The sequence below is a fragment of the Pseudomonas sp. FYR_5 genome, assembly GCF_043106315.1.
Classification (GTDB): domain Bacteria; phylum Pseudomonadota; class Gammaproteobacteria; order Pseudomonadales; family Pseudomonadaceae; genus Aquipseudomonas; species Aquipseudomonas putida_Y.
Genome location: NZ_JBICMK010000100.1, coordinates 1 through 115343 on the forward strand (window position 1 = coordinate 1; position 115343 = coordinate 115343).

General features: G+C 62.0%; 100 protein-coding genes and 5 tRNA genes (1 of these 105 running past the window's edge). 43 read left to right on the forward strand and 62 right to left on the reverse strand.

Annotation, left to right across the window (positions count from 1 at the left end):
* Positions 1–717 precede the first annotated feature (717 nt).
* Entirely contained in the window at positions 718–1545 is an 828-nt protein-coding gene (cheR, locus tag ACF8RA_RS20820; RefSeq protein WP_004575768.1) for a protein-glutamate O-methyltransferase CheR, read from the reverse strand.
* Positions 1546–1597: 52 nt separating this feature from the next.
* On the reverse strand, positions 1598–2527 hold the full coding sequence (locus ACF8RA_RS20825; protein ID WP_339535012.1) for a chemotaxis protein CheV: 930 nt from the start codon (positions 2525–2527) through the stop codon (positions 1598–1600).
* A gap of 77 nt (positions 2528–2604) precedes the next feature.
* Between ACF8RA_RS20825 and flgA the strand changes: the two genes are divergently transcribed.
* The 4 genes from flgA (at position 2605) to ACF8RA_RS20845 (ending at position 5176) form a co-directional block, all read left to right on the forward strand.
* Entirely contained in the window at positions 2605–3357 is a 753-nt protein-coding gene (gene flgA, locus ACF8RA_RS20830; protein WP_176685244.1) for a flagellar basal body P-ring formation chaperone FlgA, read from the forward strand.
* Positions 3358–3521: 164 nt separating this feature from the next.
* Positions 3522–3836, forward strand: a complete 315-nt coding sequence (flgM, locus tag ACF8RA_RS20835) for a flagellar biosynthesis anti-sigma factor FlgM (protein ID WP_279934548.1) — start codon at positions 3522–3524, stop codon at positions 3834–3836.
* 49 nt (positions 3837–3885) lie between these two features.
* Positions 3886–4353, forward strand: a complete 468-nt coding sequence (locus ACF8RA_RS20840; protein ID WP_176685242.1) for a flagella synthesis protein FlgN — start codon at positions 3886–3888, stop codon at positions 4351–4353.
* 79 nt (positions 4354–4432) lie between these two features.
* Positions 4433–5176: a flagellar brake protein gene (locus ACF8RA_RS20845; protein WP_392519550.1), complete on the forward strand. Its 744-nt coding sequence runs from the start codon at positions 4433–4435 to the stop codon at positions 5174–5176.
* 93 nt (positions 5177–5269) lie between these two features.
* Here the strand turns inward: ACF8RA_RS20845 and ACF8RA_RS20850 are convergent, their stop codons facing one another.
* From ACF8RA_RS20850 to bkdR, 3 genes are all read right to left on the reverse strand, one after another.
* A complete protein-coding gene (locus tag ACF8RA_RS20850) occupies positions 5270–6610 on the reverse strand; it encodes an MFS transporter (protein WP_064614948.1) in 1341 nt (446 codons plus the stop codon).
* Positions 6611–6742: 132 nt separating this feature from the next.
* Entirely contained in the window at positions 6743–7984 is a 1242-nt protein-coding gene (locus tag ACF8RA_RS20855; protein WP_392519579.1) for a glutamine synthetase family protein, read from the reverse strand.
* 230 nt (positions 7985–8214) lie between these two features.
* Positions 8215–8700 carry a Bkd operon transcriptional regulator BkdR gene (gene bkdR / locus ACF8RA_RS20860; RefSeq protein WP_003254485.1) on the reverse strand — a complete coding sequence of 162 codons (486 nt, stop codon included), beginning with the start codon at positions 8698–8700 and terminating at the stop codon, positions 8215–8217.
* A 198-nt stretch (positions 8701–8898) separates the two neighbouring features.
* Here bkdR and ACF8RA_RS20865 point away from each other — a divergent pair, with 198 nt between their 5' ends.
* From ACF8RA_RS20865 to lpdA, 4 genes are read left to right on the forward strand one after another with little or no spacing between them, the layout of a single operon-like run.
* On the forward strand, positions 8899–10131 hold the full coding sequence (locus ACF8RA_RS20865) for a 3-methyl-2-oxobutanoate dehydrogenase (2-methylpropanoyl-transferring) subunit alpha (protein ID WP_176685240.1): 1233 nt from the start codon (positions 8899–8901) through the stop codon (positions 10129–10131).
* A gap of 1 nt (position 10132) precedes the next feature.
* Positions 10133–11191, forward strand: coding sequence for an alpha-ketoacid dehydrogenase subunit beta (locus ACF8RA_RS20870; protein WP_012051588.1), 1059 nt, complete (start codon positions 10133–10135; stop codon positions 11189–11191).
* On the forward strand, positions 11192–12463 hold the full coding sequence (locus ACF8RA_RS20875; protein ID WP_176685239.1) for a dihydrolipoamide acetyltransferase family protein: 1272 nt from the start codon (positions 11192–11194) through the stop codon (positions 12461–12463).
* A gap of 2 nt (positions 12464–12465) precedes the next feature.
* Positions 12466–13845, forward strand: coding sequence for a dihydrolipoyl dehydrogenase (gene lpdA, locus ACF8RA_RS20880; protein ID WP_392519551.1), 1380 nt, complete (start codon positions 12466–12468; stop codon positions 13843–13845).
* Between the two features lie 111 nt (positions 13846–13956).
* On the opposite strand, the gene ACF8RA_RS20885 is transcribed toward lpdA, so the two are convergent.
* The gene (locus ACF8RA_RS20885) at positions 13957–14955 is read right to left on the reverse strand and encodes a diguanylate cyclase (protein ID WP_176685237.1); all 999 of its coding nucleotides are present in this window, start codon (positions 14953–14955) and stop codon (positions 13957–13959) included.
* A gap of 215 nt (positions 14956–15170) precedes the next feature.
* Between ACF8RA_RS20885 and ACF8RA_RS20890 the strand changes: the two genes are divergently transcribed.
* Positions 15171–15698, forward strand: a complete 528-nt coding sequence (locus ACF8RA_RS20890) for a hypothetical protein (RefSeq protein WP_392488113.1) — start codon at positions 15171–15173, stop codon at positions 15696–15698.
* A 312-nt stretch (positions 15699–16010) separates the two neighbouring features.
* Positions 16011–17393, forward strand: coding sequence for an amino acid permease (locus ACF8RA_RS20895; protein WP_176685236.1), 1383 nt, complete (start codon positions 16011–16013; stop codon positions 17391–17393).
* 82 nt (positions 17394–17475) lie between these two features.
* Here ACF8RA_RS20895 and ACF8RA_RS20900 read toward each other — a convergent pair.
* The 3 genes from ACF8RA_RS20900 to ACF8RA_RS20910 all read right to left on the reverse strand — a co-directional run bounded on the left by ACF8RA_RS20900 (position 17476) and on the right by ACF8RA_RS20910 (position 18532).
* Positions 17476–17552: transfer RNA gene (locus tag ACF8RA_RS20900), tRNA-Arg, on the reverse strand.
* Positions 17553–17663: 111 nt separating this feature from the next.
* Entirely contained in the window at positions 17664–18257 is a 594-nt protein-coding gene (gene phnN / locus ACF8RA_RS20905; protein WP_176685235.1) for a phosphonate metabolism protein/1,5-bisphosphokinase (PRPP-forming) PhnN, read from the reverse strand.
* Positions 18258–18262: 5 nt separating this feature from the next.
* Complete coding sequence (locus tag ACF8RA_RS20910; protein WP_176685190.1) at positions 18263–18532, reverse strand: hypothetical protein; 270 nt, start codon at positions 18530–18532, stop codon at positions 18263–18265.
* A gap of 69 nt (positions 18533–18601) precedes the next feature.
* Here ACF8RA_RS20910 and ACF8RA_RS20915 point away from each other — a divergent pair, with 69 nt between their 5' ends.
* Positions 18602–18928 (forward strand): Arc family DNA-binding protein, encoded by a 327-nt coding sequence (locus ACF8RA_RS20915; protein ID WP_003254499.1) that lies wholly within the window; start codon positions 18602–18604, stop codon positions 18926–18928.
* Positions 18929–19035: 107 nt separating this feature from the next.
* Here the strand turns inward: ACF8RA_RS20915 and mgtE are convergent, their stop codons facing one another.
* The 21 genes from mgtE to acs all read right to left on the reverse strand — a co-directional run bounded on the left by mgtE (position 19036) and on the right by acs (position 41098).
* Complete coding sequence (gene mgtE / locus ACF8RA_RS20920; RefSeq protein ID WP_176685234.1) at positions 19036–20478, reverse strand: magnesium transporter; 1443 nt, start codon at positions 20476–20478, stop codon at positions 19036–19038.
* A 396-nt stretch (positions 20479–20874) separates the two neighbouring features.
* Positions 20875–20951: transfer RNA gene (locus ACF8RA_RS20925), tRNA-Arg, on the reverse strand.
* A 72-nt stretch (positions 20952–21023) separates the two neighbouring features.
* Positions 21024–21100 (reverse strand) — tRNA-Arg (locus ACF8RA_RS20930).
* Positions 21101–21170: 70 nt separating this feature from the next.
* A tRNA-Arg gene (locus ACF8RA_RS20935) sits at positions 21171–21247 on the reverse strand.
* 106 nt (positions 21248–21353) lie between these two features.
* Positions 21354–21444 (reverse strand) — tRNA-Ser (locus ACF8RA_RS20940).
* Between the two features lie 72 nt (positions 21445–21516).
* Entirely contained in the window at positions 21517–21705 is a 189-nt protein-coding gene (gene csrA / locus ACF8RA_RS20945) for a carbon storage regulator CsrA (protein ID WP_003254503.1), read from the reverse strand.
* Between the two features lie 166 nt (positions 21706–21871).
* Positions 21872–23107 (reverse strand): aspartate kinase, encoded by a 1236-nt coding sequence (locus ACF8RA_RS20950; protein WP_176685233.1) that lies wholly within the window; start codon positions 23105–23107, stop codon positions 21872–21874.
* A 102-nt stretch (positions 23108–23209) separates the two neighbouring features.
* Positions 23210–25834 (reverse strand): alanine--tRNA ligase, encoded by a 2625-nt coding sequence (alaS, locus tag ACF8RA_RS20955; protein ID WP_392519552.1) that lies wholly within the window; start codon positions 25832–25834, stop codon positions 23210–23212.
* Positions 25835–26218: 384 nt separating this feature from the next.
* The gene (gene astE, locus ACF8RA_RS20960; protein WP_176685246.1) at positions 26219–27226 is read right to left on the reverse strand and encodes a succinylglutamate desuccinylase; all 1008 of its coding nucleotides are present in this window, start codon (positions 27224–27226) and stop codon (positions 26219–26221) included.
* Positions 27227–27236: 10 nt separating this feature from the next.
* A complete protein-coding gene (locus ACF8RA_RS20965; RefSeq protein ID WP_003254508.1) occupies positions 27237–27527 on the reverse strand; it encodes a topoisomerase II in 291 nt (96 codons plus the stop codon).
* Between the two features lie 14 nt (positions 27528–27541).
* Positions 27542–28891 (reverse strand): N-succinylarginine dihydrolase, encoded by a 1350-nt coding sequence (astB, locus tag ACF8RA_RS20970; protein ID WP_209967397.1) that lies wholly within the window; start codon positions 28889–28891, stop codon positions 27542–27544.
* Between the two features lie 23 nt (positions 28892–28914).
* Positions 28915–30378, reverse strand: coding sequence for a succinylglutamate-semialdehyde dehydrogenase (astD, locus tag ACF8RA_RS20975; protein ID WP_392519553.1), 1464 nt, complete (start codon positions 30376–30378; stop codon positions 28915–28917).
* Positions 30379–31407 carry an arginine N-succinyltransferase gene (gene astA, locus ACF8RA_RS20980; RefSeq protein WP_176685229.1) on the reverse strand — a complete coding sequence of 343 codons (1029 nt, stop codon included), beginning with the start codon at positions 31405–31407 and terminating at the stop codon, positions 30379–30381. It lies immediately after the preceding gene.
* A 78-nt stretch (positions 31408–31485) separates the two neighbouring features.
* Positions 31486–32505, reverse strand: a complete 1020-nt coding sequence (aruF, locus tag ACF8RA_RS20985; RefSeq protein WP_010955177.1) for an arginine/ornithine succinyltransferase subunit alpha — start codon at positions 32503–32505, stop codon at positions 31486–31488.
* Positions 32506–32652: 147 nt separating this feature from the next.
* Positions 32653–33873, reverse strand: coding sequence for an aspartate aminotransferase family protein (locus ACF8RA_RS20990; protein WP_176685228.1), 1221 nt, complete (start codon positions 33871–33873; stop codon positions 32653–32655).
* A gap of 602 nt (positions 33874–34475) precedes the next feature.
* Entirely contained in the window at positions 34476–35456 is a 981-nt protein-coding gene (gene argR / locus ACF8RA_RS20995; RefSeq protein ID WP_021783461.1) for a transcriptional regulator ArgR, read from the reverse strand.
* A gap of 98 nt (positions 35457–35554) precedes the next feature.
* Complete coding sequence (locus ACF8RA_RS21000; RefSeq protein WP_028699586.1) at positions 35555–36319, reverse strand: ABC transporter ATP-binding protein; 765 nt, start codon at positions 36317–36319, stop codon at positions 35555–35557.
* A 22-nt stretch (positions 36320–36341) separates the two neighbouring features.
* Complete coding sequence (locus ACF8RA_RS21005) at positions 36342–37040, reverse strand: ABC transporter permease (protein WP_176685226.1); 699 nt, start codon at positions 37038–37040, stop codon at positions 36342–36344.
* Complete coding sequence (locus tag ACF8RA_RS21010; RefSeq protein WP_176685225.1) at positions 37037–37726, reverse strand: ABC transporter permease; 690 nt, start codon at positions 37724–37726, stop codon at positions 37037–37039. The genes ACF8RA_RS21005 and ACF8RA_RS21010 overlap by 4 nt, the downstream gene beginning before the upstream one ends.
* Before the next feature lie 88 nt (positions 37727–37814).
* The gene (locus tag ACF8RA_RS21015; RefSeq protein WP_392519554.1) at positions 37815–38600 is read right to left on the reverse strand and encodes an ABC transporter substrate-binding protein; all 786 of its coding nucleotides are present in this window, start codon (positions 38598–38600) and stop codon (positions 37815–37817) included.
* A gap of 536 nt (positions 38601–39136) precedes the next feature.
* On the reverse strand, positions 39137–41098 hold the full coding sequence (gene acs, locus ACF8RA_RS21020; RefSeq protein WP_176685224.1) for an acetate--CoA ligase: 1962 nt from the start codon (positions 41096–41098) through the stop codon (positions 39137–39139).
* A gap of 397 nt (positions 41099–41495) precedes the next feature.
* Here acs and ACF8RA_RS21025 point away from each other — a divergent pair, with 397 nt between their 5' ends.
* A complete protein-coding gene (locus ACF8RA_RS21025) occupies positions 41496–41750 on the forward strand; it encodes a DUF2790 domain-containing protein (protein ID WP_021783457.1) in 255 nt (84 codons plus the stop codon).
* A 153-nt stretch (positions 41751–41903) separates the two neighbouring features.
* On the opposite strand, the gene ACF8RA_RS21030 is transcribed toward ACF8RA_RS21025, so the two are convergent.
* The gene (locus tag ACF8RA_RS21030) at positions 41904–43463 is read right to left on the reverse strand and encodes a sigma-54-dependent phenylalanine hydroxylase transcriptional regulator PhhR (RefSeq protein ID WP_014590097.1); all 1560 of its coding nucleotides are present in this window, start codon (positions 43461–43463) and stop codon (positions 41904–41906) included.
* Positions 43464–43720: 257 nt separating this feature from the next.
* Between ACF8RA_RS21030 and phhA the strand changes: the two genes are divergently transcribed.
* The 5 genes from phhA (at position 43721) to ACF8RA_RS21055 (ending at position 50870) form a co-directional block, all read left to right on the forward strand.
* Positions 43721–44509, forward strand: coding sequence for a phenylalanine 4-monooxygenase (gene phhA / locus ACF8RA_RS21035; RefSeq protein WP_003254528.1), 789 nt, complete (start codon positions 43721–43723; stop codon positions 44507–44509).
* Between the two features lie 39 nt (positions 44510–44548).
* A complete protein-coding gene (locus ACF8RA_RS21040; protein ID WP_003254532.1) occupies positions 44549–44905 on the forward strand; it encodes a 4a-hydroxytetrahydrobiopterin dehydratase in 357 nt (118 codons plus the stop codon).
* Between the two features lie 186 nt (positions 44906–45091).
* Entirely contained in the window at positions 45092–45220 is a 129-nt protein-coding gene (locus ACF8RA_RS21045) for a hypothetical protein (RefSeq protein WP_003254533.1), read from the forward strand.
* Positions 45221–45377: 157 nt separating this feature from the next.
* Positions 45378–49577, forward strand: coding sequence for a deaminase domain-containing protein (locus ACF8RA_RS21050; protein ID WP_392519555.1), 4200 nt, complete (start codon positions 45378–45380; stop codon positions 49575–49577).
* Between the two features lie 90 nt (positions 49578–49667).
* Positions 49668–50870: an MFS transporter gene (locus ACF8RA_RS21055; RefSeq protein WP_176685222.1), complete on the forward strand. Its 1203-nt coding sequence runs from the start codon at positions 49668–49670 to the stop codon at positions 50868–50870.
* A 140-nt stretch (positions 50871–51010) separates the two neighbouring features.
* Here ACF8RA_RS21055 and ACF8RA_RS21060 read toward each other — a convergent pair whose 3' ends face one another.
* Positions 51011–54031: an FAD-binding and (Fe-S)-binding domain-containing protein gene (locus tag ACF8RA_RS21060; protein ID WP_176685221.1), complete on the reverse strand. Its 3021-nt coding sequence runs from the start codon at positions 54029–54031 to the stop codon at positions 51011–51013.
* A gap of 152 nt (positions 54032–54183) precedes the next feature.
* Between ACF8RA_RS21060 and ACF8RA_RS21065 the strand changes: the two genes are divergently transcribed.
* Positions 54184–55068, forward strand: coding sequence for a LysR substrate-binding domain-containing protein (locus ACF8RA_RS21065; protein ID WP_176685220.1), 885 nt, complete (start codon positions 54184–54186; stop codon positions 55066–55068).
* A 271-nt stretch (positions 55069–55339) separates the two neighbouring features.
* Here the strand turns inward: ACF8RA_RS21065 and ACF8RA_RS21070 are convergent, their stop codons facing one another.
* The 6 genes from ACF8RA_RS21070 to ACF8RA_RS21095 form a co-directional block, all read right to left on the reverse strand.
* A complete protein-coding gene (locus ACF8RA_RS21070; protein WP_176685219.1) occupies positions 55340–56758 on the reverse strand; it encodes an amino acid permease in 1419 nt (472 codons plus the stop codon).
* 639 nt (positions 56759–57397) lie between these two features.
* Positions 57398–58465 carry a 23S rRNA pseudouridine(2605) synthase RluB gene (gene rluB / locus ACF8RA_RS21075; protein ID WP_176685218.1) on the reverse strand — a complete coding sequence of 356 codons (1068 nt, stop codon included), beginning with the start codon at positions 58463–58465 and terminating at the stop codon, positions 57398–57400.
* Between the two features lie 263 nt (positions 58466–58728).
* A complete protein-coding gene (gene scpB, locus ACF8RA_RS21080; RefSeq protein WP_176685217.1) occupies positions 58729–59496 on the reverse strand; it encodes an SMC-Scp complex subunit ScpB in 768 nt (255 codons plus the stop codon).
* A complete protein-coding gene (locus ACF8RA_RS21085) occupies positions 59483–60223 on the reverse strand; it encodes a ScpA family protein (protein ID WP_162149596.1) in 741 nt (246 codons plus the stop codon). The genes scpB and ACF8RA_RS21085 overlap by 14 nt, the downstream gene beginning before the upstream one ends.
* 110 nt (positions 60224–60333) lie before the next feature.
* A complete protein-coding gene (locus ACF8RA_RS21090; protein WP_392488114.1) occupies positions 60334–60963 on the reverse strand; it encodes an L-threonylcarbamoyladenylate synthase in 630 nt (209 codons plus the stop codon).
* A 13-nt stretch (positions 60964–60976) separates the two neighbouring features.
* Positions 60977–61837, reverse strand: a complete 861-nt coding sequence (locus ACF8RA_RS21095; RefSeq protein ID WP_176685216.1) for a PHP domain-containing protein — start codon at positions 61835–61837, stop codon at positions 60977–60979.
* A gap of 67 nt (positions 61838–61904) precedes the next feature.
* Between ACF8RA_RS21095 and ACF8RA_RS21100 the strand changes: the two genes are divergently transcribed.
* From ACF8RA_RS21100 to ACF8RA_RS21120, 5 genes are all read left to right on the forward strand, one after another.
* Positions 61905–62498, forward strand: a complete 594-nt coding sequence (locus ACF8RA_RS21100) for a septation protein A (protein WP_392460958.1) — start codon at positions 61905–61907, stop codon at positions 62496–62498.
* Between the two features lies 1 nt (position 62499).
* Positions 62500–62799, forward strand: a complete 300-nt coding sequence (locus ACF8RA_RS21105) for a YciI family protein (protein WP_392519556.1) — start codon at positions 62500–62502, stop codon at positions 62797–62799.
* A 489-nt stretch (positions 62800–63288) separates the two neighbouring features.
* Positions 63289–63966 carry a response regulator transcription factor gene (locus ACF8RA_RS21110; protein ID WP_020193052.1) on the forward strand — a complete coding sequence of 226 codons (678 nt, stop codon included), beginning with the start codon at positions 63289–63291 and terminating at the stop codon, positions 63964–63966.
* Positions 63967–64115: 149 nt separating this feature from the next.
* Positions 64116–64532, forward strand: a complete 417-nt coding sequence (locus ACF8RA_RS21115) for a Spy/CpxP family protein refolding chaperone (protein WP_103444750.1) — start codon at positions 64116–64118, stop codon at positions 64530–64532.
* 58 nt (positions 64533–64590) lie between these two features.
* Positions 64591–65931: an ATP-binding protein gene (locus tag ACF8RA_RS21120; RefSeq protein ID WP_392462462.1), complete on the forward strand. Its 1341-nt coding sequence runs from the start codon at positions 64591–64593 to the stop codon at positions 65929–65931.
* Between the two features lie 129 nt (positions 65932–66060).
* Here the strand turns inward: ACF8RA_RS21120 and ACF8RA_RS21125 are convergent, their stop codons facing one another.
* On the reverse strand, positions 66061–66618 hold the full coding sequence (locus ACF8RA_RS21125) for an NAD(P)H nitroreductase (RefSeq protein ID WP_176685213.1): 558 nt from the start codon (positions 66616–66618) through the stop codon (positions 66061–66063).
* Between the two features lie 102 nt (positions 66619–66720).
* Here ACF8RA_RS21125 and ACF8RA_RS21130 point away from each other — a divergent pair, with 102 nt between their 5' ends.
* Positions 66721–68175 (forward strand): TrkH family potassium uptake protein, encoded by a 1455-nt coding sequence (locus ACF8RA_RS21130; RefSeq protein ID WP_021783436.1) that lies wholly within the window; start codon positions 66721–66723, stop codon positions 68173–68175.
* On the opposite strand, the gene ACF8RA_RS21135 is transcribed toward ACF8RA_RS21130, so the two are convergent.
* On the reverse strand, positions 68132–69193 hold the full coding sequence (locus ACF8RA_RS21135; protein ID WP_209967422.1) for an AraC family transcriptional regulator: 1062 nt from the start codon (positions 69191–69193) through the stop codon (positions 68132–68134). The genes ACF8RA_RS21130 and ACF8RA_RS21135 overlap by 44 nt on opposite strands.
* 153 nt (positions 69194–69346) lie before the next feature.
* On the opposite strand from ACF8RA_RS21135, the gene ACF8RA_RS21140 reads away from it, so the two are divergent.
* Positions 69347–69658: a DUF962 domain-containing protein gene (locus tag ACF8RA_RS21140; RefSeq protein WP_020191230.1), complete on the forward strand. Its 312-nt coding sequence runs from the start codon at positions 69347–69349 to the stop codon at positions 69656–69658.
* Positions 69659–69671: 13 nt separating this feature from the next.
* Here ACF8RA_RS21140 and ACF8RA_RS21145 read toward each other — a convergent pair whose 3' ends face one another.
* Positions 69672–70469: a UDP-2,3-diacylglucosamine diphosphatase gene (locus ACF8RA_RS21145; RefSeq protein ID WP_176685210.1), complete on the reverse strand. Its 798-nt coding sequence runs from the start codon at positions 70467–70469 to the stop codon at positions 69672–69674.
* Between the two features lie 126 nt (positions 70470–70595).
* Between ACF8RA_RS21145 and ACF8RA_RS21150 the strand changes: the two genes are divergently transcribed.
* Both ACF8RA_RS21150 and ACF8RA_RS21155 read left to right on the forward strand, forming a co-directional pair.
* The gene (locus ACF8RA_RS21150) at positions 70596–71363 is read left to right on the forward strand and encodes an AraC family transcriptional regulator (RefSeq protein WP_392487633.1); all 768 of its coding nucleotides are present in this window, start codon (positions 70596–70598) and stop codon (positions 71361–71363) included.
* Between the two features lie 178 nt (positions 71364–71541).
* Positions 71542–72432, forward strand: coding sequence for a DMT family transporter (locus ACF8RA_RS21155; protein ID WP_176685208.1), 891 nt, complete (start codon positions 71542–71544; stop codon positions 72430–72432).
* On the opposite strand, the gene ACF8RA_RS21160 is transcribed toward ACF8RA_RS21155, so the two are convergent.
* A complete protein-coding gene (locus ACF8RA_RS21160) occupies positions 72433–72714 on the reverse strand; it encodes a SelT/SelW/SelH family protein (RefSeq protein WP_043201632.1) in 282 nt (93 codons plus the stop codon).
* Positions 72715–72781: 67 nt separating this feature from the next.
* On the opposite strand from ACF8RA_RS21160, the gene ACF8RA_RS21165 reads away from it, so the two are divergent.
* A complete protein-coding gene (locus tag ACF8RA_RS21165) occupies positions 72782–74968 on the forward strand; it encodes a patatin-like phospholipase family protein (RefSeq protein WP_176685207.1) in 2187 nt (728 codons plus the stop codon).
* Between the two features lie 32 nt (positions 74969–75000).
* Here ACF8RA_RS21165 and ACF8RA_RS21170 read toward each other — a convergent pair whose 3' ends face one another.
* Together ACF8RA_RS21170 and recQ are read right to left on the reverse strand one after the other, a co-directional pair.
* Positions 75001–75438, reverse strand: a complete 438-nt coding sequence (locus tag ACF8RA_RS21170) for a MarR family transcriptional regulator (RefSeq protein ID WP_010955198.1) — start codon at positions 75436–75438, stop codon at positions 75001–75003.
* A 150-nt stretch (positions 75439–75588) separates the two neighbouring features.
* Positions 75589–77736: a DNA helicase RecQ gene (recQ, locus tag ACF8RA_RS21175; RefSeq protein ID WP_176685206.1), complete on the reverse strand. Its 2148-nt coding sequence runs from the start codon at positions 77734–77736 to the stop codon at positions 75589–75591.
* Between the two features lie 243 nt (positions 77737–77979).
* Here recQ and ACF8RA_RS21180 point away from each other — a divergent pair, with 243 nt between their 5' ends.
* The 3 genes from ACF8RA_RS21180 to ACF8RA_RS21190 all read left to right on the forward strand — a co-directional run bounded on the left by ACF8RA_RS21180 (position 77980) and on the right by ACF8RA_RS21190 (position 80610).
* Positions 77980–78567, forward strand: coding sequence for a YecA family protein (locus ACF8RA_RS21180; protein WP_010955200.1), 588 nt, complete (start codon positions 77980–77982; stop codon positions 78565–78567).
* 7 nt (positions 78568–78574) lie between these two features.
* Entirely contained in the window at positions 78575–78940 is a 366-nt protein-coding gene (locus ACF8RA_RS21185) for a YbaN family protein (RefSeq protein WP_176685205.1), read from the forward strand.
* 311 nt (positions 78941–79251) lie between these two features.
* Positions 79252–80610 carry a TolC family outer membrane protein gene (locus tag ACF8RA_RS21190; RefSeq protein WP_176685204.1) on the forward strand — a complete coding sequence of 453 codons (1359 nt, stop codon included), beginning with the start codon at positions 79252–79254 and terminating at the stop codon, positions 80608–80610.
* A gap of 62 nt (positions 80611–80672) precedes the next feature.
* On the opposite strand, the gene ACF8RA_RS21195 is transcribed toward ACF8RA_RS21190, so the two are convergent.
* From ACF8RA_RS21195 to ACF8RA_RS21205, 3 genes are all read right to left on the reverse strand, one after another.
* On the reverse strand, positions 80673–81272 hold the full coding sequence (locus ACF8RA_RS21195; protein ID WP_176685203.1) for a tRNA-uridine aminocarboxypropyltransferase: 600 nt from the start codon (positions 81270–81272) through the stop codon (positions 80673–80675).
* 64 nt (positions 81273–81336) lie between these two features.
* Positions 81337–82902, reverse strand: coding sequence for a PAS domain-containing methyl-accepting chemotaxis protein (locus ACF8RA_RS21200; RefSeq protein WP_176685202.1), 1566 nt, complete (start codon positions 82900–82902; stop codon positions 81337–81339).
* Positions 82903–83039: 137 nt separating this feature from the next.
* On the reverse strand, positions 83040–83933 hold the full coding sequence (locus ACF8RA_RS21205) for a LysR family transcriptional regulator (protein ID WP_003254585.1): 894 nt from the start codon (positions 83931–83933) through the stop codon (positions 83040–83042).
* A 224-nt stretch (positions 83934–84157) separates the two neighbouring features.
* Between ACF8RA_RS21205 and speB the strand changes: the two genes are divergently transcribed.
* Together speB and ACF8RA_RS21215 are read left to right on the forward strand one after the other, a co-directional pair.
* Complete coding sequence (gene speB / locus ACF8RA_RS21210; RefSeq protein WP_129932884.1) at positions 84158–85108, forward strand: agmatinase; 951 nt, start codon at positions 84158–84160, stop codon at positions 85106–85108.
* A 152-nt stretch (positions 85109–85260) separates the two neighbouring features.
* Entirely contained in the window at positions 85261–86640 is a 1380-nt protein-coding gene (locus ACF8RA_RS21215; RefSeq protein WP_176685201.1) for a sodium:solute symporter, read from the forward strand.
* Positions 86641–86767: 127 nt separating this feature from the next.
* Here ACF8RA_RS21215 and ACF8RA_RS21220 read toward each other — a convergent pair whose 3' ends face one another.
* Entirely contained in the window at positions 86768–86896 is a 129-nt protein-coding gene (locus ACF8RA_RS21220) for a PA1414 family protein (protein ID WP_256122388.1), read from the reverse strand.
* A gap of 124 nt (positions 86897–87020) precedes the next feature.
* A complete protein-coding gene (locus tag ACF8RA_RS21225; protein WP_339443845.1) occupies positions 87021–87914 on the reverse strand; it encodes a LysR substrate-binding domain-containing protein in 894 nt (297 codons plus the stop codon).
* A gap of 105 nt (positions 87915–88019) precedes the next feature.
* On the opposite strand from ACF8RA_RS21225, the gene ACF8RA_RS21230 reads away from it, so the two are divergent.
* Positions 88020–89192 carry an MFS transporter gene (locus tag ACF8RA_RS21230; protein WP_392519557.1) on the forward strand — a complete coding sequence of 391 codons (1173 nt, stop codon included), beginning with the start codon at positions 88020–88022 and terminating at the stop codon, positions 89190–89192.
* Positions 89193–89292: 100 nt separating this feature from the next.
* Here ACF8RA_RS21230 and ACF8RA_RS21235 read toward each other — a convergent pair whose 3' ends face one another.
* From ACF8RA_RS21235 to ACF8RA_RS21255, 5 genes are all read right to left on the reverse strand, one after another.
* Positions 89293–90219 (reverse strand): DMT family transporter, encoded by a 927-nt coding sequence (locus ACF8RA_RS21235; protein ID WP_176685198.1) that lies wholly within the window; start codon positions 90217–90219, stop codon positions 89293–89295.
* A 105-nt stretch (positions 90220–90324) separates the two neighbouring features.
* Complete coding sequence (locus ACF8RA_RS21240; RefSeq protein WP_176685197.1) at positions 90325–90720, reverse strand: transcriptional regulator; 396 nt, start codon at positions 90718–90720, stop codon at positions 90325–90327.
* A 176-nt stretch (positions 90721–90896) separates the two neighbouring features.
* Entirely contained in the window at positions 90897–91274 is a 378-nt protein-coding gene (locus ACF8RA_RS21245; RefSeq protein ID WP_392519558.1) for a hypothetical protein, read from the reverse strand.
* On the reverse strand, positions 91271–92245 hold the full coding sequence (locus ACF8RA_RS21250) for a hypothetical protein (protein WP_392519559.1): 975 nt from the start codon (positions 92243–92245) through the stop codon (positions 91271–91273). Before ACF8RA_RS21250 ends, ACF8RA_RS21245 begins: the two co-directional genes overlap by 4 nt.
* Before the next feature lie 9 nt (positions 92246–92254).
* On the reverse strand, positions 92255–92743 hold the full coding sequence (locus ACF8RA_RS21255) for a type VI secretion system tube protein Hcp (RefSeq protein ID WP_176685194.1): 489 nt from the start codon (positions 92741–92743) through the stop codon (positions 92255–92257).
* 462 nt (positions 92744–93205) lie between these two features.
* On the opposite strand from ACF8RA_RS21255, the gene ACF8RA_RS21260 reads away from it, so the two are divergent.
* Positions 93206–93478, forward strand: a complete 273-nt coding sequence (locus ACF8RA_RS21260; RefSeq protein WP_339534903.1) for a hypothetical protein — start codon at positions 93206–93208, stop codon at positions 93476–93478.
* Between the two features lie 71 nt (positions 93479–93549).
* On the opposite strand, the gene ACF8RA_RS21265 is transcribed toward ACF8RA_RS21260, so the two are convergent.
* Positions 93550–94911 (reverse strand): DEAD/DEAH box helicase, encoded by a 1362-nt coding sequence (locus ACF8RA_RS21265; RefSeq protein WP_012051553.1) that lies wholly within the window; start codon positions 94909–94911, stop codon positions 93550–93552.
* 103 nt (positions 94912–95014) lie between these two features.
* On the opposite strand from ACF8RA_RS21265, the gene ACF8RA_RS21270 reads away from it, so the two are divergent.
* Positions 95015–96313 (forward strand): mechanosensitive ion channel family protein, encoded by a 1299-nt coding sequence (locus ACF8RA_RS21270; protein WP_176685192.1) that lies wholly within the window; start codon positions 95015–95017, stop codon positions 96311–96313.
* Between the two features lie 42 nt (positions 96314–96355).
* Here ACF8RA_RS21270 and ACF8RA_RS21275 read toward each other — a convergent pair whose 3' ends face one another.
* From ACF8RA_RS21275 to ACF8RA_RS21285, 3 genes are all read right to left on the reverse strand, one after another.
* Positions 96356–97231, reverse strand: coding sequence for a carboxylate/amino acid/amine transporter (locus ACF8RA_RS21275; protein ID WP_392519560.1), 876 nt, complete (start codon positions 97229–97231; stop codon positions 96356–96358).
* A gap of 255 nt (positions 97232–97486) precedes the next feature.
* A complete protein-coding gene (locus tag ACF8RA_RS21280; RefSeq protein ID WP_176685573.1) occupies positions 97487–98086 on the reverse strand; it encodes an FMN-dependent NADH-azoreductase in 600 nt (199 codons plus the stop codon).
* Between the two features lie 108 nt (positions 98087–98194).
* On the reverse strand, positions 98195–98509 hold the full coding sequence (locus ACF8RA_RS21285; protein WP_012051530.1) for a hypothetical protein: 315 nt from the start codon (positions 98507–98509) through the stop codon (positions 98195–98197).
* Between the two features lie 48 nt (positions 98510–98557).
* Between ACF8RA_RS21285 and ACF8RA_RS21290 the strand changes: the two genes are divergently transcribed.
* The 4 genes from ACF8RA_RS21290 to ACF8RA_RS21305 all read left to right on the forward strand — a co-directional run bounded on the left by ACF8RA_RS21290 (position 98558) and on the right by ACF8RA_RS21305 (position 102753).
* On the forward strand, positions 98558–99481 hold the full coding sequence (locus tag ACF8RA_RS21290; protein ID WP_003254610.1) for a LysR family transcriptional regulator: 924 nt from the start codon (positions 98558–98560) through the stop codon (positions 99479–99481).
* A gap of 13 nt (positions 99482–99494) precedes the next feature.
* Positions 99495–100307 (forward strand): alpha/beta fold hydrolase, encoded by an 813-nt coding sequence (locus ACF8RA_RS21295; protein ID WP_176685574.1) that lies wholly within the window; start codon positions 99495–99497, stop codon positions 100305–100307.
* The gene (locus ACF8RA_RS21300; protein WP_392513946.1) at positions 100301–100858 is read left to right on the forward strand and encodes a peptidylprolyl isomerase; all 558 of its coding nucleotides are present in this window, start codon (positions 100301–100303) and stop codon (positions 100856–100858) included. The genes ACF8RA_RS21295 and ACF8RA_RS21300 overlap by 7 nt, the downstream gene beginning before the upstream one ends.
* A gap of 62 nt (positions 100859–100920) precedes the next feature.
* Positions 100921–102753 carry an ABC transporter ATP-binding protein gene (locus ACF8RA_RS21305; protein ID WP_392487634.1) on the forward strand — a complete coding sequence of 611 codons (1833 nt, stop codon included), beginning with the start codon at positions 100921–100923 and terminating at the stop codon, positions 102751–102753.
* Positions 102754–102884: 131 nt separating this feature from the next.
* On the opposite strand, the gene ACF8RA_RS21310 is transcribed toward ACF8RA_RS21305, so the two are convergent.
* Positions 102885–104012: a GNAT family N-acetyltransferase gene (locus tag ACF8RA_RS21310; RefSeq protein WP_392513947.1), complete on the reverse strand. Its 1128-nt coding sequence runs from the start codon at positions 104010–104012 to the stop codon at positions 102885–102887.
* A gap of 262 nt (positions 104013–104274) precedes the next feature.
* On the opposite strand from ACF8RA_RS21310, the gene ACF8RA_RS21315 reads away from it, so the two are divergent.
* Complete coding sequence (locus tag ACF8RA_RS21315; RefSeq protein WP_176685577.1) at positions 104275–105519, forward strand: putative porin; 1245 nt, start codon at positions 104275–104277, stop codon at positions 105517–105519.
* 244 nt (positions 105520–105763) lie between these two features.
* Here ACF8RA_RS21315 and ACF8RA_RS21320 read toward each other — a convergent pair whose 3' ends face one another.
* Together ACF8RA_RS21320 and hrpA are read right to left on the reverse strand one after the other, a co-directional pair.
* Positions 105764–106885: a beta-ketoacyl-ACP synthase III gene (locus tag ACF8RA_RS21320; protein ID WP_176685578.1), complete on the reverse strand. Its 1122-nt coding sequence runs from the start codon at positions 106883–106885 to the stop codon at positions 105764–105766.
* A gap of 174 nt (positions 106886–107059) precedes the next feature.
* The gene (hrpA, locus tag ACF8RA_RS21325; protein WP_392519561.1) at positions 107060–110965 is read right to left on the reverse strand and encodes an ATP-dependent RNA helicase HrpA; all 3906 of its coding nucleotides are present in this window, start codon (positions 110963–110965) and stop codon (positions 107060–107062) included.
* A 572-nt stretch (positions 110966–111537) separates the two neighbouring features.
* On the opposite strand from hrpA, the gene ACF8RA_RS21330 reads away from it, so the two are divergent.
* Both ACF8RA_RS21330 and ACF8RA_RS21335 read left to right on the forward strand, forming a co-directional pair.
* Complete coding sequence (locus ACF8RA_RS21330; RefSeq protein WP_339443854.1) at positions 111538–112902, forward strand: glutamine synthetase family protein; 1365 nt, start codon at positions 111538–111540, stop codon at positions 112900–112902.
* A gap of 24 nt (positions 112903–112926) precedes the next feature.
* Positions 112927–114234, forward strand: coding sequence for an FAD-binding oxidoreductase (locus ACF8RA_RS21335; RefSeq protein ID WP_339443834.1), 1308 nt, complete (start codon positions 112927–112929; stop codon positions 114232–114234).
* 286 nt (positions 114235–114520) lie between these two features.
* On the opposite strand, the gene fadD1 is transcribed toward ACF8RA_RS21335, so the two are convergent.
* Positions 114521–115343, reverse strand: the final stretch of a protein-coding gene (gene fadD1 / locus ACF8RA_RS21340) for a long-chain-fatty-acid--CoA ligase FadD1 (RefSeq protein ID WP_392519562.1). Its footprint extends 875 nt past the window's final position; 823 of the gene's 1698 nt are visible here — the last part of the coding sequence; the start codon falls outside the window, past its right edge — the gene reads right to left on this strand; it ends in the stop codon at positions 114521–114523.

Below are 115343 nucleotides of genomic sequence, written 5' to 3' on the forward strand. Positions count from 1 at the left end.
GTGGACGACGGGTGGAGATTGGCCAGCAGGGCCGGCCCTTTCGCGGGTGAACCCGCTCCTACACGGCGGGCTGTGTCCAACCTCCGGTGTGTGCCCACCACCAATCTGTGTAGGAGCGGGTTTACCCGCGAATACGGTAGCGGCAGCAACGGTGAACGGCGGGTGGCGATTAGCCAGCAGGGCCGACCCTTTCGCGGGTGAACCCGCTCCTACACGGCGGGCTGTGTCCAACCTCCGGTGTGTGCCCACCACCAATCTGTGTAGGAACGGGTTTACCCGCGAATACGGTAGCGGCCGCAACGGTGAACGGCGGGTGGAGATTGGCCAGCAGGGCCGGCCCTTTCGCGGGTGAACCCGCTCCTACACGGCGGGCTGCGTCCAACCTCCGGTGTGTGTCCACCACCAATCTGTGTAGGAACGGGTTTACCCGCGAATACGGTAGCGGCAGCAACGGTGAACGGCGGGTGGTAAATGGCCAGCAGGCCCGGCCCTTTCGCGGGTGAACCCGCTCCTACACGGCGGGCTGCGTCCAACCTCCGGTGTGTGCCCACCACCAATCTGTGTAGGAGCGGGTTTACCCGCGAATACGGTAGCGGCCGCAACGGTGAACGGCGAGTGGAAATTGGCCACCAGGGCCGGCCTCTTCGCGGGTAAACCCGCTCCTACGAAGACACGGCAAACAAAAAGGCCGGCATCTCTCGATACCGGCCTTTTTGCTTACTTGGCCTGGTAGATGATCCCCGGGCTGCACTGCACCATCTGGTAATGGTCCGGCAAGCCGTTCAGCGCTTCCGAGGCGCCGAGGAACAGGTAACCACCGGGCTTGAGGGTACTGTGAATGCGCAGCAGGATGTCCTTCTTCACCTGCGCCGAGAAATAGATCAGCACATTGCGGCAGAACACGATATCGAACTTGCCCAGACTGGCATAGCTGTCGAGCAGGTTGAACGAGCGGAACTCGACACGGCTGCGAATCGCTGGCTTGACCGCCCAGCGCCCCGGTCCCTTGGGGTCGAAGTAGCGCTGCAAGCGCTCCTGGGACAAGCCGCGGGCAATCGCCAGGCTGTCATATTCGCCAGTCTTGCAGTTGGTCAGCATGGTGCCGGAGAGGTCGGTGGCGACGATCTGCGCCCCCATCTTCAACTGGCCGAGGTTGCTGCGCTCGAACTCATCGATCGCCATCGAGATGGAATACGGCTCCTGCCCCGACGAACAGGCCGCCGACCACATGCGCAGTCGCTGGCCGGGGTTGTTGCGAATGAACTCGGGGATAACCTTGTTCTTCAGCACTTCGAACGGATAGGTGTCGCGAAACCACAGGGTCTCGTTGGTGGTCATGGCATCGACCACCTGCTCGCGCAAGCCGCCGCGCGGCTGGGCCTGAATGCGCTGCACCAGCTCACCCAGGCTCTTGATGCCCTGTTGTTCCATCAGCTTGTTGAGACGGCTGGAAACCAGGTACTGCTTATTCTCGCCCAGCAGGATGCCACAGGCTTTCTCCAGGAAGACCCGGAACTGTTCGAAATCCAAATTACCCGTAGACACTACTGCCGCCTCTTTTCAATCACTGGTGCCGAGGGGCATGCCCCCGGCTGCTTCAATGCGCTGCCTTGATCCGGTCGACCACCCGTTGGGCCAGGTCGTCCGGCTTGAACTTGGCCAGAAAGTCATCGGCGCCGACCTTCTTGACCATTGCCTGGTTGAACACCCCGGAAAGCGAAGTATGCAGGCAGATGTGCAACTTTTGCATGCGCGGATCGCTGCGAATCTCCGCCGTTAGCGTATAGCCGTCCATTTCCGGCATTTCAATGTCCGAGATCATCATCAGGAACTCTTCTTCCGGCTTTTTGCCCTCATCCACCAGCTGACGCAGGTAGTTCAGCGCCTGACGACCATCATTGAGCGCCACCACCTCGACCCCTACGGTCTGCAGGCAACGGCTGACCTGCTTGCGCGCCACCGACGAGTCGTCGACGGTCAGCACCCGCATCAACACCGCCTTGTCCTGCACCTCGGCATCGATCACACCGGCCGATACCGACTCGGACGACGGCGACACTTCGGCCAGCACCTTCTCCACATCGATGATCTCGACCATGCGGCTGTCCACCCGGGTGACCGCAGTCAGATAGTGGTCACGGCCGGTCCCCTTGGGTGGTGGATGAATCTCTTCCCAGTTCATGTTGACGATGCGCTCCACCGAATGCACCAGGAAGCCTTGGGTCTTGGTGTTGTACTCGGTGATGATCACGAAGCTGTTGCGTGTGTCTTCCTGCAGCGGCCGCAACCCGGTGGCCATCGACAAGTCGAGGATCGGGATGGTCGCCCCGCGAATATTGGCAACGCCACGCACCACAGGGTGCGCCTTGGGCAGCAAGGTCAGCGCAGGGCATTGCAGTACTTCCCTGACCTTGAACACATTGATGCCGTAAAGCTGTTCGCCATTGAGGCGGAACAGCAGCAATTCCAGGCGATTCTGCCCCACCAGCTGCGTGCGCTGGTTGACCGAATCCATAACACCCGCCATGCCAGACTCCTTAACGTTTCAGCCTTTCGTTGCAACTCAGGTAGCGAGTCGGCACGGGCTTTGCTTTTTTGAGTGTCATGCACACGAAAACGACATTTTCCCGACGATTGACACGCCTGCTGACTGGCCCGCTGGCCACGCTGTGCCTGCTGATGCCCGGCGTTCGCACGGTAGCGGACGCGTTCACCTTGCCTGAACAGCTTATCGGTGTCACCCAAGGGTTTCTTGAATTCACCGTTGAAGATTACCTGTCCACCACCCAGACTGCCGGCCGCTATGAAATCCAGGTCAACCCGCTGGACCCACGGTTGCGCATGCCATTGTGCAGCCAGCAGCTGGACGCCTCGCTGGAAAGCCCGGCCAAGCCACTGGGCCGGGTGACGGTAAGGATACGCTGCAACGGCGCAGCACCGTGGACGGTATTTGTACCGGCCACCGTGCGACTTTTCCGCGACGTGGTAGTGGTAACCCGCCCGCTCAAGCGCGACAACACGGTCGGCGAAGGTGACGTGGCCCTGCGCGAGCGAGACGTCGGCACCCTGGGCCAGGGCTTTCTGACCGAGCTGGACCAGGCGGTGGGCATGAAGATGCTGCGCCCCACGGTGATCGACCAGGTGCTCACCCCGCAACACCTGGAACAGGCCGAGGTGGTTCGCAAGGGTGACCATGTGGTGATCATTGCCCGCAGTGGCAGCCTGAGCGTGCGCATGCCGGGCGAAGCCCTGAGCAAAGGCGGCCTGAGCGAGCAAATCCGGGTACGCAACCTCAACTCCAAACGCGTGGTCAAGGCCAGGGTTACCGGGCCTGGCCAGGTCGAGGTCAGTATGTAGGCCAACCACCAGATTGCGCTGGCAGTGAGGAACCGCTTTTCCTAAACTGTGTCAGAACACGGGTTCGCGGGCTTGCCGACAGGCGGCAGTGCATTTGTGCCTAAAGTTTATATCGGGTTGGCCGAAAACAAGGCAAGCGTCCAAATACCCAGAGGTTTCTGATCATGGTCATCGACTTCAGTCGTTTGAATAACTCTCCGTCCGTCACGGGCGGCGTGCGCGGCAATACCGCGTCCGGCAGCGCCGAAAAACCGGCAGCCAGCCAGGAAGCGACAAGCGCCACCAGCGCCAGCGGAGAAGCGGTACACCTCAGCCAGGAGGCCCAGCAGTTGCAGAAGATCAGCGACAAGCTGCGCGACGAGCCGGTGGTCAACAGCGCCCGCGTGGCCGAGTTGAAACAGGCAATCGCCGACGGCAGCTACCAGGTCGATGCCAGCCGGGTCGCCAGCAAACTGCTTGATTTCGAAGCCCAGCGCTGACCGTACGGCGCGCTGACTTCACGGACGCTAGAAAAGCCAAGAGTTAGCCATGCACGACACCACCTTGCTGCAACTGATCGAAGATGACATTGCCCCGATGCAGGAACTGCTCGACCTTCTGCACAAGGAAGCAATTGCCCTGCATGGCCGCGACATGCCGCTGCTGGAGCAAATCCTGGCGCGCAAGCAGTCGTTGATCATCTTGCTCGAGCAGCACGGCCAGCGCCGCAGCCAATTGCTCGGCAGCCTGGGCCTGAGTGCCGACCGCACCGGTGTGCAGGCTGTAGCCGCGCAGTCACCCCATGGTGATGTGATGCTGCAGCGGCTCGACATGCTGTCGCAACTGATGGACGACTGCCAGCAGGTCAACCAGACCAATGGCCGGATCATCCAGGTGCAGCAACAGGTCACCAACAACCAGATCCGCATCCTTCAGGGCGGCGATTCGCCCTCACTCTACGACAGCCGTGGCAGCACCTCGCCTCTGGCCAAGCCGCGTGCGCTCAGCCAAGTGTGATTTTTCTATCAAGGCACAGAACATAGTGGCAAAATGCCGTTACTTGCGTGTGTCGCTTTTGCCTGGAGAACGATAAGCTGTGTTCAATGAATCCGATGCCCCGCAGCCACCCAAGGTGTTGAGCACCCCCTTGGAGATTGCGGCCAACTTGCGGCAGCTGCAGGAAAGCCACGACCCCCTGATCATCACCTTCCACGACCGCAGCCAGCGCTTCCAGAGCTATGTGGTGCGTGTGGACCGCGAAAGCAACACCCTGGCGCTGGACGAGATGATCCCCCGTGACGGCGAGAAATTCATCGAGAACGGCGAGCACTTCCGCGTCGAAGGCTTCCACGATGGTGTACGCATCGCCTGGGAATGCGATCACGAGCTGAAAATCAGCGAAGTCGACGGCCACCGCTGCTACAGCGGCGCCCTGCCGCAAGAGATGACCTACCACCAGCGCCGCAACGCCTTCCGCGCCGCGCTGAAGCTATCGCAACTGGTCGACATCATCCTCGACGGGGCTCACCTCAAGGGCAACGGCGCCATGCGAGGCAAGCTGCTGGATATCTCGGCCACCGGCTGCAAACTGCGCTTCGAAGGCAATGTCGAAGACCGCTTGCAACTGGGCCAGGTGTATGAGCGTTTCAAGGCGAGCAACCCGCTGGGCCTGGTGGATACCATGGTCGAGCTGCGTCATCTGCACTATGAAGAGCGCATCAACACTACCTTTGCCGGCGTGCGCTTCCACAACCTGAGCGGGCAGGCTCAACGCAAGATCGAGAGTTTTGTGTACCAGCTGCAGCGTGAGGCGCGGCGGTTCGACAAGGACGATTATTGATCGTCGGTCGGTAAAACAGAAAACGCCACCTGCTGAGGTGGCGTTTTCATTTGTGTTTCTGCTGGGCTGGCCTCTTCGCGGGTAAACCCGCTCCTACACTGACTTGCTGACCTCTTCAGGTTCAGGCGCCTGTTGCTGCGCGCCCTTCTCTTCATCCTCGGTGTCTTCAGCCGCCACCGGCGCCTGCATCACGTCCTGCACGGTCTGCTCATCCACCCGCGGGTCCAGCGCCGCCGACAACGGCGAACCGGCCGCCGGCATCGCCACGTGGCCCAGCGGTGCATCCTGTACCTGATGCAGGCCGGTAACCGCTTTCGGCCGAATGCGCCAGACCAGCACCAGGGCAAAGAATACGAAGAAGGCATACAGCATCTGCGCACCCAATACCTTCATCAGAACCCCTGCCGCCAGCGGGCCGACACATGCACCCACACCGTAGGTCACCAACAGCATCGCCGTCAGCGATACCCGGCGCTCGCTTTCAACGTGGTCATTGGAGAAGGCAACCGCCAGCGGGTACAGGCAGAACTGCAGCAACGAGATCAGGAAGCCGATACCAAACAGCAATTCCAGCGGCACACTGGGCAGTATTGCCAATGGCGCAGCAGCCAGTGCCAGCCCCACCGCCACGCTACGAATCAGCACGGCCCGGTCATAACGGTCAGACAACCAGCCCAGCGGCCACTGCACCAGCAGGCCGGCAAAAATGCAGCTACCCATGAACAGACCGATCTGTTCGGTACTCATGCCCTGGCTTGACGCATATAAAGGCGCCAGACCGTAGAACGAGCCGACAATCAGGCCCGAGCCCAACACCGTACTGAGCGACTGCGGCACACGCTTGATGAAGAACTTCGGCTCCATCGGTGCCGGGCGCAAGGGCGCCGGGTGAATACGCCGGGTCATCGCCACGGGCACCAGGCACAGGGCAAAGCACATCGCCACCAGCATCAGCAACTCAGGGCCGAGCTGCGGGTGCACCACCAGGATCAACTGGCCAAGCACCAGCCCCAGGTACGAGGCAATCATGTAACCGCTGAACACCGCGCCCCGGTGTTTCACATCGGCCTGCTCATTGAGCCAGCTCTCGATGACCATGTATTGGCACATCATCCCCAGGCCGACGATCATGCGCAGCCCGACCCAGGCCGGCAGCCAGCTGGTCAGGCCATGACCGAGCACCGCAGCGCCGACGATACCGGCACAGGTGGCATAGGCGCGTATGTGCCCTACCCGCCCGATCAGCCGGTGGCCAACCTTGCCGCCAACCGCCAGGCCAAAGTAGTTGGCCGCCATCAAAGCACCCACCCACAGGCTGTCGACATGGTCGGCAGCCAGGCGCAGGGCCAGGTAGGTGCTGAGCAGGCCTGAGCCGATCAACATCATCAGCGCGGCGAAATACAACGACTGAAACGGCTTCCATACATTTCGCATACGTCCCGTGGAGCTCCCTGGTCAGGTGGCAGTTTTGGGTGCTAGCAGCATAAATGCAAAAACCGCCTGGCGCAGGCCCCCCGACAGCTATTTGGCTGTGCGGGGGCGTGCCCGGTGCAGGTTGTGTCGCGCTCAGGCCTGTGCCGCCAGCACCCGGCGCTCCCACGGCGTGATCTCGTCGAAGAAATCGCTCAGCTCAAGGGTCTTGCTGGCGATGTAGCCTTCGATGAACTCGCTGCCGAACAGTTCCCGCGCCTGCGTGCTGCGCTCGAGCCTTTCAAGGGCCGCGTGCAGCGTGCACGGCAGGCTCAGGTGCTCGGGCACCTCGAATTCGCCCTGGATGGCCGGCGATGGCTGCAAGCGCTGCTCGATGCCATGCAGCCCGGCGGCCAGGCTGGCAGCAATGGCCAGGTACGGGTTGGCATCGGCGCCAGGCAGGCGGTTTTCCACCCGTCGCGCGACCGGCGCACTGGCCGGAATGCGCAATCCAGCAGCACGATTGTCCTCGGACCAGCATGCATTGTTCGGCGAGGCATAGGGGTGGCACAGACGCTGGTAGGAATTGACGTTGGGCGCTAACAGGGCGGTGAAGTCGGCCATGCACGCCTGCAACCCGCCGATGAAATGGTGGAAGGTGTCTGTCGGCAGGCCTTGTTTGTCACTGAACACGTTACGCCCGCTGCTGGCCTCGACCAGGCTCTGGTGAATATGCATGGAGCTGCCGGGCGTACGCGCCAGCGGCTTGGCCATGCAGACTACCGTCAGCCCGTGCTTGAGCGCCACTTCCTTGAGCAGGTGCTTGAACAGGAAGGTCTGGTCGGCCAGCAGCAGCGGGTCGCCATGCAGCAGGTTGATCTCGAACTGGCTGACACCCATTTCATGCATGAAGGTGTCACGTGGCAGGCCGAGCGCGGCCATGCAGTGATACACCTCCTTGAAGAACGGGCGCAGGCCGTTGTTGGAACTGACACTGAACGCCGAATGGCCCAGCTCGCGGCGGCCATCGCTGCCTACAGGCGGCAGGAACGGTTGCTGCGGGTCGGTGTTGGGGGCAAAGACGAAGAACTCCAGCTCGGTTGCCACTACCGGCGCCAGGCCCAGTGCCGCATAGCGGGCTATCACGGCCTTCAGCTGGCCCCGGGTGGACAGTGCCGAGGGCCGGCCATCCAGCTCGTTGGCATCGCAGATGGCCAAGGCGCGGCCGTCATCGCTCCAGGGCAGGCGGTGGACCTGCCCGGGTTCGGCCACCAGTGCCAGGTCACCGTCGTCACTGCCGTAGAATTTCGCTGGTGGATAACCGCCCATGATGCATTGCAGCAGCACGCCCCGGGCCATCTGCAGACGACGGCCTTCGAGGAAGCCTTCGGCGGTCATCACCTTGCCGCGCGGGACGCCGTTGAGGTCGGGGGTGACGCATTCGATTTCATCGATGCCCTGGAGCTGAGCGGTGCTCATGACGCTTGTCCTTGTTGTTGTAGGCTGACAACAACATAGGCTGCGGGTGTTTAAAATATCAAGCAGCCCATTGGGTGGCTGTGTCGGCCTCTTCGCGGGTGAACCCGCTCCTACAGGTGGATGCGATCCTTGTGCCGGCGCCGCCCCCCCTACTCCCGCAAGGTCATGCCATTGGCCGGCAACGGCAACGCCGTCTTGTAGCGCACCTGCTTCAGGGCAAAGCTCGAACGAATATTGGCTACCCCTGGCAAGCGCGTCAGGTAATCGAGAAACCGCTCCAGCGCCTGGATGCTGGGCAATAGCACTCGCAACAGGTAATCCGGGTCACCCGTCATCAGGTAACACTCCATCACCTCGGGCCTTTCGGCAATTTCTTCCTCGAAGCGATGCAACGACTGCTCCACCTGTTTTTCCAGGCTGACATGGATGAACACGTTCACATCCAGCCCCAGCACCTCCGGCGACAGCAAGGTCACCTGCTGGCGGATCACCCCCAGCTCTTCCATGGCCCGCACCCGGTTGAAACAAGGTGTGGGCGACAGGTTCACCGAGCGTGCCAGCTCGGCATTGGTGATGCGGGCGTTCTCCTGCAGGCTGTTGAGAATGCCGATATCGGTACGATCGAGTTTGCGCATGAGACAAAATCACCGGTTTTTTGTGTTTATGCGGAATGTTTATCTGCCCTGCTCGGTAAAGGCAATCAACTTGAGAGAAAAATTCTCCTGCCGGGCCACTAAGATGTAAGTGACGCTGACTTACCAGTCACAAGCCGGTACTCAGCGGCGGCCGCTTCAGAGCTCACAAAAACAAATACCCGAGCGAGCGTAAAAAGCATGAACGAGTACGCCCCCCTGCGTTTGCATGTGCCCGAGCCCACCGGCCGGCCAGGCTGCCAGACCGATTTTTCCTACCTGCGCCTCAACGATGCAGGTCAGGCCCGTAAACCCGCTATCGATGTCGATGCTGCCGACACTGCCGACCTGTCCTGCAGCCTGGTCCGCGTGCTCGACGAGCAAGGCGACGCGCAAGGCCCGTGGGCCGAGGACATCGACCCGCAGATCCTTCGCCAAGGCATGCGCGCCATGCTCAAGACGCGGATCTTCGACAGCCGCATGGTGGTTGCCCAGCGCCAGAAGAAGATGTCCTTCTACATGCAAAGCCTGGGCGAAGAAGCCATCGGCAGCGGCCAGGCGCTGGCCCTGAACCGCACCGACATGTGCTTCCCGACCTACCGCCAGCAAAGCATCCTGATGGCCCGCGACGTGTCGCTGGTCGAGATGATCTGCCAACTGCTGTCCAACGAGCGCGACCCCCTCAAAGGCCGCCAGTTGCCGATCATGTACTCGGTGCGCGAAGCCGGCTTCTTCACCATCAGCGGCAACCTGGCGACCCAGTTCGTGCAGGCGGTCGGCTGGGCCATGGCCTCGGCGATCAAGGGCGATACCAAGATCGCCTCGGCGTGGATCGGTGACGGCGCTACTGCCGAGTCGGACTTCCACACCGCCCTCACCTTTGCCCACGTGTACCGTGCCCCGGTCATCCTCAACGTGGTCAACAACCAGTGGGCCATTTCCACCTTCCAGGCCATCGCCGGTGGCGAGTCGACCACCTTTGCCGGCCGTGGCGTGGGTTGCGGTATTGCTTCGCTGCGAGTTGACGGCAACGACTTCGTCGCCGTTTACGCCGCCTCGCGCTGGGCTGCCGAACGCGCCCGCCGTGGCCTGGGCCCAAGCCTGATCGAGTGGGTCACCTACCGTGCCGGCCCGCACTCGACGTCGGACGACCCCTCCAAGTACCGCCCTGCCGATGACTGGAGCCACTTCCCGCTGGGTGACCCGATCGCCCGCCTGAAGCAGCACCTGATCAAGATCGGCCACTGGTCCGAGGAAGAACACCAGGCCACCACGGCCGAACTCGAAGCTGCCGTGATTGCCGCGCAGAAAGAAGCCGAGCAGTACGGCACCCTGGCCAACGGGCATATCCCGAGCGCCGCCTCGATGTTCGAGGATGTGTACAAGGAGATGCCCGAACACCTGCGCCGTCAACGCCAGGAACTGGGGGTTTGAGATGAACGACCACAACAACAGCATAAACCCGGAAACCGCCATGGCCACCACTACCATGACCATGATCCAGGCCCTGCGCTCGGCCATGGATGTCATGCTTGAGCGCGACGACAATGTGGTGGTGTACGGCCAGGACGTCGGCTACTTCGGCGGCGTGTTCCGCTGCACCGAAGGCCTGCAGAACAAGTACGGCAAATCGCGCGTGTTCGATGCGCCCATCTCCGAAAGCGGCATTGTCGGTACCGCCGTGGGCATGGGCGCCTATGGCCTGCGCCCGGTGGTGGAAATCCAGTTCGCCGACTATTTCTACCCGGCCTCCGACCAGATCGTCTCCGAGCTGGCCCGCCTGCGTTACCGTTCGGCCGGCGAATTCATCGCCCCGCTGACCCTGCGCATGCCTTGCGGCGGCGGCATCTATGGCGGCCAGACTCACAGCCAGAGCCCGGAAGCGATGTTCACCCAGGTGTGCGGCCTGCGCACCGTCATGCCGTCCAACCCTTATGACGCCAAAGGCCTGTTGATTGCCTCGATCGAATGCGACGACCCGGTAATCTTCCTGGAGCCCAAACGCCTGTACAACGGCCCGTTCGATGGTCACCACGACCGCCCAGTAACGCCGTGGTCCAAGCACCCGCACAGCGCCGTGCCCGACGGCTATTACACCGTACCGCTGGACAAGGCCGCCATTACCCGCCCTGGCAATGACGTGACCGTGCTGACCTACGGCACCACGGTGTACGTGGCCCAGGTGGCCGCCGAAGAAAGCGGCGTCGATGCCGAAGTGATTGACCTGCGCAGCCTATGGCCGCTGGACCTGGACACCATCGTCGAGTCGGTGAAGAAGACCGGCCGTTGCGTGGTGGTGCACGAGGCCACCCGTACCTGCGGCTTCGGTGCCGAACTGGTGTCGCTGGTGCAGGAGCACTGCTTCCACCATCTGGAGGCGCCGATCGAGCGCGTCACCGGCTGGGACACCCCCTACCCTCACGCACAGGAATGGGCTTACTTCCCCGGCCCTTCGCGGGTAGGTGCGGCACTGAAAAAGGTCATGGAGGTCTGAATGGGCACGCACGTCATCAAGATGCCGGACATTGGCGAAGGCATCGCGCAGGTCGAGTTGGTGGAATGGTTCGTCAAGGTCGGCGACATCATCGCCGAGGATCAGGTGGTGGCCGACGTCATGACCGACAAGGCCACCGTGGAAATCCCTTCGCCGGTCAGCGGCACAGTGCTGGCCCTCGGTGGCCAGCCCGGTGAAGTGATGGCGGTCGGTAGCGAACTGATCCGCATCGAAGTGGAAGGCAGCGGCAACCATGTGGATGTGCCTCAGCCAAAGCCGGTAGAGGCCCCGGCTGCCCCGATTGCAGCACAGCCGCAACCGCAGAACGATGTAAAACCCGCCGCGTACCAGGCGCCCGCCAACCATGAAGCTGCGCCCGTCGTGCCGCGCCAGGCGGGCGACAAGCCGCTGGCTTCGCCGGCCGTGCGCAAACGCGCCCTGGATGCCGGCATCGAACTGCGTTATGTGCATGGCAGCGGCCCGGCCGGGCGTATTCTGCACGAAGACCTCGACGCCTTCATGAGCAAGCCGCAAAGCACTGCCGGGCAAACACCTGATGGCTATGCCAAGCGCACGAACAGCGAGCAGGTGCCAGTGATCGGCCTGCGCCGCAAGATCGCCCAGCGCATGCAGGACGCCAAACGCCGTGTCGCACACTTCAGTTATGTCGAGGAAATCGACGTCACCGCCCTGGAAGCCCTGCGCCAGCAACTCAACAGCAAGCATGGCGACAGCCGTGGCAAGTTGACCTTGCTGCCGTTCCTGGTTCGCGCTCTGGTCGTGGCGCTGCGTGACTTCCCGCAGATCAACGCGACCTACGACGACGAAGCGCAGATCATCACCCGCCATGGCGCGGTGCACGTGGGCATTGCCACCCAAGGTGACAATGGCCTTATGGTACCCGTACTGCGCCACGCCGAAGCGGGCAGCCTGTGGGCCAATGCCGGCGAGATTTCACGCCTGGCCAACGCCGCACGTAACAACAAGGCCAGTCGCGAGGAGCTGTCCGGCTCGACCATCACCCTGACCAGCCTTGGCGCCTTGGGCGGCATTGTCAGCACGCCGGTGGTCAACACCCCGGAAGTGGCAATCGTCGGGGTCAACCGCATGGTCGAACGGCCAGTGGTGATCGACGGCCAGATCGTCGTGCGCAAGATGATGAACCTGTCCAGTTCGTTCGACCACCGCGTGGTCGATGGCATGGACGCCGCACTGTTCATCCAGGCCGTACGCGGCCTGCTCGAACAGCCCGCCTGCCTGTTCGTGGAGTGAGCATGCACCAGACTATCCAAACGACCCTGCTGATCATCGGCGGCGGCCCTGGCGGTTATGTGGCTGCCATCCGCGCCGGGCAACTGGGCATTCCTACCGTACTGGTCGAAGGCCAGGCACTGGGCGGCACCTGCCTGAACATCGGCTGCATCCCGTCCAAGGCCCTGATCCATGTGGCCGAGCAGTTCCACCAGACTTCGCGCTTTGCCGGGGCGTCCGAGCTGGGCATCAGCGTAGCCTCGCCGCGCCTGGACATCGGCCAAAGCGTGGCCTGGAAGGACGGTATCGTCGACCGCCTGACCACTGGTGTTGCCGCCTTACTGAAAAAGCACGGGGTCAAGGTAGTACATGGCTGGGCCAAGGTGCTCGACGGCAAGCAGGTCGAGGTCGATGGCCAGCGCATCCAGTGTGAGCACCTGTTGCTGGCTACCGGCTCCAGCAGTGTCGAACTGCCGATGCTGCCGCTGGGTGGCCCGGTGATTTCCTCGACCGAGGCCCTGGCACCGAAAGCACTGCCGCAACACCTGGTGGTGGTCGGCGGTGGCTATATCGGCCTGGAGCTGGGCATTGCCTATCGCAAGCTGGGTACACAGGTGAGTGTGGTGGAAGCGCGTGAGCGCATCCTGCCGACCTACGACAGCGAATTGACCGCCCCGGTGGCCGAGTCGCTGAAAAAACTGGGCATAGCTCTGCACCTGGGCCACAGCGTCGAGGGCTACGAAAATGGCTGCCTGCTGGCCAGCGACGGCAAGGGCGGGCAACTGCGCCTGGAGGCCGACCAGGTACTGGTGGCCGTGGGCCGCCGGCCACGCACCCAAGGCTTCAATCTGGAATGCCTGGACCTGAAGATGAACGGCGCCGCCATTGCCATCGACCAGCACTGCCAAACCAGCATGCGCAACGTCTGGGCCATTGGCGACGTGGCTGGCGAACCGATGCTGGCGCATCGGGCCATGGCCCAGGGCGAAATGGTCGCCGAGATCATCGCCGGCAAGGCACGCCGCTTCGAGCCGACTGCGATTGCCGCCGTGTGCTTCACCGACCCGGAAGTGGTGGTGGTCGGCAAGACCCCGGAACAAGCCAGCCAGCAGGGCCTGGACTGCATCGTCGCGCAATTCCCGTTTGCCGCCAACGGCAGGGCCATGAGTCTCGAATCGAAAAGCGGTTTTGTGCGGGTGGTGGCGCGGCGTGACAACCACTTGATCCTGGGCTGGCAGGCGGTTGGCGTGGCGGTTTCCGAACTGTCCACAGCGTTTGCCCAATCGCTGGAGATGGGCGCGCGCCTGGAAGATGTGGCCGGCACCATTCATGCCCACCCCACGTTGGGTGAAGCGGTACAGGAAGCCGCGCTGCGCGCCTTGGGCCACGCCTTGCATATCTGACACTGAAGCGGCCGAGGCCGATTTGGCCCGCTGCGCCGAGAGGCGCTGCGGGTCTTTCTTCATTCAGGCCATGTAACGTTCCAGAAAACAGCGCCCTCTCCGAGGGGCGCGCTACTCGGCAATTGCGTTCTTGCCTGCCCCCTTGGCCCTGTATAGCGCCTTGTCGGCACGCGCCAGCAGCGCGTGCTGATCCTCCCCTTCCAGCCATTGCACCACGCCATAGCTCATGGTCAGCCGACAATCACCCACCGGCTCCACCTGCTCCAGCACCTGGCGCAAGCGCGCAGCCACCTCCAGCGCCTCCCCCAACGCGGTCTGCGGCAGCACGATGACGAACTCGTCGCCGCCCCAGCGCGCCAGCAGGTCCAGTTCGCGCAAGCAGGTGCGCAGGTTTTCGGCCACCCGCACCAGCGCCGCATCGCCACGGGCGTGACCGTAGCGGTCATTGATCGGTTTGAAATCATCCATGTCCATGGCAATCAGCGACAACGGCTGGCGGAAGCGCTGGGCGCGCTGGCACTCCAGCTGCAATGCGCTCTCCAGCCGGTAACGGTTGGCGACGCGGGTCAACGCATCGCGTTCGGCCAGTTCACGGTTTTCGTCCAGTTGCCGCTGCAACTGCTGGTTCACCCAGGACAACTCGCGAGTGCGTTCGGCCACCTGAAACTCCAGCGACTGGTTCTTCTGTTCCAGTTGAGCCACCAAGCGCTTGCCAGCGTCGATATTGCGATGCGCACCCAGCATGCGCGCCACGGAACCGTCCTCGTTATGCGCGATGATGTAGCCGCTGTCTTCGATCCAGATGTAGCTGCCATCCTGACAACGGCAACGGTATTCAATGCGGTAGCGCTCGTTGCGCTGATTGATATAGGCCTCGAAATGCGCCATTACCCGTGGGTAGTCTTCAGGATGGATCACGCTTTCCCAGGTAAATACCGAGTTGGCCATGGAATGGCTGGCATACCCCAGCATGCTGTACCAGCCCGGATTGCGATAAACGTAGCCGGTATTGGCATTCCAGTCCCAGATGCCATCGCTGATCAAATCGAACAAGGTGTGCAACTGCTGTTCACTGAAGCCGGCAGGTACCGGCCTGGTTTCTTGACTCATGGACACTCTCCCTGATGCCCAGCAACTGCGCTCCGATCAAGGGGCTGCCGACAGTGGTGGTAATTGCCGCAGGCGGCAAGATCATGCCTGACACGGGCAAGCATATGCCCGCTCGCGTGTAACGGAAATAGCGCAAAAGCCCTGATTTCGACCGGCACAGCGCTGGCATGGCTTTTGCGCTGGGTACCTGCCAACGAGATTTCCAAGGAGGAAACATGATAATCGCCCATAACGGCGTGAGCTGGCAGCCCACGCTCCATCAGCCTCGGCACGCCAGCGATGAGCAGGCAGTGGCCCAGATTGCGCCTGTCCGCACGCCAATATCCACCGCCAACACGGCAAGCCAACAGCAGAACGGAGGCAGTACCGCTCAGCAAAACGCTGAGGATGCTCGTGCAGAAGCCTTTGCCAAATTCAAGGTGATGCTGCAAAACCTGGGTTCAGCGACCACCGAGCCGGTCATCGGAGAACCACTGCCGCCCAAGACTGCCCGGCAGGAATTTCATGACTTCATGTCCAAGTCGCCTGGCGAGATGATCAAGGAAAAGCTGCTGCGTGAAATAGGCCTGACCGAAGAAGAGTACGACGCCCTGCCGCCAGAAATGAAAGCAAAAGTCGACGAATTGATTGCCCAGCGCATGAAAGAAGACATCGAGCGCAAGATGGAGGAGAAAGCGCAAGAGCAGGTCGCCAAGGTGGATGGCGGCCAGGATGAAGAGCAACAAGCGGCAAGCCCGGCATGAGGGAGTGGCAGCGCTCGACTGGTATAGCGCCGCGGTTCGTCCAAGGCTCCCCGACCTGACCGGTTTGAAGGCGTCAGGTGGCGTCGATATTCAGGTGGTGCATGGCTTCGTCAACTGCACCGCTATCGGCGCCATCACCGGCCTCAGGAAAAATCGGCAGGATGTTGTGCAGAGAATTCGTTTGAGGTCCTTGGCCTTATTGTCCAGGGTGGCAGGCTGGTAGCTATTTGCCACGCGTGGACGCAGGCGCATGACGATGCCTGCGTTGGGGGACGATGTCGGATCCCTCCAAAAATAAGAGAGGACAAGGAAATGCAATCCAACAGTTTGAAGCAAAGCCTCAAGCAGCGGCATATCACCATGATCGCGCTGGGTGGGGTGATCGGTGCAGGCCTGTTCATGGGCTCGGGCTCACTGATCGCATCGGCAGGGCCCGCGGCCATACTGTCGTATTTCATTGGTGGCCTGGTGGTCACCCTGGTCATGTTCATGCTGGGCGAAATGGCCTGCCGCAACCCGGATGCAGGGTCGTTCTCGACCTACGCCAACACCTACCTCGGCGACTGGGCAGGGTTTGCGGTCGGCTGGCTGTACTGGTTCAAGTCGATGATGACCATCACCCTGGAAGCGGTACTGCTGGGTGCCATCCTGCATGACTTCCTGCCCTGGCTGCCGATCTGGGCAGGCGCCTTCCTGATGCTGGTGACACTCATGGCCAGCAACGCCTACTCGGTACGCTCGTTTGCCGAAGTAGAGTACTGGCTGGCCGCGATGAAGGTCGCCACCATCCTCATCTTCATGCTGCTGGGCGTCTCGATCCTGCTCGGCCTGCACAGTGAGATTCCCGCCCCCGGCCTGGTCAACCTCACCGCCCATGACGGTTTCATGCCCAACGGCCTGTCACCGGTGATGGCCGGCGTTATCGTGGTGATCTTCTCACTGGGCGGCAGCGAAATTGCCGCTGTGGCCGCGGGTGAATCAGAGAACCCCCGACAGAACGTGATCCGCGCAATCAAGAGCGTGATCCTGCGTGTGATGCTGTTCTATGTGGGTTCCGTGTCGATCCTGATCCTTTGCCTGCCCTGGACCGACAAGGCCAACCTGGCCTCGCCCTATGTTTCGCTGTTCAGCCTGGCCGGGTTCGGTGGTGCTGCAGTGGCCATGAAACTGGTGCTGTTCGTCTCGTTCATGTCGGTCATGAACTCGTTCATGTTCTCCAACTCGCGCATGCTGTTCTCGCTGAGCCAGCGCGGTCACGCGCCCAAACTCTTCTCGCGCACCAGTGCCAAGGGCGTACCGATCAATGCACTGCTGCTGAGCCTGTCGATCTGCACGATGATCCTGACCGTGCACTTTGTCAGTGGCGGCGACCTTTTCATGACCTTGGCCAAGAGTACCGGCAGCCTGGTCATGGTCGTATGGATCTTCATCATCATCGCTCACGTGGCCATGCGCAGGAAAACCCGCCACGAAGCGGTCGCCCCAAACGCCTTCCGTGCCTGGCTGTTCCCCTACACCAATATCATTGCGCTGTTCGCCTTGCTGGCAGTCATCGGCACCCAGGCGTTCGACCCAGCATCGCGTTTCCAGTTCTGGTTCACGGTGCTGACGGTACTGCTGGTGGTGGCGGGGTACTTCCTGATGCGCCAGCGGCTGGCATCAAGCGCGGCGTTAGCCCACGGACGTGATGCATGACAGCGCTGGCCGAGCGCAGGTGCTGTCAACAGCAGCACGGCGGCAACAAAGGCGACGGAGACAATGATGGGAATGACGAGAATGGCGTCCCAGGCAGGAATTGAACCTGCAACCTTCCCCTTAGGAGGGGGATGCTCTATCCAATTGAGCTACTGAGACGCTACGACCGGCAGCGAGCGCTGCACAGCGGGATGGCCAGCATGTTAACCAGCATGCTGGCGTTTGTCATGCCTGAACTGGGCTTTTTCGCGTAATCCTTTTCTGCGGCTGCTATCCTCGCGGTAGCACGCCCTGATTGCGCAGCAGCGAAAGGAATGCAGCGACCGCCGCCTCCAGTGTGGAAGAATTATCCAGCACATGTACCGACGGGTCGGCTGCAGCCTGCAAGCGTGCGCTGCGCGCCAGGCGCTGCTCTACTTCTTCTGTGGTTTCACGGCCCCGGGCCAGCAAGCGCTGGCGCAGCACCTCAGGCTTGACCTGGACCAACACGACCAACAAGTCCGGATAGCGCTCACGGGCCTCTGCCAGATAAGCCCGTGAGCCATTCACCAGCACCGCCCTTCCCGCCGCCAACCACTGATCCACCTGCCGGGGTATGCCATAGTCCAGGCCATTGGCCCGCCAGTGCATGGCAAAAGCACCTTGCGCACGCAGGGTATCAAACTGCTCGGGCGTGACCCCTTGGGCGGCTTCGCCTTTGGCTTCGGCCGAACGGGTGATGACCCGGCGGGCAATTTCTACCCCCGAGACGGCCAGTTGCTCACGCAAAGCGTCGATCAGGGAATCTTTCCCGGAACCCGACGGCCCAACCAGAAATATCAACCGGCCTTTCCCTGATCGGCGGTCGCTTGCGTCATGTTGCATAGCCACTATGCTCTATGGAGGGAACCGGCGCATTCTAGGGTTTTTCCGGGCATTTTTCTGCGTTTTACCAATTGTTGACGGCAAAAGACTGACGGCCAGGCTAGCCAGAGCATGTGAAACTTTTCAAACCAGTGCTCATTTCTGATAATTGGTACTGGCATAAAGCCTTTATCCGGCTCACTATTTGTCACATAATTGACGCCAAGCAAACGGCGACCTTGAGGCAAGATGAGCATCCATTTTTCACTGGCGGTTGAACATTTTGTCGTCGCCACGGTCGTACTTCCATCCCGTGCGGCCAATTTGAGAACCGCTTCCCCTGAACTAAACTCCGGTCAATTTATATGCGCCCAATGAAACAGGCTATTTATTCGAGCCGCACCGCTGACAAGTTCGTCGTCCGCCTGCCAGACGGAATGCGTGAGCGCATTGCCGAGGTAGCGCGCAACCACCACCGCAGCATGAACTCCGAGATTATCGCACGCCTGGAACAGAGCCTTATCCAGGAAGGTGCGCTGGGTGACGAGCTGAGCATGCGCCTGGACAGCCCCGAACTGTCCCTGCATGAGCGCGAGTTGCTGCAGCGTTTCCGCCAACTGTCCCACCGCCAGCAGAACGCTCTGGTCGCCCTCATCGCTCACGATGTGGAAATGGCCGCAGACGCCTCCTGAGGCCTGCACCAAACACAAAAAAGCCAGCGTAAGCTGGCTTTTTTGTGGGCGACTGACTGGCAGCAAACACATGTCCCTGCGGGATTGTTCCCACAGGGAGGATCGGCTTACAACAGGAACACCGTGGCCAGCCCAAGGAAGATGAAGAAACCACCGCTGTCGGTCACAGCAGTGATCATCACGCTCGCCCCCATCGCAGGGTCTCGCCCCAAACGGGCCAATGTCATCGGGATCAGCACGCCCATCAGCGCCGCCAGTAACAGGTTCAAGGTCATCGCTGCGGTCATCACCACCCCCAGCGACCAACTGCCATACAGCCAGAAAGCCACCGCACCGATCACTCCACCCCAAACCAGGCCGTTGATCAGCGACACCGCCAACTCCTTGCGCATCAAGCGACTGGTATTGCCTGGCGACACTTGGTCCAGGGCCATGGCGCGGACGATCATGGTGATAGTCTGGTTACCAGAGTTGCCACCAATACCCGCCACGATCGGCATCAACGCAGCCAACGCCACCAGCTTTTCAATCGAGCCTTCGAACAACCCGATCACTCGCGAAGCAACAAAGGCGGTAATCAGGTTGATGGCCAGCCACGCCCAACGGTTGCGTAACGAACGCCAGACCGAGGCGAAAATATCCTCCTCTTCACGCAGACCCGCCATGTTGAGGACTTCGCTCTCGCTCTCCTCACGGATCAGGTCGACCATTTCGTCGATGGTCAGACGGCCGATCAGGCGTTCGCTCTTGTCCACCACCGGGGCGGATACCAGGTCATAACGCTCGAAAGCCTGCGCTGCATCGTAGGCATCTTCCTCGGGCTGGAAGGAGACAGGGTCGGTCGCCATGACCTCCGCCACCTTCTTTTCCGGGTCGTTGACCAGCAGGCGCTTGATCGGCAATACCCCTTTGAGGATGCCGTCGTAATCGACCACGAACAATTTGTCGGTGTGGTTCGGCAGTTCTTTCAGGCGGCGCAGGTAGCGCAGAACCACTTCCAGGCTGACGTCTTCGCGGATGGTGACCATCTCGAAGTCCATCAACGCACCGACCTGCTCCTCGTCGTAGCTCAGCGCCGAACGTACCCGTTCGCGTTGCTGGGCATCGAGCGTTTCCATCAGCTCATGAACAACGTCACGCGGCAGCTCTGGGGCGAGGTCGGCCAGCTCGTCGGCGTCCATCTCCTTGGCGGCAGCCAGCAGCTCGTGATCGTCCATGTCGGCGATCAGCGATTGGCGAACCGAATCGGAAACTTCCAGCAGGATGTCGCCATCGCGCTCCGAGCGCACCAGCTGCCAGACCGTCAGGCGATCTTCCAGGGGCAAGGCTTCGAGGATGTAGGCGATGTCGGCGGGGTGCAGGTCATCGAGCTTGCGCTGCAGCTCGACGAGGTTCTGGCGGTGGACCAGGTTTTCCACCAGGTCGTTGTGCGCGCCTTCCTGGCGATGGGTCAGGTCTTCGACCATGCGCTGGCGCTGCAGCAGTTCGACCACCTGGGCCAGGCGATCCTGCAGGCTTTCTTGCGCTTTTTTAACTTCTACTTCGGTCATAGGCGAACTCCACTCCCAGCAGCGGAGCACGCCGAGGGAATCAATCGGTCAGATCTTTCTGTATGAATCTTGTTAGCGAGTAACTACTGGGTAAGTCCATGGTGGTTTTCCACAAGCCCCGGCGGGGCTGACGGGCGCAATCATACACTGCTAAAGCTGTCAGATCGCTTAAATTTTTGGCCAGAACAATCGTTTGCGTGATAAAGCTGGGACAACGCTCGAAGCTATCAGTGCGACGGTTGTTATGGATGGGAAAGCACATTCGATTTTTGAGGCCGCGCAGCGGCTCCAAACTACACCGCAATCATTACAGAAGAGCGTAGATCGACATGATCAAGAATTCATTGGCGCACAAACAAAAAGCCCGCTCTATTGAGCGGGCTTTTTGAGGGGGTGTGGCGGACTCAGGAGGATTCGAACCTCCGACCGCTCGGTTCGTAGCCGAGTACTCTATCCAGCTGAGCTATGAGTCCGTGGTGGTAGTTTTAGACCAGGTTACCACTGGTTGACTGAAGTAGCTTTGCAAGCATAACCACTTCAAAAAGTGGCGGACTCAGCAGGATTCGAACCTGCGACCGCTCGGTTCGTAGCCGAGTACTCTATCCAGCTGAGCTATGAGTCCGCATTGGTATTTTTAGACCAGATTACCACTGGTTGTTTGAAGCAGCTTCTAAGCAAAGCCACTTCAAAAGTGGCGGACTCAGGAGGATTCGAACCTCCGACCGCTCGGTTCGTAGCCGAGTACTCTATCCAGCTGAGCTATGAGTCCGTGTCTTGCCGCGCATTATAGGTCGCTGAAACATTTTTGCAAGAACTTTTTCGTTTAAAATCAACTACTTAGCGTTCTTACCGCTTACAGCGCCCTAAGCGAATAATGGCGGTGAAGGGGGGATTCGAACCCCCGATACCCTTATGAGGTATACTCCCTTAGCAGGGGAGCGCCTTCGGCCACTCGGCCACCTCACCGCAACACGAGGCGAATATTAAAGAACCTCTTTCACCTTTGCAACCCTTTTTTTGAAAAAAACTTCAAAAAAATTAAAGGCTTGGCTCTTCATCCTTCTCCTTCTTGATCCGCAGGTAGATTTCCTCGCGGTGAACTGCCACTTCTTTCGGGGCGCTCACGCCAATACGCACCTGGTTGCCTTTGACGCCAAGCACCGTCACGGTGATCTCGCCGTCTCCAATGATCAGGCTCTCGGCGCACCGACGAGTCAGAATCAACATAGCTTTCTCCTTACGCAAAACATTCAGGGGTAACAGTCTTGGATATCGGGCCAGGTCGCGGACGACGACCATGGCCCCGGTTACTCACCGCACAGGGCAGGACAGGGCCTGCGTGGCGAGCAGAAACGCGAAGGGCGCGGCAAGCCGCGCCCTTCCAGGCAGCGCCTTACTCGCCCTGTCGGGCAGGAGCATCCAGCTCGAACGCGGTATGCAGCGCGCGTACGGCCAGCTCCAGGTACTTCTCTTCGAGCACCACCGAAACCTTGATCTCGGAAGTGGAGATCATCTGGATGTTGATGCTCTCCTTGGCCAGGGCTTCGAACATGCGGCTGGCAACACCGGCGTGCGAACGCATGCCAACGCCAACGATCGAGACCTTGGCGATCTTGGTGTCGCCGATCACTTCACGGGCACCGATCTCGCGCGCAGTGTTTTCCAGCACGCTCTGGGCCTTCTCGTACTCGTTGCGGTGCACGGTGAAGGTGAAGTCGGTGGTGTTATCGTGAGCAACGTTCTGCACGATCATGTCGACCTCGATGTTCGAAGCGCTGATCGGGCCGAGGATCTTGAAGGCCACGCCCGGGGTATCCGGCACGCCGCGAATGGTCAGCTTCGCTTCATCACGGTTGAAGGCGATACCGGAAATGATCGGCTGTTCCATGGATTCCTCTTCATCAATGGTAATGAGGGTACCCGGACCCTCCTTGAAGCTGTGCAGCACGCGCAGCGGAACGTTGTACTTGCCGGCGAACTCCACCGAGCGGATCTGCAGCACCTTGGAACCGAGGCTGGCCATTTCCAGCATCTCTTCGAAGGTGATCTTCTCCAGGCGACGAGCCTGTGGCACGACGCGCGGGTCGGTGGTATAGACGCCATCGACATCAGTGTAGATCTGGCACTCATCAGCCTTCAGCGCCGCCGCCAGGGCCACGCCGGTGGTATCAGAGCCACCACGACCCAGGGTAGTGATGCTGCCGTGCTCGTCGACGCCCTGGAAGCCTGCAACCACGACCACGCGACCTTCCTTGAGGTCGGCACGAATCTTCTGGTCGTCGATTTGCAGAATGCGCGCCTTGTTGTGCGAGCTGTCGGTGAGAATACGCACCTGGTTGCCGGTGTAGGACACCGCTGGCACACCACGCTTGATCAAGGCCATGGTCAGCAAGGCAATGGTGACCTGCTCACCGGTCGACACGATCACGTCCAGTTCACGAGGAACCGGCTGATCGGTAATCTGCTTGGCCAGGTCGATCAGACGATTGGTTTCACCGCTCATGGCCGACAGCACAACCACCAGGTCGTCGCCCGCTTCACGGTGCTTCTTGACCTTTTCGGCTACCTGCTCGATCCGCTCGATGGAACCGACAGAGGTGCCGCCAAATTTCTGTACGATCAACGCCATTTCAATGGTGCCTCAGCCCATACAGGGCCCCAAAAAACAATCCAACATGAACGGGTGGACGGGATTGGCCTGTGTGGCCACTAGACCATCCACCCCTTCATCTCAAAGTCCCTGCTCTGCGAATGGCACGGCCAGCGCCAGGGCCTGGTCCAGGGCAGCGACGTCGACGCCACCACCTTGGGCCATGTCCGGACGGCCACCGCCCTTGCCACCCACCGCCGCAGCGGCTTGTTTCATCAGATCGCCAGCCTTGAGTTGGCTGGAGAGGTCCTTGGTCACGCCGGCCACCAGCACAACCTTGCCCTCATGCTCACTGCCCAGCAGGATCACTGCGTGGCCGAGCTTGTTCTTCAGCTGATCGACCAGGGCCAGAAGGGCCTTGCCATCCTGCCCATCCAGGCGGGCGGCGAGGACCTTGGCACCCTTGACCTCAACAGCCGCGTTGGAGAGATCGTCCCCGGCGGCGCTGGCGGCCTTGGCCTGCAGCTGTTCCAGCTGCTTCTCCAGCTGGCGGTTGCGCTCAAGCACAGCCGACAGCTTGTCGATCAGGTTGTCGCGGTTACCTTTCACCAGTTGTGCGGCTTCCTTGACCTGCTCTTCGGCAGCGTTCAGGTAAGCCAGCGCAGCGGCACCGGTTACGGCTTCGATACGGCGCACGCCAGAGGCCACGCCGCCTTCGCTGATGATCTTGAACAGGCTGATGTCACCGGTGCGCTTGGCGTGGATACCGCCGCACAATTCCACCGAAAAATCGCCGCCCATGCTCAGCACACGCACGGTGTCGCCATATTTCTCGCCGAACAGCGCCATTGCACCTTTGGCCTTGGCAGTTTCGATGTCGGTCAGTTCGGTTTCAACGGCAGTGTTCTTGCGCACTTCGCGGTTGACGATGTCTTCCAGCGCCTTGATCTGCTCTGGCTTCACCGCCTCGAAGTGACTGAAGTCGAAACGCAGGCGCTGGCTGTCGACCAGCGAGCCCTTCTGCTGTACATGCTCGCCCAGCACCTGGCGCAGCGCTTCGTGCAGCAGGTGAGTGGCGGAGTGGTTCAACGAGGTAGCGTGTTGCACCTCTGCATCGACCTTGGCCTCGACTGGCGAACCGATCACCAGCGCGCCGCTGGCAACCACGCCGTGGTGCAGGAAGGCACCGCCGGTCTTGGTAGTGTCGCGCACGTCAAAGCGTGCAGCGCCAGCCTGCAGGAAGCCGGTGTCGCCAATCTGGCCGCCGGATTCGGCGTAGAACGGTGTGCGGTCGAGCACGACCACGCCCTGCTCGCCTTCACCCAGTTGGTCGACGGACTGGCCGTCCTTGTACAAGGCGATGATCTTGCCCTGGCCTTCAGTGGCATCGTAGCCGAGGAACTCGGTGGCGCTGTCGACCTTCACAAGGCTGTTGTAATCCATGCCGAAGGCGCTGGCGGAACGGGCACGCTCACGCTGGGCGTCCATTTCACGCTCGAAGCCGGCTTCGTCGATAGTCAGCTCACGCTCACGCGCGATGTCGGCAGTCAGGTCCATCGGGAAGCCATAGGTGTCGTACAGCTTGAACACCACGTCGCCCGGTACCACGTCGCCTTTCAGCTGGGCCAGGTCCTGCTCGAGGATGCGCAGGCCCTGCTCCAGGGTTTTGGCGAACTGCTCTTCTTCGGCCTTGAGCACCCGCTCGATGTGCGCTTGCTGGCTCTTCAGCTCTGGGAAGGCTTCGCCCATTTCAGCGGCCAGTGCGGCAACGATCTGGTAGAAGAAGCTGCCCTTGGCGCCCAGCTTGTTGCCATGACGGCAAGCGCGGCGAATGATGCGGCGCAGCACGTAGCCACGGCCTTCGTTGGACGGCAGCACGCCATCCGCAATCAGGAAACCGCACGAACGGATGTGGTCTGCGACCACTTTCAGCGAGGCCTGGCCGTCATTGCTGCAACCGATGACCTTGGCTGCGGCAGCCAGCAGGTTCTGGAACAGGTCGATCTCGTAGTTCGAATGCACGTGCTGCAGCACGGCGCTGATGCGCTCCAGGCCCATGCCGGTGTCCACCGACGGCGCTGGCAGCGGGTGCAATACGCCGTCGGCGGTGCGGTTGAACTGCATGAAGACGTTGTTCCAGATCTCGATGTAGCGGTCACCGTCTTCTTCTGGCGAACCGGGTGGGCCGCCCCAGATATCCGCGCCGTGATCGTAGAAAATCTCGGTGCACGGGCCGCACGGGCCGGTATCGCCCATGGTCCAGAAGTTGTCGGAGGCGTACGGGGCGCCCTTGTTATCGCCGATGCGCACCATGCGCTCGGCCGGCACGCCGACTTCCTTGGTCCAGATGTCGTAGGCTTCGTCGTCGGTGGCGTAGACGGTGACCCAGAGCTTTTCTTTGGGCAGGTTCAGCCACTGCTCAGAGGTCAGGAAGGTCCAGGCGAAGGTAATGGCGTCGCGCTTGAAATAGTCGCCGAAGCTGAAGTTACCCAGCATTTCGAAGAAGGTGTGGTGACGCGCGGTGTAACCGACGTTTTCCAGGTCGTTGTGCTTGCCACCGGCACGCACGCACTTCTGGCTGCTGACAGCACGCGTGTAGGCGCGCTTCTCCGCACCGAGGAAGCAGTCCTTGAACTGGTTCATGCCTGCGTTGGTGAACAGCAGGGTCGGGTCGTTGTTCGGGATCAGCGAACTGGAGGCGACTCGGGTATGTCCCTGCTCTTCGAAGAAGCGAAGGAAGGCTTCACGGATTTCTGCGCTTTTCATAGGTTCTTCCACGGAAACGGCGGCCCTGTTGGGCAAACGCGTCGACGAAACGACGGCAAAGGGCCGCATTATATCGGTCCTGCAGTCTCGATGCAGTGTGTTTATACGATAGAAGCCATCGTTTGGACGGTTTTTCGGGCTACGCAAACGAAAACGACATGACCGGATGCTAAATCCTGTGTTTCGCCACTGGCAAGCCAATTACCGCTCAAGGGAAGGGAAAATGGAACAGGCGGTGAATTAAAAGGTTTTCATCATGGACAGGATCCGAAATCGTGTCGCCTGCTTCGCGGGTAAACCCGCTCCTACGGGCACGGCGCCACATTGAGACCTTGCACATATCTCGTAGGAGCGGGTTCACCCGCGAAACAGGCGACACCGGTCTCACCCCAGGTGCTGCCCCGAATCCGGCACGATCAGAATGCCGGCGCGCAAGCCATTCTTGACCTTGGGGTTGGGGAAGATGATGCGTGCGCCCTCCTCCTCGACCACCCAGCGCATCTCGGCCAGGTCTTCAGCCAGCAGGTAACCCTTGCTCAGCTCGGAGAAGTTTTCGATGTCCGCCGGCAGGTGCAGATGGAAACTGTCGCTGTGCTTGATGACTTCTCGGGAAACCCTGAACAGTTGCAGGCCATCCAGCGAACTTTCGTCCTCTGGCTCGGTAGCCTCGATGATGCGGACCAACCGCTCTTCGAGCTTGTCGAGGTTGACCTGCTCGTTCTGGCCGAACGGACGGGCCTTGCCCAGCTCCAGGGTGAAGGCTTCAGCCTCAAGCTGTTCGTAGGTGAATGCGCTGAAGGTGATGGACGACTTGCTTTGCAGCAACACCGCTTCCATACCTGCCGCCGCCAGGCGCGCCAGTTCGCGACGGGAGTGCTTGCGCCCCTCTTTATAAGGGTACAAGGCGAACTGCTCGATCTTAGAACCGCGGATGGCAGTATGCAGGTCGTAATGCAGGCGGTTGCGCCCCGGTTTGCTGAAAAACACCCGGGCAAACTGCTCCAGCTCGGCAGCACGCAATGCTTCGAAGCCGCTGGACAGCTCATGGCGGCCATTGAACAAGCGGTTGATGTCCTGTTCGATAAAGCGCTCACCCTTGCGGATCGCTGGCGGGTTGCCGAACAGGAACAGCACTCTAGCCCTGGGTTTGATCTTGCCGTTGGCCACGCCGTGCAGCAGCCGCTCGAGCAATTCGATCGGCGCTGTTTCGTTGCCATGAATGCCGGCGGACAACAGCAAGTCCAGCCCGCAGTCTTCGCTTTCGGCCGGACGCACTTCGAGCGCGCCCTCCCCCAGCCACCGCAAACGCGCGCCCTTGGGTGTCACTTGGGTCTTCTCGGCCGGTTCGTGATCGGTGAGGGTCAGCTCAAGCAATTTGCCAAGGGCGAGCATAGGTGCTTCCTTAGTGGTGGTGACCGCAGTCAGGGCCATGAACGTGATCGTCGTCTTCGCCAAGCTCTGCCGGTTCCATTTCCAGCTGCAGGCTGACCAGGTTGGTGGCCATCGGGCGTAGCAGCAAGTTGGCATACTCAGTGTCGTCTTCCTCGACATCCACGCCGATCAGCAACTGGCCACGGCCATCCTGCTGAATCCACACTTCCTTGCCTTGCCAGACCACAGCAAAGCGGGTGCAGGAAGTTTCCAGCTGGGTGCCGTCTTCATCTTCGAGGATCAGGCGCAAGGCGTCGGTCATTACAGAGTCTCTCTTCAAGGTTGGCGTTGGAACGGATACACCGAGCCCAACTTCAGGATCTGGGTCAATTCGTCCAGTGCCGTACGGCACTCCACCAGCAGTTGCGGGTCAGCCAGGTCAGCTTCGCCAAGGCGATCGCGGTAGTGCCTGTCCACCCACTGCAGCAGCGTGTCATACAGCGAGGCCGTCATGATAACGCCTTGGTTGACCGCCGCCAGTTCCGATTCCTTCAAAGCCACGCGCAAACGCAGGCAGGCTGGGCCGCCGCCGTTTTGCATGCTCTGCTTGAGGTCGAACACCTTGACCTCCTTCACCGGGCCTCCCTGGCTGGTCAACTGGCCGAGATAAGCCCAGACCCGCTCGTTGTTGCGGCACTCTTCCGGCACGACCAACAGCATGGAACCATCGTCGCGGCTCAGCAGCTGGCTGTTGAACAGGTAGGAACGCACCGCATCCTCCACCGCTACCGCGGCCCTGGGCACGCAGATGGCCTGGAAGTTGCCACCCTTGCTGGCCAGTTTAGCTCGCAACTGCCCAAGTACCGCGTCGGTCTCGAGGAACGCGTCCTCGTGGTAGAACAGCACTTCGCCGTTACCCACCGAAATCACATCATTGTGGAACACGCCCTGGTCGATCACCGACGGGTTCTGTTGAGCGTAGACCACACCGTCATCGCTCAGGCCGTGCAGCCGGGCCACAGCCTGCGAGGCCTCCAGGGTTTGCCGGGCCGGGTACTTCTGTGGCGCCGGGTAACGGCTGTCGAAAGCGCTGCGGCCGTAGACAAAGAACTCCACACCAGGCTCGCCATAGGCGCGGCAGAAGCGCGTGTGGTTGGCCGCACCCTCATCACCGAACTGTGCCACGGCAGGTAGCGCGCCGTGGTGGGCAAAGTGCCTGTCGTTGTTGAACATGGCGCCCAGCACGCGGCTGGTGGTCGGGTGCTCGATGCTGCGGTGATATTTGCAGTTGAGGTTGGCCGCGGTGAAGTGCACGCGACCGTCAGCAGTGTCGGCACTCGGGCTGACTGTCGCGGCGTTGGCCACCCACATGCTCGAGGCCGAGCAACTGGCCACCAGCAACGGCATGGCCTCGCGGGCGGCGCGCTGGATAACTTCGGCATCGCTACCACTGAACCCCAGGCGGCGCAGCGCCGCCACGTCCGGGCGCTCTTGTGGCGCCAGAACACCCTGCTTGAAGCCCATGTCGGCCAGCGCTTTCATCTTCGCCAGGCCCTGGCGCGCTGCCTCACGCGGGTTGGACCCCTGCTGGCTGTTGCTCTGCGAAGCCACGTTACCGTAAGACAGGCCGCCATAGTTGTGGGTAGGCCCCACCAGGCCATCAAAATTCACTTCATAGGATTTCATCGGCTAGGCTCCGTGACCTGTTGTTATAGGGTGACGCCCGGCGTCAGGGTCGCCGGCAAGGCAAGGCTGGCGGTCTCCAGCGAAGCCACGGGGTAAGCGCAGTAGTCGGCTGCGTAATAGGCACTGGCGCGATGGTTGCCACTGGCTCCCACACCACCGAACGGCGCGCTGCTGGCAGCCCCCGTCAGCTGTTTGTTCCAGTTGACGATGCCCGCGCGACTGCGCAGCCAGAAGTACTGGTAGCGGGCTCGCGAATCAGACAATAAGCCAGCGGCCAGGCCATACTGGGTATTGTTGGCTTCATCGATGGCAGCATCGAAGTCGGCGTAGCGGATCACCTGCAACAGCGGGCCGAAAAACTCTTCGTCCGGGCGGTCAGCCACGGCGGTGACATCGACAATGCCCGGAGTCAGCAATGCGGCATCGGCCTGTGGCTGGGTCATTTCCAGCAGTTTCACGCCACCTTTGGCGGCCAGTTCGGCCTGGGCCGCAAGCAGCGCCCGAGCCGCCTGCAGCGAAATCACCGAGCCCATGAAAGGCGCCGGCTGCTCATCGAACGCCCCCACCGTGATGGTTTTGCACACCTCGACCAGGCGCGCGATCAGCGCATCGCCCCAGGCGCCTTGCGGTACCAGCAGGCGCCGCGCGCAGGTGCAGCGCTGGCCAGCGGAAATGAACGCCGACTGGATAATGGTATACACCGCCGCGTCGAGGTCCTTGACCTCGTCCACCACGAGCGGGTTGTTACCCCCCATTTCCAGGGCCAGAATCTTGTCTGGGCGGCCTGCGAACTGTTGATGCAGCAGGTTGCCGGTACGGCTGGAGCCGGTGAAGAACAGGCCATCGATACCTGGGTTGGCGGCCAGAGCCACACCGGTTTCGCGTGCGCCCTGCACCAGGCTCAGCACACCCGCCGGCAGGCCGGCAGCAATCCAGCAGTTAACGGTAAGCTCAGCGACCTTGGGGGTCAGCTCGCTGGGTTTGAACACCACGCAGTTGCCTGCCAGCAGCGCCGGCACGATATGGCCATTGGGCAGGTGCCCGGGGAAGTTGTAGGGGCCGAACACTGCCACGACGCCGTGAGGCTTGTGCCGCAGCACAGCCGTGGCATCGGCCAGCGGGCCACTCTTTTCGCCGGTGCGCTCGCGGTAGCTCTGTACCGAAATCGCCACCTTGTTGATCATGCTGGTGACTTCAGTCGCAGATTCCCACAGCGGCTTTCCGGTTTCCTCGCCAATGCACTGGGCCATGGCTTCGGCATGCACTTTCAACTGCGCGGCAAACTTCTCCAGCACATCGATACGTGCCTCCAGGCTCAACTGCGCCCAGGCCGGGAAAGCCTGCCGCGCAGCCTGCACGGCAGCGTCGACCTGGCTGGCGTCAGCGCCCTGCCCTTGCCAGATCACGGCCTGTGTCACCGGATTGAGCGACTGCAGGGTTTCACCCTGGCCGGCCTGCCAACTGCCTGCGATGTAATGCGTGGTCATTTACTGGGCCTCCCGGCTGGCCGACAGCGGCACCGCACGCACATTGTCGCCGACGCCCATGCGCAAGCGCTTGGCGGTCAACGGGTCGACCACCAGAGTACCGGCAGCCAACCGTGCAGGTGCAGCAGTGATACGGCAGTCGTCGCGCTTGCGGTTGTGGATGATGAAAGGGGTCGCGTCATCGCCTGGCGTACCGATCGCCAGCACCAGGGTCTGGCTCTCGCGCACGGCGCGGATCTTGGCAGTGTCACATTCGATGGCCGGGCCGGCGTCGAAGATGTCGACGTAGCCCTGGTAGTTGAAGCCTTCCTGCTTGAGCATGGCCAACGCCGGCTCGGTGTCTTTGTGCACGCGGCCGATCACGTTGCGCGCGGCCTCGGACAGGAAGCAAGTGTACAGCGGGAACTTGGGCATCAGCTCGGCGATGAACGACTTGTTGCCCACGCCGGTGAGGTAGTCGGCCTGGCTGAACTCCATCTTGAAGAAATGACGACCCAGGCTTTCCCAGAACGGTGAACGGCCCTGCTCGTCAGACATGCCGCGCATCTCGGCAATGATTTTCTTGCCAAAAAGCTCCGGGAACTCGGCAATGAACAGCATACGCGCGCGCGACAGCAGGCGGCCATTGAGGCCGGAGCGGTGGTCGCTGCGCAGGAACAGCGAGCACAGCTCGGAGTTGCCAGTCAGGTCGTTGGCCAGGAACAGCGTCGGGATTTCGCGGTAGATCTTCAGCTCCTGCGAGGCGCTGACCGTCAGGCCGACCCGATAGTTGTACCAGGGCTCACGCAGGCCGACGGCGCCGGCGATGGCGCTGATGCCCACCACCAGACCTTCGTCGTTTTCCAGCACGAACAGGTAATCGGTGTCGCCACGCTCAGCCTCGCCACGAAAGCTTTTTTCCGCCCAACCAACGCGATGCCCCAGGCGCTCTTCGTTGGCCGGCAGCGTGGTCAGCCCGGTGGTGCCGGTGCTGCGTGCCAATTCGATCAACGCAGGCAAATCGCTGCTGCGTACAGGACGAACGATCATGCTATCTCCTTGTGCGGCGGCATCGGCCGCCGCGAAACTCTGCTAACGCATCAATCCCGAAACGTCTGTTGCCAGACCTCAAACCGCAACCAGGCGCACGCTGGCGCCCTCGCCCACGCCCAGCGCGTCGGCTGCAGCCACGCTCAGGCTGACCGGTTTGCCAGGCACCCAGTCCAGGTCCAGCAACACCGCGCGGTAGTCCTGCAACAGGCCGTTGCACACCAGGTACGGGCGCCCGCCTTTGACCGGGGCCTCTTCGATCTTCACCGGTACAACCCGGCTCTGGGCGATCGAGCGAATGCCAGAGGTGCGCGCATGCAGGGTCGGGCCGCCGTCGAAAATGTCGATGTAGTGCTCGGTCTCGAAGCCTTCGCGCATGAGTATGTCGAAGGTGATCTGTGCCCGCGGATGTACCTGGCCCATGGCTTCCTGCGCCAGGTCTGGCAGCAACGGCACGTAGATCGGGTAATGCGGCATCAGCTCGGCGAGAAAGGTACGGCTCTTCAGGCCGCACAGGCGCTCGGCGTCGGCATAGTTGAGGTCGAAGAAGTTGCGGCCGATGGCGTCCCAGAACGGTGATTCACCCTGCTCGTCGCTGAAGCCGACAATCTCGGTCACCACTGAATCGGCGAAACGCTCCGGGTGCGCGGCCATGAACAGCAGTCGGCCGCGCGAGTTGAGCTCGGCCCAGCCACTGTTCACCAGCTCCGGCGCCACATAGAAGCTGGTCAGCAGGCTGTTGCCGGTCAGATCGTGACACAGCGACAGCACATGGATCTTGTTGTGTATCTTCAGCTCGCGTGAGGCGTGCACGAATGTTTCGTTACGAAAACTGTAGAACGGCTCGGAGTACCCGGCCGAAGCGACGATGGCCGAGCAGCCGGCCAGCTTGCCCGTTTCGCTGTCTTCGAGCACGAAAAAGTAACTCTCTTCACCGTTGAAGCTGACCTCGGCGGCGAAGGATGTCTCAGAGGCGGCAATCTTGTCGCCCAGACGAGCAGTGTCGTCCGGCAGCGAGGTGACACCAATGGGGCTGTCTGCAGCCATGCGCTGCACGTCGTTCAGATCAGCCATTTGCGCGGGGCGCATCACCAGCATGGTGTCACTCCTTTGGAATACGGGCCGTTCACGGCGGCACGGAAAAACGGCAGGCGCCCAGGCACCTGCACTGGAATCGGGTATCGCCGGCCCGGTTCAGCCTCGTGCCGAGGCTGGGCCGGGGCCGGCGAAAGGACCGCTGGCGGATCAGCCTTTGGTCAGTGTGGCCACAGCGCGTTCGAAGCGATCCAGGCCTGCGTCGATGTCGGCGTCTTCAACCACCAGACTTGGCGCGAAGCGGACCACGTCCGGGCCGGCCTGCAGCACCATCACGCCTTCTTTCTCGGCAGCGTTGAGCACGTCCTTGGCCTTGCCTTGCCAGGCCTCGGCCAAGACGCAGCCCAGCAGCAAGCCAACGCCACGCACCTGGCTGAACAGGCCGTACTGCTGTCCGATCTGCTCCAGGCGGGTTTTGAAGCGCTCGTGCTTTGCCTTGATACCGGCCAGGGTTTCCGGGGTGTTGACCACATCCAGCACAGCGCAGGCAACGGCGCAGCCCAGCGGGTTGCCGCCATAAGTGGTGCCGTGGGTACCAACGGCCAGGTGCTTGGCCAGCTCGGTGGTGGTCAGCATGGCGCCAATCGGGAAGCCGCCGCCCAGGCTCTTGGCACTGGTCAGAATGTCCGGGGTCACGCCGTAGTGCTGGTAGGCATACAGCGAGCCGGTACGGCCCACGCCCGTCTGCACTTCGTCGAAGATCAGCAGAGCGTTGTGCTCGTCACACAACTTGCGCGCGCCTTCCAGGTAGGCCTTGTCGGCCGGCACCACGCCGCTCTCGCCCTGGATCGGCTCGATCACCACGGCGCAGGTCTTGTCGGAAATCTGTGCCTTCAACGCTTCCAGGTCGTTGTACGGCACATGGCTGATACCGGTGATCTTCGGGCCAAAGCCATCGGAGTACTTCGGCTGGCCACCCACGCTGACGGTAAACAGGGTGCGACCGTGGAAGCTGTTCACGGTGGCGATGATTTCGTGCTTTTGCGGACCGAAGCGGTCATGCGCCACACGACGGGCCAGCTTGAAAGCGGCCTCGTTGGCCTCGGCGCCGGAGTTGCAGAAGAACGCGCGATCGGCAAAAGTGGCGTCCACCAGCTTGTGGGCCAGGCGCAGGGCCGGCTCGTTGGTGAACACGTTGGATACGTGCCAGAGGGTGTTGGCCTGTTCAGTCAGGGCCTTGACCAGTGCCGGATGGCAGTGGCCCAGGGCATTGACCGCGATGCCGCCGGCAAAATCGATCAGCTCGCGACCCGACTGGTCCCAGACACGGGAACCCTCGCCTCGCACAGGAATGAAGGCCGCCGGAGAATAGTTGGGGACCATCACCTGGTCGAAATCGGCACGTTGCACCGGGGCTTGCTCAACGGACATCTGAGTCTCCTGAAGAGGAACGCTGGCCTGGAAGTGGCGAGCGATGGGGGGATTGTAAGGACTGATCCGCGCCTGTCCTTGCGGCCAAGCGACAACTTGTTACAGCGCAAAACCCAGTTTTGACAAGGCTTTCGGCAATGCGACAAACACTGTCGCAATCGCGCAGTGTACGGGAGAGAGGGGGCTGGGTGAACGGGTGTTCACACAGGTTTGTGAGGGGGCGGGATGTACGGGTGTTCACACAGGATTGTGAGGGGGACAGGATGTACGGGTGTTCACATAGGATTGTGAGGGGGCAGGATGTACGGCGATGTTGATGTGTTGACGGGGAGATCGAGCGCCGCCCGCGCGGCGCTTCGCGGGTAAACCCGCTCCTACGTTCGTTTCGGGCCAGTCCATCCTGTGCCTGGCGCGCGCGACCGCCTTGTTGGTACGACGCGATATCGAGATAGGCACCCAGGCGTTCGCGCGCAAATGCCACAGGCATAACTGGCCCGAAACAAACGTAGGAGCGGGTTTACCCGCGAAGCGCCGCGTGGGCGGCGCTCGATTTGCGCCCCAATACCACCCCCAAGGCATACACCCCGAACCCACCCGAAATCTCAGCCCTTTTCAGCCGGCGCCGAGCTCAACTCAAACGGGCTGCTGCTGCGTCGCTGATTACGGTCTTCCCGCGGCGTGGCACCAAAGAAGTTGCGGTAGGCACTGGAAAAATGCGGCCCCGAGGAAAAACCACAGGACAGCCCGATCTGGATGATCGACTTGCTGGTCTGCATCAGCATCTGCCGCGCCTTGTTCAACCGCAACTCCAGGTAGTACTGGCTGGGCACGCGGTTCAGGTACTGTTTGAAGATACGCTCCAACTGCCGACGCGACACACACACATGCTGGGCAATCTCGTCGGTGGTCAGCGGCTCTTCGATGTTGGCTTCCATCAGCAACACCGCCTGAGTCAGCTTGGGATGACTCGAACCCAGGCGGTTCTGCAGCGGGATACGCTGGCGCTCGCCACCCTCGCGGATGCGCTCGACCACCAGCTCTTCCGACACAGCCCCAGCCAGCTCAGCCCCGTGATCGCGCGCCAGCACCGCCAGCAACAGGTCGGTCACGGCCATACCACCGCAGGCGGTCAGACGGTCGCGATCCCAGTCGAACAGGTGGCTGGTGGCGATGACCTTGGGGAAGCGTTCGGCAAAGTCATCCTGCCAGCGCCAGTGCACGGCTGCCCGGTAACCATCGAGCAGGCCCAGCATTGCCAGCGGATATACCCCGGCCGACAGGCCACCGATCAGGCAGCCACTGCGCGCCAGCTGCTTGAGCGCCGTCGAGAAGGCAGCCCCCATCGCCGCAGGCGGCTCGTCGGCCAGCAGAAACAGCTTGTGGCAACCCTCCAGGCGGCCGAGCCACGGCTCGCCCGGCAGGCGCCAGGCGCCTTCCTGCGCAGGCTCAGCCTGCAGGAAGACCAACTCGTAGACCACATCCGGATGCACCCGCTGCGCCACCAGCAACACTTCCTCGGCCAACGCCAGGGTCAAGGGCCTGGTGCTGGGCCAGATGAGAAAACCGATTCGCTGGGTGGTCATAGGGTACGGTCCGAAACCTGAGGTCGTTCGAGTCTGTGCGCCGGGTCAGGCTGCGCTCGCCGCGCAGCATGCCCTATTCTGGTGCAAAAATGCAGCTTTTACTTCAGGCTGCCGGAGAGGAACTGCTTCAGGCGCTCCGACTGCGGGTTGGCCAGCACTTCACGCGGGCAGCCGGTTTCCTCCACCAGGCCTTTGTGCAGGAATACCAACTGGTTGGACACCTCGCGAGCAAAGCCCATTTCGTGGGTCACCACCACCATGGTCCGACCTTCCTGGGCCAGCGCCTGCATCACCTTGAGCACATCACCCACCAGCTCAGGGTCAAGCGCCGAGGTCGGCTCGTCGAACAGCATGACCTCCGGCTCCATGGCCAATGCCCGGGCAATTGCCACACGTTGTTGCTCACCACCCGACATATGCCCGGGGAAGGCATCCTTGCGGTGGGCAACGCCGACCTTGGCCAGGTAGTGCTCGGCCTTCTCCAGGGCTTCCTTGCGGTTCACTCCCAGCACGTGCACCGGCGCTTCGATGATGTTCTCAAGCGCAGTCATGTGCGACCACAGGTTGAAGTGCTGGAACACCATCGACAGGCGTGAGCGCATGCGCTGCAATTGACGTGGGTCGGCGGCCTTCAGTGCGCCATCCTTGCCGGCGACCAGCTTCAGCTCTTCGTTGTTGAGCAGGATCTTGCCGGCGTGCGGCTGCTCCAGCAGGTTGATGCAGCGCAGGAAGGTCGACTTGCCCGAACCGCTGGAGCCGATGATGCTGATGACGTCGCCGGCCTTGGCCGCCAGCGACACGCCCTTGAGCACTTCGTGGCTGCCGTAGCGCTTGTGCAGGTCTTGGACTTCGAGTTTGTACATGCTGTCGATTCTCACAAAGCGGTCAGTGCTTGCGCGGCGCCAGGTAGCCGAGCCAGCGGCGTTCGGCCATCTTGAACAGGCGCACCAGAATGAAGGTCAGGCACAGGTAGAACACGCCCGCCGTGATATAGGCCTCGAAAGGCAGGTAGTACTGGGCATTGACCGTGCGCGCAGCACCGGTGATGTCGATCAGGGTAACGATCGACGCCAGGCTGGTGGTCTGCAGCATCATGATCACTTCATTGCTGTACTGCGGCAGTGCCCGACGCAGTGCCGATGGCAGCAGGATGCGGCGGTACATTTTCATGCGCGACATGCCCATGGCCTTGGCGGCCTCGATCTCGCCATGCGGCGTGGCCTTGAGGCTGCCGGCAATGATTTCGGCGGTATAGGCACTGGTATTGATGCCGAACGCCAGGCAGGCGCAGAAGGTGGCACTGGACAGCAGCGGCCAGAAGATACTCTCGCGCACCGCTTCGAACTGGGCCAGGCCGTAGTAGATCAGGAACAGCTGCACCAGCATCGGCGTGCCACGGATGACGTAGGTGTACAGCCATGCAGCAAGGTTGACCACCGGCTGCCTGGATACTCGCATCAGGCCCAGTGGCACAGCCGCCAACAGGCCGAAGAAAAGCGAAATCGCCAGCAGCTTCAGGGTGGTCAGCAGGCCGCCGAAGTACATCGGCAGCGCTTCCCAGACGACGTTGTAGTCGAAAATCATAGTTCAGCCACCTTGACGCCCACCGAGTAGCGGCGTTCCAGATACTTCAGGGCCAGCAGCGAGACACTGGTCAGCACCAGGTACAGCGCCGCCACTGCCAGGAAGAAGGTGAAGGGTTCGCGGGTGGCGTCAGCCGCCTGCTTGGCCTTGAACATCATGTCCTGCAGGCCGACGACTGAAATCAGTGCAGTAGCCTTGGTCAGCACCAGCCAGTTGTTGGTGAAGCCCGGTATGGCCAGGCGGATCATTTGCGGCACCTGGATGCGGAAGAACACTTGGCGGGGGCTCATGCCATACGCCACGCCCGCCTCGGCCTGGCCCTTGGGAATACCCAGGAAGGCCCCGCGGAAGGTCTCCGAGAGGTAGGCGCCAAAAATGAAGCCAAGCGTACCGATACCCGCAACCAGCGGGTTCAGGTCGATGTAGTCGTCGTAGCCGAGCAGCGGCGCCACCCGGTTGATGATGTCCTGCCCGCCGTAGAAGATCAGCAGGATCAGGACCAGGTCCGGAATACCACGAATCACCGTGGAATACAGATCGCCCAGCCAGGCCAGCCAGCGCACTGGCGACAAACGCAGCGCCACACCGATCAGGCCGAGCACGATGGCCAGGGCCATCGACGACAGGGCGAGCTGCAGCGTCAGCCACGCCCCGTCGAGGATGACTGCCCCGTAGCCTTTCAACATGATGAGGTCCTCGACCTAGAGAATGAAAAATGGTGCAAACCTCAGAGCCTCTGCTGTTTGCACCATTGCACAGGTGAAACCCGACGTCTTACTTCGAGTCTGGACCGTAGATGTCGAAATTGAAGTACTTGCTCTCGATTTCTTTGTACTTGCCGTTGGCACGGATGGCGTCGATAGCCGCGTTGATGCGGTCGACATTCGCCTTGTCACCCTTGCGTACGGCGATACCGATACCGTCACCGAAGTACTTGGCATCGGTGAAGGCCGGACCTACGAACGCGAAGCCCTTGCCGGCATCAGTCTTGAGGAAGCCGTCTTCCAGCAGGGTGGCGTCAGCCACGGTGCCGTCGAGACGACCCGCAGCGACGTCCAGGTAGATTTCGTTCTGGGTACCGTAAGGCACCACGGTGGCACCTTTGGCACCCAGCACTTCCTTGGCGAAGCGGTCGTGAATGGAGCCGCGCTGCACGCCGATCCTCTTGCCTTTCAGTTCATCGAGGCTGTCGCTGACGGTAGTGCCGCCCTTCATGACCAGGCGCGCCGGAGTCAGGTAGTAGCGCTTGGTGAAGTCGACCGACTTCTTGCGGTCATCGGTGATCGACATGGACGACAGGATAGCGTCGATCTTGCGCACCTTCAGCGCCGGGATCAGGCCGTCGAATTCCTGCTCGACCCAGGTGCACTTGGTTTTCATCTCTTCGCACAGGGCGTTGCCGATATCGTAGTCAAAGCCGGCAATGCTGCCGTCAGGTTGCTTGAAGGCGAAGGGTGGGTAAGCAGCTTCGATACCGATTTTCAGCGGTTTTTCATCAGCCTGCGACACCAGGGAAAACACAGACAGCGCCAGGGCGCCAAGCAGTGCGAGCTTCTTCATCAGGTAACTCCATCGGTACGGGGCAATACAAGGCAGGTAACGGCTGCCCGATATGCGAATGAGTACAACGCGAGCCGCGCAGGGTTCGACCAAGGCCGCATACCACGAGCGAGTGAGTGGCATTTTAACGACAGCCCGGTAGTCGATATTTCTTCAAAGCGACAACTACTTATAGAAGCGCCTGAAACCGCCGCGAGCGATGTTGACAGCCAGTGCAGAATATGCCATGGCGCAAGAAATAGAACCTATAGACCTAGCAATTCCTGGGCCTATTATTGGCAAAGCCTTGTACGACGGCAAGTGTAGCGTGCCGTGATGCACAAAATGGCGACCCCGACGCACCGAAACGGGCCGGAATTGTTTCCTCGCGCCCCGAACCTGTGCAGGGCCGGTGACAGAACAGTTACCGATGATTGTCGGGTAACAATGCAAAAGCGGGCTTGCCCGCGAATGCATGAGATCAGGAGACAGCTTAGCCTGAACTGACGCATTCGCGGGCAAGCCCGCTCCTACAGGGGGTATTGCCGGCGAGGGAATTAGGCCGAAGCCAGGCTCATCGCCTTGTGGGTATCGATCAGGTGCTGCACCACACTCGGGTCGGCCAAGGTCGAGATATCGCCCAGCGCGTCGTATTCACCGGTGGCAATCTTGCGCAGGATGCGGCGCATGATCTTGCCCGAACGGGTCTTCGGCAGCCCCGGCGCCCACTGGATCACATCCGGCGAAGCAATCGGACCGATCTCCTTGCGCACCCAGTTCTTCAGTTCCAGGCGCAATTGCTCGCTGGCCTCGATGCCGGCATTGAGGGTGACATACACATAGATGCCCTGCCCTTTGATGTCATGCGGCACGCCAACCACTGCAGCCTCGGCAACCTTCGAGTGCGCGACCATGGCGCTTTCGATCTCGGCAGTCCCCATGCGGTGGCCGGACACGTTGAGCACGTCATCCACACGGCCGGTAATCCAGTAGTAACCATCCTCGTCACGGCGCGCACCGTCGCCGGTGAAGTACATGCCACGGAAGGTCTTGAAGTAGGTGTCGACGAAGCGGTCGTGGTCGCCGTACAGCGAACGCGACTGACCCGGCCAGGAGTCGAGGATTACCAGGTTGCCTTCGGCAGCACCGTCGATCAGGTTGCCCAGGTTATCGACCAGTGCCGGCACCACCCCGAAGAACGGACGGGTCGCCGAACCCGGCTTGAGGGCAGTGGCGCCAGGCAGCGGACTGATCAGGATGCCGCCGGTCTCGGTCTGCCACCAGGTATCGACGATCGGGCAACGCTCCTTGCCTACGGTCTTGTAGTACCAGTTCCAGGCCTCAGGGTTGATCGGCTCACCCACCGACCCCAGCAGGCGCAGGCTGGAACTGTCGGCACCCTCAACAGCTGCCTGCCCTTCCGCCATCATGGCGCGAATGGCAGTTGGCGCTGTGTAGAGGATGTTGACCTTGTGCTTGTCGACGATCTTCGATACGCGGGTAATGTCCGGGTAGTTCGGCACACCCTCGAACAGCAAGGTGGTGGCGCCGTTGGCCAGCGGGCCGTAGACGATATAGCTGTGGCCGGTGACCCAACCGACGTCGGCCGTGCACCAGTACACCTCGCCCGGGCGGTAATCGAATACGCGTTCATGGGTCAGCGCGGCGTAAACCAGGTAACCGCCTGTGGTGTGCAGCACGCCCTTCGGTTTGCCGGTGGAGCCGGAGGTGTAAAGGATGAACAGCGCCTCTTCAGCACCCATTTCTTTGGGTGCGCAGTGGCTGGAGGCCACTTTCATCAGGTCTTCGTACCAGATGTCGCGGTGCTGGTGCCAGGCAATGTCGCCACCGGTGCGCTTGCACACGATGATTTTCTGCACGCTGCTGGTTTCAGGGTTGGTCAGCGCCAGGTCGACGTTGGCCTTGAGCGGAGTACGACGACCACCACGCACGCCCTCATCGGCAGTGATCACCACCTTGGACTCGCAGTCGATGATGCGACCAGCCAGCGCCTCGGGCGAGAAGCCACCGAACACCACCGAGTGAATCGCACCAATGCGGGCACAGGCCAGCATGGCGACCACAGCTTCAGGGATCATCGGCATGTAGATGGTGACCACGTCACCACGATGCACATCCTGGCCACGCAGGGCGTTGGCGAACTTGCAGACCTGCTCGTGCAACTCGCGGTAGGTGATGTTGCGGTGCTCGGAAGGGTCGTCACCTTCCCAGATGATGGCCAACTGGTCACCGCGCTCTTCAAGGTGGCGGTCCAGGCAGTTGGAGGAAACGTTCAGAGTGCCGTCAGCGAACCATTTGATATCGACATGGTGGTCGTCGAAGGAGGTCTGCTTGACCTTGGTGAACGGCTTGATCCAGTCGATACGCTGGGCCTGCTCGCGCCAGAAGCCGTCCGGGTTGATCACCGATTGCTGGTACATGGCCTTGTAGGTGGCCTCGTCGGTCAGGGTAGTGGCCGCAACCTCGGGACGAACGGGATACAGTGGAGCCGCACTCATCTGTGTTACCTCGGTGTAATAGTTGTTTTTGTATGGAACCGTTTGTAACTGTACCAGAGCGACAAAAGCCATTCGACGTTGGTAGTAATTTGGCACACCCGTTCCGGCAAAGCGCTCTGGCGCGGGCATTACAGCCCAGCCGGAGAAAAAACAAGGGGGTTGGCACAGGATTGTTACAGATTCTGTCAAAACACTTTATCAAAACACCCACTGTTTCAGCATCGGCCACCGCCATAAAATTCACCTCGCCAGCAACGGCAAGGCGATTAACAACTGGTAACAGCCCCCACGAAGGCAAGCGTTAATCTCCCTCTAATCCCGATAGTTAAAACTCGCTGTACTCGCGGCGCCATAAGCGCCGCGTGCCCCCTCACGACCTTAGACAGGTAAATAGAAAATGAAAGCTTTACTGGTATTGGTACTTGGCAGTCTTTGCGGCGCGGCGATGGCCGGTGAAGCAAAAGATGCCGAGCAGATTCCGGTTGAACAGTACAGTTACTCGCAGCATCTGGACATTGCCCGCGTCATTTCCATGAGCGAAGTGCCCAATGTATGCGAAGTCGTGCCAGCCCGCATGACCTATGAAGACTCCAAGGGCCAGAGACACATTCTCGAATACCGTGTGATGGGGAACGGCTGCTCTAACGGCTGACACCTTGTGAATTGGGGCCCTGCGGGCCCCTTCGCGGGTGAACCCGATCCTACGAGCACCACGCACACCATGAATGCGGCGCGGCACCTGTAGGAGCGGGTTCACCCGCGAAGCATTCACCACCCGATTAACAGGCTATTAACTTACAGTCATTTAATCAGTCGACTTGCCCAACGAATAATCCCTCAACTTGTTGGCAATCGTGGTATGCGAAACGCCCAGTCTTTTGCCCAAAGCCCGACTACTGGGAAACTCCCCCATCAAACTTTCCAGCACCGCCTTTTCAAAGCGCCCTACTATCTGCGAAAGATCCCCTTCCAGCGAAAACTCGCCCAACGGTTGCCGCACGCCATAATCCGGCAAACGAATATGCTCGCTTTTAACCACGCCGCCGTCACATAACGAAACCGCCTGGAACAAAACGTTTTCCAACTGCCTTACATTACCTGGCCAGTGATACTGCCCAAGTTTGTCCATTGCCGCCGGCGCCAGGCGCGGCATGGCGCAGCCAATCTGCCGGCTGGCCTGATCAAGAAAATGCTGCACCAACCCCTCCAGGCCATCCATGCACTCGCGCAAAGGCGGAATGTGCAGCGACAGTACGTTGAGGCGGTGATACAGGTCCTGGCGAAACTCGCCACGGGCACACAACTCGGACAAGTCCACCTGGGTTGCACAAATCACCCGCACATCCAGGTAGACCTCTTCATCGCTACCCACCCGACGGAAGCAGCCGTCCTGCAAAAAGCGCAGCAGCTTTACCTGCAGGCGTGGGCTCATCTCCCCTACCCCATCAAGAAACAACGTGCCGCCCGCAGTCAACTCCAGCAGCCCCAGCTTGCCTTCGGCGCGTGCCCCTTCAAATGCCCCAGGGCCGTAACCGAACAGTTCGGTCTCGGCCATCGATTCGGGCAACCCGGCGCAGTTGAGGGCCATCAGCGGCGACTGGCCACGCGGGCTGGCCAGGTGACAGGCACGCGCCAGCAACTCCTTGCCGGTACCGGTTTCGCCCTCGATCAGCAACGGTGCGTCCAGCGGCGCCATGCGCCGCGCCTCACGCACCACCGCAGCCATCACCCGCGAGCTCTGGAAGATGCTGTCGAAGCCGCGCAGCTCTTGCTTGCGCACATTGTAGATGCGCTCGCCGATCCGGTCGGCGCGGTGCAAGGTAAGCACCGCGCCGGCCAGCGCCTCGCTGTCATCGTGCTCGGACTGCAGCGGTGCGATATCGGCCAGGAACACATCACCTTTGACTTTGATGCGCAAGCCATTGATACGCGACTTGTTGGCCCGCACCAGCTCCGGTAGGTCGAAGTCTTCGACATAGCGCGCCAGCGGCATGCCCGGCACCTCATCAACCCGCACGCCAAGCAACTGCGCCGCTGCACGGTTGGCGGCAACGATGCTGCCGCCCATGTCGATCGAAAGCACCGGGAAGTCCAGCGCCCCCAGCAACGCATTCAGCTCCATGTGCCGGCGTTCGCTGGGCATCAGGCCCACACGCTTGACGCCGAACACCCCGGCAATCGCTTCGAACTTCGGCCGCAGGGCCTGAAATTGCAGGTTGATCAGGTTCGGGCAGTGCAGGTAGATGGCGTTGCCATGGTCACCGCCCACCTCGCCGCGCAGCACGTTGATGCCGTACTCCACCAGCAGGTTGAGGATGTCGCGCAGGATGCCAATGCGGTTCTGGCAATGGACTTTGATACGCATGAGGGCTCTCGAAGCGCCGATGTTTTTCAACACCGCGCAGAAAAGTCGTAAAGATAAGCTGACAAAAACAGGGTTTCTACCAGCCATATACCTCGAATTTTCCGACACTTGCTGAGTTTTGTAAAATTATCGTTACGAAAACCCACATCAGCACCCATCCCGGCCAAGGCCCGCCCCCGTGCAAAACCGCTGGTGAAGGGATATTCCTTTAGGCATGCCCTGCACATAACAAGAAAAGCCCTCACCAGGAGAGCCTCATGAAACAGACGCAATACGTGGCACGCGAGCCCGATGCGCATGGTTTTATCGATTACCCGCAGCAAGAGCATGCGGTGTGGAACACCCTGATCACCCGCCAGCTGAAAGTGATCGAAGGCCGTGCGTGCCAGGAATACCTGGACGGCATCGACCAGCTGAAGTTGCCGCATGACCGCATCCCGCAACTGGGCGAGATCAACAAGGTGCTGGGTGCCACCACCGGCTGGCAGGTTGCCCGGGTACCGGCGCTGATCCCCTTCCAGACCTTCTTCGAACTGCTGGCGAGCAAGCGCTTTCCGGTGGCCACCTTTATCCGCACCCCGGAAGAGCTGGACTACCTGCAAGAGCCGGATATCTTCCACGAGATCTTCGGCCACTGCCCGCTGCTGACCAATCCCTGGTTCGCCGAGTTCACCCACACCTACGGCAAGCTCGGCCTGGCCGCGACCAAGGAACAACGTGTGTACCTGGCGCGCTTGTACTGGATGACCATCGAGTTTGGCCTGATGGAAACCGCGCAAGGCCGCAAAATCTATGGTGGTGGCATCCTCTCGTCGCCGAAAGAGACCGTCTACAGTCTGTCTGACGAGCCCGAGCACCAGGCCTTCGACCCGATCGAGGCCATGCGTACGCCCTACCGCATCGACATTCTGCAACCGGTGTATTTCGTGCTGCCGAACATGAAGCGCCTGTTCGACCTGGCCCACGAAGACATCATGGGCATGGTCCATAAAGCCATGCAGCTGGGTCTGCATGCACCGAAGTTTCCACCCAAGGTCGCTGCCTGAGCGACCTTGCCGATAACAACTCGAACTGGAAAACACCTCATGAATGCCTTGAACCAAGCCCATTGCGAAGCCTGCCGCGCCGATGCACCGAAAGTCACCGACGAAGAGCTGGCCGAGCTGATCCGCGAAATCCCGGACTGGAACATCGAAGTACGTGACGGCCACATGGAGCTGGAGCGCGTGTTCCTGTTCAAGAACTTCAAGCACGCCCTGGCGTTCACCAATGCCGTGGGCGAGATCGCCGAGGCCGAAGGCCACCACCCGGGGCTGCTGACTGAATGGGGCAAGGTCACCGTGACCTGGTGGAGCCACTCGATCAAAGGCCTGCACCGCAACGACTTCATCATGTGCGCACGCACTGACAAGGTGGCGGAAACGGCTGAAGGCCGAAAGTAATCACCAGAAAGGGGCCAGCGGCCCCTTTTTTCATGGGGCATATGTGCGTTGTTCGCCCGCAAAACCGACAAACGACCAGGAAAAAAACCAAACTGTCATCCAGACTTGTGTATCCTGCCCCAGCTTTTTGAAGCTCCAAACGCGCCTGGCGCAGACTTTTCACTCACACTTGCGAGGAACGACGAGATGCATGAAATCCCGAATCTTCCCTTCCCAAGCCTGAACCCAGAAGAGCCATCCGTGACCGTTCACGCCGAACCGGCAGCTGCCGCCGAGCAGGATGGTGACGATCAATCCAGCGCTGACCAGGAATAACTGCGCATCCCCGGCTGTGTGAAAACGGCTGACCTGCGGGCTACCCCCGTCATCACGTTTTCACACCGTCTAAAATCAACGTTGTAACAACCCACTACCCCCTACCCCGCCCGTACCCTACGCAGACTCGTGCCTCCAACCGCAAAGAGGCAGAGCCATGTCATCCATCACTGACGCCGCCGACCTACTCGCCCGGATAAACACCCTGGACGCCGAAAACGTGCGCCTGCACAGCGACCTGTCCGGCCCAATGGACCTGGCCACATCACTGCGCGAACATTTCAACCAGGCACTGGGCTTCACAGACCTGTTCCCCGTCGACCTGAGCGATCATGACCTGCGCCAGCAGCTGGCCGAAGCTTTCGCCCGTGAACCAGCGCATGAGCACTTCAACCGCATGCTGCGACGGCCCGCCGGCAGCAAAGTGCAGGCGAACCTGGTGGCGACCTTGCAGGCAAAACTGGCCCATATCGTGATCACGGCAACCGATGCCTCACTGATCGCCGAGTTGAGCGAAGGCCTGCCCTATCCATGGCCCTACGCCAGTTGCAGCCTTGCCCAGGCACTCTGGGCCCGCCGGGTGTGCCTGACCCAACGTGACTGCTTCGTAGCGGCCGCCTTGCTGCTCTACCCCAGTTTGCCAACTACCCCCCTGCCCCCACGATCGCCTTCCCGTCCACTGATGCTGGACAACTACCTGGACCTCCCCACGCTGGCCAGACACCTGCTGAAGCCTCCAGCCGGCGTTCACCTTGCCGTACACCTGTTCAACGCTCTCGGTGCCACCGTCTATGCACAAGGCAGGCGTTACCGCCCGCCCACTGCCCGCGAACGGGAGGCTGGCGTAACCCCTGATCAAAATGGAAAGGTGTTTTTCCCAGGCCCGGCATTGAATGCGCCAGCAGCTCAAGCGCTCGACGCCCTGTTGCATTCATCCATGTTCACCCGATGGGCCGGCGAACTGGCCGCCTCGGCAGAATGGGACGCCAGCTCCGATCACTTGGCCTTGGCCGAACAAACCTTGATCGATGTGTTGTACCCACCCGATGACCGCCAGCCGGGGCTGATCATGGCTTTCGATCTGTTCAGCCCCGGCAATGCCACGCTCCCCGTGGAGGAGATCCGCCTCGACCTGATCAACAGCGTGCAAATCCGCCTCGCCTGCACCCCGGCGATTGCGCAACTGGCCGGTGAACTGTTGATGCGCCGCTTCGCCCCCGAACTACTGCTCAGTGGCTACCCGGCCGATTTCAGCCTTGAGCCCGACCTGCGCTGGGCCAGCATCCGCCAGGGGGCCCTGATACTCAGCGCCCGCCAGCAACCGATGACCTTCGACAATGCAGAACAGGTCACGCGCCAGGCCCTGCAAGAGGATGACCCTGTTCCCGACGAAGCACTGCGCCAGACGCTGGCCGTGTGGGCACCCTTGCGCGGATCATTCGAACTCCCCCCGCCCTGGTCGCACCAGCAATGGCAATTGGCGTTGCACCGCTACCTGGCGGTCAGGGACGTTGAAAGCCTCAACGATCTCCCCGACCGCTTCGAGGAGGCGCGTCGTCAGTTGCTCCAGAGCCGGATAGCGCCAGAGTCGCGTAATGCTGACGGCCAAGAGCACCTGCTGATGTACCTCGACCATGGCGCAGGCTACCGAAACAACCCCCGCTTACCGAACGTGACCGCCTGGTATGAAGTGGCCTTCGGCGCTTGGGAACAGCGTGCCATCATCCTCTATCAAGGTATCCTGCACCGCTGTTTTAACCACCTGCCGGAAGACATCAAGGACCGCCTGCGTGACGGCCCCTGGACCGCCTACGCCGTTACCTGGCCGGTCTACGTGGGCCCCCATAACCGACCTGAGTACGGCTCCAGCCCCAGAGCGGACTGGCACATGCAGACGGCCACCCAGGGTTTCGTCGTACATGCCCCTGGCACCGAGGGCGATTGGCTTTACGAGCTGTTCCCCGAACGGCTGCACTGGCAAGCGCACTTCATTGCCCGCACAGCGCCGACACGCCTGGCCGAGCAATTGACGCTGGTCTACAGCGAATACAACCAATCGCAACTGCCGTGGCTTGCTGCCGACTTCCCCGCCTTGCGACAAGTGCTCAGCGCCCCTTCGCAAGATCGCCTCGACTCACTGGCCAGGCATTACGCCAGCGATATCGCCTTGGGCAATCGGGATGCCTTGCATGCACTGGGCAAAGGCGCTACCCCGCACGAACAATTCCTGGCCAGGCGCCAGTCCGTGAGCACTGGGCGCTACTTGCAACGGTTGTTTTCCAACCTGATACCAGGCTTGAGTTGCCTGAACCCAGAGGATGGCAGCGATGCACTGGCTTGCGTCCTGGACATCGCCGCGCTGAAAGGCGCGGCAGTCACGCTCGGTGGACGGGCCTTCAAACCATTGGCCAAGCTTCCCGGCGTACTGGGCCAAAGTGCCAGCATCGCACGCCTGAACGCCGCACGTGCCGCCCGACGCTGGAGCAGCATCCCCGTCACGCCAGACTTCAGCGAGCGCATTACCCCGCCCAAGCGCTGGCGCAGCGCGCCCGAACTGACAACGGTCGTTCCCGAATCCCGGGAGCTCATGGTGCAGCGAAGGGTACTGCCGGGCCAAACGCCCGATGCCCTGCTACTTGACCAGGTACCCGACAGCCATGGTCCGTTGCCACGGGAGCTGCCTGGGACCGCCACGCTCATACCCCGCGACAATGCCACGGTCGATGCAATCATTCACGGCGCCGCCTATCGCCTGCAAACGCCGAACACCTCGGGGCTGGTCCGTCGGGTTGCCCATGAGCCGCTACTCGGCCAGCCGCCCACCGTGGTGCCGCCGCCCTACCCCGGCGGCGAAGCGCAAATGGCCCTGAGCTTCTCGCCCTTGCCCAATGACGCGGGCACACCCGTGTTCGGACAACACGTCAGTCACGCCTTCCAAACCGTGCGGATCGAGCCGGTACCGATTCGTTACCGCCCGCAGCACACACGCTTCGACATCTGGGCGCAGGTCATGGTGCGCGAGGGCAAGGTCGTCGTGCACGCCCCTAATCACCCCAGGCAATTGAAAGCCTTGCCCGTCGGAGAAACCCAGTTACGCCTTGGCATCATCTCGCCGCCCGTGTACCACAGGCGCATCGTGGTCGACCCATCGCCTGAACTACGCTTTGGCTTGCCTGCGGACATGCCGATCGAGCAAGTCAGGCAGATTACCGAGCACTGCCCTCCCGTGCGCCTGGGCGGGCTGGCGCGGACCATTCCCGACCGCCGTACCCTGCGCGGCGCATTGATCGACTGGCGCGGTGAGCAGTGGTTGATCGTCGAGGCCGATCTGGGGGTATTTTATGGCGCCCCCCATCAGCCCTGGGCGTGGCAGACAAAGCTGCTGGATGCCCCGGCACTGCCAGCTTCGCTGCCACATCCACCCAGAGGGCTGCGTCGCAAGTTCGAGAGAATCACCGACCACGAGGCCATCGAGCGGTACCTGGAAATCAGCGAAACCTACCGCATCGTCGCCGAGCGCCCCAACCTGCAGCGCGATGTCGATAACGTGACCAGATTGCTGCGCGACTGGATAGAACAAGGGCGAACATGGCAGCTCCGCCACCCCTCGCGATTCCTGCAGTTCATCGAAGCCATGGAGTCGCGCCTGCTCCCGGATTACGCGCGCAACATCCTCACGCAGAGCACGGCCCAGGACGCTTTGGCGGGCCCCGCCAGTCGCGGCATCGTAGCGTTGAACCGGGAGATAATCCCGATCTGGAGGCAGTTCCACAGCACCAGCGCCGCAGACCGCCAACACATCCTTGGCGTACTGGACGATCTGCTACCTGCGCGCGGCGCCACTACCCCTTACACACCGGCAGCAGGTGCGCAGTCGCTCGACGACAACGCGATGGCCGCCCTGCGTCAGCACCTCTACCCAGTCAACCTGGCCTTTGCCAGCGTCACGCTGAAGGACCATAGCCGCGTGGTGTTCTTCGCCCTGTCAGGCAGCCCTGGCCGACGCGCATTGCATATCATCCCGACGCCCCGCCTCACACCGGCTGTGGACTATGTCGATGCACGTCAGGTTAACCAGTTTTTCCCGCCAGACCCGCGGTTTACCGAGCTGCCCACCCTGCGGCGCGCAGATTTCCTGTGGACACGCGTCCATAAGCGACATCTCGATGCCGAACGGCACATCGCCAGCGCGCTGAACCGCAGGCTGCTTCACCGCCACACGGAGGTCGAGCGTATCGAAGTCTTCACACTGCTCGACTCTTGTCGCTCCTGTGGTGGCTTCGTCCTGCCGCGCTTGCGGCTGGATTACCCGCAAGCCGAGTTCAGTGTGACCTGGATGCTCGAATACACCAACTGACTACAGGCTGACAGCTTCGCCCGCAAACACCCTTGCTGTGGTTAAGATGGCGGCACACACCGCCATCCTTACCGCAGCAACGGATCCCCAATGCCAGTTCGCAGCCCCACGTCCCTTGCCGTCACTGGGCAAGTCGTCTCCATCGTCCTGTTCACCTTCATCGGCTACCTGAACATCGGCATCCCACTGGCCGTGTTGCCCGGCTATGTGCACAACGACCTGGGGTTCAGTGCCGTGGTCGCCGGCCTGGTGATCAGCGTGCAGTACCTCGCGACACTGCTCAGCCGCCCTGGCGCCAGCCGCATCATCGATAACCACGGCAGCAAGAAGGCGGTCATGTATGGCCTGGCCGGCTGCGGGCTCAGCGGGGTATTCATGCTGGCCTGCGCCTTCCTCACCCACCTGCCTTGGCTGAGCCTGACCTGCCTGCTGGTCGGCCGCCTGGTGCTGGGTAGCGCCGAAAGCCTGGTTGGCTCTGGCGCGATCGGCTGGGGCATTGGCCGGGTGGGTGCCGCGAACACGGCCAAGGTCATCTCCTGGAACGGCATCGCCAGCTATGGTGCGCTGGCCATCGGCGCCCCGCTGGGCGTGCTGATGGTCAAGGGCCTCGGGCTGTGGAGCATGGGTGTGAGCATCATCCTGCTGTGCGTACTCGGTATGCTGCTGGCCTGGCCCAAGCAAGCCGCCCCCATCGTCAGCGGTGTACGCCTGCCGTTCCTGCGGGTGCTGGGCAAGGTATTCCCGCATGGCTCGGGGCTTGCCCTGGGCTCGATCGGCTTTGGCACCATCGCCACCTTCATCACCCTGTACTACGCAAGCCGTGGCTGGGCCAATGCGGCGCTGACCCTGAGCCTGTTCGGCGCCAGTTTCATCAGCGCACGGCTGCTCTTTGGTAACCTGATCAACCGCATCGGTGGTTTCAGGGTGGCGATCGCCTGCCTGTCGGTGGAAACGCTCGGGCTGTTGATGCTGTGGCTGGCACCCAACGCCGAACTGGCCTTGGCGGGGGCTGCACTGAGCGGGTTTGGTTTCTCCCTGGTGTTTCCGGCATTGGGCGTGGAGGCAGTGAACCAAGTGTCGGCAGCTAACCGCGGGGCGGCGGTGGGGGCTTATTCGCTGTTCATCGACTTGTCACTGGGGGTGACCGGGCCATTGGTCGGTGCGGTGGCGGCGGGGTTCGGCTTTGCTTCGATGTTTCTGTTCGCGGCGGCGGCGGCAGCGTGCGGATTGGTGTTGAGCTTCTATTTGTACCGCCAGGCGCGCCGTGGCAGGGACCGTACAACAGAAGCCTGAAAGCGCTATTGCCGGCGCCGGCCTCTTCGCGGGTAACCCCGCCCCTGCAGGGTTGACGCGCCAGCCTGGCGTGCACGATCCCCCGTAGGAGCGGGTTCACCCGCGAAGGGCTGCAAAGCAGCCCCCAAAGGCCCAGAACCTTAGCGCTGAGCGTACTGCAACACCACCTCAAGCGGGTGACGCATCTTTCGCTCGGTCATGCGCTTGACCTGGCTACGGCACGAATAACCGGTCGCCAGCGGCTCCCCTTCCTTGTCCAGCTTGGTCGCCCAGCTCTGCTCGAATATGACCCGAGACGTTTCCTGGTTGCGGGCTTCGTGCCCATAGGTACCGGACATACCGCAGCAACCCGTGGCCTCGGTCACCAGCTTCAGCCCCAGACGGGCGAACACCTGCTCCCACTGCCGGGTGCTGGCCGGCACGTTGGTCTTCTCGGTGCAGTGCGCCATCAGGCGGAAACTGCCCGGTGCGGTCGGCGCCTGCTCGGGCAGCACATCCATCAGCCATTCCTGCGGCAGCAGCACCTTCGGGCAACCCTCCAGGCCTGGCACTTTCTGATACTCCTGGCGATACACCAGCGTCATCGCCGGGTCCAGCCCCACCAGCGGCACACCGCAATCGGCCAGGGCCTTGAGCTGCGTGGCGTTGCGGATCGCCGCCTTGGCGAACGCACCAAGGAAACCCTGTACGTGCAACGGCTTGCCGTTGGCGCTGTACGGTGCCAGGAATACCCGGTGGCCCAGGCGGTGGGCCAGGTCGATGAAGGCCGACAGCAGCGGCGTTTCGAAGTAGCGGGTGAAGGCGTCCTGCACCAGCACGATGCTGCGCTCGCGCTGGGCCGGGGTCAGCTCGCGCAGGGCCGGCACCGAGGCCACGCCGACGCGGCAACGGGTCAGGGTAGCCTGGAAGTTGAAGCGGCTGATCAGCGGGCTGTCGACCATGCCCACCTTGTCGGCCAGCAGCTGGCTCACCCACTTCGAGCCCATCACTGCGTTGTACAGCCCCGGCGCGTGCGCCAGGTAGGGGATGGTGAACTCGAGCGAGCCGATCAGGTAGTCACGCAGCGGGCGCTGGTAGCGACCGTGGTACAGCTCGAGGAAGCGCGAGCGGAAGTCCGGCACATTGACCTTGATCGGGCACTGCCCGGCGCACGACTTGCACGCCAGGCAGCCGGCCATGGCGTCATACACTTCATGGGAGAAGTCTTCCTGGCCCTGTTTGCGCGCGCGGTTGTTGCGCAGACGCGCCGGCAGGCCCTTGAGCCAGGACACCTTGTTGCGCGCCGCAGCCAGCACATCGATGTTCGCCTCGCCCTGCAGGCGCAGCCACTCGCGCATCAGCGAGGCGCGGCCCTTGGGCGAATGCTGGCGTTCGCGGGTAACCTTCCACGACGGGCACATGGCGTCGTTGGGGTCATAGTTGTAACAGGCGCCATTGCCGTTGCAGTGCACGGCGCTGGGGAAGTCCTGCCATACGCGCTCGTCAATGGTACGGTCAAGGTCGCCGCGCAATGTCACGCCATCGACCGGGGTCAGGCCCTCGGCGCTGTCCGGCGGCGTGCAGATCTTGCCCGGGTTGAGCTGGTTGTGCGGGTCAAAGGCGCCCTTCAGGCGCTGCAATGCCGGGTACAGCTCGCCGAAGTACTCGGGCACGTATTCCGAGCGCAGGCCCTTACCGTGCTCACCCCACAACAGGCCGCCATAACGCTTGGTCAGCGCGGCAACGGCGTCGGAGATCGGCTTGACCAGCGCAGCCTGCGCCGGGTCTTTCATGTCCAGTGCCGGGCGCACGTGCAGCACGCCGGCATCGACGTGGCCAAACATGCCGTAGGCCAGGCCGTAGCCATCGAGCAGTGCGCGGAAATCGGCGATGTAGTCGGCCAACTGCTCTGGCGGCACTGCGGTGTCTTCCACGAACGGCTGCGGGCGCACTTCGCCTTCGACGTTGCCCAGCAGGCCCACCGAACGCTTGCGCATGGTATAGACGCGGGTGACTGCCTCGGCGCCTTCGGCCAAGGTGTGGCCCAGGCGTTCGACGCTGGTGTCGCTTTGCAGGTGCTGGATGAACGCCTGCACCTTGGCGTTGACCTCGGCCGGTTCGTCGCCGCAGAACTCCACCAGGTTGATGCCCAGCGTGGGGCGCTCGGGGTCCGCCGGGAAGTACTCGGCAACGCTGTGCCAGACGATGTCTTTCATCGCCAGCATCAGCACCTTGGAGTCGACCGTCTCGATCGACAGCGGCTTGTGCGCCATCAGCGCGTTGGCATCACGCAGCGCATCCATGAAGCTGGTGTAGCGCACATTGACCAGCACCGCATACTTGGGAATCGGCAGCACGTTGAGCTTGGCTTCGACCACATACCCCAGCGAGCCCTCGGCGCCGCACAACACGCTGTTGAGGTTGAAGCGGCCCTGCTCGTCGCGCAGGTGCGCCAGGTCGTAGCCGGTCAGGCAACGGTTGAGCTTGGGGAAGGTGGTTTCAATCAGTTCGGCCTGGGTTTCCTGAATTTCCCGGGCCATGCGGTACACCTCGCCGACCCGGCCCGGCGCGGCGCAGGCCTGTTCCAGCGTAGCATCGTCGATCGGCAGGCTATGCAGGCGCTCGCCACCGAGCAGCACGCTGTGCAGCTCCAGCACGTGGTCGCGGGTTTTACCGTAGGTGCAGCTGCCCTGGCCACTGGCATCCGTGTTGATCATGCCGCCGACCGTGGCGCGGTTGGAGGTGGACAGCTCAGGGGCGAAGAACAGCCCGTGCGGCTTGAGCGCAGCATTGAGCTGGTCCTTGACCGTACCGGCCTGTACCCGCACCCAGCGCTCTTCCACGTTGATTTCGAGAATGTTGTTCATGTGTCGCGACAGGTCGACGACGATACCGTCGGTCAGCGACTGGCCGTTGGTGCCGGTGCCACCACCGCGCGGGGTCAGCTTGACCTGCTGGAAGCGCGGCTCGCCCATCAGCGTGGCGACCCGCGCCACATCGTCGGCATCCAGCGGGAACACCGCCGCCTGCGGCAAACGCTGGTAGATCGAGTTGTCGGTGGCCAGTACCGTGCGGGTTGCGTAGTCGGCACTGATCTGGCCACGGAAGCCGCTGTTGCGCAGGGCTTCGAGGAATTCGGGGTAATTGGCGCTCGGTGCAACGGTGGACAGCTGGGCGATCATCGAAGGATGGCCTCTTGATATTGGCTAGATCACGGGATACCTGTCGCCCCGGCATGGATTCAGCCATGCCGGGATGACGTATAGGCCAATGTTCCTGTAGTTTCGCGTCAGGGGCAAACGGATAATCCTGCCGCTATCAATGACTTTTATGAATGAATTACCGCCACCTGACCCCATCCATGTCACTGCTGCTGGCTTTCGAGGCCGCCGCCCGGCATGAAAGCTACACCCGCGCCGCCGCCGAACTGTCGCTGACCCAAAGCGCGGTCAGCCGCCAGGTACAGGCCCTGGAGCAGCAGTTGGGCCTGACCCTGTTCCGTCGCGAGGGGCGCCAGGTGCAGCTGACCGATGTCGGCCGCCTGTACCAGCGCGAACTCAGCGAGGCACTGGGGCGCATCCGCAGCGCCACTTTGCAGGCACTGGCCTATCAATCGGGGGTGGGCACCTTGCGCCTGGCTACCCTGCCAACATTCGGCTCGAAATGGCTGTTGCCGAGGCTGCATGCGTTCTACAGCGCTCACCCGGGCATGCTGGTGCATATTCATTCACGCATTGAAACCATCAACTTCGACACCAGCGAAATCGATGCCGCCATCGGCGTGGCCAGCCACGACTTGCCGGGGCTTGTCTGCCATCGCCTGCATGCCGAGGAACTGGTGGTGATCTTGCCGCCGGAAGCCGGTGCCGACAGCCAGGGCTGGAGCCCGGCCAGGATCAGCGAAGAGGTGCTGCTGAATGTGGCCAACAACCCGCATGCGTGGGGCGAGTGGTTTACCCATCATGGCCTGCCGCATCGGGCGATGCGGTTGGGGCCTAGCTTCGAGCTGACCTCGCACCTGATCCAGGCGGTACGTGCCGGGATCGGAATCGGGCTGGTACCGCGCATATTGGTGGAGGAGGAATTGGCCAAGGGAGAGCTGTACAGCCCGGGCGTAGCGTTTGCCAGCCAGCGCAGTTATTACCTGATCTACCCGCCGAGGAATGAGGCGCTGCCATCGTTGCGGGCATTCAGAGGGTGGTTGCTGGAGCAGATCTGATTTTTGGCGGGGTCACCTGACCTGAGGACAACGCTGTTGGAGCGGGTTCACCCGCGAAAGGGCCGGGCCTGCTGGCCAATCTCCACCCGCCGCTCACCGTTGCCGCCGCTACCGTATTCGCGGGTAAACCCGCTCCTACAAGGGTTACGCAAGCCTCAGGCATACCAGGTCGTCGTAGGAGCGGGTTCACCCGCGAACAGGCCCGCACAGGCAACAAAAAACCCGAAGCCAGTCACCTGACTCCGGGTTTTCGCCTACCACTTATGGCGCCTTACTTGGCGACAGTCTCAACAGCACCGCCCGCATTGACCCGGCGACGAGACTTGAAGATGTACACCACGAACATCGCAAGCAGCCACACCGGGATCGCATACACCGACACCTGGATGCCCGGGATCATCAGCATGATGCCCAGAATCAGCACCACGAAGGCCAGCACCACATAGTTGCCGTACGGGTACCACAGCGCCTTGAACAGCGGCTTCTGGCCGGTACGGTCGAGGTGCTGACGGAACTTCAGGTGCGAGTAGCTGATCATCGCCCAGTTGATCACCAGGGTGGCCACAACCAGCGACATCAGCAGTTCCAGCGCGTTTTGCGGCATCAGGTAGTTCAGCAGCACGGCGACGAAGGTCACGGCTGCCGACACCAGGATCGAACGCACTGGCACGCCACGCTTGTCGACCTTGGCCAGCGACGCCGGGGCATCGCCCTGCTCGGCCATACCCAGCAGCATGCGGGCGTTGCAGTAGGTGCCGCTGTTGTACACCGATAGCGCCGCAGTCAGCACCACGAAGTTCAGCAGGTTGGCAGCCACGTCACTGCCCAGCAGCGAGAACACTTGCACGAACGGGCTGCTGCCATAACTGCCGCCCGAGGCGTCGATGCTGGCGACCAGGGTGTCCCACGGGGTCAGCGACAGCAGCACTACCAGGGCACCGACGTAGAAGATCAGGATGCGGTAGATGACCTGGTTGATCGCTTTGGGGATCACAGTCTTTGGCTTGTCCGCCTCGGCGGCGGTGAAGCCAAGCATTTCCAGGCCACCAAAGGAAAACATGATGAAAGCCAAGGCCATTACCAGCCCGCTGACGCCATTGGGGAAGAAGCCGCCGTGTGACCACAGGTTGGCCACGGTGGCTTCAGGGCCGCCGCTGCCGCTGGTCAGCAGGTAGGCACCCAGGCCGATCATGCTGACGATGGCGACCACTTTGATGATGGCGAACCAGAATTCGGCTTCACCGAAGAACTTCACGTTCATCAGGTTGATGGCGTTGATCAGCACGAAGAAGGCTGCCGCCGTGACCCAGGTGGGGATCTCCGGCCACCAGTAGTGGACATACTTGCCGACCGCCGAAAGCTCCGACATACCCACCAGGATATACAGCACCCAGCAGTTCCAACCCGACAGGAAGCCGGCGAAACCACCCCAGTAGCTGTGGGCGAAATGGCTGAACGAGCCGGCCACCGGCTCTTCGACGATCATTTCACCCAGCTGGCGCATGATCATGAAGGCGATGAAGCCGCAGATGGCGTAGCCAAGGATCATCGACGGGCCGGCGGATTTCATCACGCCTGCCGAGCCGAGGAACAGGCCGGTACCAATCGCACCGCCGAGGGCGATCAACTGGATATGGCGGTTCTTCAGGCCCCGCTTTAGCTCGCCTGAATGCATGTTTTGTCCACTCATGAACGAAGTCACCTGCATTGTTTTTATCTGTGACGGAATCGGACCCACCGCGCTCGTGGCGCAGCGGAATGGGCAAGGTGGTTACCTTGGGTTTCTTGACCTCAGGTGCCGCCGGAGCGGGTCAACCAGGCGTGATCAAGAGTGCGCGGTACGCAAGAGAGTCACAGGTAAAACGCGGCGCACTGTATACCCCTGCAAACGCGCAGGCGTCAACGCGTTGCATCGTTTCCTCGGAAAAAAACGCAGCGTTCCTGTGGTACAGGCCTTCAAAGGCGGAGTGATCGGCGTACATGGCGCCTCCATTTGTTGTTTTGTCAGCCCGGCTCGGTGGGCGGGCTCCTGCACAAGGCAATGGCGGCTATAACAACGTGGGGACGGGGGTTTGGGCAAGGGTGGCTGGCGCCATGGCGACGGCTTTGGTGCATGAACGCCGGCAAGGTTTGTTTACACGATCGGGCTTGATCTGAAATGCGGACTGAAAACGGCCATATTTGTACAAATTTCTTTACATGACGGTTCAAGAACTTGCCAGTCGTCCGGAAAATTCTTTTTGTTCAATATCTTGGGCCGCTTGGCCGGATTCTCGCAGGCATAAAAAACCAGCCCGAAGGCTGGTTCCTTGATTGTCACACTGGCTTATCAGCCACGCGGCTTGCCGCGGCCACGGCCTGCTGGCTTGTCACCATCAGCCTTGCCTGGACGCTTGCGCATCTCGCTCGGGCGCTCAGCCACCGTGCTGCCACGGTTGGTTTTACGTGGAGCTTCTTCACGCGGCTGACGCGCCGGACGTTCGCCAGTGGCGGCACCTTCGTGTGCCGGGCGCAGGTTGCGCACGCGCTCGCCACGGCCCAGCGGGCGGGTCGACTTGCGCTGCAGGCGCTCCATCTTGTCCTTGGCCTTGAGCTTCATGGCTGGCAGCGCGACCGGCTGCAGGCCGACTTCGGCGGCGAGGATGTCGATTTCGCCCTGGGTCATTTCGCGCCAGCGGCCCATCGGCAGGTCGGAATTGAGGAACACCGGGCCAAAACGCACACGCTTCAGGCGGCTGACTACCATGCCCTGGGATTCCCACAGGCGGCGCACCTCACGGTTACGTCCTTCCATCACCACGCAGTGGTACCAGTGGTTGAAGCCTTCGCCACCCGGGGCCTTCTGGATGTCGGTGAATTTGGCCGGGCCATCTTCCAGCATTACGCCGGCTTTCAGGCGCTCGATCATCTCGTCGTCGACTTCACCACGCACACGTACCGCGTACTCACGGTCCATCTCGTAGGACGGGTGCATCAGGCGGTTGGCCAGCTCACCGTCGGTGGTGAACAGCAGCAAGCCAGTGGTGTTGATGTCGAGGCGGCCGATGTTGATCCAGCGGCCTTCTTTCGGCCGTGGCAAACGGTCGAACACGGTCGGGCGGCCTTCCGGGTCGTCCCGAGTGCAGATTTCGCCGTCGGGCTTGTTGTACATGATCACCCGGCGGGTGGCCTCGGCGGCCTCCTCGCGCTTGATCAGCTTGCCGTCCACGGCAATGGCGTCGTGCAGGTCGACGCGCTGGCCAAGGGTGGCCTCGACGCCGTTGACCTTGATGCGACCCTGGCTGATCCAGGCCTCGACATCACGCCGCGAGCCCACGCCAATGCGCGCCAGCACTTTCTGCAGCTTTTCGCCGGATGGCGGGGTGATTTCGGTTTCTTTCAGGTCTTGCTCACTCATCTGGGCACCTCCCGGTGTAGGAATGAAAACAGGGTTCTGGCGACGAACGTGCCAAAAGGCCGCGCATCATACGCGGTTCATCAGGCGAACGCACTGGAGGGTAGAGGGTTTTGTTGGGCTGGGTATGATTTTCTGCCCAGTGGGCTTTGTGCTGGCCTCTTCGCGGGCAAGCCCGCCTACAGGTACACGCAACCTTCAGGAGCTGTGATCCCCCTGTGGGAGCGGGCTTGCCCGCGAAGAGGCCAGCGCAGGCAGCAGATCAATCAGGGTTGTGCCTTGTTCTCTTCCTCCACCGAAGGCTCAGGCTCTTCTCCCCGCAAATCATCAAAATCGGTTTTCAAACCGTCTTCCATGGCATCCAGCTCCACCAACAGGCTACGGAAGCTGGTCTCCTCTTTCGGCTCACCAACCTCCTCCTCCCCAAGGCTGGCATCCGCCAACGCCTGCAGGTGCGCAGGCACCGGCGCATCATCCGGGTCGAGTTGCGGCTCTGGTTCCATTTCGCGCAGCTCGGCCAATGCCGGCAGGTCCTCAAGGCTCTTGAGGTTGAAATGGTCGAGAAACGCCTTGGTGGTGGCGAACATCGCCGGCCGGCCGGGCACTTCGCGGTAGCCGACCACGCGAATCCACTCGCGCTCCATCATGGTCTTGATGATATTGCTGTTCACCGCAACGCCCCGCACGTCCTCGATTTCACCACGGGTGATCGGCTGGCGGTAGGCAATCAGGGCCAGCGTCTCAAGCAGCGCCCGCGAATAGCGCTGCGGGCGCTCTTCCCACAGGCGCCCGACCCAAGGGGCATACGCCTCGCGGATCTGCAGGCGATAGCCGCTGGCCACCTCCTTGAGCTCGAAGGCACGGCCATCGCACGACTTGCCCAGCACCTCCAGAGCCCGCCTGAACACCTTGGGCTCAGGGCGCTCGGCTTCCTCGAACAGCTCGTACAGGCGTTCCAGGGATTGCGGCTTGCCCGAAGCGAGCAAGAAGGCTTCGATCAGCGACGCCAGGTCGCGTGGTTCATTCAGGTTCATCGGGTTCTTCAACTGGCGCCGGGCGAAGCCGCACGTGAATGGCGGCGAAAGGTTCATTCTGCACAAGTTCGATCAGCGATTCCTTCACCAGTTCGAGAATGGCCATGAAGGTCACCACCACACCGAGCTTGCCCTCCTCGGCAGCAAACAGCGCGATGAACGGCACAAAGGCACCGCCCTTGAGGCGCTCCAGCACCTGGCTCATGCGCTCGCGGGTGGACAAGGTCTCACGGGTGATCTGATGGCTTTCGAACAGGTCGTTGCGGCGCATCACCTCGGCCATGGACACCAGCAGCTCTTCCAGGCTGACCTGAGGCAACAGCTTGCGTACCTTGGCCTGCGGCGCCTCCAGGCGCGGTACCACCACCTCGCGTCCGACCCGTGGCAGTTCGTCGATGCCCTCGGCGGCGGCCTTGAAACGCTCGTACTCCTGCAGGCGGCGGATCAGCTCGGCGCGTGGGTCACCCTCCTCCTCCTCGACGTCGGCGGAGCGCGGCAGCAGCATGCGCGACTTGATCTCGGCAAGCATGGCAGCCATCACCAGGTATTCGGCGGCCAGCTCAAGGCGCACGCTTTTCATCAGCTCTACATAGCCCATGTACTGCCGGGTGATCTCGGCGACAGGGATGTCGAGAATGTCAATGTTCTGCTTGCGGATCAGGTACAGCAAAAGGTCCAGCGGGCCTTCGAAAGCTTCGAGGATGACTTCAAGGGCGTCCGGCGGGATGTACAAGTCCAGCGGCAGCTCGGTCAGGGCTTCGCCATAGACCAGCGCCAACTGCAGTTGCCGAGGCTCCTCGACCCGTTCGGCCGGCGCCTCAGGCGCTTCCAGCTGGCTCACACGTTGACCAGGAATGGCGTGGGGTCGCCACAACCTTCGCGGATCAGTTCCGGTTCGTCGCCGGAGAGGTCGATGATGGTCGACGCCTTGAGGTCGCCGAACCCGCCATCGATCACCAGGTCGACATGGTGCTCCAGCCGTTCACGGATCTCGTAAGGGTCAGTCATCGGCTCGCTGTCACCCGGCAGGATCAGGCTTACGCTCATCAGTGGCTCGCCCAACTCGGCCAGCAAGGCCAAGGTGATGGCGTGGTCCGGCACACGCAGCCCGATGGTGCGACGCTTATCGTGCAACAGCAGGCGCGGCACTTCACGCGTGCCGTTGAGAATGAAGGTGTAAGGCCCCGGCACATGCGCCTTCAGCAAGCGGAAGGTGCCGGTATCGACCTTGGCATACAACCCCAGTTGCGACATGTCGCAGCACATCAGGGTGAAGTTGTGCGACTTGTCCAGCCCGCGCAGGCGCCGCACCCGCTCGATTGCCGATTTGTCGCCTATCTGGCAACCCAGCGCATAGGCCGAATCCGTCGGATACACCACCACGCCCCCCTTGCGGATGATCTCGACGGCCTGTTTTATCAGGCGCGCCTGTGGGTTCTCCGGATGAATCTGGAAAAATTGGCTCACGTAGTCGTCCTGTTCATAGCGCCAAAGGCTGTTCATGGCTGAATCGACGCCACAAAGGTGGCAGATCCTCGGGCAAAGGCCGATAGGCACCGATCTCGCCCCAGGTGCCGGGGCCGTGGAAGTCACTGCCAGCGCTTGCCAGCAGGCCGAACTCACGGGCAAGGATGGACATGGTGCCCACTTGCTCGGCAGGCATCATCCCGTTGACCACTTCAAGCGCCTGCCCTCCTGCCTGAATATAGTCGGCAATCAGCCGCCTGCGCTTGCTGCGGGTCAGGTCGTAGTGCATGGGGTGCGCCAGGCTCACCCAGGCGTTGGACTGCCTCAGCGTGGCAACGGTTTCGTCGAGCGTCGGCCAGTGCTGCTTGACGTCGCCCAGCTTGCCGGCGCCCAGCCACTTGCGAAACGCTTCGCCACGGTCCTTGACGTGGCCGGCACGCACCAGATACTCGGCAAAATGCGGCCGCGCCGGGGCGTTGCCGCTGTCACCCAGTTCGTGTTGCACGGCGCGCGCGCCTTCAAGCGTGCCGGGCATGCCCTTGGCCGCCAGCCGTTTGTCGATTTCTTCGGCACGCAGCCAGCGGCCGCGGTGCAACGCTTGGATTGCCGCCAGCAACGGCGGTGCGTCGAGCGGGAAGTCATAGCCCAGCACATGGATGGTCGCGCCGCCCCACGTGCAAGACAGCTCCACCCCGCTAACCCAGTGCATCCCCAGGTCAGCGCAGGCCTGGCGCGCTTCGGCCAGGCCCTCGAGGGTGTCATGGTCGGTCAGCGCCAGTGCTTGCACCCCGTGTTCATGGGCCCGGGCAACCAGTACGGAAGGCGACAGGGCGCCGTCGGAGGCCGTGCTGTGACAGTGCAGATCAACATTCATGGAGGAGCGCTTTCGCTGGAATCGATGTTTGTTATTATGCCGTCACATCCCGATTCTGGCTGCCATTGTGAAACAATTCATCGATTTCATCCCACTGCTGCTGTTCTTCATCGTCTACAAGCTCGACCCGCGCCCCATGGAAGTCGCCGGCCATCACTTCGAATTTGGCGGCATCTACAGCGCCACAGCCATGCTGATCATCAGCTCGCTGGTCGTGTACGGCGCTCTGTTCCTGCGCCAGCGCAAGCTGGAAAAAGGCCAGTGGCTGACGCTGATCGCCTGCCTGGTGTTCGGTGGCCTGACCCTGACCTTCCACAGCGAAACCTTCCTCAAGTGGAAGGCCCCCGTCGTGAACTGGCTGTTCGCCCTGGGTTTTGCCGGCAGCCACCTCATCGGCGACCGGGTGCTGATCAAGCGCATCATGGGCCACGCCCTGACCCTGCCTGATGCCATCTGGACGCGCCTGAACCTGGCCTGGATCGCTTTCTTCCTGTTCTGCGGCGCGGCCAACCTGTTCGTCGCCTTCACCTTCCAGGACTTCTGGGTGGATTTCAAGGTGTTCGGCAGCCTGGGCATGACCGTGATTTTCCTGGTGGTGCAAGGCGTGTACCTGTCGCGCCACCTGCACGATGACCCTTCTACTTCCAAAACCAAGGATTGACATGCTCTACGTCATTATCGCCAGCGACGTCGCAAACTCCCTGGAAAAGCGCCTGGCTGCCCGCCCGGCGCACATCGAACGCCTGCAGCAGCTCAAGGCCGAAGGCCGCGTGGTGCTGGCGGGCCCGCACCCGGCCATCGACAGCAACGACCCGGGCGAAGCGGGTTTCAGCGGTAGCCTGATCGTTGCCGAATTCGAGTCGCTGGCAGCCGCGCAGACCTGGGCCGATGCCGACCCGTACATCGCTGCCGGCGTGTACGACAAGGTTGTGGTCAAGCCGTTCAAGCAAGTACTGCCTTGACCTGAGACGGCACGGCCCTCTTCGCTACAAGGTACCCACAAACCTTCGGACCTGTGCCATCGCCCGTAGGAGCGGGTTCACCCGCGAAGAGGCCGGGCCTGCCGGCCAATCTCCACCCACCGTTCACCGTTGCAGCCGCTACCGTATTCGCGGGTAAACCCGCTCCTACACAGATTGGTGGTGGACACACGTCGGTGGTTGGACACAGACCCTTGTAGGAGCGGGTTCACCCGCGAAAGGGCCGGGCCTGCTGGCCAATCTCCACCCGCCGTTCACCGTTGCCGCCGCTACCGTATTCGCGGGTAAACCCGCTCCTACACAGATTGGTGGTGGACACACGTCGGTGGTTGGACACAGACCCTTGTAGGAGCGGGTTCACCCGCGAAGAGGGCCACGCGGTACCAGCAGTTATACTCAGGCCATCAGTCTGCGGTATCTTTGCCACTGGCGGGCCGAATCACCGCCGTCATTGGTTGAATTGAGTGAGTCATGAGCGAGCTGTTACTGATTGATGATGACCAGGAACTGTGCGAGCTGCTCGGCAGCTGGCTGACCCAGGAAGGGTTTTCCGTGCGTGCCTGCCACGATGGCCAGAGCGCTCGCCAGGCCTTGGCCGAGCATGCGCCTGCTGCCGTGGTATTGGATGTGATGTTGCCCGACGGCAGCGGCCTGGAGCTTCTCAAGCAGTTGCGCAGCGAGCATGCCGAGTTGCCGGTGCTGATGCTGTCAGCCCGCGGCGAGCCGCTGGACCGCATTCTCGGCCTGGAACTGGGCGCCGACGATTACCTGGCAAAACCCTGCGACCCGCGTGAGCTCACTGCCCGCCTGCGCGCGGTACTGCGCCGCAGCCACCCCACCGCCACGACCAGCCAGATGGAACTGGGTGACCTGGTCTACAGCCCTGCGCGGGGTGTGGCCAGCATCGATGGCCGCGAAATGACCCTGACCCTGTCCGAAAGCCGTATTCTTGAAGCGCTGCTGCGTCAGCCCGGCGAGCCGCTGGACAAACAGGAACTGGCGCAGATCGGCCTGGGCCGCAAGCTGACCCTGTACGACCGCAGCCTGGACATGCATGTCAGCAACCTTCGCAAGAAGATCGGCCCACACGCCGATGGCCGTCCACGCATCGTGGCGCTGCGTAGCCGTGGCTATTACTACTGCCTGTAAAGCTGCGCGCCTCATTCGCGGTACAAGGCCGCGCCTGCACGGGCCACTCATCTTTACTTTGCCTTTACCCTCCCCTGACTGCGCTTGACGGTGATCTCCCTAGACTGTGCTCATCCGGTAATCACCGGCCCATGTAAAGGAGAGACACCATGCGCAAGACCCTTATCGCCCTGATGTTCGCTGCCGCTCTGCCGACCGTTGCCATGGCCATGCCTGACGGCGGCCCGCGCCACGACGGCCCGCATCATCGCGGTGATGCGCCTTTCCACCAACTGGACCTGAGCCGCGAGCAGCGCCAGCAGATCGGCAAGCTGATGGGCGAGCAGATGCAGCAGCGCCGCGACATCACCGAGCGCTACCTGTCCAAGCTGCCGGCCGCCGACCAGAAGGCCATGAAGGACGAGCTGAAAGCCAGCCGCGACAAGACCGACAGCGCGGTGCGCAACCTGCTCAAGCCTGACCAGCAGAAGAAGTTCGATGAACTGCAAAAGGAACGCGCCGCCAAGAAAGCCGAGTGGCAGGAGTTCAAGGCCTGGAAAGCTGAAAAAGGCGCCAAGGCCCAGTAAGCTGTCCGCCCCCTGCCCGGTCCGCATCACTGCGGGCCGGGCTTTTCCCGTTTAGGAGGTGCACTTGCGTTCTTTGTTCTGGCGCATCCTGGCCAGTTTCTGGCTGGCCATCACCCTGGTCGCAGGCCTGTCGATCCTGCTGGGGCACATGCTCAACCAGGACGCCTGGATCCTCAGCCGCCACCCGGGCCTGAACACCCTGGCCAGCAAGTGGGCCAAGCACTATGAGCAGGAAGGCCTGGATGCGGCCCAGCACTTTCTGGAACGACGCAAGGACCGCTACAAGATCGACGTGCAGGTGCTCGACGATAGCGGTGAGGCCGTGGTGCCGGGTACCTTCCCACGCCGTGCGGCAGCCTTCGAAGCGCGCCAGCACAATGACCAGCGGCGCTTGCCATGGCGCCGGCTGACCGAGGAATACACCAGCCCCGACACCGGCGAAACCTACTTGCTGATCTACCGCATCCCCCATCCGGCGCTGGATGCCTGGCACCGTGAAAGCCTGCTGTGGCCGCTCAGCGCACTGGGCATTGCCTTGGTCGTGCTGACCCTGTTCAGCCTGCTGGTGACGCTGTCCATAACCCGTCCGTTAAGCCGCCTGCGCAGCGCCGTACACGACCTGGGCCAGTCTACCTATCAGCAGAACAGCCTGGCACGGCTGGCAGCTCGGCGCGACGAGTTTGGCGTGCTGGCCAAGGACTTCAACAAGATGGGCGCACGCCTGCAAAGCACCATCGGCAGCCAGCGCCAGTTGCTGCGCGACGTGTCTCATGAGCTACGCTCGCCACTGGCCCGGCTGCGTATCGCCTTGGCCCTGGCAGAGCGTGCCGATCACGAGCAGCGGCAAACCCTGTGGCCGCGCCTGACCCGCGAATGCGACCGCCTGGAAGACCTGATCAGCGAAATCCTCGCCCTGGCCCGGGTGGATGCCGAGCAGGCTCATGCCGAACCGGTCGACATCAATGCCTTGCTCGGCAGCGTACGCAAGGATGCCCTGCTAAGCGCGCCGGAGCAGGACGTGCGCCTGGAGGCGCAGCCAGGGTTGAGCTTGCAGGGTTGGCCAACGCTGATCGAGCGTGCCGTGGACAACCTGCTGCGCAATGCCCTGCGTTTCAACCCGGCGGGCCAGCCGGTCGAGGTCAGCGCTGCACGCGAGCAGAACCGCATCGTGATCAGCGTACGTGACCATGGGCCTGGGGCAGCAGCGGAGCACATGGCGCAACTGGGCGAGCCGTTCTTTCGCGCGCCGGGGCAGGCAGCGCCGGGGCATGGCCTGGGGCTGGCGATTGCACGCAAGGCAGCGGAGCGCCATGGCGGTAGCCTGGTGCTGGAGAATCATCCACAGGGTGGGTTTGTGGCCAGGCTGGAGTTCCCCTTGGCTGAAGCAGCAGGCAGTTGATGGGTGTAACGGCGCCTGGCCTCTTCGCGGGTAAACCCGCTCCTACAGGGGATGTAGATGCCGTTGCAGGAGCGGGTTTACCCGCGAAGAGGCCGGAAGCCTTGATACATCAATCAGTCCAAGGCAGCCTTACTCACCCCAGCCACTGACGAAATCGGCAGTTTCCAGCACCGGCGCCGTCCGCGGCTCGGTCAGCGGCGTGCCGACGTACAGGTAGCCGATCAGCTCCTCGTTCTCGGCCAACCCCAACCCCTTGTGCACATGGGCATCGAAGGCCATGTCACCGGTACGCCACACCGCGCCGATCCCCTGCGCATGCGCAGCAATCAGAATGCCGTGCGCTGCACAGCCTGCGGCCAGACGCTGCTCGGACTTGGGCACCTTGAAGTGGTCCTGCAACCTGGCCACCACCACGATCAACAATGGCGCCCGCAGCGGCATGGCACGGGCCTTGTCCAGTGCCGCCTGGCTGGCATCGCCCTTGTGCTGCAAGGCTTCGGCGAACAGCTCGCCGAGCTTCTCGCGGCCCTGGCCTTCAATGGTAAGAAAACGCCACGGCCGCAGCTGGCCGTGGTCCGGGGCGCGCAGGGCAGCCTGGAACAGCGCCTCACGCTGGGCGGCATTGGGCGCCGGGTCGGTCAGGCGTGGCACGGAAACACGGTTGAGCAATGCGTCGAGAGCCTCCATCGGCTACCCTCCTGGCAGTTGAATGTGCGGCCATTCTAGCGTTTACATCACCGGACCCATAGGTAGAATGGCGCCCTTCCGTTTCGAGTCTGAGCAGATCACATGGCGTTGCCGACCTTAAGGATTATTGGTTTCATCATCGGCATCTTCCTGATTACGCTGGCCGTGAGCATGGCCGTGCCCATGGCGACCCTGGTGATCTTCGAGCGCACCGGCGACATGCCGTCGTTTCTCTGGTCGAGCCTGATCACCTTCATCGCCGGCTTGGCCCTGGTGGTGCAGGGGCGCCCGGAGCATGTACACCTGCGCCCGCGCGACATGTACCTGCTGACCGTCAGCAGTTGGCTGGTGGTGTGCGTGTTCGCCGCGCTACCGTTCCTGCTGACCCAGCACATCAGCTACACAGACGCCTTCTTCGAAAGCATGTCAGGCATCACCGCCACCGGCGCCACCGTGCTCAGCGGGCTCGATAACATGTCGCCGGGCATCCTGATGTGGCGTTCGATGCTGCACTGGCTCGGCGGTATCGGCTTCATCGCCATGGCGGTGGCGATCCTGCCGCTGCTGCGCATCGGCGGCATGCGCCTGTTCCAGACCGAATCGTCCGACCGCTCGGAAAAGGTCATGCCGCGGTCGCACATGGTCGCCAAGTCGATCGTGGGGGTTTACGTCGGCTTCTCGATACTGGGCGCGCTGGCCTTCTGGTGGGCGGGCATGAGCCCGTTCGATGCAATCAACCACGCCATGTCGGCTATCTCTACCGGCGGTTTCTCCACCTCCGACCAGTCATTGGCGAAGTGGGATATCCCGGCCGTGCACTGGGTTGCGGTGGTGGTGATGATCATGGGCAGCCTGCCGTTCACCCTTTACGTAGCTACCCTGCGTGGCAACCGCAAGGCGCTGATCCGCGACCAGCAGGTGCAAGGTTTGCTGGGCATGCTGGTGGCCACCTGGCTGGTGTTGGGCACCTGGTATTGGTACAGCACCGATCTGCACTGGCTCGATGCCTTGCGCCATGTAGCGCTGAACGTGACCTCAGTGGTCACCACCACCGGCTTCTCCCTGGGTGACTACAGCCTGTGGGGCAACTTCTCGCTGATGCTGTTCTTCTACTTGGGCTTCGTTGGCGGCTGCTCCGGCTCGACCGCAGGCGGTATCAAGATTTTCCGCTTCCAGGTGGCCTACATCCTGCTGAAGGCCAGCCTCAACCAGCTGATTCACCCGCGCGCGGTGATCAAGCAGAAATACAACGGCCATCGCCTCGATGAAGACATCGTGCGTTCGATCCTGACGTTCTCGTTCTTCTTCGCCATCACCATCTGTGTCATGGCGCTGCTGCTGTCGCTGCTGGGCGTGGACTGGATGACCGCGCTGACCGGCGCTGCGGGCACGGTTTCGGGTGTAGGCCCGGGCCTGGGCGAAGTGATCGGCCCGTCGGGTAACTACGCCACGCTGCCTGACGCGGCCAAATGGATTCTGGCGACCGGCATGCTGCTGGGTCGCCTGGAAATCATCACGGTGCTGGTGTTGTGCATGCCGGCGTTCTGGCGTCACTGAGCGCTTCGCCTTCCGTGCCCAGGCGTGCGCGGTACTCGCTGGGCGTGGCATCGAACCAACGACGGAACGCCCGATAGAAGTTGCTGGGGTCGGCAAAGCCCAGCAGGTAGGCGGTTTCCAGCAAGGTCATGCCCGGCTGGGCCAGGTACTGTTCGGCCAGCTCGCGGCGGGTGTCGTCAAGCAAGGTCTGGAAGCTGGTGCCTTCCTCCTGCAGCCGCCGTTGCAAGGTGCGCTGCGACAGGTGCAGGGCCTGGGCCAGGGTTTCGCGCTTGGGCTCACCCTGCGGCAGGATGCGGCACAACACCTGGCGCACGCGGTGGCTGACCCGGCTTTCGGAAAAGCGTGCCAGGTACTCGCCGGCAAACCGGTCGTGCAGCACCGCCATGGCCTCGTTGGCGGTCGGCAGCGGCGCCTCCATGTCGGCCCGCTCGAACACCAGCGCATCATGCGGGGCACCGAATACCAGCGGCGAATGGAACGCCACCTTGTAAGGCTCGACATTCTTCGGCTGCGGCCCCTGCACCAGTACCCGCCGCGGCTGTACCGGCCGGCCACTGAGCCATTTGCACAGCGCCAGCGCACAGGCCAGCGACGCTTCGGCGCTGTGCCGGGTCGGCGGCAGGTGGTCGCCATGCACGGTCAGAATCAGCGAATAGCCCTCGGCGCCAAGGACGAAACTGAGGTCGGAGCTTTCGGCGATGATGCGCTGGTAGCGCACCAGGCGCTCGAAGCCCTCGGCCAGGGTGCGGCTTGACATCAACGCATAGCCCACCACATGGAACGACGCCGGGCGGACCACCCGTGCCATGTTCAGGCCGATGGCCTCATTGCCCGACAGCTCCACCGCCAGTTGCCAGAGGCGGGTCATGGAATCTTGAGGGAAACGTGCATCAGGGTCATCGAGGGCGGCAAAGTCCAGCCCCAACTGCTTGAACATGGCTCTGCAATCCAGCCCTTCCAGTTCAAGTGCCTTCACGATCCCTGATGCCCAACTGGCTGACGTTGTTCTTTCGCTCATGACAGGCTTCTTTTACCGACCGCTCCTGCGGTGAACCCCAAGGATACTCATTTGGCGCCTATTGTCACTGGTAGGCCCCGTCAGTCACTCTAGACTCGAATCAGGCTCCACGCCGTGTATCTTGTCCAGAAGTATTAATCCCGGAGCACTGCCATGAACAGCAAAGCGCAGTTTCGCAGTTTTGCCGAGTTCTATCCGTACTATCTTGGGGAGCACAGCAACCCCACCTGCCGCCGTCTGCACTTCATCGGCACCAGCCTGGTGATAGCGCTGCTGGCCTACACCATTGGCAGTGGCAAATGGTTGCTGCTGCTGGCCGTGCCGGTGTTCGGCTATGGCTTTGCCTGGGTCGGGCATTTCTTTTTTGAGAAAAACCGGCCAGCGACCTTCACCTATCCGCTTTACAGCCTGGCCGGGGATTTCGTGATGTTCCGGGATATCCTGCTGGGCAAGCTCAGGCTGTAAGCATCTGAGGCCCTTAAGCCGACTCGCGCAACGCCGCCGCTGCCTGTGCCTCAGCCAGCCGATACAGTTCGACACTGCCGTCCCAATGCTCGATCAGTGCCGTGCACGATTCCACCCAGTCCCCGCAATTGAGGTAGTCCACCTCACCCACCTTGCGGATTTCGGCATGATGGATATGCCCGCACACCACCCCATGAAAACCACGGCGGGTGCACTCGTGGGCAATGGCATTCTCGAAGTCACTGATGAAGTTCACCGCCCCTTTCACCTTGTGCTTCAGGTACGCAGACAGCGACCAGTAACCATAGCCATACCGCGCACGCCAGTGGTTGAGCCAGCGGTTGAGCACCAAGGTGAATTCGTAGGCGCGGTCACCCAGAAACGCCAGCCAGCGGTGGTAACGGGTAATCACATCGAACTGATCGCCATGGACAACCAGCAGACGGCGGCCATCGGCTGTCAGGTGCTCGGCCTCGTCCACCAGCTGAATGTTGCCCAGAATCAGCTTTGAGTAGCGGCGCAGGAATTCGTCGTGGTTGCCGGTGACGTAGATCACCTCGGTGCCGCGCTTGCTCATGGTCAACAGCCGGCGGATCACGTTGGTGTGAGCTTGCGGCCAGTAGATCCCGCCGCGCAGTTTCCAGCCATCGATGATATCGCCCACCAGGTAGACGCGATCAGCCTGGTAGCCCTTGAGAAATTGCGACAGGTGTTCAGCCTGGCAGTCGCGGGTACCCAGGTGCACGTCGGAGATCCACAGGGTACGCACGCGTTGCTTGCGCGAGGGGCGGGACAGTTCGGCATGGGTCATGGGCAGGCTCCGGCGCAGTTTGCTGGAGACTGGCAGGCGCACATGACAGCGCCATGGCAAAACAGTGACGAGTGATGGCGTGCAGGGATTGAGGCACAATGGGCGCCTGCCCTGCGAGGAGCCCCCATGACCGCCGCCCCGATCCTCTCGCTGCGCCATTACCGTGACAGCCTGATCGCCCACAGCCACGAACACCCGCAACTGGTGTTCGGCCTGCGCGGCCGCCTGGATTTCGAGGTCCAGGGGCATGGCGCCGGGATCGATCGGCAGGGGCTGGTAGTGGTCCCGGCGGGTGCTCATCACACGTGCGCCAGCGATGCCGGCAGTGATTGTCTGGTGCTTGATGTGCCTGGGGAGCCTTGGTTGCGCGAGCACCTGGGCGAGCATGCCGATGCCAGCCGCCGCCTGCTCGACCGCCCCGTCACCCTGGGCCTGGATGAACGCCAGCAGCAACTGGTGGACTGGCTGGCGAGCAGCCCCATGCACGACCCGTTGATCGCCAGGCAAGGCGCGGCACTGCTGCTGGCCAGCCTCAACGCCACGGCGGCAGCCAGCGTGCACACCAGCCAGCGCCTGCCCTACGCAGCCTTCGATGCGCATATCGAACAGCATGCTGCCTACCCGCTGCAGGTTGCCGACCTGGCGCGCATCGCCGGGCTGTCCATTGCCCGACTGCATGCGCGCTTTACCGCAGAGTGCGGGATGACTCCGATGGACTACATTCGCCAGCGGCGTTTGCTCAAGGCGCGGCGGCTAATCGTGCAGACCGTGCTGCCGATGGGCGAAATTGCGGCGCAGGTGGGGTATAGCTCGCAAAGTGCCTTTTCAGCGGCGATGCTGCGGGCGTTCGGGTGTACACCGTTGGCTTTGCGACGAGAGCCTGGCGATAACTGACAGCAGTCTTGCGACAGAATGTGTTTGCCTGAGGCTTTACACTTTGCCTTTACCGGCCCTTTCGCGGGTAAACCCGCTCCTACAGGATTTCCGCAGCCCTGAAGGTTGTGCACAACCTGAACGGGTTTACCCGCGAAAGGGCCGGTACTGCCTGTAGAGATCTTCATCAAGGACTACCATGAACCACCGCACCGCCCTCGGCGCACTGCACATTGGCGCGCTGTTCTTCGGCCTTACCGGCGTCTTCGGCAAACTGGCTGCCAGCGCCAACCCGGCGATCATCGTCTTCGGTCGCGCTGCCTTCGCCGTACTCGCCCTGGCCCTGTTCGTCAGCCTGGCCGGCCCGGGCTGGCAACGCCTGAACAGCCAGGACGCGCGCCGCCTGTTGCTCGGCGGCGTGCTGCTGGCCGGCCACTGGGTCAGCTTCTTCATCGCCGTCAAAGTGGGCGGCGTGGCCATCGCCACCCTCGGCTTCGCCAGCTTCCCGGCCTTTACGGTGATCCTCGAAAGCCTGCTGTTCCGCGAGCGAATCCGCCGTAACGAAGCGGTATTGGTCGTGCTGGTCAGCATCGGCCTGATACTGGTCACGCCGGCATTCGATCTGGCCAGCGAAGCCACCGGCGGCCTACTCTGGGCACTGCTCTCGGGCCTGCTGTTCTCGCTACTGTCACTGACCAACCGGGCCGGCTCTGGCCGTTTGCCTGCGGTACAGGCAGCCCTGTGGCAGAACCTGGTGGTGGGCCTGTGCCTGCTGCCGTTCGCGGCGCCCGGCCTGGCCGACGTTGCGCCCCTGGACTGGCTGTGGATCGCCCTGCTCGGCATCTTCTGCACGGGAGTGGCGCACAGCCTGTTCGTTGCCAGCCTGGCGGTGATCAAGGCGCGCACCGCCGCCGTCGTGTTCGGCATGGAGCCGGTCTACGGCATTGCCGTGGCCTGGGCAGTATTCGCCGAGACCCCGACCGTGCGCATGCTGCTGGGCGGCGCGCTGATCATCTTCGCCATCGTGCTGTCCAGCCGTTTGGCTGCCGAGCAACCGCCCAGGCAGCGACCACTGACCGAGGGCGCCTGATCAGCGGTCGTTGTGACCAAGATCACGCTGCGGGTCGATCTGGTCGCGCACCCGCTGCTTCAGTACCTTCGCTTCGGGGAAACCACCGTCGGCCTTGCGCTCCCAGATCTGCACGCCATTGCAGGTGATGCGGAAGATACCCCCGGTACCCGGCTCCAGCGCTACCCGGCCAAGGTCGTCGGCAAAGGTGCTGAGCAGTTCCTGAGCCAGCCAGGCAGCACGCAAAAGCCACTGGCACTGGGTGCAATAGGTGATGACGATTTCCGGCTTGTTGTCAGCCATGGTGAAACATCTCCAGGTAAAGGGCCGCTTATACTAGCGGTCTTTAGCCCACGGTTTGAGACTCACGATGCGCCGTTTGCTGCTCTGTTTTCTGCTCCTCATTACCTCCCTTACGGCAATCGCTGCGGAACCCGCCAGGCCCAAGGTCGGCCTGGTATTGTCTGGCGGTGCAGCCCGTGGCCTGGCCCACATTGGCGTACTCAAGGCGCTGGAAGAACAGGGTGTGCGCATTGACGCCATCGCCGGCACCAGCATGGGCGCGGTGGTCGGCGGCCTGTACGCCTCGGGCTACAGTGTCGAAGAGCTGGAAAAACTCGCTACCACCCTTGACTGGCAACAGGCGCTCTCCGATGCCCCGCCGCGCGAGGATGTGCCCTTCCGACGCAAGCAGGATGACCGCGACTTCCTGGTCAAGCAGAAGCTCAGCTTTCGCGACGATGGCAGCCTGGGCCTGCCGCTGGGTGTGATTCAGGGCCAGAACTTGTCACTGCTGCTGGAAAGCAAACTGGCGCATACCGCCGACACCCGCGACTTCGACAAGCTGCCCATCCCCTTCCGTGCCGTGGCCACTGACATCGCCAGTGGCGAAAAAGTCGTTTTCCGCCGCGGCCACCTGCCCCAGGTAATCCGCGCCAGCATGTCGATCCCCGCCGTGTTCGCCCCGGTCGAACTGGACGGTCGCCTGCTGGTGGACGGCGGCATGGTCGACAACATTCCGGTGGATGTGGCCCGCGACATGGGCGTGGACCTGGCGATCGTGGTCGACATCGGCACCCCGCTGCGCGATCGCAAGCAATTGCTGACGGTGGTCGACGTGCTGAATCAGTCGATCACCTTGATGACCCGGCGCAACTCCGAAGAACAGCTGGCCAGCCTGCACCGCGACGACATCCTCATCCAGCCATCGCTCACCGCCTTCGGCGTGACAGATTTCGGCCGTGCCCGCGACATGATCGACGCCGGTTACCGCGCCACCCGCCTGCTTGACCCGCGCCTGGCCGCCCTGCGCCAGCTCGAGGGCGACGCCAGCCTGGCCGTGGCCCGCTCGCCGCACCAGCGCACGCCGGTAATCACCGCAATCCGGATCGAAAACGACTCCAAGGTCAGCGATGATGTGATCCGCTCGTACATCCGCCAGCCGATCGACGCACCGCTGGAACTGGACCGCCTGCAGACCGACATGGGTACGCTGTATGGCCTGGACTACTTCGACAGGGTGCAGTACCGCGTGGTGCACAAGGGCAACGACCACACCCTGGTAATCAACGCCCGTGGCAGACGCGGCGGCACCGACTACCTGCGCCTGGGCCTGAACCTGTCCGATGACCTGCGTGGCGACAGCGCTTTCAACCTGGGCGCCAGCTACCGGGTCAACGGCATCAACAGCCTTGGCGCCGAATGGCTGACCCGCGGCCAGATCGGCGACCAGCAAGAGCTGTACAGTGAATTCTACCAACCCCTGGATGTGGGCTCACGCTACTTCATCGCGCCGTACCTGGACCTGGGCTCGCAGAACATCGAAGCGACCCTGGACAACGACCCCGTCGCCGAGTATCGCCTGGAGCGCTACGGCTTTGGCCTGAATGTAGGCCGGCAGATCGGCAACAGCGGTGAAGTGCGCCTGGGCGCGGGCAAGGCCTGGGGCGAAGCCGAAGTGCGCATCGGCGACCAGGACTTGCCCAAAGTCAGTTTCAACGAAGGCTTCTACGAACTGAAGTACTCGTTCGACACCCTCGATAACGTGTACTTCCCGCACCATGGCGAGGACATCGGCCTGACCTTGCGCAAATACGACAAGTCGCTGGACTCCGACCAGAATTACCGGCAGTGGCTGTTTACCCTGGACAAGGCCCTCAGCAGCGGGCCGAACACGTTCGTGCTGGGTGGGAGCTACGGGCGCACGCTGGACGATACCGAAGTGGTGACGTCGAGCTTTGTGCTGGGCGGGGCGCGACAGCTGTCAGGCTTCCGCCAGGACTCGGTATCGGGGCAGAACGCGAGCCTGCTGCGCATGGTCTATTACCGTCGGCTGACGCCGCGGGCCTATGTGCCGCTGGACTTCCCGTTATACATAGGCGGCTCGCTGGAGCGTGGGCGGGCATGGAACAACGACAACGAGTTCGACAGTGGGTACATCAATGCGGCGAGCATCTTCCTGGGGTTGGAGACGCCTCTAGGGCCGCTGAACTTCAGCTATGGCGCCAACAGTGCACATGAACAAGCGGTGTACCTGAACCTTGGGCACACCTTCTGAGGCTTGCACTGCACCTGAATCGATGGGCGGGCTCAGGACTTTTCGAGGTTGGCCAGGATCTTGGCATGCACGCGCATACAGACCTGCAAGTCAGCCTCGTCCACGCCGGTAAACAGCTCGACCCGCAGCTGGTTGGCGATGGTCTCGATCTGATCGATCAACGGCTTGGCCGGCGGGCACAGCACAATCTTCTTCGCCCGCCGATCCTCCAGCACCGCCTGACGACGCACCAGCCCTTGCGCTTCCAGGCTGTCAAGCAGACGCGCCAGGGTCGGGCCTTCAACGCCTACGCTCTGGGCCAGCTCACGCTGGGTCGGGGCTTCCTCGAAGCGAGCCAGGTGCAGCAACACCAGCCAGCGCGCCTGGGACAGGTTGAGCCCGGCCAGGCGGCGGTCCAGCTCGGCACGCCAACCTCGGGACATCTGGGCCAGTTGCATGCCAAAGCGGTGTTGGTTGTCGTTCAGGGGCATAAGGAGCTCATTGAGTAGATCTAATTATTAGGCAGCTAACCATGCCCTGCCCCACGAGGCAAGGCTCGGCCACGCCTGCTCGGTCGAAAATCGTCAAAAAGCATGACAAAGGTCAGCAGATGGCGCTTCTGCCTTCGATCCTGCCTGTGCTCACAATTCGAATTCCGCCGCCAGTGCTGCCCGCACGCAATAAAGTACGCCCTCCGGTACCCGCGCCCCGAACTGGGGGGCAATGGCCGACACCGGTGGCAGTTCACCTTCGCCATCAAGAAAGGCGTCCTGTACCTCCATCATCAGGTCTTCCGGCAGGTCGATGGCCTGGTCAAGACTCAGCTCCTGGCGGCCCAACGCCTCGGCCAACAGGCTATACACGTTCTTCTCGCTGCAATTGAGCTGCCCGGCGATCTGCGCCGGGGTCATGCCGGCACGGGCCAGGCTGACCAGTTCGTGGCGCAGGTCGAGCACCACTTTCGGTGCCTCGTCGGTGCCTCCGCTGTTGTTCAGCACTTCGAGGAACGCCTGGCCGTAGCGCTCCAGCTTGCGCGCCCCCACACCGCTGACCTGGGCCATGTCGCTGAGGCTGACCGGCTGGCTACGCAACATCTCCAGCAGTGTCGAGTCAGGGAAGATGACGTAGGGTGGCACACTGTGTTCTTCGGCCAGCTTGCGGCGCAGGGTGCGCAGTGCTTCCCACAGATCGCGCTCTTCGGCACGCACCAGCTGGCTGGCAGGGCTGCCGCCACCGGACGACGAGGTTTTGGCCGTGGTCTGCGGTTTGAGGTCACGGCGCAGTTGCAAGGTCACCTCGCCGCGCAGCAGCGGCCGGCAGCTGTCGGACAGGCGCAGGCCGCCGTAGCCTTCCAGGTCGATATCGACCAGCCCGCGCGCCACCAACTGACGGAACAGCGAGCGCCACTCGACCTCGGCCAGACCTTTGCCAACGCCAAATACCGACAGCTTCTCGTGGCCGAAATTGCGCACCTTCTCGGTGTCCTTGCCCAACAGCACATCGACCAGGTGGCCAACACCATAGCGCTGGCCGGTGCGGAACACCGCCGACAGCGCCTGGCGGGCCGGCTCGGTGGCGTCCCAGGTCTGGATGTTGTCGACACAGTTGTCGCAATGCCCGCACGGTTGTTCGAGGGTCTCGTCGAAGTAGGCCAGCAGCGACTGGCGGCGGCAGCGGGTTTCTTCGCACAGCGCCAGCATGGCATCCAGCTTGTGCTGCTCGATGCGCTTGTGGCGCTCGTCGCCTTCGGAGTTCTGCAGCATCTGCTTGAGCATCACCATGTCCTGCAGCCCGTAGGCCATCCAGGCATCGGAGGGCAGGCCGTCACGGCCGGCACGGCCGGTTTCCTGGTAGTAGGCCTCAAGCGATTTGGGCAGGTCGAGGTGGGCAACGAAGCGCACGTTGGGTTTGTCGATACCCATGCCGAAAGCAATGGTAGCGACCATGATCAGCCCTTCCTCGTTCAGGAAGCGATGCTGGTTGGCCGCCCGCGTCTCGGCGGCCAGGCCGGCGTGATACGGCAGCGCGGGGAAACCCTGACTACAGAGGAAGGCGGCGGTTTCGTCGACCTTCTTGCGCGACAGGCAGTAGACGATGCCAGCGTTGCCACGGCGCTCGCCGAGAAAGGCCATCAACTGCTTGCGCGGTGCCTCCTTGGGCACGATGCGGTAGAAGATGTTGGGCCGGTCGAAACTCGACAGGAAGCGCTCGGCGCCTTGCAGGTGCAGGCGCTGGACAATCTCCTCGCGGGTCCGCATGTCGGCCGTAGCGGTAAGCGCAATGCGCGGAACATGCGGGAACAGCTCGGCCAGCTGGCCCAGTTGCAGGTACTCGGGGCGGAAATCGTGACCCCATTGCGATACGCAGTGGGCCTCGTCAATGGCGAACAGCGAGATGTCCAGATCGCGCAGGAAGTCGAGCATGCGCGGCTGCACCAGACGTTCCGGCGCCAGGTACAGCATCTTGACTTCACCACGGCGCAGGCGCCCGGCCAGCTCACGCTGCTGCTCTGCCGTCAGGGTAGAGTTCAGGGCGGCCGCAGACACACCCAGCTCGTCAAGGGTGGCGACCTGGTCGTCCATCAGCGCGATCAGTGGCGATACCACCACCGTCAGGCCCGGGCGCAGCAGCCCCGGCACCTGGAAGCACAGCGACTTGCCACCACCGGTGGGCATCAGCACCAAGGCATCGCCGCCATTGGCCACGCATTCGATGATCGCTGCCTGGCGCCCACGGAAACTGTCGTAGCCGAAGATGTCCTTGAGAACGCGCTGAGCCTGTTCGAGCATGTGCAACTCCAAATCGCCGTACCATCCTGGATAAAGGCTGGACGAAAAACCCGCCCCGCACACGCCAAATGCGTAAGCGGTTTTTGCCAGGCAGCCGGCAAAACCTGCCCCTGGATGAAAAATCGCGGAGTATACCGCAGCACCGCCCTGCACAGGCACCACGGCGATAGACGTTCCCTTTGCCCCGCTGCCGCTGCAAGGTGCTAGAATTCGTTATCGTTTATTCCCCAAGGTAGCCCTGTAATGTCCTTCGCCGAGCAACTGACCCGCCTGCAAGCCTTCCTCGACGCCGACGAGCTGCACGAAGAAGCGCTGGACTACGTCGCCGCACATGGCTACCTCACTGCTCTTTCGATCAACGCCGAGGACGTGCCCGAGCGCGAGTGGATCGACGCCCTGTTCGCCGAAGAGCCGCACTACGCCAGCGAAGCCCAGCGCACCGAAATCGAGGCCACCCTGGTGGCGCTCAAGGCGCACATTGCCCGCCAGTTGGCCAGCGACGAAGAATTCGACCTGCCATGCGACCTCGACCTGACCGATGAGCCGGACGATTCCGACCTGCGCGGCTGGTGCATCGGCTTCATGGAAGGCGTGTTCCTGCGGGAAGAGGCGTGGTTCGAGAACGCCGAAGAAGAGGTCAGCGAGATGCTGCTGCCGATCATGGTGGGTTCGGGGTTGTTTGACGAGCAACCAGAGTTCGCCGACATCGCCAGCAACGCCAACCTGCAGGATGACATGATCGTGCAGATCCCCGAGGCGCTGAGTGCACTGTTCCTGCTGCTGCACGCCCCTGACGAAAAACCGGCGCTGCTCAAGCCACGCCACCACTGAGCAAGCTGTGCGCTACCTGCTGCTGGCCACGGGCTGGCTCAGCGTCGCGCTGGGGGTGCTGGGGATATTCCTGCCGGTATTGCCCACCACCCCATTCCTGCTTTTGGCGGCGGCCTGCTTTGCCCGCAGCTCGCCGCGCTTCCATCACTGGCTGGTCCATCATCCCAAGCTGGGGCCATGGATCCGTGACTACCTCAGTGGTGAAGGCATCCCCCTCAAGGGCAAGGTCTACGCCATCGGCCTGATGTGGGCCAGCATTGGCCTGTCGTGCTATCTGGTGCCGCTGTTCTGGGCGCGCACCTTCATGCTGACCAGTGCCACATTGGTCACCCTGTACATTCTCAGCCTGAAAACCCTGCACAAGCCAAAGTGACAATATTTTGTCGCCAAATATCGCTTTCGCCTAATCAACACCCTCTTTATCCGAATTAGTTCTGGAACTGCGCATAGCCCTTGTATCCATTGGTTTTCAAGGCATTCTTCGTGTTCATTCCGTGCGCTTGAATGCACACTTATTAGACAATAAAGATCTTTTATGGCAATTTGATATGAATAAATCTTCTTACCTATCGCGTTGAATGTACTTAGCTGTGTTGTTAAAAACCTGCAACACTATACGCGATAAGTTTATCGTCATTTTTTTGGCGAGCAGCAGGATCAATTCCAGGATCAGGGAGATGTACCATGCGCGTTTTGAACCCCATCACCAGTGCTTTATTGTTGGCCCTGGCGAGTGCCAACGTACAGGCGATGTCGATTACCGAGGCTGTCCAAAGCGCCGTGGACTACCACCCACAAGTCAGCTCCAACCGTAACAGCAAGCTGTCGGCCGATGAAGACGTGAAGTTCGCGCGTGGTGGCTACTACCCTTCCGTGGACCTGGTTGCCGGCTACGGCCGCCAGCGCTCGGACAACGCCACTACCCGCGCTGCGGGTAATCACAACAAGGAAACCCTCAACTACACCCAGTCCGAGCTGCGTCTGCGGCAGATGATCTTCGACGGCTTCAACACCGCGAATGAAGTGGGCCGCACCGAGGCGGTCTCTACCTCCCGCGCCTATTACACCCAGGCCGTTGCCCAGGATGTCGCACTGCGTGCAGTCGAGGTCTACCTGGAGGTGCTCAAACGCCGTGAACTGGTGACCTTGGCCAAGAACAACCTGCAAGCTCACCTGCGCGTCAACGACCAGATTGGCCTGCGCAACGAGCGCGGCGTCGGCAGCACCGCCGACCTCGACCAGTCCCGCGCCCGTCGCGCCCTGGCAGAAAACAACCTGGACACCGCCGAAGTCGACCTGGCCGATGCCGAGGCCAACTTCTTCAGTGTGATCGGCCGTGCCCCGGACGAGCTGGAAAGCCCGCAGACCATCAAGAGCGAGGTGCCAGGCACCCTCGAAGAAGCCCGCGATGGCATGCGTCAGAACAACCCGTACATCAAGTCTGCCCAGGCTGACGTCAACGCCGCCGAGAAGCAGTACGAAGTGGGCAAGTCGACTTTCTACCCACGCTTCGACGCCATTCTGGCAACCGGTGCCAACAACAACACCGGCGGCGAAAAAGGCCACAACAACAACGACTGGCAAGCTGGCGTGGAGATGAACTACAACCTGTTCCGCGGCGGCAGCGACAAGGCTCGTCTGCAGTCGGACGCGCACAAGATCAACCAGGCACTGGACATTCGCAACAACGCCCTGCGTGAGTTGACCGAGAACCTGAGCCTGGCGTGGAATGCCATGAACAACGCCAGCAAGCAGCTGCCGACCGCGCGCGAATACGCCGAGACCACCAAACGTGTGCGTGCGGCCTACCAGGACCAGTTCGGCCTGGGTCAGCGCACCCTGCTGGACGTACTCGACAGTGAGAACGAGCTGTACAACGCCGACCGCCGCTACACCGAGGTGCGTTATACCGAAGAGTTCTCGCGCTACCGCGTACTGGCGACCATGGGTGAATTGCTGAGCAAACAGCATATTTCGCTGCCGCCAGAGGCGCTGGCGACTACCGAAGTACGCACCGAGGCACGTCTGCCTGAGATGCGTTGAGCGGATTTGAGGTAGCGGGGCCGCTTTGTGCTGCGAATGGGCTGCAAAGCAGCCCCCAACCCTCACCCACGGCCATGATTACGCTGAAACGTCTCTACACCCATGGCCCTGATCTGCCCCTCGATCAACGCCTCGAACGGCGCTAACAGTGCATCGAAGCAGGCCGGTTGCTCCAGCGTGTTCAATGCCCCGACCACCGCCTCGATCGTCGACACTGCACCCGCCTCCGGCGCTTTGCGCAACCGATAGCGTGAAGCGGCCACCTGCCCCAGCGTCACCCGTGGCAGCCCCCCCAGCAACGGGTTCAGGTACAGCAGCTTGCGCGCCTTGCGCCAGGTGCCGTCGGGTACGATCAGCAGCAAAGGTTTGTCGCCCGCCTCGCCATACGCTGTCAGCACCTGAGCATCATCACCAGGGAACAACAGCACCGGGTGGTATCCGGGGGTGGCGAGCAGGTCATGCAGGTCATCGAACACCTCTCCAATACGCAGTTCGGCATTGTTCAGGCCAAGGGCAGCCAGGCGCGCCGTGTTCAGGGCGTGGGCAGTTTCACTGGGGTGCTGCAGCAGAATCACACGGGTGCGGCTGTCGAGCGCGGGGATCAGTGGGCATAGGCAATGGTCGAGCGGGCGCTGGCAGCGCTCGCAGCGGGGTCTGGGCATGGCGGTCTCCTTGGCGGGGACAGTTTGCCACATAACCGGGGCCCGCTTAGCGGGCCCCGCGATTTCAACGGTTGAACCTTTCCGCCAGGCTATGCAGGTACTCCGCCATGCGCTCGAGGTCCTGGCTGATTTCTGCGCCTTGCCTGGCTTGCCCGGCGCTCTGGTCGCACAGTTGGGCAATCCTCACGATCTGCTGGTTGATGTCTTCTGCCACATGGGTTTGCTGCTCCGATGCCGTGGCCATCTGCTGGCTCATGCCGGTGATGCGGCTGACCGCCTGGGCAATCCCGCTCAGCGCCGCCTGCACCGCCTCGACACTGTGCACACTGTCCCGGGAAATCTGCTCGCCCCGGCTGGCAGTGCTCACCGCTCGCTCCGCCCCGGCCCTCAATGAAGCGATGATATGGTGGATCTCTTCGGTCGACGCACGGGTGCGCTGCGCCAACGACCGCACTTCATCAGCCACCACGGCGAACCCGCGCCCTTGCTCACCGGCGCGCGCCGCTTCAATGGCGGCGTTAAGCGCCAGCAGGTTGGTCTGCTCGGCAATCGAAGTGATCACGTCGACCACACTACCAATCGACTGGGTCTGCTCGGCCAAGGCGTTGACCGCCTGACCAATGTCATTGACTGCATCGCTCATGCTGCCCATGGCCTGCAGGCTCTTCAGGGCCAGCTCGCTGCCCTGCTGCGCCAGCTGGTCGGCATCACCTGCCGCGTGTGCCGTGCTTTGCACGTTGTGGGTAACCTGCTGGATGGTTGCCGCCATCTGTGCGATAGCCGTGGCGGATTGGTCGGTCTCGCTGCGCTGCCGGTCGAGCATCTGCGCCTGGGCATCGGACAGGTCGGAAGATTGCGCCGCCCGCGACTTTACCCCGACCCCGGCATCCACCAGCCGGGTCAGGGCCGTTTGCAGGCGGGCTTCTTCGCTGATGATAGCCAGGTCGAGCTGGCCCTGCAGGCCTGGGTTGTCGCTGTAGGTCAGTGCCACCAACGGACTGGTAAAGGCCTTGGGATGCTCGGCCAGCGTGCGGCGAATGGCCTGGTTCTGCCGGCGCTCGACCACGTACCAAGCCAGGAGCAGACTTGCCATCAGCACCGCGAGTGCGGCATAGGGTGGCAGCCAAAGGTAACCCGCCGCCGACAGCAGGCCGGCGCCGATCAGCGGCCAGCCATGGCCCAGGCCGTGCCCCAGGCGGGCAGCCCAAGGCACCGGACCGCGGCCATCGCGCAAGCGCGCATACAGTGCCTCGGCGCGGCGGATCTGCTCGCGCGTGGGCACCGAGCGCACCGACTCGTAGCCACTGATCCGGCCCTGTTCGTAGATCGCCGTGACGTAAGCGCTTACCCAGTAGTAATCGCCGTTCTTCGCCCGGTTCTTGACTATGCCCATCCAGGGTTTGCCCTGCTTGATGGTTTCCCACATGTGGCCAAACACTGCCGGCGGCATGTCCGGGTGGCGCACCAGGTTGTGCGGTTGACCGACCAGCTCGTCGTAGGTAAAGCCGCTGATCGCAACAAAGGCGTCGTTGCAGTAGGTGATGCGGCTGTCGAGGTCAGTCGTGGAAATAAGGCGTTGATCGCCGGGGAAGGTTCTTTCGTGCTCAGTGACGGGCAAATTCATGCGCATCTTGGGCGATCCTTGCAGGATGAAATGAGGGAAAATCATCAGCGCAAGTTGATATGTAGCAGAGCGCTATCAGGTTAGCGGCCAACGTTTACCGGATTTTAACCCCCTCCCGACGGAATGCATGAATGCGTCGCATCTCAGCCCACGTTGAGCTGGCTTTTCAGCAGGTCACGGAAGGTCTGGATCAACGGTTCACGGCTACGTCCGCGGCGAATGATCAGCGAGAACGGGGCCTGGTAACCAAAGGTCGACGGCGACAGCACGCGCAAGTCACCTTTGTCGACCCAGGCCTGGGCGTAGTGCTCAGGCAAGTAGCCAATATAGGCCCCGGAAAGGATCAGGATCAGCTGCGCCTCCATGCTTTCAACCGTCGCTGCACTGTGCTTGAAGCCATGCCGGGCCAGTTCGGCCTGGCTCCAGTAACCACGCCCGACCATGCGCTGCTGGGTCACCACCTGCTCGGGGATGCGCCGCTCGGCATACAACGGGTGGCGGCTGCTGCAGTACAGCCAGTGCTGTTCGCGGTACAACGGCTGGTAGAGCAAGCCGCTCATCCGCGAAGAAAACGCGCCGATGGCCAGGTCCAGGCGGTTGTCCTGCACCCCCAGTTGCAGCTCGTAGGGGCTGGACACCGACAGATGCAGGTGCACTGCTGGGTGTTCCTGGCTGTAGGCACCGATGGCTTCGGCCAGCGGCAAGGCGCGGTCACCGACTGTGGAGTCGATCACCCCAAGGTTGAGGGTGCCACGCAATTCACCCTTGAGGGCGGCGGCATACTGCTCGAAACCGTCCAGCTCGGCCAGCAGGCGCAGGGTCTCCTGATGAAACAGCTCGCCCTTGCTGGTCAGGCTGAAGCCACCCCGACCACGGTGGCACAGCACGATACCCAAGGCGCCCTCCAGCTGGCTCATGTAGGTACTGATGGCCGAGGTCGACAGGTTCAGCTCGCGCTGGGCGTTGGCAAAGCCCTGGTGGCGCACCACGCTGATGAAGATGCGCAGCAGTTTCAGGTCGGGCAAGGTCGAGGCCATGGTGCAACGGTTCCACAAGGGTATGTGCGCGCAGTCTAACCGCTCCACCCGCCTTTAGTTCAGAAAATCCTGAACTAAGTATTTGTCGGTAGCGATTCTTCCCGGGCACTACCTTGAGCAGACTTGGCCGAAATGTCCCTGCCCGCCGGCAAACCACACGTGAATGGCGCGCGGCGGCACAGGTTCGAACAAACACAACAATCGACCGACTGATGAGGCCCACCGTGGACAAGACTCTCCACCAACCACTGGGCGGCAATGAAATGCCGCGATTCGGCGGCATCGCCACCATGCTCCGCCTCCCCCACCTGCAAAGCGCCGAAGGCCTGGATGCTGCCTTCATCGGCGTACCACTGGATATCGGTACCTCGCTACGCTCCGGCACTCGCTTCGGCCCACGGCAGATCCGCGCCGAATCGGTGATGATCCGCCCGTACAACATGGCTACCGGTGCCGCCCCGTTCGACTCGCTGTCGGTCGCCGATATCGGCGATGTGGCAATCAACACCTTCAATCTGCTGGACGCCGTGCGCATCATCGAAGAAGCGTATGACGAGATCGTCGAGCACAACGTCATTCCCATGACCCTGGGGGGCGATCACACCATCACCCTGCCGATCCTGCGCGCACTGCACAAGAAACACGGCAAGATCGGCCTGGTGCACATCGATGCCCACGCCGACGTCAACGACCACATGTTCGGTGAGAAGATCGCCCACGGCACCACCTTCCGCCGCGCCGTGGAAGAAGGCCTGCTCGACTGTGAGCGCGTGGTGCAGATCGGCCTGCGCGCACAGGGCTACACCGCCGATGACTTCAACTGGAGCCGTCGCCAGGGCTTCCGCGTGGTCCAGGCCGAAGAGTGCTGGCACAAGTCACTGGAGCCACTGATGGCCGAAGTGCGGGAAAAAGTCGGCGGTGGCCCGGTTTACCTGTCTTTCGACATCGATGGCATCGACCCGGCCTGGGCGCCCGGTACCGGAACCCCGGAAATCGGCGGCTTGACCACCATCCAGGCGATGGAGATCATTCGCGGCTGCCACGGCCTGGACCTGATCGGCTGTGACCTTGTCGAAGTCTCCCCGCCTTACGACACCACCGGCAACACCTCGCTGCTCGGTGCCAACCTGCTGTTCGAGATGCTCTGCGTGCTACCGGGCGTGGTGCGTCGCTAGGCTTTTCATACAGAGCCTAAAACCGTTACACCCCGGCAGGAGCCATGAGGGAGGGCCACTGAGGCCCGCCAACACACGACAGGACCGCCGGGCGCCATGAACCCCGCCCGCGTGGTCGATCTCGCCATAATAAAGATAATCGGGAGACCCCAATGGCCTTGGACATCATTGTTGTAATGATCTATACCGCCGGCATGCTCGGGCTTGGCTGGTATGGCATGCGCCGCGCGAAAACCCATGAAGACTACCTGGTAGCCGGGCGCAATCTCGGTCCGGTGCTGTACATGGGCACCATGGCCACCACCGTACTCGGTGGCGCCTCCACCGTCGGCACCGTGCGCCTGGGCTACGTCCACGGCATCTCCGGCTTCTGGCTGTGCGCAGCCTTGGGCATGGGCATCATCGCCATCAACCTGTTCCTCGCCAAACCGCTGCTGCGCCTGCGCATCTTCACCGTGACCCAGGTACTGGAACAGCGCTACAACCCCACCGCACGCCAGGCCAGCGCCGTCATCATGCTGGCTTATGCACTGATGATCGGGGTCACCTCGACCCTGGCCATGGCCACGGTCCTGCAGGTGCTGCTGGACCTGCCGTTCTGGGCTTCTCTGATGCTCGGCGGTGGCGTGGTAGTGCTGTACTCGACCATCGGCGGCATGTGGTCGCTGACCCTGACCGATATCGTCCAGTTCGTGATCAAGACTGTCGGCCTGATGTTCATCCTGCTGCCAGTGTGCCTGTACAAGGCCGGTGGCTGGGACACCCTGGTGGCCAAATTGCCAGCGGCCAGCTTCCAGCTGACTACCATTGGCTGGGACACCATCATCACCTACTTCCTGATCTACTTCTTCGGCATCCTCATCGGCCAGGACATCTGGCAGCGGGTGTTCACCGCCCGTGACGAAAAGGTCTGTCAGCGTGCCGGTACCACCGCTGGTGTGTACTGCGTGCTGTATGGCCTGGCCTGTGCGGCGATTGGCATGGCTGCACACGTGCTGATGCCCGACCTGGCCAACCCGAACAACGCCTTTGCCGAGATGATCAAGACCACCTTGCCCGATGGCATCCGTGGCCTGCTGATGGCCGCGGCCCTGGCGGCGATGATGTCCACCGCCAGTGCCGGCCTGCTGGCTGCCTCGACCACCGTGACCGAAGACCTGCTGCCCAAGCTGCGTGGCGGCAAGCAGTCGAGCCTGGGTACCAGCCGCCTGTTCACCCTGCTCACTGGCCTGGTGGTGCTGGGCATCGCGCTGGTGGTAAATGATGTGATCAACGCCCTGACCCTGGCTTACAACCTGCTGGTCGGCGGCATGTTGATCCCGCTGATCGGGGCGATCTTCTGGAAGCGTGCGACCACCGCAGGCGCGATTGCCAGCATGTCGCTGGGCTTTGCCACCGCTCTGCTGTTCATGTTCATGGACGGGATGGAAGCCAATACGCCGATCTACTACAGCTTGGCAGTAGGGCTGGTGAGCTTTGTAGTGGTGAGCCTGGTGTCGCGCAAGTCAGTAGCGGCGGTGAAGCTGGCCTGACCGTTGTACCGGCCCTTTCACTTGTAGGAGCGGGCTTGCCCGCGAAAGGGCCAGTACAGGCAATAGACAGTCAACAGACACAAAAAGGCCGCTGCACACACTCGGGTGCAGCGGCCTCTGTCGTTAATCAGCGACGACGCGATTGACGTTTGCGCTGCTCTTCATCAGTCGGGATCGGTACCGGCTGCAGGGGTGGTGGAATCAGCCCCAAGGCGACGGCCAGGTCGTGGAGCCAGTTTGACAGTGGTTTATTCATAATGCCCCCTTGACGGGTCAGCCTCACGGCGAATCAATCCTGCGATGTTTCATACAGATCATAGCCCGATGTCCTGTATTACGCATGCCTCTGTTCCTACAGATAAGGGCCATTTTGACGCGGATCAAGCCGTGGCGGCGCATTCCGACGACTGGTTAATCGTTTCGCTTTGTTGCAGGTCGATCCATGCCTGCAGATTAGCCCCGCGCATACCCTGGCGCCACATCAGCCAGGTGACCGCCTGATCGAAAGGCGCCTGCAGCGGGTGCACCCTCACCCGATCACGTCCAGGCAGGCTGTCGAGCATCGACTGGGCCATCATCGCCACACCCGCACCCGCGATCACACAGGCCAGCATGCTCTGGTACGACTCGATCTCCATCACCCGCCCCATCGGCGTATGGGCATGGGCATACCAGGCCTCCAGACGCATGCGATACGAGCAGCCTTGGCGGAAGGTGAACACCGCCTTGCCCGCCACGTCCTTGGCGGTGCGTACCGCCAGGTGCTCGGGACTGGTGATCAGTACCAGTTGCTCATCGCACAGCGGCACGCCATCCAGCCCGGCAAGGCTCGGTGGCCCGTCCACAAGAGCAGCATCCAGGGTGTGGTTCAGCAGCCCTTCAAGCAACTCGCCGCTGGGTGCAGCACGCACTTGCAGGTTCACCTGCGGGTAAGCCTGGTGATAGCGCGCCAGCAACCCCGGCAGGTGGGTCGCCGCCGTGCTGTACATGGTCCCCAGCACGAAGTCCCCAGCCGGCTGACCGCCACGCACGGCGCCCAGCGCTTCGTCGCGCAAGGCTGACATGCGGTTGGCATAGTCCAGCAGCACCTTGCCTGCTGGCGACAACTGAAGGCGCTGGCGTTCGCGCAGGAACAGTTCGACGCCCAACTGCTCCTCGAGCTGGCGCAGGCGCGTGGAGAGGTTTGATGGCACCCGGTGCAGACGCTCTGCGGCACGGGTAACCGAGCCTTCCTCGGCCACGGCCTGAAAGATACGCAGTTGGCTGAATTCCACAACATTCTCCAAAACAGAACAACTTGATCATCATTATTCAATTTTATTGAAAATAAAAGCGCCCTAACCTGCCAGCCATCACTTTATCTGCGCAGGAGACCTGTCATGTCGCCACTCATTCAACTGCTCGCCAGCGCCGTGGCGCTGATGATGGCCATGGGCATCGGTCGTTTCGCCCTCACCCCGCAACTGCCACAACTGATTGCCGAAGGCCAGTTCGACCTGACAGTCGCCGGGCTGGTCGCGGCGGCCAATTACCTGGGCTATTTCGTGGGCGCGGTGGACGCCATGTTCGCCCGCTCGCCAGGCCAGGTACGCCTGCGCCTGCATGCGGGGCTGTGGCTGTGTGTGCTGCTGACCTTGGCCTCGTGGGCTGCCGACGGCTTCTGGGGCCACCTGCTGCTGCGCTTTGGCACAGGCGTAGCCAGCGCCTGGGTGCTGGTGATGATCACCAGCCTCAGCCAGCAGGTAGCCAATGTGCACAACCGCCAACGCCTGGGAGCGCTGGTATTCGCCGGGCCCGGCCTGGGTATTGCCGTGACCGGGCTAACGGCAATGGCCGCACATGTGCAGGGACTGGGCTCGGCAGCGCTGTGGCTGATCTATGCCGTGGCTGCCCTGGTGATGCTGTTGGCCGTGCGGCCATGGTTGCCACGGGCATTGCAAACCGCGCCGACTCAGTTGCCAGTACGACAAGGCCCGACGCGCAGTGTCGGCACTGGCCGCCTGGGGTTGGTGTATGGCCTGTATGGCATGGGCTACATCCTGCCAGCTACCTTTCTGTCACAGATGGCCAATCAGCAGTTTCGCGGGCAGTGGCTGGCCGACCTGTTCTGGCCGGCGTTTGGCCTGGCGGCGGCGCTGGGCGTCCTGCTGGTGAGCGTGCGCCGTGGCGGTCGCACTTCAACCTGGTTGACCGTCACCCTGTGGTTGCAAGGGCTGGGTGTGCTGGCCTGCCTGATGGGTGGAGGGACCGGCCTGGCGCTGGGTGTTGCGCTGTGTGGCGGGCCATTCCTGGCCTGCATGCAACTGGTCATGCAACGCTCGCGCGAGTTGGCGCCACATGCCACACAGCGCAATGCCGGGCTGCTGACCGCGTGCTTTGCCTTGGGGCAGTTGAGTGGTCCGCTGCTGGCCGCGCTCAGCAGCCATTACAGCGGCGGGCTGCAACCCGCATTGATGCTGGCGGCGGGCGGGTTGGCGGTGGCTGGCGGGTTGGTCCAGTTGCCGGGTAATGCACAACAGGGAAGCGCCTGTCAGGCCAAGGTTGCATCCTGAATCGATGCAGTCTGTACCGGCCTCTTCGCGGGCAAGCCCGCGCCTACAACGGCTGTGTAGGCGCGGGCTTGCCCGTGAAAAGGCCGGTATAGGCAACGCATCACCCTACCAACCGCCGCAATTGCTGTTTCACCCAAGGCTCGGCACTTACCAGGATCACACCCAGCAACACCATCAACGCCCCCACCACGAAATTCGCACTGAGCGGCTCGTCCAACAGCAAAACGCCAAAGGTCACCCCAAACAACGGGGTAATGAAGGAAAACACCGCGAGGTTCGACGCCAGGTATTTGCGTAGCAACCAGAACCAGGTCAGGTAGCTGACGAACGACACCACAATCCCCTGGAACAACACGCTGCCCATAGCCAGCGGCGTCAGCGACACCGCGCCGATCTGCCCGCTGACCAGGGCAATCAGCAGCAGCCCGGCAAACCCGACCGCCAGCTGATAGAACAGGGTCAAGGTTGCCGGCGCCTCCGATAGCCGTGAGCAACGCACCACCACCGTAGTCGCACCCCAAGCCAGCCCGGCGATCACGCCAAAGGCATCACCCAGCAAGGTGCGGCCGTCCATGTGCTCGAACGAAGTGCCACCGGCAAAGGCCATGGCTATGCCGCCGAAGGCCAGCAGAATGCCCAGCCATTGCAACAGCCGCAAGCGTTCACTGGATAGCCGAAAATGCAGGCCCAAGGCGGTAAATACCGGCGCGGTGTAGAGGAACACCGACATATGCGCCGCCGAGGTCAGTTTCAGCCCTTCGGCAATGAACAGAAACTCCACCCCGAACAGCCCGCCCGCCAGCAACCCAGCGCGCCAGGTGCTGCCGACCTGCTCCCAGCCTCCCCGCCAGCACAGCATCAGGCCTACCAGCACAGCGGCAATGCCATTGCGCAGTGCTGCCTGCATCACGGGCGCGATGTCGACGGCGGCGGTCTTGATCAGTACCTGCTGGCAGCCCCAGATCAGGCAAAGCCCCAGCATTACCTGGAAGGCAAAGGCATCAGGGTTCTTGCGGACCGCGCTCATAAGCGGGCCTCTGGGGTGATCGTAGGCATGGGCAAGGCTCGGCAGCGTTCAGAAGCTACCGATTATCGGGTTTTGAACGCTGCACTTGCCAGCCTTAAAACGACCTCAAGCAATCTGTGCCTTCGCAGATACCTGTTCGAACGTCGTTTCGTCCAGCGCATCCTCCTGCTCATCCAGCACCTGGCGCGGGTGCTCGAAGCCGGGGATGCTGCTGTCGATCAGGCTCATCAAGCGCGAGCCGCGTTCGGTCAGGACGAAGTTTTCGCCATTGCCGCCGTCCTCTTCAGGCCGGCATTCAATGAATCCGCGCTCGAATAGCAGCTTTTCATACTCGCATGCACGGGTTTTCAGGTGATCCAGGTCACCCACCGGCTCACCCTTGGCGGCCAGTGCAGCAGCATGCTGCTCGGCATAGGGGCGGGGCGTGAAGCTGTGACCGGCGCCGTTCTGCACTTCGTGCAGCAAGCGTTCGATCAGGTCCCAGTCGTAGGCGATGCTCATGGCTATGGGCTCCTGCTGTGGACGAAAAGGGGTACACAGGTTGGGACCTGCCAAGGTTGCCAAGCGTTCCGAAGCGCTTAGCGCTGGCGTTGTTGCGCGCCGCGCGGGCGGCGCCCGGTCTCCCAGGCGCTGAAAACACTACGATAGGCGCAAATTTTCCTGTCCAGACACGAAATTTAATAACCCCCCAATTTCAACCAGCTCCAAAGGCCAATGAGCGACAAGAAAATAGCGACATGAAGAAACCACAAGCTAACCAGCATGCGGCGCAATCCACCAGGAAATTTTTTTACATCCTGAACGTCTAGAAGGCCTTTACGAACGCAAATCGCCCTCATCGACAACATCACGGATGCCGAGCCGGTACGCATCACTTTACCTACGAAACCTGCATGACCAAAAATCTTTTTATTACCAGAAACCATCAAACTATTAGAAAGCAACGACTCTATTTGACTCACATAGCGAACCGAGACATAAACCCATATAAATATGACTATGAACATAGCCACCATCAAGGGAAGGCCTAACCACCTGGCGTCGAACTCAATCATTGCGCCACCTCATATATCAACTCACCAAGCATTTCACCGATATCACCTACGATCGAACCGCCTGTAGCGCCACCCACGGCACCGCCAATGACAGTGCACGCGAGAGCCCCCGGACCGCCTGTCGTCACTCCAAGGAAAAGCACGCAACCAGTTCCCCCTAGAAATCCACCAATCGCCCCGCCAGTGATCGATCCCCCCGTACTGCCAACCAGAGAGACGCCTTCCACATACTTGGCCTTTCTGCAGTCTTCAGAGCGTCCAAAGGTACATGCATGATGGATACTTAGCCCTGTTGAAGCCACGTCGAGCCCCAAGCCGATATAAGTACCCTTCTTTATCAAATTGGCTGCTCTCGAGATTCCTGCGATCTTCTCGGCGTACCCAGCAATCTCACCCGTATGCAGGTAGCTCTTGGTTGATATCTCGAGGACTCTCTTCACCGAACCTCTATTTCGCAGGCCTGAACCGTACGCAGCCAATTTATTCAGCTGCTCTTCTAGCTTCATGAATAAGGTCATTCGCCTGGCATAAAACTCATTACGCCCCTTAAATGTGCCATCTCTCAAATATTGACGATGTAAGACCTCAATATCTTCCAGGGTCTTCTTGATCGACTCAAGGTGCCTACTCCAGCCATCGCTTACAGCGCCAGCCCCCATGGAGGCGTGGGTGAGGAAACTTTTCAGCATCTCGTAGTTGTCCAGAAAGAAGTCATCCACCCCAGCACCATTGACCTCCAGCTGATGATGTATTCCCGCTGCCTTCGCCATTAAAAAAGCCTCATGGCTCGTACACAATGGCGTACTGGGGTCACCAACAATCACCAGTTCCCCTCCAACAACCACGCCATTGGCGATATGCGCATTTAGCACATCAAACTTGGCCCGCTGATTGGCCGACATGGGCGTGCCGGCCTTCAGCGACTCAAACGATTGCGCCTGAGGATTGATAAAGCTGCGTGCCTCGGACATGGTCGCACCTCACGCATACTTCTTGTTGGCGATGCGGTCCCAGCCGCCGGTCACGTTGCCGCCCGCGCTGCCGTCGCGGCGCTTCTGCCGCGTATAGGTGGTCTTGATGCGGCCGTAGTTCAATTGAATCACTTCTATCGGCACCCCGGCGCTGGCGCTCTGGGCGTAATCGGCGATGATCACTTCTTCGAGAATGACTTCGTAGTACTTGAGCTTTTCGGTACCGGCCCGGCACACCACCAGCTTCACTTCCTTCAGGTGCTGGCCGGCACAGCTGGCCTCAAGCAGCTTGCAGCTGGCGCTGTCCAGATACTTGGTAAAGGTGAAGTTGGTGAGCGTGGTCCGCCCGGAAGATGCGCCGCCCGCGGAGCTTGCGGTGGCAGAGGTGCTCTGGTTGGCGCCGAACTTGTAGCCGATGATCTCGATCCAGTTGGCGTACTGCTCGTCCAGTGCTTCGCCAGTGATCTCTGCGATTTGAATATAAGCATCGAAGGCCATGCTTACCTCTCCTTGGTAAGGATTGGGCTGATAACGACGGCATTTCGAGATCGCCGTCTTGAGGTAGTTCCCGAAGGCGAAGGGCGGATTGCGCTGCGTGCCCTCAGGTGCGATTGACCCTAGCTCCCCACACCTGGCGGGGCAATAGAACGCGAGCAAACAAGGCTACTTTGGGAAATTGCTTACAGATTTGCCGATGAAGTCAGCCCGCTCTCAAAGGGTTCGAGCAAATTTTTAGATCTCGACCAAGACCGTTGTGACGACAAAAAATCTCTGCACGCGATACTGGGGAAGAAGGGCTGCGGATTGTGTGTGGGGAGATTGCGCAAATCGAGCGCCGCCCGCGCGGCGCTCGGTCTCCCAAGGACCACCACCAAAGAAATCTTCCATCGGTCGCAAGCCCTGAACTTCCCTGCCCCCACAGCCCTCCACCGGGCATCACTACCGCCGGAGGTTGGAAGGATGAAACCGCTACTGCCCATAGCCTGTGCCACTGCCCTGCTCTGCGCCCTGCCCGCTTGGGCATGCACACGTGAAGAAGCAACGCAGAAACGTGAGGAGCTGGCCGGGCTGGTCACTCAGTTGACCGAGCAGAACCCGCAAAAGGCCAAGGAGATCAATGATGAGCTTCAGGGGATGGATCTGGGGACGGCGAGCAAGGACTTGCCCGACAAGTGTCAGCTGATCGACCAGCGGATCAAGGAGTTGAAACAGGCAGAGAAAAAAGCGGAGTGATCGTTCGTCGCCTGCGCACGCCCTTCGCAGATGCGAACTTGCGTCGCTTCTGCAAAGGGCCGGCGTGAGTCTTATTCAGCAGCAGGCTTGCGCTTCTTCAGCGGCGCCAGGCCGTCAGCACTGGCCAGAGGCGCGTTGGCCTTCGGCTTGGCAGTAGGCTTGCGCTTGGCGGCAGCTTTCTTGTCGCCAGTCTTCTTCTCGACCTTTTTCTTCTTGCTACCGGCCGCCTTGCCCGAGGCCTTGACCTTCTTCGGCCCGTTGTAGGTGCCCTTCACTTCCTTGATGACCCGGCGCTCGAACTGCTGCTTGAGGTAGCGCTCGATGCTCGACATCAGGTTCCAGTCGTTGTGGGTGATCAGCGAGATCGCCAGGCCTTCACCACCGGCACGGCCGGTACGGCCCACACGGTGGACGTACTCGTCACCGCTGCGTGGCATGTCGAAGTTGATCACCAGGTCCAGGCCGTCGATATCCAGGCCACGGGCTGCCACGTCGGTCGCAACCAGCACTTTGGAGCTGCCCTGCTTGAAGCGCTCGATGGCCAGCTTGCGGTCCTTCTGGTCCTTTTCGCCATGCAGCACGAAAGCCTTCACGTCCTTGGCCACCAGGTGACCATAGATACGGTCGGCCATGGCACGGGTATTGGTGAAGATGATCGCCTTGTCGAAGGTTTCATTGGCCAGCAACCACTGCGCGATCTGCTCTTTATGCTGGTCGTGGTCGGCGGTGATGATCTGCTGGCGGGTGCCTTCGGCCAGTTGCGAGACACTGTTGAGCATCAGGTGCTCAGGGTCTTTCAGCACCTTGCCGATGATATCGCGCAGGGCCGCGCCACCGGTGGTAGCCGAGAACAGCAAGGTCTGCTCGCGGTTTTCGCACTCCTTGCACAGGCGCTCCATGTCTTCGGCAAAGCCCATGTCGAGCATGCGGTCGGCTTCGTCCAGAATCAGGACCTGCACGTGGGACAGATCGAGGTTACCCGCATTGAGCTGCTCGAGCAGGCGACCCGGGGTGCCGATCAGCACGTCGGGCACCTTGCGCAGCATGGCGGCCTGTTCCTTGAAGTCTTCACCGCCAGTAACCAGGCCCGACTTGATGTAGGTGAACTGCGAGAACAGCTGCACCTGCTTGAGGGTTTGCTGGGCCAGTTCACGGGTCGGCAGCAGGATCAACGCGCGAATCTCGACACGCGGGCCGCTGAGGTCGACCAGACGGTTGAGCAGCGGCAATACGAAGGCCGCCGTCTTGCCGCTGCCGGTCTGCGCAGTCACACGCAGATCACGCCCTTGCAGGGCCAGGGGGATGGCCGCGGCCTGCACCGGGGTTGGCTCGACAAATTTAAGCTCGGCCACGGCTTTAAGCAGGCGTTCATGCAGGGCGAATTGGGAGAACACGGAGGTAACCTCAGACAAGTGCGGGAAATTCAGTTGCATAGGGTAACGTTTTCTGCCGCCTTAGCCGAATTTCTTTTGGCAACTTTGTCGCTATCCGCGCTCTAATACAGCTTCGTTTCGCAACAAGACTGTACGCAAGCCCATGGATATCCAACAAATCTGGCGTGATTCCCTCGACCTGTGGGGCACCCTCGACCAACATCCAATGCTGCACGCCGCCATCGGCCTGGCGGCACTGCTGCTCATTTCCCTGATAGTCGGCCGCCTGGCGCGCTTCCTGGTACTGCAAGGCGGGCGCCTGCTGGCCCGTCAGCATGCGCTGAAGTGGCTGGACGACCTGCGCCACAACAAGGTATTCCACCGCCTGGCACAAACGACCCCGTCACTGGTGCTGCAATTCGGCCTGAAGCTGGTGCCTGAGCTGTCCGACACCGCCCAGCACTTCCTCGGCAATGTCGCCCTGGCCTTTACCCTGCTGTTCATGACCATGGCGCTGTCGTGCCTGCTGGATGCCCTGCTCGACATCTATGCCCGCACCGAACACGCCCGCACCCGCTCGATCAAGGGCTACGTGCAACTGGCCAAGTTGATGTTGTGGATCTTCGCCTCGATCGTCATCGTCGCCACCCTGATCGACCGCTCGCCGCTGTTGCTGCTGTCCGGCCTGGGTGCGATGTCGGCGGTGCTGCTGTTGGTGTACAAGGACACCCTGCTGTCATTCGTCGCCAGCGTGCAGTTGACCAGCAACGACATGCTGCATGTGGGTGACTGGATCGAAATGCCGCAGGTAGGCGCCGATGGCGACGTGGTAGACATCACCTTGCACACGGTGAAAGTGCAGAACTTCGACAAGACCCTCGTTTCCATCCCCACCTGGCGCCTGATGAGCGAGTCATTCCGCAATTACCGCGGCATGCAGCAGTCCGGTGGCCGACGGATCAAGCGCAGCCTGTTCATCGACGCCGGCGGCGTACGCTTTCTCTCCCGCGAAGAAGAGCAGCGCCTGAGCCAGGTGCGGCTGCTGGGTGACTACCTGACCGCAAAGCGCCAGGAACTGCAGAGCTGGAACGAGGCGCTGGGGCCGGTGGCGGAGCTGTCGGCCAACCGCCGCAAGCTGACCAATATCGGTACCTTCCGTGCCTTTGCCCTGGCTTACCTGCAGAACCACCCCAACGTGCACAAGAACATGACCTGCATGGTGCGGCAGATGCAGACCACGGCCGAAGGCGTGCCGCTGGAGATTTACTGCTTCACTACCACCACGGCGTGGGAAGAGTACGAGCGGATTCAGGGGGATATTTTCGACTACCTGCTGGCAGTGTTGCCGGAGTTCGGCTTGAGCCTGTATCAGCAGCCGAGTGGCAATGACATGCGGGTGGGGTTGGCGGGGCGCTCGGTTGAAGCGCTGCCGCATCGCCTGGAAGAAGTGAGCGAAGCTTGAGAGTGCCGGGGCTGCCTAGCAGCCCCCGGATCAAAGGGCGCGTCAGGCCTTGCCGGCCAGCGGCGCCTGTGCGCGCCCACCCAGGCGGCTCAGCCACACCGACGCCAGGATGATCCCCCCACCGATGAACAGCCGCCCCAGCGGCTCGTGCTGGTTCCAGATCAACAGGTTCAGCAGCAGCCCTACCGGCACATGCAGGTTGTTCATGACCGCCAGCGTACCGCCAGAAACCAGGCATGCACCTTTGTTCCACCAGTACAGCCCCAGCGCCGTCGGGCACAGGCCCAGGAACAGCAGCACCAGCCATTGCACATCCGTGCTCGGCAGGTGCTGAGTGTTGCCGAACAGCAAGAAGGCCGGCAGCACCACCAGCAACGCGCCGAGGTAAAAGTACCCGAAGCGGGCGTAGTGTGGCAGGTCACTGGGGTAGCGAGCGACCAGGTGACGGTACAGCACCTGGCCGGCAGCGTAGGTGAAGTTGGCCAGTTGCAGCAGCAGGAAGCCGATGAAGAACTCGCCGCTGATGCTGTCGAAGCGGATCACGGCGGCGCCGGCCACGGCAACCAGTGCGGCCAGCAGCGCCCAGGGGTTGAAGCGCCGGTTCATGGCGTCTTCAATCAACGTCACATGCAGCGGCGTGAGGATGGTGAACAGCAGCACCTCTGGCACCGTGAGCACGCGAAAACTCAGGTACAGGCAAACGTAGGTGATGCCGTACTGCAACGCACCGATCAGCAGCATCCAGCGCATGAAGCCCGGCTCGACGTGGCGCCAGCGGGTCAGCGGCAGAAACACCAGGCCAGCCAGCAGTACCCGCGCGAGCACCGCGAAATAGCTGTCAACGTGCCCGGCCAGGTACTCGCCGATCAGGCTGAAGGAAAACGCCTGGATCAGCGCGACGATTATCAGGTAGCCCATGGTTGCCTCTCGTGAATCAAGGCGGCGACCTTAGCGGGTTGCGGCGAATGAGTTCAACCATGAGGAATGTAGGGGCTGTCCCGGCCTCTTCGCGGGCACGCCCGCTCCCACAGGGACCTGCATATCTTCCGGCGAGCGAATAGGCCGGCACTGGCGACCTCAAAACCCCAGGCATAAAAAAACCCGGCCATACAAGCCGGGCAGGTACACCCAAAGGAGCAAAAACAGGTGTCAGGGTTGGGAATTCGTGAAGCCTCAGGCCACCGCCGCCAGCTTGGCCTTGGCCTGGTTGACGCCCTTCTCGTGGAACTCGCCGCTCATGTTCAGGCCCTCGGCATGGATGAAGTCGACATCGTGGATGCCGATGAAAGCCATTACCTGGCGCAGGTACGGTTCCTGGTGGTCACTGCTGGCACCAGCATGGATGCCGCCGCGGGCAGTCAGGACGATGGCGCGCTTGCCGGTCAGCAGGCCTTGCGGGCCGGTCGGGGTGTACTTGAAGGTGATACCCGCACGCAGCACGTGGTCCAGCCAGGCCTTGAGAGTGCTGGGGATGGTGAAGTTGTACATGGGCGCCGCCATCACCAGCACGTCGGCAGCCAGCAATTCATCCGTCAGCTCGTTGGAACGGGCCAGGGCCTCCAGTTCGGCGGCGGTGCGCTGTTCTTCGGGCTTCATCCAGCCACCCAGCAGGTTGGCGTCCAGGTGCGGCACCGGGTTTACAGCCAGGTCACGTACGCTGATCTGATCGACTGGGTGAGCGGCCTGCCATTGCTGGATGAAATCCTTGGTCAGCTGACGGGAAACGGAATCCTGCTGGCGGGCGCTGCTTTCGATGATCAGTACGCGGGACATGGGGTGCCTCCATCGGCAAAAAGGGAGCGATTCGATGGAGGTGAGATTAAGGCTTGACCTATCGATAAAAAAGCGTAAAAAGTGGGTCCAATCTATCGATTAATCAGTTTATTCCGCACTGCAGTTCAAGGCGATGCGCAGTTTGATGATTTGTCGATTGAATTTGGCGGTGACATCGACGCTTTTACCTGCCGGTACGTTCACCCGGCGCACCCGCGGTGCCTCCGGCCCATTGCGAAAGGTCACCTTGCACGCCGCCGGGACCTGCCCATAGTTGTTGAGGGTGATGGCGCCAATGTCATAGGCCGTGTCATAGGCGGTGTAGTCGAGCTTGACCCCGGTCAGCTCCTTCTCTACATCGATGGGATAAGCCATGGCCCCGAGGGGCAGGCACATCAGTATTGCCGCACAACATTTCTTCATGGGCCGTTCTCCTTGAAAGAGCGCAGCTTAGGACAACAGGAGCGAAAGATGAAAGCGCCACGCGTAACCCTTGACCAGTGGCGAACCCTGCAAGCAGTGGTCGATCACGGCGGGTTTGCCCAGGCCGCCGAGGCCTTGCACCGCTCGCAGTCATCGGTCAGCTACACCGTGGCCCGCATGCAGGAGCAACTGGGCGTGCCGCTGTTGCGCATCGATGGCCGCAAGGCGGTGCTGACCGAAGCCGGCAATGTGCTGCTGCGCCGCTCGCGCCACCTGGTCAAACAGGCCAGCCAGCTCGAAGACCTGGCCCATCACATGGAACAAGGCTGGGAAGCCGAGGTGCGCCTGGTGGTCGATGCCGCCTACCCCAGTGCCCGCCTGGTGCGCGCGCTGGCTGCGTTCATGCCGCAAAGCCGCGGCTGCCGGGTGCGCCTGCGTGAAGAGGTACTGTCTGGCGTGGAGGAAGTGATGCACGAAGGCATCGCCGACCTGGCCATCAGCAGCTACAGCATCGGCGGCTACCTGGGTGCCGAATTGAGCGCAGTGGAGTTCATCGCCGTCGCCCACCCCGAGCACAGCCTGCACCGCCTGGGCCGTGAACTGACCTTCCAGGACCTGGAAAGCCAGCTGCAGGTGGTGATCCGCGATTCCGGCCGCGCCCAACCGCGTGACGTAGGCTGGCTGGGCGCCGAGCAGCGCTGGACTGTCGGCAGCCTGGGCACCGCCGCCACCTTCGTCAGCAGCGGCCTGGGCTTTGCCTGGCTGCCCCGTCACATGATCGAGCGTGAACTGCGCGAAGGCGTGCTCAAGCCCTTGCCGCTGGATCAGGGTGGCAGCCGCCACCCACTGTTCTACCTTTACTCGAGCAAAGAGAAGACCCTGGGCCCGGCCACGCAGATTCTCATCGACCTGCTGCGCAATTTTGACACCGCGCCACTGGACGTGCCCTTCGCAGCCCCCCCGCAAGCCTGAGAGGACCGCGCCCATGGCCTATTTCGAACACGAAGGATGCACACTGCATTACGAGGAATATGGCCAGGGCGAACCCCTGGTATTGCTGCACGGGCTGGGCTCCAGCTGCCAGGACTGGGAGTTGCAGGTGCCAGTGCTCAGCCGCCACTATCGGGTGATCCTCATGGACATCCGCGGCCACGGTCGCTCCGACAAACCCGCTGACGGTTACCAGATCGCCACCTTCAGTGCCGACCTGCTGGCCCTGCTCGAACACTTGCACACAGGCCCGGTGCACTTCGTCGGCCTGTCCATGGGCGGCATGGTCGGCTTCCAGTTTGCCGTCGACCACCCGCAATGGTTGCGCAGCCTGTGCATCGTCAACAGCGCCCCCGAGGTCAAGCGCCGCACCCGCAGTGACTGGCTATGGTGGTTCAAGCGCTGGAGCCTGGCGCGCGTCCTCAGTGTCGAAACCGTCGGCAAGGGGCTGGCCGAACGACTGTTCCCCAAACCACAACAAGCAGACCTGCGGCAGAAGATGGCCCAGCGCTGGGCGCGCAACGACAAACGCGCCTACCTCAAGAGCTTCGACGCTATCGTCGACTGGGGCGTGCAGGAACGCATCGGGCAGATTCGCTGCCCTACTCTGGTGATCGCCGCCGACCACGATTACACGCCGATACAACTCAAAGAGCGCTACGTCGCCCTAATACCCAACGCCAGGCTGGTCGTCGTCGACGATTCCCGGCACGCTACACCCCTCGATCAACCCGAGGTCTTCAACCAGACCCTGCTGCAGTTCCTCGCAGCCGCTTCCACCTCTCAAGGATCTTTGAGCCCATGCTGAAAAAACTCCTGCTCACCGCCTGCTCGGTTGCCTTCGCCACCAGTGTCATGGCTTCCGACAAGACCCCGCACGTCATGCTGGACACCAGCTTCGGCCAGGTCGAAATCGAGCTGAACGCCGAGAAGGCACCGATCAGTACCAAGAACTTCCTGGAGTACGTCGACAGCGGCTTCTACAACAACACCATCTTCCACCGCGTGATCCCGGGGTTCATGGTCCAGGGCGGCGGTTTCACTGACCAGATGGCGCAGAAGAACACCAACGACCCGATCAAGAACGAGGCCAGCAACGGCCTGCAGAACACCCGCGGCACACTGTCGATGGCGCGCACGTCCAACCCGAATTCAGCCACCAGCCAGTTCTTCATCAACGTCGCCGACAACGACTTCCTCAACCCGGGCCGCGACGCCGGTTACGCCGTGTTCGGCAAAGTGACCAAGGGCATGGAAGTGGTCGACCAGATCGTCAACTCGCCCACCACCATCAAAAAAGGCATGCGCGACGTACCGGCCGATCCGGTCTATATCAAGTCCGCCAAACGTATCGACTGACTGCAGGCTTCACAAGGATGTGAAACCGCCTGAGGGTCGGACGAACAGGAGTGTTGTCGACCATGCTGTACCGTCGTTTCGAAAGACTGATCGATATTTTCCGCGCGGCACCGAGCGAAGCCCCACCGAGCACGGTGTGGCCGTTCTATCTGTACTACCTGCGCCAGGTATGGCCTGCTTTTCTCGCCCTGCTGGTGGTTGGCCTGTTCGCCTCGCTGATCGAGGTGGCGATGTTCAGCTACCTCAGCCGCATCATCGACCTGGCCCAGGGTACGCCCAATGCCAACTTCTTCAGCGAGCACAGCGGCGAGCTGATCTGGATGCTGGTGGTGATCCTGCTGCTGCGGCCAGTGTTCTTCGGCCTGCATGACCTGCTGGTGCACCAGACCATCAACCCTGGCATGACCAGCCTGATCCGCTGGCAGAACCATACCTACGTGCTCAAGCAGAGCCTGAACTTCTTCCAGAGCGACTTTGCCGGGCGCATTGCCCAACGCATCATGCAGACCGGCAACTCGCTGCGCGACTCCGCCGTACAGGCCGTGGACGCGCTATGGCATGTACTGATCTACGCCATTACGTCGCTGGTGTTGTTTGCCGAGGCCGACTGGCGCCTGATGCTGCCGCTGCTGTTGTGGATCATCGGCTACATCGCCGCGCTCTGCTACTTCGTGCCGAGGGTGAAGGAACGCTCGGTGATTTCTTCCGACGCCCGCTCCAAGCTCATGGGGCGTATCGTCGATGGCTACACCAACATCGCCACCCTCAAGCTGTTCGCCCACACCGACTACGAACAGCAATACGCTCGCGAAGCAATCCGCGAACAAACCGAAAAAACCCAGCTGGCCTCACGGGTGGTCACCAGCATGGACGTGGTCATTACCACGCTCAATGGCCTGCTGGTGGTCACTACCACCGGCCTTGCCCTGTGGCTCTGGAGCCAGTCGCTGATCACCGTTGGCGCCATCGCCCTGGCCACTGGCCTGGTGATCCGCATCGTCAACATGTCAGGCTGGATCATGTGGGTGGTCAACGGCATTTTCGAGAACATCGGCATGGTGCAGGACGGCCTGCAGACCATCGCCCAGCCGGTCACCGTCACCGACCCGCCCAATGCGCCGGCACTGAAGGTCAGCCGCGGCGCGGTGCGTTTCGATGACGTCGACTTCCATTACGGCAAGGCTGCCAATGTCATCGAAGGGCTCAACCTGGACATCCGCTCTGGTGAGAAAATTGGCTTGATCGGCCCGTCCGGGGCAGGCAAGTCGACCTTGGTCAACCTACTGTTGCGCCTGTACGACGTGCAGGGTGGGCGCATCCTGATCGACGGCCAGGACATTGCCGAGGTCAGCCAGGCCAGCTTGCGTGCGCAGATCGGCATGATCACCCAGGACACCTCGCTGCTGCACCGTTCGATCCGCGACAACTTGTTGTATGGTCGCCCAGACGCCAGCGAGGCGGAGTTGATAGAAGCCGTGCGCCGTGCCCGCGCCGACGAGTTCATCCCGCAACTGTCGGACGCCCAGGGGCGTACCGGCTTCGATGCCCATGTGGGGGAGCGCGGGGTCAAGTTGTCGGGCGGTCAGCGTCAGCGTATCGCCATTGCCCGGGTACTGTTGAAGAATGCGCCGATCCTGATCATGGACGAAGCCACTTCAGCGCTGGATTCGGAAGTGGAAGCGGCGATCCAGGAAAGCCTGGAGACGCTGATGCAGGGCAAGACGGTGATTGCCATCGCCCACCGGCTGTCGACCATTGCCCGGATGGACCGGCTGGTGGTGCTGGACAAGGGGCGAATTGCCGAGAGTGGCAGCCACAGTGAGTTGCTGGAGCAGCAAGGGCTGTATGCCCGATTGTGGCACCACCAGACCGGAGGCTTTGTCGGGGTCGACTGACACCTGTGCGGCCTTTTCGCGGGTAAACCCGCTCCTACACACTGATCTGCGGTGGACACACACCGTGGGTTGAACACAGGCCGTTGTAGGAGCGGGTTTACCCGCGAAAAGGCCGGCACAGGCAACCCAGATCAGTCCCGGCGGTAGGGCAACATCCCCCGCGCCTCCTCGGCATACCCCTTGACCCCTTCCCGTTCCTGGAGCAGAAAGTCCTCCACCGCCCGCCGCAACCCCGGGTGCAGCAGGTAATGCCAGGACCGCGTCAACACCGGCTCGAACCCGCGAATCAGCTTGTGCTCGCCCTGCGCCCCGGCATCGAAACGCTGGTAACCCTCGGCAATGGCAAAGTCCATGCCCTGGTAGAAACACGTCTCGAAATGCAGCCGATCGAACTCATCCAGGCAGCCCCAATAGCGGCCAAACAGGCTGTCCCCCCCCACCAGGCTCAGGGCCATTGCCACATCACGCCCGCCTTGGCGCGCCATCACCACGCGCAACGCTTCGGGCATGCGTTCGGCCAGCAGGCTGAAGAATTCGCGGGTCAGGTAAGGTGCCCGGCGGCGTACCGCATAGGTGTTGGCGTAACACAGGAAGACGAAGTCCCACTGCGCCTCGTCCAGCTCTTCGCCGCGGTACCAACGGAATTCGATGCCCTGCCCGGCCACCTGCTCGCGCTCCTTGCGTATCTGCTTGCGCTTGCGCGAGCTGAGGCTGTCGAGAAAGTCCTGGAAGTCGCGATACCCCCGGTTTTGCCAGTGAAACTGGCAACCCAGGCGTTCCATCCACCCTGGCAGGCCCGCCAACTGCGCGTCCAGCGCCTGGTCGGTGAAGTTGATGTGCGCTCCGGAAAGCCCACCCTTGCCTAGATACTCCGGCAGGGCCTGCAGCATCAACAAACCGTCAGCCGGATCGGCCGCCAGCAGCCGAGGGCCGCTGACCGGACTGAACGGTACAGCGCCAAGCAGTTTTGGATAGTAGGCGATACCGGCCCGCTGACAAGCATCGGCCCAACCATGATCGAACACATACTCGCCAAACGAGTGCCACTTGCGGTAAGCGGGCAACAGCGCCCGCACCTGCCCGTCACGCTCCAGCACCAGGTGCTCGGGAGCCCAGCCAGTGCTGCGCGCCACGCTGCCGCTGTCCTCCATTGCACTGAGAAAAGCATGGCGCAGGAAGGGTTGACCGGCTGGCACATGGGCATCCCAGGTGGCTGTCGGGAGATCACGCAGATGGGCAAGGCTGTACAGGCTGGTCACGTTTTCGGCTCGCTGTCTGAAGACCGTCAGTATCCCCAAGGAAGGCCCTTCGCTCAAATGACGAACGCCGGGTTGATCCCTTCATTCTCAATTACTTAACAAGAGTGCCACTAATCAGACATTAATCTGTCATTGACCCCCGCAATACTTGCGCCTGTTTTCCGGATCCACAGAACCTGTCTACTCAGGCCCTTTCCGAAGACATGCCAACGCAGGGGCAGGCGCTTGAGCCTCCCCCATTTTTTTCAGTAGGGAGAACCTTATGCGTCTTGTTTCCACACTTACCGGAGTAAGCCTCACCGGCATGATGCTGGCCCTGAGTGCCCCGGCCAGTGCTGCTGTCGACGCCAAGCTGCTCGAAATGCTCCGCGCCAATGGCTCGATCAACCAGGCGCAGTACAACGAACTGCAGGGCGACCTGGCAAAAGAAACCAAGGAAAAGGCCGACCAGAAAGCTCAGTCCGAACGTATGAGCTCCTTTGAACAAAAAGTGGCATGGGCCGCCAAGACCCAGATCAAAGGTGACGTACGCCTGCGTTACGAAGACGTCAACGTCGACGACCCGAACAGCAGCAGCGGCAACCAGGATCGCCAGCGCGTGCGTGCCCGTGTCGGCTTCTACAGCGAGATCAACCCGCAGGTCGACGCAGGGGTTCGTATAGCCACTGGCAGCAGCGCCGACCGGCGCTCGACCAACCAGAGCCTCGATAACTACTTCGACAAGAAGTCGCTGTGGGTCGACCTGGCCTACCTCGACTGGCACCCGACTGCAGTCCCTAACCTGCACCTGATTGGCGGCAAGATGCCACAGCCTTGGGTGAGCATGGGCGACATCATCTGGGATGGCGACATCAACCCGGAAGGTGTGGCTGCCACTTACAAGGCTGACCTGGGCGGGGCCGAGGTCTTTGCCAGCGCCGGTCAGTACACCCTGAAGGATAACGTCGATGGTGACGGCGTCCAGTACAAGCACGATGCGCAGGTCTACCACGGCCAGCTGGGCGCCAAGTTTGCGCCGGCCGACGTGCTCAAGCTCACCGTGGGTGCCAGCATCTATGGTTACGACAACGACAAGGAAGCAGCCATCCTGCAGTCGTTCGGCAACACCACCAACGAGTTCAATCTGGTGGAAGGCTTTGGCCAGATCGACTTCACCGGCTTGGCCATTCCGTTGTCGGCCTATGGCCAGTACGTGAAGAATACCGAGAGCACCGATGGCGAAGATCAGGCCTGGCTGGCTGGCTTGAAAACCAAAATGGGCGCCTGGAGCCTGGACTACAACTACCGCGATGTGCAGCGTAACGCGGTGGTCAGCCTGTTCACCGATTCGGACTTCGGCAACGGCTTCACCGGTTCGCGTGGTCACAAGTTCAAGGTCGGTTACGAAATCGACAAGAACTTCTCCCTGGGTGCTGCCTACCTGATGGCCAAGACCGACCTGTCGCAGCTGCCGAACAGCAATGCTGACGTAGACACCCTGCAGGTTGATCTGGAAGCCAAGTTCTAAGCGACACCCTGCTCTGCTTCACCTGAAGCGGGAAATGCCGACCCCATCCGGCGTTTCCCGCTTTTTTGCCTGCCAGAAATGCATCGGCCACTTTCTACCGGGCGTTCACCGGTGCCGGCGCTACCGTATTCGCGGGTGAACCCGCTCCTACAACGGTCGGTGGTGTACACGCATGGGCGGTCCGGCACGGCCCGTCGTAGGAGCGGGTTTACCCGCGAAAGGGCCGGAACAGGCTTCTGCTCAATCAGCGCTTGCGCAAAATCACGCTACCGATCGAATACCCCGCACCAAACGAGCTCAACACGCCCAACGAGCCCTTTGCCAGGTCATCCTGGTACAGGTGGAAGGCAATCACCGACCCCGCCGAGCTGGTATTGGCGTAACGGTCCAGAATCACCGGTGCCTCTTCCTCGGCCACCTCACGCCCCAACAGTTTCTTGACGATCAGCTGGTTCATGCTGAGGTTGGCCTGGTGCAGCCAGAAGCGCTTCACGTCGCCCGGTTGCAGCCCGTTCTCCTGCAGGTGCTCACCGATCAGCTCGGCCACCTTCGGGCACACCTCGCGGAACACCTTGCGGCCTTCCTGGATGAACAGCTTGTCCGCAGCGCCTTCGCCCTCTTCCGCCGCACGGTTGAGGAAGCCGAAGTTGTTGCGGATGTTGTTGGAGAACTCAGTCCAGAGCTTGCTGCTGACGACGTCGAACTGGTGCGCCGAAGTGGCCTGGTCGGCACGCTCCAGCAACACGGCGGTGGCAGCATCGCCAAATATGAAATGGCTGTCGCGGTCACGGAAGTTGAGGTGGCCGGTGCACACTTCGGGGTTGACCATCAGCACTGCCCGCGCCTGGCCCAGCGCTACGCTGTTGGCGGCGGTCTGGATGCCGAAGGTGGCCGACGAGCAGGCCACGTTCATGTCGAAGGCAAAACCCTGGATACCCAATGCCTGTTGCACTTCGATGGCGATGGCCGGGTACGGGCGCTGCAAATTGGAGCAGGCGACGATCACCCCGTCGACATCGGCCGCCGTTCGGCCAGCGCGCTGCAGGGCCTGACGGGCAGCGGCCACGGCCATTTCACAGAGCACCGACGGTTCATCGTTGCTGCGCTCGGGCAGGCGCGGCTTCATGCGCTGCGGGTCTAGGATACCGGCCTTGTCCATGACAAAACGGCTCTTGATGCCCGAGGCCTTTTCGATGAACGCCGGGTCGGAGAGCGGCGCCGCTTCGACCTCTCCGCGCTCGATGGCGGCAGCGTTGTCCTGGTTGAACTGCTGCGACCAGGCGTTGAAGGAAGCCACCAGCTCTTCGTTGGAAATGCTCTGGGCCGGGGTGTACAGGCCGGTGCCGCTGATCACGACGTTATGCACGGTCGTTCCTCTGGTCAAAGGCCATCGCCACAAGGCGCTGGCTGGGAATATGACAGGTTAATGGCACTTTAGTGCCAATTCAGGGGCGTACATTTACCCCCGCAGGGCGGGCTTACCCGCCAAGGGCCGCAAAGCGGCCCCAAACGCCCCAAAGTTTGCCACAAATAATGAAGGTTAGCCTTCCACCTGACTCCATTGTTTGCTCAATCGCTTGTCAGAAATCGGCACCTTGGTCCCCAACTGCTGGGCAAACAGCGACACTCGATACTCTTCCAGCCACCAGCGGTACACGGTCAGTTGCTCATCGCGCTTGCCTTCCTGGGCATGCTTGTCGGCACGGGCCTTGTACTGCGTCCACAAATTGGCCAGCTCGCCGCTCCACACCCGGTCCTTCTGTACTTGCGAGCCAAGTTTCTCGAGGCGCAATTCAACCGCCTTGAGGTAACGCGGCAACTCCTTGAACCACACCCCAGGCGTTTCGCGCACGAAGCCCGGGTACACCAGGTTGCCCAGCTGCTGCTTGATGTCGTTCAGTGCCACCGCTTGGCTCAGGTCGATCTTGCCCTTGAAGCGTTTCTGCAGCCCATGCCACAGTTTCAGCACTTCCAGGGTCTGCCTGGCCAGGCGCTCGGCATGCTCGGCCCAGCTGCCGCGCTTGCGTTCAGCCAGCCCGGCCAAGGCCGCGCCATCACGTGGCAACGGTTGTTCGCCTTCGAGGATGCAACTGTCCAGGCTAGCCAGCAGAATGTCTTCGACCAGCGCCTCGACCCGCCCCATTTCACGGTACAGCAGGCCCAGCTCGGTCAGCCCCGGCAGCTTGCCGCGCAGGAACTTGGCCGGCTCGGCCAACTGCTGCAGCAACAGCCGTTGCAATGCGCGGCGGTGCTGAAACTCGGCTTCGGCCTGGGTCGAGAAGCGCCCTTCACGCACGGTGCCGTTGTCTTCCACCAGTGCCGGGTACACGGTCATCGACAGGCCGGCGATCTTCTGCTGGGCGGTCTGCTTCACTTCGCTGAAGGCCTTGGCCTGCACCGGCTGCTCACCCTTGGCGTCACGCGGCACGGCCAAGGCAGCCTGGCTGGCGGCAGCAAAGCGCGCGGTCAGTTCTGCCAGGTCACGGCCTTCGCCAAGGAACTTGCCCTGACCATCGACCACTTCGATGTTCATGCGCAGGTGGCCTTCGACCTGGTTGACCGACTCGTCCCAGGCCTCATCCGACACACGTGCCCCGGTCATGCGCAACAACTCCTGGCCCAGGGCCTGCGGCAGCGCCCCTTGGCCGAAGGTCATGCGCGCCAGCGAAGCCTTGACGAAGTCTGGCACCGGGACGAAGTTCTTGCGCAGGGCCTTGGGCAGGTTGCGCACCAGCGCCACGCACTTGGCCTCCAGCAGACCTGGCACCAGCCACTCCAGGCGCTCGCCCGGCAGGCTCGGCAACAGCGGCGCCGGCACCCGCACCGTCACACCATCGCGGGGGTGGCCGGGCTCGAAGTGGTAGCTCAGCGGCAGACGCAAATCGCCCACCTGCATACTGTCGGGGTACTGTGCGGCGGTCACTTCGCTGGCCTCGCGGGCCAGCACGTCCTCCTCGCGCATGATCAGCAGGTTGGCGTCCTTCTGGCTGCCCATGCGGTACCAACTGTCGAAGGTCGCCGTCTGGTGGATTTCCGCCGGCAGGCGCGCTTCGTAAAAAGCGTACAGCGTTTCTTCGTCAGCCAGGATGTCACGCCGGCGAGCCTTGGCTTCCAGCTCGTCCAGCTCTTCAAGCAGGCGCTTGTTGGCCGCCAGGCACTTGGCCCGCGACTGGATTTCGCCACCCACCAGGCCTTCGCGGATAAACAGCTCGCGCGAGGTCGCCGGGTCGATCGGGCCGTAGTGCACTGGCCGGCGGCCGACCAGGATCAGGCCGTAGAGGGTGATCTGCTCGTAGGCCACTACCTGCCCGCGCTTCTTCTCCCAGTGCGGCTCGAAATGGTTTTTCTTGATCAGGTGGCCGGCCAGCGGTTCGATCCAGTCCGGCTCGATCTTGGCCACCATGCGCGCATACAGCTTGGTGGTTTCGACCAGCTCGGCAGCCATGACCCACTGCGGGCGCTTGCGCCCCAGGCCCGACGACGGATGCACCCAGAAGCGCCGCTGGCGGGCGCCCTGGTAGTCGCCCTCTTCGGTCTTCTGGCCAATCTGGCTGAGCAGCCCGCTGAGGATTGCCTTGTGCAGCTTCTGGTAATCGGTCGGTTCCTTGTTCACCGTCAGTTGCAGGTCGCGGCAAATCAGCGCCAACTGACGATGAGCATCGCGCCACTCGCGTAGGCGCAGGTAGTTCAGGAACTGCTTGCGACACCAGTTGCGCAGCGGGTTGGCGGTCAGCGCCTGGCGTTGTTCCTCGAAGCCACGCCACAGGTTGACCAGCGCAGCGAAGTCCGAGTCCACGTCCTTCCACTGTGCGTGCGCCTGATCGGCGGCCTGCTGGCGTTCTGGAGGGCGTTCACGCGGGTCCTGCACCGACAGCGCGCTGGTGACGATCAGCACTTCCTGCAGGCTGCCCAGGCGTGCGCCTTCAAGCAGCATGCGGCCCAGCCGAGGGTCGATCGGCAAGCGCGCCAACTGGCGGCCAATTGGCGTCAGCTGGTTCTCGCGGTTGACCGCCGAAAGCTCCTGCAACAGGTTGAAGCCGTCGCTGATGGCTTTGCCATCTGGCGGCTCGATGAACGGGAAGGCATCGATTGCACCCAGGCGCAGGTGCAACATCTGCAGGATCACCGCCGCCAGGTTGGTGCGCAGAATCTCCGGGTCGGTAAACGCTGGCCGGCTGTTGAAGTCCTCTTCGCTGTAGAGACGCACGCAAATGCCAGGCTCGACCCGGCCGCAACGGCCTTTACGCTGGTTGGCACTGGCCTGTGACACTGCCTCGATCGGCAGGCGCTGGACCTTGGCGCGGTAGCTGTAGCGGCTGATGCGCGCAGTACCGGTGTCAATCACATAGCGGATGCCCGGCACAGTCAGCGAGGTTTCGGCGACGTTGGTGGCCAGCACCACGCGGCGCCCGGTGTGCGGTTGGAAGATACGCTGCTGCTCGGCCGGTGACAGGCGCGCGTACAGCGGCAAAATCTCGGTATGGCGCAGTTGCGCCTTGCGCAGAATCTCGGCGGCATCACGGATTTCCCGCTCGCCCGGCAGGAAGATCAGCACATCGCCGGGGCCCTTGCCTTCGCTGCGTTCGTGCTGTGCCAGCTCATCGAGGGTGGCAAGGATGGCCTGATCGACGGTGAGGTCGTCCTCGATCTGGTTGCCCTCTTCGTCCTGTTCGCTGGTCAGCGGGCGGTACCAGGTGTCCACCGGGAAGGTGCGCCCGGACACCTCGATGATCGGTGCGCCGTCGAAGTGCCTGGAAAAGCGCTCCAGGTCGATGGTGGCCGAGGTAATGATCAGCTTCAGGTCCGGTCGGCGATGCAGCAACGTTTTCAGGTAGCCGAGCAGGAAGTCGATGTTCAGGCTGCGCTCGTGCGCTTCGTCGACGATGATCGTGTCGTAGCGTTCAAGGAAGCGGTCGTGCTGGGTTTCGGCCAGGAGGATGCCGTCGGTCATCAGCTTGACCAAGGTGTTGGAATCGCTCTGGTCTTCGAAACGCACCTGGTAGCCGACCAGCGCGCCCAAGGGCGTGCCCAGCTCTTCGGCGACCCGCGCTGCCACGCTACGCGCTGCGATCCTGCGTGGCTGGGTATGGGCGATCAACCCATGGCTGCCACGGCCAAGCTCAAGGCAGATCTTCGGCAACTGGGTCGTCTTGCCAGAGCCGGTTTCGCCGGCAATCACCAACACCTGGTTTTCGGCCAGGGCCTTCTTGATTTCGTCACGCTTGGCGGCGATGGGCAGGTTGTCGTCGTAGCGTACGGTCGGCATGCTCTGCTGACGCGCGGTGACCTGAGCGCAGGAGGCCTGGACCTTCTCCACCCACTGCGCCAGCTTCGCCTCGTCGGGGCGCTTGCGCAGTTCGTGCAGTTGCCGGCGCAGGCGATGGCGGTCGGCAATCATGGCGTGGTCGAGGTTTTGCAGCAGTTTGTCGATGGCGTGGTCAGTCATGGGGCTTTTTAGTGATGCAGGTGAGCCTGCTTTTTCATGATCGGCATTCGGAAAGTCGGGCGATTGTCGCAGATTTGCGGATTCTCTGCTGCCTGCACGCTCCCTGTGGGAGCGGCCTTGTGTCGCGATAGGGCCGCAAAGCGGCCCCAGCAATTTCTGCGTGGTCGCTGATGGCCGGGGTCCGCTACGCGGCCCTTTCGCGACGCAAGGCCGCTCCCACTTTGACCGTGATGCTTTCAACACGAATGTTTAGCCAAGTGCGATGTAAAGGTTGCCATTCACTGCTTTAATCAACCTTACGCCGCATGTGAGTATCAAAGGCATGACTCCCGCCCAGCCCATCGCCCCACCGTCGTCCCGCCCTTCGCTGCCGAAGGCCCGGAGGCGTGCCGGGGAAAATCCGCTGGTCCACATCATCCTCGCCTTCTGGGCCTTGTGGCACTGCCGTCACGCGCGCCCACCGGACACCTCGCTCACGCCATTGTGACCAAACCCGGCCACCTTCTGGCCGTTTGACTCAACCGGGCCGCCTGCTTGCGCGGTGGCCCTGCGCGTCTATGAGCGAATTGATCATGCACTTTGCCCCTGTAGAGCAGGCTACCCGTTTTCTGGCCGACAACCCCGATATCGAGCTGTTCGAACTGTTCATCCTCGACGCCAACGGCGTGCCACGCGGCAAGCTGTTGCACCGCGAGGAACTGCTGGCCGTGTACCAGACCGGCCGGCCACTGCCCAGCACCATCCTGGGCCTGACCCTCAATGGCGACGACGTGGAAAACTCCGGCCTGGTGTGGGACGTCGGTGATATCGACTGCCGTGCCTACCCGCTTGACGGCAGCCTGGTGCGCCTGCCCTGGCGCCGGGTGCCAACTGCCGCAGTGCAGGTGAGCATGCACCCCAGCGAGGGGCTGCCGGCCAGCATCGCTGACCCACGCCATGTGCTGCTGCGCACCATCGAAGCGCTGAAGGCTGACGGTTATCACCCGGTGATGGCCTGCGAGCTGGAGTTCTACCTGCTTGACCAGCAGCGTGATGCCCAAGGCCGCCCACAACCGGCGCTGGACAACGATGGTGGTCGCCCCCGCAGCACCCAGGTCTATGGCCTGCGCGAACTGGAGCAGATCGAACCGTTCCTCGCCGACCTGTACGCTGCCTGCAAGGCCCAAGGCATCCCGGCGCGCACGGCCATTTCCGAGTACGCCCCCGGCCAGGTAGAAATCACCCTGGAGCATGGCGATGCGCTGCAGGCGATGGACCAGGCGGTGCGCTACAAGCGCCTGGTAAAAGGTGTGGCCCATGCCCACGGCATGCAGGCTTGCTTCATGGCCAAGCCATTCGCCCAACTGGCCGGCACCGGCATGCACATGCACCTGAGCCTGGCCGACAGCGCTGGCAACAACCTGTTCGCCAGTGAAGACAAGGCCGGCACCCCGTTGCTGCGCCAGGCCGTGGCCGGCATGCTGCGTCACCTGCGCGACTCGCTGTTGCTGTTCTGCCCCAACGCCAACTCGTACCGCCGTTTCCAGGCCAACAGCTATGCGCCCCTGGCGCCAACCTGGGGCGTGGACAACCGCACCGTGAGCCTGCGTGTGCCAGGTGGCCCGGCCAACAGCCGGCATGTGGAGCACCGCATCTGTGGCGCTGATGCCAACCCTTACCTGGCTGCTGCGGCGATCCTTGCTGCCAGCCACCGGGGCATCCGCGAACAGCTTGACCCAGGCGCCCCCGTTGAAGGCAACGGCTATGCCCAGGCCACCGAACACCTGCCCACCGACTGGCTGACCGCCCTCGACGCCCTGCAACATTCCGATTGGGCCCGCGAAGCATTGGGCGAAGACTTCCTTGGCGTGTACCTGAAGGTCAAGCGCGCCGAGTACCGCCAGTTCATGGCCGAAGTCAGCGAACAGGACTGGCGCTGGTACCTGCACCAGGCCTGAGCCCCCACATAACAAGGAACACCCATGAACGCAGCATTGAACAACGGCCCGGCGCAGCGCGCGCCGTCCTATTACAGCGCTACCCTCAACGACCACAGCGAGTACCCGCAACTCAAGGGCACAGTGCAGGTGGATGTGGCGATCATCGGCGGTGGCTTTACGGGCGTGGCCACGGCGGTGGAACTGGCCGAGCGCGGCCTGAAGGTCGCCATCGTCGAAACCAACCGCATCGGCTGGGGCGCCAGCGGGCGCAACGGTGGCCAGGTCACCGGCAGCCTGTCGGGCGACGAGGCCATGCGCGCGCAGATGCGCAACCACCTGGGCGCCGAAGTCGACGATTTCATCTGGCACTTGCGCTGGCGCGGGCACCAGGTGATCGAGCAACGCGTGGCGCGCTATGGCATCGATTGCGACCTCAAGCGTGGCCACCTGCATGCAGCCATGAAGCCTTCGCACATGAACGAGCTGCGTGCGTTCGAGGCCGAAGCACGACGCCGTGGCATGGGCGAGCAGGTGCAACTGCTCGACCGCTCTGCAGTGGCGGAGCATCTGCAAAGCCCGCTTTATCTGGGCGCGCTGAAGAACATGCGCAACCTGCACCTGCACCCACTCAACCTGTGCCTGGGCGAAGCCCGTGCCGCGCATGGCCTGGGTGCACTGATATTCGAAAATTCGGAAGTGCTGGACATCGTCCACGGCCCGCGACCGGCGGTGGTTACCGCCCACGGCCGGGTGGAAGCACGCCAGGTGATGTTGGCCGGTGATGTGTATCACAAGCTGGAAAAGCGCCAGCTCAAGGGCAAGATCTTCCCGGCCATGGGCGGTATCGTCACCACCGCGCCCCTGGGTGAGCTGGCCGAGCAGATCAACCCACAGGACCTGGCGGTGTACGACTGCCGCTTCGTCCTCGACTACTATCGCCTGACAGCCGACAAACGCCTGCTGTTCGGCGGCGGCGCCAACTACTCCGGCAAGGATTCACGCGACATCGAAGGCGAATTGCGCCCCTGCATCGAACGCACCTTCCCGGCATTGAAGGGGGTGCCGATCGAATTCCAGTGGAGCTGCGCCATGGGCATCGTGGTCAACCGCATTCCGCAGTTGGGCAAGCTGTCGGACAACGTGTGGTACTGCCAGGGTTACTCGGGGCACGGCATTGCCACCAGCCACATCATGGGCGAGATCATGGCCGAAGCGTTGACCGGGACGCTGGAGAAGTTCGACACCTTCGCCCAGTGCAAGCATGTGCGGGTGCCGATGGGGGACTTGCTGGGGAACCCGCTGCTGGCGGCGGGGATGTGGTACTACCAGATGCTCGAGAAGCTGCGCTGAGTTGCGCGGATGTAGGAGCGGGTTTACCCGCGAAAGGGCCGGCCCTGCTGACCGATCTCCACCCGCCGTTCACCGTTGTCGCCACTACCGTATTCGCGGGTAAACCCGCTCCTACAGGGGCTCACAATGTCTGAAGACGGCGCCGCATCTTATTGTGGGGCCTTGTGTCGCGAAAGGGGCGCATAGCGCCCCCAACCATTGTCGCATCGCCGCCAAAATCCCAGGGCCGCTTCGCGGCCCTTTCGCGACACGAGGCCGCTGCCACACTGAGCGTGCAGGCTTATAGTCAGGCGATCTTCTTCAAGCCTTGCTTCTTGAGCTCTTCATCACGCAGCTCGCGGCGCAGGATCTTGCCCACGTTGGTGGTTGGCAGCGAATCGCGGAACTCGATATGGCGCGGTACCTTGTAGCCGGTAACGTTGGCACGCATGTGCTCCATCACCTGTTCCTTGGTCACGGTCATGCCCGGCTTGACCACGATGAAGACCTTGATCACTTCACCCGACTTCTCGTCCGGCACACCAATGGCTGCGCACTGCAGCACGCCCGGCAAGGCCGCCAACACATCTTCCAGCTCGTTGGGGTACACATTGAAGCCCGAGACCAGAATCATGTCTTTCTTGCGGTCGACGATACGCATGTAGCCATCGGCCTGTATCAGGGCGATGTCACCGGTCTTCAGCCAGCCTTCGCTGTCGAGAATCTCGGCCGTGGCGTCTTCACGCTGCCAGTAGCCCTTCATCACCTGCGGGCCCTTGACGCACAGTTCGCCCACCTCGCCAAGCGGCAGCTCTTTGCCGGCGTCGTCGATGATCTTGCACAGGGTCGACGGCACCGGAATACCGATAGTACCCACCTGGTTCGCTTCCGACGGGTTCACCGCCGCCACCGGGCTGGTTTCGGTCATGCCGTAGCCTTCGCAGATGGCGCAACCGGTAACGGCCTTCCAGCGCTCGGCCACACTCAGCTGCAGGGCCATGCCACCCGACAGCGTGATCTTCAGCGCCGAGAAATCCAGGGCACGGAATGCCTCGTTGTTGCACAGGGCAACGAAGAGGGTGTTGAGGCCGACAAAGCCGCTGAACTTCCACTTGCCCAGTTCCTTGACC

What these genes read in the sequence shown, in the direction of transcription:
- ACF8RA_RS21265 (WP_012051553.1), bottom strand. Translation starts at nt 94,911, where the DNA reads ATGCAACTGAATTTCCCGCACTTGTCTGAGGTTACCTCCGTGTTCTCC.
- ACF8RA_RS21030 (WP_014590097.1), bottom strand. Translation starts at nt 43,463, where the DNA reads ATGCGTATCAAAGTCCATTGCCAGAACCGCATTGGCATCCTGCGCGAC.
- ACF8RA_RS21155 (WP_176685208.1), top strand. Translation starts at nt 71,542, where the DNA reads ATGAACCACCGCACCGCCCTCGGCGCACTGCACATTGGCGCGCTGTTC.
- ACF8RA_RS21055 (WP_176685222.1), top strand. Translation starts at nt 49,668, where the DNA reads ATGCCAGTTCGCAGCCCCACGTCCCTTGCCGTCACTGGGCAAGTCGTC.
- ACF8RA_RS20895 (WP_176685236.1), top strand. Translation starts at nt 16,011, where the DNA reads ATGCAATCCAACAGTTTGAAGCAAAGCCTCAAGCAGCGGCATATCACC.
- ACF8RA_RS21300 (WP_392513946.1), top strand. Translation starts at nt 100,301, where the DNA reads ATGCTGAAAAAACTCCTGCTCACCGCCTGCTCGGTTGCCTTCGCCACC.
- flgM (WP_279934548.1), top strand. Translation starts at nt 3,522, where the DNA reads ATGGTCATCGACTTCAGTCGTTTGAATAACTCTCCGTCCGTCACGGGC.
- ACF8RA_RS20915 (WP_003254499.1), top strand. Translation starts at nt 18,602, where the DNA reads ATGCGCCCAATGAAACAGGCTATTTATTCGAGCCGCACCGCTGACAAG.
- ACF8RA_RS21195 (WP_176685203.1), bottom strand. Translation starts at nt 81,272, where the DNA reads ATGCCCAGACCCCGCTGCGAGCGCTGCCAGCGCCCGCTCGACCATTGC.
- ACF8RA_RS21260 (WP_339534903.1), top strand. Translation starts at nt 93,206, where the DNA reads ATGAAACCGCTACTGCCCATAGCCTGTGCCACTGCCCTGCTCTGCGCC.
- ACF8RA_RS21285 (WP_012051530.1), bottom strand. Translation starts at nt 98,509, where the DNA reads ATGAAGAAATGTTGTGCGGCAATACTGATGTGCCTGCCCCTCGGGGCC.
- alaS (WP_392519552.1), bottom strand. Translation starts at nt 25,834, where the DNA reads ATGAAAAGCGCAGAAATCCGTGAAGCCTTCCTTCGCTTCTTCGAAGAG.
- ACF8RA_RS21215 (WP_176685201.1), top strand. Translation starts at nt 85,261, where the DNA reads ATGGCCTTGGACATCATTGTTGTAATGATCTATACCGCCGGCATGCTC.
- ACF8RA_RS20965 (WP_003254508.1), bottom strand. Translation starts at nt 27,527, where the DNA reads ATGACCGACGCCTTGCGCCTGATCCTCGAAGATGAAGACGGCACCCAG.
- ACF8RA_RS21010 (WP_176685225.1), bottom strand. Translation starts at nt 37,726, where the DNA reads ATGTTGAAAGGCTACGGGGCAGTCATCCTCGACGGGGCGTGGCTGACG.
- ACF8RA_RS21000 (WP_028699586.1), bottom strand. Translation starts at nt 36,319, where the DNA reads ATGTACAAACTCGAAGTCCAAGACCTGCACAAGCGCTACGGCAGCCAC.
- ACF8RA_RS21170 (WP_010955198.1), bottom strand. Translation starts at nt 75,438, where the DNA reads ATGCCCCTGAACGACAACCAACACCGCTTTGGCATGCAACTGGCCCAG.
- flgA (WP_176685244.1), top strand. Translation starts at nt 2,605, where the DNA reads ATGCACACGAAAACGACATTTTCCCGACGATTGACACGCCTGCTGACT.
- ACF8RA_RS20850 (WP_064614948.1), bottom strand. Translation starts at nt 6,610, where the DNA reads ATGCGAAATGTATGGAAGCCGTTTCAGTCGTTGTATTTCGCCGCGCTG.
- ACF8RA_RS21245 (WP_392519558.1), bottom strand. Translation starts at nt 91,274, where the DNA reads ATGATTGAGTTCGACGCCAGGTGGTTAGGCCTTCCCTTGATGGTGGCT.
- ACF8RA_RS21230 (WP_392519557.1), top strand. Translation starts at nt 88,020, where the DNA reads ATGTCGCCACTCATTCAACTGCTCGCCAGCGCCGTGGCGCTGATGATG.
- ACF8RA_RS21140 (WP_020191230.1), top strand. Translation starts at nt 69,347, where the DNA reads ATGAACAGCAAAGCGCAGTTTCGCAGTTTTGCCGAGTTCTATCCGTAC.
- ACF8RA_RS21220 (WP_256122388.1), bottom strand. Translation starts at nt 86,896, where the DNA reads ATGAATAAACCACTGTCAAACTGGCTCCACGACCTGGCCGTCGCCTTG.
- csrA (WP_003254503.1), bottom strand. Translation starts at nt 21,705, where the DNA reads ATGTTGATTCTGACTCGTCGGTGCGCCGAGAGCCTGATCATTGGAGAC.
- ACF8RA_RS20875 (WP_176685239.1), top strand. Translation starts at nt 11,192, where the DNA reads ATGGGCACGCACGTCATCAAGATGCCGGACATTGGCGAAGGCATCGCG.
- ACF8RA_RS21125 (WP_176685213.1), bottom strand. Translation starts at nt 66,618, where the DNA reads ATGGAGGCTCTCGACGCATTGCTCAACCGTGTTTCCGTGCCACGCCTG.
- mgtE (WP_176685234.1), bottom strand. Translation starts at nt 20,478, where the DNA reads ATGACCGAAGTAGAAGTTAAAAAAGCGCAAGAAAGCCTGCAGGATCGC.
- ACF8RA_RS21060 (WP_176685221.1), bottom strand. Translation starts at nt 54,031, where the DNA reads ATGATCGCCCAGCTGTCCACCGTTGCACCGAGCGCCAATTACCCCGAA.
- ACF8RA_RS21200 (WP_176685202.1), bottom strand. Translation starts at nt 82,902, where the DNA reads ATGCGCATGAATTTGCCCGTCACTGAGCACGAAAGAACCTTCCCCGGC.
- ACF8RA_RS21145 (WP_176685210.1), bottom strand. Translation starts at nt 70,469, where the DNA reads ATGACCCATGCCGAACTGTCCCGCCCCTCGCGCAAGCAACGCGTGCGT.
- ACF8RA_RS21005 (WP_176685226.1), bottom strand. Translation starts at nt 37,040, where the DNA reads ATGATTTTCGACTACAACGTCGTCTGGGAAGCGCTGCCGATGTACTTC.
- ACF8RA_RS21095 (WP_176685216.1), bottom strand. Translation starts at nt 61,837, where the DNA reads ATGAATGTTGATCTGCACTGTCACAGCACGGCCTCCGACGGCGCCCTG.
- ACF8RA_RS21180 (WP_010955200.1), top strand. Translation starts at nt 77,980, where the DNA reads ATGTCCTTCGCCGAGCAACTGACCCGCCTGCAAGCCTTCCTCGACGCC.
- ACF8RA_RS21275 (WP_392519560.1), bottom strand. Translation starts at nt 97,231, where the DNA reads ATGGGCTACCTGATAATCGTCGCGCTGATCCAGGCGTTTTCCTTCAGC.
- ACF8RA_RS21335 (WP_339443834.1), top strand. Translation starts at nt 112,927, where the DNA reads ATGAACGCAGCATTGAACAACGGCCCGGCGCAGCGCGCGCCGTCCTAT.
- ACF8RA_RS21160 (WP_043201632.1), bottom strand. Translation starts at nt 72,714, where the DNA reads ATGGCTGACAACAAGCCGGAAATCGTCATCACCTATTGCACCCAGTGC.
- ACF8RA_RS21280 (WP_176685573.1), bottom strand. Translation starts at nt 98,086, where the DNA reads ATGTCCCGCGTACTGATCATCGAAAGCAGCGCCCGCCAGCAGGATTCC.
- ACF8RA_RS20890 (WP_392488113.1), top strand. Translation starts at nt 15,171, where the DNA reads ATGATAATCGCCCATAACGGCGTGAGCTGGCAGCCCACGCTCCATCAG.
- ACF8RA_RS21135 (WP_209967422.1), bottom strand. Translation starts at nt 69,193, where the DNA reads ATGAGCGAAAGAACAACGTCAGCCAGTTGGGCATCAGGGATCGTGAAG.
- ACF8RA_RS21110 (WP_020193052.1), top strand. Translation starts at nt 63,289, where the DNA reads ATGAGCGAGCTGTTACTGATTGATGATGACCAGGAACTGTGCGAGCTG.
- astA (WP_176685229.1), bottom strand. Translation starts at nt 31,407, where the DNA reads ATGATCGTTCGTCCTGTACGCAGCAGCGATTTGCCTGCGTTGATCGAA.
- ACF8RA_RS20865 (WP_176685240.1), top strand. Translation starts at nt 8,899, where the DNA reads ATGAACGAGTACGCCCCCCTGCGTTTGCATGTGCCCGAGCCCACCGGC.
- ACF8RA_RS21045 (WP_003254533.1), top strand. Translation starts at nt 45,092, where the DNA reads ATGCATGAAATCCCGAATCTTCCCTTCCCAAGCCTGAACCCAGAAGAG.
- ACF8RA_RS21295 (WP_176685574.1), top strand. Translation starts at nt 99,495, where the DNA reads ATGGCCTATTTCGAACACGAAGGATGCACACTGCATTACGAGGAATAT.
- ACF8RA_RS21330 (WP_339443854.1), top strand. Translation starts at nt 111,538, where the DNA reads ATGCACTTTGCCCCTGTAGAGCAGGCTACCCGTTTTCTGGCCGACAAC.
- ACF8RA_RS21165 (WP_176685207.1), top strand. Translation starts at nt 72,782, where the DNA reads ATGCGCCGTTTGCTGCTCTGTTTTCTGCTCCTCATTACCTCCCTTACG.
- hrpA (WP_392519561.1), bottom strand. Translation starts at nt 110,965, where the DNA reads ATGACTGACCACGCCATCGACAAACTGCTGCAAAACCTCGACCACGCC.
- ACF8RA_RS21240 (WP_176685197.1), bottom strand. Translation starts at nt 90,720, where the DNA reads ATGAGCATCGCCTACGACTGGGACCTGATCGAACGCTTGCTGCACGAA.
- ACF8RA_RS20950 (WP_176685233.1), bottom strand. Translation starts at nt 23,107, where the DNA reads ATGGCGTTGATCGTACAGAAATTTGGCGGCACCTCTGTCGGTTCCATC.
- ACF8RA_RS21025 (WP_021783457.1), top strand. Translation starts at nt 41,496, where the DNA reads ATGAAAGCTTTACTGGTATTGGTACTTGGCAGTCTTTGCGGCGCGGCG.
- phnN (WP_176685235.1), bottom strand. Translation starts at nt 18,257, where the DNA reads ATGCAACATGACGCAAGCGACCGCCGATCAGGGAAAGGCCGGTTGATA.
- scpB (WP_176685217.1), bottom strand. Translation starts at nt 59,496, where the DNA reads ATGAACCTGAATGAACCACGCGACCTGGCGTCGCTGATCGAAGCCTTC.
- ACF8RA_RS21130 (WP_021783436.1), top strand. Translation starts at nt 66,721, where the DNA reads ATGGCGTTGCCGACCTTAAGGATTATTGGTTTCATCATCGGCATCTTC.
- ACF8RA_RS21150 (WP_392487633.1), top strand. Translation starts at nt 70,596, where the DNA reads ATGACCGCCGCCCCGATCCTCTCGCTGCGCCATTACCGTGACAGCCTG.
- ACF8RA_RS20825 (WP_339535012.1), bottom strand. Translation starts at nt 2,527, where the DNA reads ATGGCGGGTGTTATGGATTCGGTCAACCAGCGCACGCAGCTGGTGGGG.
- ACF8RA_RS21290 (WP_003254610.1), top strand. Translation starts at nt 98,558, where the DNA reads ATGAAAGCGCCACGCGTAACCCTTGACCAGTGGCGAACCCTGCAAGCA.
- ACF8RA_RS21315 (WP_176685577.1), top strand. Translation starts at nt 104,275, where the DNA reads ATGCGTCTTGTTTCCACACTTACCGGAGTAAGCCTCACCGGCATGATG.
- ACF8RA_RS21250 (WP_392519559.1), bottom strand. Translation starts at nt 92,245, where the DNA reads ATGTCCGAGGCACGCAGCTTTATCAATCCTCAGGCGCAATCGTTTGAG.
- ACF8RA_RS21105 (WP_392519556.1), top strand. Translation starts at nt 62,500, where the DNA reads ATGCTCTACGTCATTATCGCCAGCGACGTCGCAAACTCCCTGGAAAAG.
- acs (WP_176685224.1), bottom strand. Translation starts at nt 41,098, where the DNA reads ATGAGTGCGGCTCCACTGTATCCCGTTCGTCCCGAGGTTGCGGCCACT.
- ACF8RA_RS21190 (WP_176685204.1), top strand. Translation starts at nt 79,252, where the DNA reads ATGCGCGTTTTGAACCCCATCACCAGTGCTTTATTGTTGGCCCTGGCG.
- astB (WP_209967397.1), bottom strand. Translation starts at nt 28,891, where the DNA reads ATGAAATCCTATGAAGTGAATTTTGATGGCCTGGTGGGGCCTACCCAC.
- ACF8RA_RS21050 (WP_392519555.1), top strand. Translation starts at nt 45,378, where the DNA reads ATGTCATCCATCACTGACGCCGCCGACCTACTCGCCCGGATAAACACC.
- ACF8RA_RS21235 (WP_176685198.1), bottom strand. Translation starts at nt 90,219, where the DNA reads ATGAGCGCGGTCCGCAAGAACCCTGATGCCTTTGCCTTCCAGGTAATG.
- bkdR (WP_003254485.1), bottom strand. Translation starts at nt 8,700, where the DNA reads ATGCGCAAACTCGATCGTACCGATATCGGCATTCTCAACAGCCTGCAG.
- lpdA (WP_392519551.1), top strand. Translation starts at nt 12,466, where the DNA reads ATGCACCAGACTATCCAAACGACCCTGCTGATCATCGGCGGCGGCCCT.
- recQ (WP_176685206.1), bottom strand. Translation starts at nt 77,736, where the DNA reads ATGCTCGAACAGGCTCAGCGCGTTCTCAAGGACATCTTCGGCTACGAC.
- ACF8RA_RS21070 (WP_176685219.1), bottom strand. Translation starts at nt 56,758, where the DNA reads ATGAGTGGACAAAACATGCATTCAGGCGAGCTAAAGCGGGGCCTGAAG.
- ACF8RA_RS20885 (WP_176685237.1), bottom strand. Translation starts at nt 14,955, where the DNA reads ATGAGTCAAGAAACCAGGCCGGTACCTGCCGGCTTCAGTGAACAGCAG.
- astE (WP_176685246.1), bottom strand. Translation starts at nt 27,226, where the DNA reads ATGCTCGCCCTTGGCAAATTGCTTGAGCTGACCCTCACCGATCACGAA.
- ACF8RA_RS20855 (WP_392519579.1), bottom strand. Translation starts at nt 7,984, where the DNA reads ATGACCGCCGAAGGCTTCCTCGAAGGCCGTCGTCTGCAGATGGCCCGG.
- ACF8RA_RS20870 (WP_012051588.1), top strand. Translation starts at nt 10,133, where the DNA reads ATGAACGACCACAACAACAGCATAAACCCGGAAACCGCCATGGCCACC.
- ACF8RA_RS21040 (WP_003254532.1), top strand. Translation starts at nt 44,549, where the DNA reads ATGAATGCCTTGAACCAAGCCCATTGCGAAGCCTGCCGCGCCGATGCA.
- ACF8RA_RS21205 (WP_003254585.1), bottom strand. Translation starts at nt 83,933, where the DNA reads ATGGCCTCGACCTTGCCCGACCTGAAACTGCTGCGCATCTTCATCAGC.
- astD (WP_392519553.1), bottom strand. Translation starts at nt 30,378, where the DNA reads ATGACCACGCATTACATCGCAGGCAGTTGGCAGGCCGGCCAGGGTGAA.
- ACF8RA_RS21305 (WP_392487634.1), top strand. Translation starts at nt 100,921, where the DNA reads ATGCTGTACCGTCGTTTCGAAAGACTGATCGATATTTTCCGCGCGGCA.
- ACF8RA_RS21015 (WP_392519554.1), bottom strand. Translation starts at nt 38,600, where the DNA reads ATGAAGAAGCTCGCACTGCTTGGCGCCCTGGCGCTGTCTGTGTTTTCC.
- phhA (WP_003254528.1), top strand. Translation starts at nt 43,721, where the DNA reads ATGAAACAGACGCAATACGTGGCACGCGAGCCCGATGCGCATGGTTTT.
- ACF8RA_RS21115 (WP_103444750.1), top strand. Translation starts at nt 64,116, where the DNA reads ATGCGCAAGACCCTTATCGCCCTGATGTTCGCTGCCGCTCTGCCGACC.
- ACF8RA_RS21270 (WP_176685192.1), top strand. Translation starts at nt 95,015, where the DNA reads ATGGATATCCAACAAATCTGGCGTGATTCCCTCGACCTGTGGGGCACC.
- aruF (WP_010955177.1), bottom strand. Translation starts at nt 32,505, where the DNA reads ATGCTGGTGATGCGCCCCGCGCAAATGGCTGATCTGAACGACGTGCAG.
- ACF8RA_RS21065 (WP_176685220.1), top strand. Translation starts at nt 54,184, where the DNA reads ATGAATTACCGCCACCTGACCCCATCCATGTCACTGCTGCTGGCTTTC.
- rluB (WP_176685218.1), bottom strand. Translation starts at nt 58,465, where the DNA reads ATGAGTGAGCAAGACCTGAAAGAAACCGAAATCACCCCGCCATCCGGC.
- ACF8RA_RS21255 (WP_176685194.1), bottom strand. Translation starts at nt 92,743, where the DNA reads ATGGCCTTCGATGCTTATATTCAAATCGCAGAGATCACTGGCGAAGCA.
- argR (WP_021783461.1), bottom strand. Translation starts at nt 35,456, where the DNA reads ATGACCACCCAGCGAATCGGTTTTCTCATCTGGCCCAGCACCAGGCCC.
- ACF8RA_RS20840 (WP_176685242.1), top strand. Translation starts at nt 3,886, where the DNA reads ATGCACGACACCACCTTGCTGCAACTGATCGAAGATGACATTGCCCCG.
- ACF8RA_RS20990 (WP_176685228.1), bottom strand. Translation starts at nt 33,873, where the DNA reads ATGTCCGTTGAGCAAGCCCCGGTGCAACGTGCCGATTTCGACCAGGTG.